Annotated in this window: 98 protein-coding genes, 1 tRNA gene and 2 pseudogenes (1 of these 101 running past the window's edge); 51 read left to right on the top strand and 50 right to left on the bottom strand. The window is 45.6% G+C overall.

The features are described 5' to 3' along the window. From fba to QUA62_RS01715, 5 genes are all read right to left on the bottom strand, one after another. A protein-coding gene (fba, locus tag QUA62_RS01735; RefSeq protein ID WP_006633469.1) for a class II fructose-bisphosphate aldolase crosses the window boundary here: on the bottom strand, nucleotides 1–731 show its 5' portion. It extends 349 nt beyond the left edge of the window; 731 of the gene's 1,080 nt are visible here — the first part of the coding sequence; the start codon lies at nucleotides 729–731; the stop codon falls past the left edge of the window. A gap of 193 nt (nucleotides 732–924) precedes the next feature. After that, nucleotides 925–996: transfer RNA gene (locus QUA62_RS01730), tRNA-Lys, on the bottom strand. A 67-nt stretch (nucleotides 997–1,063) separates the two neighbouring features. Beyond that, entirely contained in the window at nucleotides 1,064–1,933 is an 870-nt protein-coding gene (locus tag QUA62_RS01725; RefSeq protein ID WP_445301632.1) for an aldose epimerase family protein, read from the bottom strand. A gap of 137 nt (nucleotides 1,934–2,070) precedes the next feature. Continuing rightward, nucleotides 2,071–4,146, bottom strand: a complete 2,076-nt coding sequence (locus tag QUA62_RS01720; RefSeq protein WP_333402111.1) for a CapA family protein — start codon at nucleotides 4,144–4,146, stop codon at nucleotides 2,071–2,073. Between the two features lie 12 nt (nucleotides 4,147–4,158). After that, the gene (locus QUA62_RS01715) at nucleotides 4,159–4,314 is read right to left on the bottom strand and encodes a hypothetical protein (protein WP_190663334.1); all 156 of its coding nucleotides are present in this window, start codon (nucleotides 4,312–4,314) and stop codon (nucleotides 4,159–4,161) included. Nucleotides 4,315–4,915: 601 nt separating this feature from the next. Between QUA62_RS01715 and QUA62_RS01710 the strand changes: the two genes are divergently transcribed. Then, nucleotides 4,916–5,227, top strand: a complete 312-nt coding sequence (locus QUA62_RS01710; protein WP_015177146.1) for a DUF6679 family protein — start codon at nucleotides 4,916–4,918, stop codon at nucleotides 5,225–5,227. 322 nt (nucleotides 5,228–5,549) lie between these two features. On the opposite strand, the gene QUA62_RS01705 is transcribed toward QUA62_RS01710, so the two are convergent. Then, nucleotides 5,550–7,187, bottom strand: coding sequence for an MBL fold metallo-hydrolase (locus QUA62_RS01705; protein ID WP_333402187.1), 1,638 nt, complete (start codon nucleotides 7,185–7,187; stop codon nucleotides 5,550–5,552). Between the two features lie 2,169 nt (nucleotides 7,188–9,356). Between QUA62_RS01705 and QUA62_RS01700 the strand changes: the two genes are divergently transcribed. From QUA62_RS01700 to QUA62_RS01675, 6 genes are all read left to right on the top strand, one after another. Next, a complete protein-coding gene (locus QUA62_RS01700; RefSeq protein ID WP_333402110.1) occupies nucleotides 9,357–10,550 on the top strand; it encodes a glycosyltransferase in 1,194 nt (397 codons plus the stop codon). Between the two features lie 74 nt (nucleotides 10,551–10,624). Beyond that, a complete protein-coding gene (locus QUA62_RS01695; protein ID WP_333402109.1) occupies nucleotides 10,625–11,935 on the top strand; it encodes a glycosyltransferase in 1,311 nt (436 codons plus the stop codon). A 269-nt stretch (nucleotides 11,936–12,204) separates the two neighbouring features. After that, nucleotides 12,205–13,455: a glycosyltransferase gene (locus QUA62_RS01690; protein WP_333402108.1), complete on the top strand. Its 1,251-nt coding sequence runs from the start codon at nucleotides 12,205–12,207 to the stop codon at nucleotides 13,453–13,455. Next, complete coding sequence (locus QUA62_RS01685; RefSeq protein ID WP_333402107.1) at nucleotides 13,452–14,243, top strand: ABC transporter permease; 792 nt, start codon at nucleotides 13,452–13,454, stop codon at nucleotides 14,241–14,243. The genes QUA62_RS01690 and QUA62_RS01685 overlap by 4 nt, the downstream gene beginning before the upstream one ends. Continuing rightward, nucleotides 14,244–16,316, top strand: coding sequence for a Wzt carbohydrate-binding domain-containing protein (locus QUA62_RS01680; RefSeq protein WP_333402106.1), 2,073 nt, complete (start codon nucleotides 14,244–14,246; stop codon nucleotides 16,314–16,316). A gap of 75 nt (nucleotides 16,317–16,391) precedes the next feature. Continuing rightward, nucleotides 16,392–18,869, top strand: a complete 2,478-nt coding sequence (locus QUA62_RS01675; protein ID WP_333402105.1) for a sulfotransferase — start codon at nucleotides 16,392–16,394, stop codon at nucleotides 18,867–18,869. 69 nt (nucleotides 18,870–18,938) lie between these two features. Here the strand turns inward: QUA62_RS01675 and QUA62_RS01670 are convergent, their stop codons facing one another. Genes QUA62_RS01670 through QUA62_RS01660 form a run of 3 tightly spaced genes read right to left on the bottom strand, consistent with a single transcriptional unit; the run spans nucleotide 18,939 to nucleotide 20,849 of the window. Then, nucleotides 18,939–20,159: an NAD(P)/FAD-dependent oxidoreductase gene (locus QUA62_RS01670; protein ID WP_333402104.1), complete on the bottom strand. Its 1,221-nt coding sequence runs from the start codon at nucleotides 20,157–20,159 to the stop codon at nucleotides 18,939–18,941. Nucleotides 20,160–20,166: 7 nt separating this feature from the next. Then, nucleotides 20,167–20,535 carry an aspartyl protease gene (locus tag QUA62_RS01665; protein ID WP_333402103.1) on the bottom strand — a complete coding sequence of 123 codons (369 nt, stop codon included), beginning with the start codon at nucleotides 20,533–20,535 and terminating at the stop codon, nucleotides 20,167–20,169. Then, nucleotides 20,532–20,849 carry a hypothetical protein gene (locus tag QUA62_RS01660; RefSeq protein ID WP_333402102.1) on the bottom strand — a complete coding sequence of 106 codons (318 nt, stop codon included), beginning with the start codon at nucleotides 20,847–20,849 and terminating at the stop codon, nucleotides 20,532–20,534. The genes QUA62_RS01665 and QUA62_RS01660 overlap by 4 nt, the downstream gene beginning before the upstream one ends. Before the next feature lie 68 nt (nucleotides 20,850–20,917). Between QUA62_RS01660 and QUA62_RS01655 the strand changes: the two genes are divergently transcribed. Next, a complete protein-coding gene (locus tag QUA62_RS01655) occupies nucleotides 20,918–21,679 on the top strand; it encodes a M10 family metallopeptidase C-terminal domain-containing protein (protein WP_333283966.1) in 762 nt (253 codons plus the stop codon). A 68-nt stretch (nucleotides 21,680–21,747) separates the two neighbouring features. Here the strand turns inward: QUA62_RS01655 and dxs are convergent, their stop codons facing one another. From dxs to QUA62_RS01630, 5 genes are all read right to left on the bottom strand, one after another. Continuing rightward, nucleotides 21,748–23,655 carry a 1-deoxy-D-xylulose-5-phosphate synthase gene (gene dxs, locus QUA62_RS01650; protein ID WP_333402101.1) on the bottom strand — a complete coding sequence of 636 codons (1,908 nt, stop codon included), beginning with the start codon at nucleotides 23,653–23,655 and terminating at the stop codon, nucleotides 21,748–21,750. A 293-nt stretch (nucleotides 23,656–23,948) separates the two neighbouring features. Beyond that, the gene (locus tag QUA62_RS01645; RefSeq protein ID WP_333402100.1) at nucleotides 23,949–24,143 is read right to left on the bottom strand and encodes a DUF4926 domain-containing protein; all 195 of its coding nucleotides are present in this window, start codon (nucleotides 24,141–24,143) and stop codon (nucleotides 23,949–23,951) included. Between the two features lie 81 nt (nucleotides 24,144–24,224). Then, complete coding sequence (locus tag QUA62_RS01640) at nucleotides 24,225–24,566, bottom strand: HNH endonuclease (protein WP_333402099.1); 342 nt, start codon at nucleotides 24,564–24,566, stop codon at nucleotides 24,225–24,227. Nucleotides 24,567–24,595: 29 nt separating this feature from the next. Continuing rightward, nucleotides 24,596–24,916: a hypothetical protein gene (locus tag QUA62_RS01635; RefSeq protein ID WP_333402098.1), complete on the bottom strand. Its 321-nt coding sequence runs from the start codon at nucleotides 24,914–24,916 to the stop codon at nucleotides 24,596–24,598. Nucleotides 24,917–25,029: 113 nt separating this feature from the next. Then, a complete protein-coding gene (locus tag QUA62_RS01630) occupies nucleotides 25,030–25,185 on the bottom strand; it encodes a hypothetical protein (RefSeq protein ID WP_333402097.1) in 156 nt (51 codons plus the stop codon). Between the two features lie 212 nt (nucleotides 25,186–25,397). Here QUA62_RS01630 and QUA62_RS01625 point away from each other — a divergent pair, with 212 nt between their 5' ends. Together QUA62_RS01625 and QUA62_RS01620 are read left to right on the top strand one after the other, a co-directional pair. After that, nucleotides 25,398–25,610, top strand: a complete 213-nt coding sequence (locus QUA62_RS01625; protein WP_190663558.1) for a helix-turn-helix domain-containing protein — start codon at nucleotides 25,398–25,400, stop codon at nucleotides 25,608–25,610. 17 nt (nucleotides 25,611–25,627) lie between these two features. Further along, entirely contained in the window at nucleotides 25,628–25,873 is a 246-nt protein-coding gene (locus tag QUA62_RS01620) for a helix-turn-helix transcriptional regulator (protein ID WP_333402096.1), read from the top strand. Nucleotides 25,874–26,075: 202 nt separating this feature from the next. Here the strand turns inward: QUA62_RS01620 and QUA62_RS01615 are convergent, their stop codons facing one another. Then, complete coding sequence (locus QUA62_RS01615) at nucleotides 26,076–28,163, bottom strand: thioredoxin domain-containing protein (protein WP_333402095.1); 2,088 nt, start codon at nucleotides 28,161–28,163, stop codon at nucleotides 26,076–26,078. Nucleotides 28,164–28,290: 127 nt separating this feature from the next. On the opposite strand from QUA62_RS01615, the gene QUA62_RS01610 reads away from it, so the two are divergent. Together QUA62_RS01610 and QUA62_RS01605 are read left to right on the top strand one after the other, a co-directional pair. Continuing rightward, nucleotides 28,291–29,865 (top strand): outer membrane protein assembly factor BamB family protein, encoded by a 1,575-nt coding sequence (locus QUA62_RS01610; RefSeq protein ID WP_333402094.1) that lies wholly within the window; start codon nucleotides 28,291–28,293, stop codon nucleotides 29,863–29,865. 189 nt (nucleotides 29,866–30,054) lie between these two features. Next, nucleotides 30,055–30,186, top strand: a complete 132-nt coding sequence (locus QUA62_RS01605) for a hypothetical protein (RefSeq protein WP_333402093.1) — start codon at nucleotides 30,055–30,057, stop codon at nucleotides 30,184–30,186. A gap of 40 nt (nucleotides 30,187–30,226) precedes the next feature. Here QUA62_RS01605 and QUA62_RS29300 read toward each other — a convergent pair whose 3' ends face one another. After that, on the bottom strand, nucleotides 30,227–30,319 hold the full coding sequence (locus QUA62_RS29300) for a DUF255 domain-containing protein (protein ID WP_445301631.1): 93 nt from the start codon (nucleotides 30,317–30,319) through the stop codon (nucleotides 30,227–30,229). A 97-nt stretch (nucleotides 30,320–30,416) separates the two neighbouring features. Beyond that, nucleotides 30,417–30,653 (bottom strand): hypothetical protein, encoded by a 237-nt coding sequence (locus tag QUA62_RS01600; protein WP_333402092.1) that lies wholly within the window; start codon nucleotides 30,651–30,653, stop codon nucleotides 30,417–30,419. Nucleotides 30,654–31,805: 1,152 nt separating this feature from the next. On the opposite strand from QUA62_RS01600, the gene QUA62_RS01595 reads away from it, so the two are divergent. The 3 genes from QUA62_RS01595 (at nucleotide 31,806) to QUA62_RS01585 (ending at nucleotide 35,140) form a co-directional block, all read left to right on the top strand. Beyond that, nucleotides 31,806–32,486 carry a PEP-CTERM sorting domain-containing protein gene (locus QUA62_RS01595; RefSeq protein ID WP_333402091.1) on the top strand — a complete coding sequence of 227 codons (681 nt, stop codon included), beginning with the start codon at nucleotides 31,806–31,808 and terminating at the stop codon, nucleotides 32,484–32,486. Nucleotides 32,487–33,636: 1,150 nt separating this feature from the next. After that, complete coding sequence (crtA, locus tag QUA62_RS01590) at nucleotides 33,637–34,473, top strand: cyanoexosortase A (RefSeq protein ID WP_333402090.1); 837 nt, start codon at nucleotides 33,637–33,639, stop codon at nucleotides 34,471–34,473. Nucleotides 34,474–34,642: 169 nt separating this feature from the next. After that, nucleotides 34,643–35,140: a 2TM domain-containing protein gene (locus QUA62_RS01585; RefSeq protein ID WP_190663564.1), complete on the top strand. Its 498-nt coding sequence runs from the start codon at nucleotides 34,643–34,645 to the stop codon at nucleotides 35,138–35,140. Between the two features lie 189 nt (nucleotides 35,141–35,329). Here QUA62_RS01585 and QUA62_RS01580 read toward each other — a convergent pair whose 3' ends face one another. From QUA62_RS01580 to QUA62_RS01535, 10 genes are all read right to left on the bottom strand, one after another. Next, complete coding sequence (locus QUA62_RS01580; RefSeq protein ID WP_333402089.1) at nucleotides 35,330–36,412, bottom strand: hypothetical protein; 1,083 nt, start codon at nucleotides 36,410–36,412, stop codon at nucleotides 35,330–35,332. 230 nt (nucleotides 36,413–36,642) lie between these two features. Next, a complete protein-coding gene (locus QUA62_RS01575) occupies nucleotides 36,643–37,656 on the bottom strand; it encodes a CHAD domain-containing protein (protein WP_333402088.1) in 1,014 nt (337 codons plus the stop codon). Nucleotides 37,657–38,065: 409 nt separating this feature from the next. Next, on the bottom strand, nucleotides 38,066–38,404 hold the full coding sequence (gene petJ, locus QUA62_RS01570) for a cytochrome c6 PetJ (protein ID WP_333215231.1): 339 nt from the start codon (nucleotides 38,402–38,404) through the stop codon (nucleotides 38,066–38,068). Nucleotides 38,405–38,529: 125 nt separating this feature from the next. Continuing rightward, nucleotides 38,530–39,030: a photosystem II cytochrome PsbV2 gene (gene psbV2, locus QUA62_RS01565; RefSeq protein WP_190663568.1), complete on the bottom strand. Its 501-nt coding sequence runs from the start codon at nucleotides 39,028–39,030 to the stop codon at nucleotides 38,530–38,532. A 154-nt stretch (nucleotides 39,031–39,184) separates the two neighbouring features. Continuing rightward, entirely contained in the window at nucleotides 39,185–39,673 is a 489-nt protein-coding gene (gene psbV / locus QUA62_RS01560) for a photosystem II cytochrome c-550 (protein WP_333035576.1), read from the bottom strand. A gap of 145 nt (nucleotides 39,674–39,818) precedes the next feature. Next, nucleotides 39,819–40,010 (bottom strand): hypothetical protein, encoded by a 192-nt coding sequence (locus QUA62_RS01555; protein ID WP_006633443.1) that lies wholly within the window; start codon nucleotides 40,008–40,010, stop codon nucleotides 39,819–39,821. Between the two features lie 383 nt (nucleotides 40,011–40,393). Further along, nucleotides 40,394–41,344 carry an acetyl-CoA carboxylase, carboxyltransferase subunit beta gene (accD, locus tag QUA62_RS01550; protein ID WP_333402087.1) on the bottom strand — a complete coding sequence of 317 codons (951 nt, stop codon included), beginning with the start codon at nucleotides 41,342–41,344 and terminating at the stop codon, nucleotides 40,394–40,396. Between the two features lie 115 nt (nucleotides 41,345–41,459). Further along, on the bottom strand, nucleotides 41,460–41,681 hold the full coding sequence (locus QUA62_RS01545) for a DUF2007 domain-containing protein (protein ID WP_242719282.1): 222 nt from the start codon (nucleotides 41,679–41,681) through the stop codon (nucleotides 41,460–41,462). A gap of 61 nt (nucleotides 41,682–41,742) precedes the next feature. Beyond that, on the bottom strand, nucleotides 41,743–42,573 hold the full coding sequence (locus tag QUA62_RS01540; RefSeq protein ID WP_333402086.1) for a prepilin peptidase: 831 nt from the start codon (nucleotides 42,571–42,573) through the stop codon (nucleotides 41,743–41,745). A gap of 277 nt (nucleotides 42,574–42,850) precedes the next feature. Further along, nucleotides 42,851–43,111, bottom strand: a complete 261-nt coding sequence (locus QUA62_RS01535) for a hypothetical protein (RefSeq protein ID WP_333288079.1) — start codon at nucleotides 43,109–43,111, stop codon at nucleotides 42,851–42,853. Between the two features lie 88 nt (nucleotides 43,112–43,199). On the opposite strand from QUA62_RS01535, the gene QUA62_RS01530 reads away from it, so the two are divergent. After that, entirely contained in the window at nucleotides 43,200–44,777 is a 1,578-nt protein-coding gene (locus QUA62_RS01530; RefSeq protein ID WP_333402085.1) for an adenylate/guanylate cyclase domain-containing protein, read from the top strand. Between the two features lie 243 nt (nucleotides 44,778–45,020). Here the strand turns inward: QUA62_RS01530 and QUA62_RS01525 are convergent, their stop codons facing one another. From QUA62_RS01525 to QUA62_RS01510, 4 genes are all read right to left on the bottom strand, one after another. Then, nucleotides 45,021–45,530, bottom strand: coding sequence for an N-acetyltransferase (locus tag QUA62_RS01525; protein WP_333402084.1), 510 nt, complete (start codon nucleotides 45,528–45,530; stop codon nucleotides 45,021–45,023). 232 nt (nucleotides 45,531–45,762) lie between these two features. Continuing rightward, nucleotides 45,763–46,851, bottom strand: a complete 1,089-nt coding sequence (locus QUA62_RS01520; protein WP_333402083.1) for a tetratricopeptide repeat protein — start codon at nucleotides 46,849–46,851, stop codon at nucleotides 45,763–45,765. A gap of 80 nt (nucleotides 46,852–46,931) precedes the next feature. Further along, nucleotides 46,932–47,195, bottom strand: a complete 264-nt coding sequence (locus QUA62_RS01515; RefSeq protein WP_333288072.1) for a hypothetical protein — start codon at nucleotides 47,193–47,195, stop codon at nucleotides 46,932–46,934. A gap of 105 nt (nucleotides 47,196–47,300) precedes the next feature. Beyond that, nucleotides 47,301–47,594 (bottom strand): hypothetical protein, encoded by a 294-nt coding sequence (locus QUA62_RS01510; RefSeq protein WP_333402082.1) that lies wholly within the window; start codon nucleotides 47,592–47,594, stop codon nucleotides 47,301–47,303. A gap of 261 nt (nucleotides 47,595–47,855) precedes the next feature. Here QUA62_RS01510 and QUA62_RS01505 point away from each other — a divergent pair, with 261 nt between their 5' ends. Next, nucleotides 47,856–48,788 (top strand): LysR family transcriptional regulator, encoded by a 933-nt coding sequence (locus QUA62_RS01505; RefSeq protein WP_333402081.1) that lies wholly within the window; start codon nucleotides 47,856–47,858, stop codon nucleotides 48,786–48,788. 186 nt (nucleotides 48,789–48,974) lie between these two features. Here QUA62_RS01505 and ispD read toward each other — a convergent pair whose 3' ends face one another. Beyond that, nucleotides 48,975–49,667 (bottom strand): 2-C-methyl-D-erythritol 4-phosphate cytidylyltransferase, encoded by a 693-nt coding sequence (gene ispD, locus QUA62_RS01500; RefSeq protein WP_333402080.1) that lies wholly within the window; start codon nucleotides 49,665–49,667, stop codon nucleotides 48,975–48,977. 172 nt (nucleotides 49,668–49,839) lie between these two features. Here ispD and QUA62_RS01495 point away from each other — a divergent pair, with 172 nt between their 5' ends. Then, a complete protein-coding gene (locus QUA62_RS01495; RefSeq protein WP_333402186.1) occupies nucleotides 49,840–50,802 on the top strand; it encodes a glycosyltransferase family 9 protein in 963 nt (320 codons plus the stop codon). Nucleotides 50,803–51,084: 282 nt separating this feature from the next. Here QUA62_RS01495 and QUA62_RS29295 read toward each other — a convergent pair. The 4 genes and pseudogenes from QUA62_RS29295 to QUA62_RS01480 all read right to left on the bottom strand — a co-directional run. Next, nucleotides 51,085–51,273 (bottom strand): annotated as a pseudogene (locus QUA62_RS29295) (winged helix-turn-helix domain-containing protein); the annotation flags it as partial. 147 nt (nucleotides 51,274–51,420) lie between these two features. Next, entirely contained in the window at nucleotides 51,421–51,804 is a 384-nt protein-coding gene (locus QUA62_RS29290) for a response regulator transcription factor (RefSeq protein WP_445301627.1), read from the bottom strand. 54 nt (nucleotides 51,805–51,858) lie between these two features. Then, nucleotides 51,859–52,509 (bottom strand): ATP-binding protein, encoded by a 651-nt coding sequence (locus QUA62_RS01485; protein ID WP_333402079.1) that lies wholly within the window; start codon nucleotides 52,507–52,509, stop codon nucleotides 51,859–51,861. Nucleotides 52,510–52,714: 205 nt separating this feature from the next. Beyond that, the gene (locus QUA62_RS01480) at nucleotides 52,715–53,338 is read right to left on the bottom strand and encodes an ATP-binding protein (RefSeq protein ID WP_333402078.1); all 624 of its coding nucleotides are present in this window, start codon (nucleotides 53,336–53,338) and stop codon (nucleotides 52,715–52,717) included. A 782-nt stretch (nucleotides 53,339–54,120) separates the two neighbouring features. On the opposite strand from QUA62_RS01480, the gene QUA62_RS01475 reads away from it, so the two are divergent. The 5 genes from QUA62_RS01475 to QUA62_RS01455 all read left to right on the top strand — a co-directional run bounded on the left by QUA62_RS01475 (nucleotide 54,121) and on the right by QUA62_RS01455 (nucleotide 62,097). Further along, the gene (locus tag QUA62_RS01475; RefSeq protein ID WP_333402077.1) at nucleotides 54,121–55,506 is read left to right on the top strand and encodes an AAA family ATPase; all 1,386 of its coding nucleotides are present in this window, start codon (nucleotides 54,121–54,123) and stop codon (nucleotides 55,504–55,506) included. Nucleotide 55,507: 1 nt separating this feature from the next. Then, a complete protein-coding gene (locus QUA62_RS01470; RefSeq protein WP_333402076.1) occupies nucleotides 55,508–57,751 on the top strand; it encodes a WD40 repeat domain-containing protein in 2,244 nt (747 codons plus the stop codon). A 1-nt stretch (nucleotide 57,752) separates the two neighbouring features. Beyond that, nucleotides 57,753–60,089: a WD40 repeat domain-containing protein gene (locus tag QUA62_RS01465; RefSeq protein WP_333402075.1), complete on the top strand. Its 2,337-nt coding sequence runs from the start codon at nucleotides 57,753–57,755 to the stop codon at nucleotides 60,087–60,089. After that, complete coding sequence (locus QUA62_RS01460) at nucleotides 60,086–61,210, top strand: ATP-binding protein (protein ID WP_333402074.1); 1,125 nt, start codon at nucleotides 60,086–60,088, stop codon at nucleotides 61,208–61,210. Before QUA62_RS01465 ends, QUA62_RS01460 begins: the two co-directional genes overlap by 4 nt. 305 nt (nucleotides 61,211–61,515) lie before the next feature. After that, nucleotides 61,516–62,097 (top strand): HAD family hydrolase, encoded by a 582-nt coding sequence (locus QUA62_RS01455; RefSeq protein ID WP_333402073.1) that lies wholly within the window; start codon nucleotides 61,516–61,518, stop codon nucleotides 62,095–62,097. A gap of 24 nt (nucleotides 62,098–62,121) precedes the next feature. On the opposite strand, the gene QUA62_RS01450 is transcribed toward QUA62_RS01455, so the two are convergent. The 5 genes from QUA62_RS01450 to ftsH2 form a co-directional block, all read right to left on the bottom strand. Further along, the gene (locus QUA62_RS01450) at nucleotides 62,122–63,342 is read right to left on the bottom strand and encodes an ATP-binding protein (RefSeq protein ID WP_333402072.1); all 1,221 of its coding nucleotides are present in this window, start codon (nucleotides 63,340–63,342) and stop codon (nucleotides 62,122–62,124) included. Between the two features lie 6 nt (nucleotides 63,343–63,348). Further along, on the bottom strand, nucleotides 63,349–65,895 hold the full coding sequence (locus QUA62_RS01445) for a PAS domain S-box protein (RefSeq protein ID WP_333402071.1): 2,547 nt from the start codon (nucleotides 65,893–65,895) through the stop codon (nucleotides 63,349–63,351). Between the two features lie 124 nt (nucleotides 65,896–66,019). After that, nucleotides 66,020–67,309, bottom strand: coding sequence for an aminopeptidase P N-terminal domain-containing protein (locus QUA62_RS01440; RefSeq protein WP_333402070.1), 1,290 nt, complete (start codon nucleotides 67,307–67,309; stop codon nucleotides 66,020–66,022). A gap of 147 nt (nucleotides 67,310–67,456) precedes the next feature. Beyond that, nucleotides 67,457–67,858, bottom strand: a complete 402-nt coding sequence (locus QUA62_RS01435; RefSeq protein ID WP_333402069.1) for a hypothetical protein — start codon at nucleotides 67,856–67,858, stop codon at nucleotides 67,457–67,459. A gap of 133 nt (nucleotides 67,859–67,991) precedes the next feature. Next, the gene (ftsH2, locus tag QUA62_RS01430; RefSeq protein WP_190736779.1) at nucleotides 67,992–69,878 is read right to left on the bottom strand and encodes an ATP-dependent zinc metalloprotease FtsH2; all 1,887 of its coding nucleotides are present in this window, start codon (nucleotides 69,876–69,878) and stop codon (nucleotides 67,992–67,994) included. A gap of 322 nt (nucleotides 69,879–70,200) precedes the next feature. Between ftsH2 and QUA62_RS01425 the strand changes: the two genes are divergently transcribed. After that, the gene (locus tag QUA62_RS01425; protein ID WP_190655682.1) at nucleotides 70,201–71,283 is read left to right on the top strand and encodes a ParM/StbA family protein; all 1,083 of its coding nucleotides are present in this window, start codon (nucleotides 70,201–70,203) and stop codon (nucleotides 71,281–71,283) included. A 20-nt stretch (nucleotides 71,284–71,303) separates the two neighbouring features. Then, nucleotides 71,304–71,822, top strand: coding sequence for a hypothetical protein (locus tag QUA62_RS01420; RefSeq protein ID WP_190655684.1), 519 nt, complete (start codon nucleotides 71,304–71,306; stop codon nucleotides 71,820–71,822). A gap of 181 nt (nucleotides 71,823–72,003) precedes the next feature. On the opposite strand, the gene QUA62_RS01415 is transcribed toward QUA62_RS01420, so the two are convergent. The 3 genes from QUA62_RS01415 to QUA62_RS01405 form a co-directional block, all read right to left on the bottom strand. After that, nucleotides 72,004–72,927, bottom strand: a complete 924-nt coding sequence (locus tag QUA62_RS01415) for a hypothetical protein (RefSeq protein WP_333402068.1) — start codon at nucleotides 72,925–72,927, stop codon at nucleotides 72,004–72,006. Between the two features lie 237 nt (nucleotides 72,928–73,164). Beyond that, a complete protein-coding gene (gene mgtE, locus QUA62_RS01410; RefSeq protein WP_333402067.1) occupies nucleotides 73,165–74,565 on the bottom strand; it encodes a magnesium transporter in 1,401 nt (466 codons plus the stop codon). A 280-nt stretch (nucleotides 74,566–74,845) separates the two neighbouring features. Beyond that, the gene (locus QUA62_RS01405; protein WP_333402066.1) at nucleotides 74,846–75,196 is read right to left on the bottom strand and encodes a hypothetical protein; all 351 of its coding nucleotides are present in this window, start codon (nucleotides 75,194–75,196) and stop codon (nucleotides 74,846–74,848) included. Between the two features lie 569 nt (nucleotides 75,197–75,765). On the opposite strand from QUA62_RS01405, the gene QUA62_RS01400 reads away from it, so the two are divergent. The 10 genes from QUA62_RS01400 (at nucleotide 75,766) to QUA62_RS01355 (ending at nucleotide 92,111) form a co-directional block, all read left to right on the top strand. Then, nucleotides 75,766–81,252 (top strand): PAS domain S-box protein, encoded by a 5,487-nt coding sequence (locus tag QUA62_RS01400; protein ID WP_333402065.1) that lies wholly within the window; start codon nucleotides 75,766–75,768, stop codon nucleotides 81,250–81,252. 126 nt (nucleotides 81,253–81,378) lie between these two features. Continuing rightward, nucleotides 81,379–84,474: a response regulator gene (locus QUA62_RS01395; RefSeq protein ID WP_333402064.1), complete on the top strand. Its 3,096-nt coding sequence runs from the start codon at nucleotides 81,379–81,381 to the stop codon at nucleotides 84,472–84,474. 10 nt (nucleotides 84,475–84,484) lie between these two features. Beyond that, the gene (locus QUA62_RS01390) at nucleotides 84,485–85,459 is read left to right on the top strand and encodes a diguanylate cyclase (RefSeq protein WP_333402063.1); all 975 of its coding nucleotides are present in this window, start codon (nucleotides 84,485–84,487) and stop codon (nucleotides 85,457–85,459) included. A 349-nt stretch (nucleotides 85,460–85,808) separates the two neighbouring features. Continuing rightward, the gene (locus tag QUA62_RS01385) at nucleotides 85,809–86,438 is read left to right on the top strand and encodes a macro domain-containing protein (protein ID WP_333402062.1); all 630 of its coding nucleotides are present in this window, start codon (nucleotides 85,809–85,811) and stop codon (nucleotides 86,436–86,438) included. A 381-nt stretch (nucleotides 86,439–86,819) separates the two neighbouring features. Further along, a complete protein-coding gene (locus QUA62_RS01380; RefSeq protein WP_333402061.1) occupies nucleotides 86,820–87,425 on the top strand; it encodes a hypothetical protein in 606 nt (201 codons plus the stop codon). Between the two features lie 163 nt (nucleotides 87,426–87,588). Further along, a complete protein-coding gene (gene aspS / locus QUA62_RS01375; protein WP_333402060.1) occupies nucleotides 87,589–89,376 on the top strand; it encodes an aspartate--tRNA ligase in 1,788 nt (595 codons plus the stop codon). A gap of 222 nt (nucleotides 89,377–89,598) precedes the next feature. After that, the gene (locus QUA62_RS01370) at nucleotides 89,599–89,823 is read left to right on the top strand and encodes a hypothetical protein (protein WP_333402059.1); all 225 of its coding nucleotides are present in this window, start codon (nucleotides 89,599–89,601) and stop codon (nucleotides 89,821–89,823) included. Beyond that, nucleotides 89,820–90,086, top strand: a complete 267-nt coding sequence (locus QUA62_RS01365; protein ID WP_333402058.1) for a Txe/YoeB family addiction module toxin — start codon at nucleotides 89,820–89,822, stop codon at nucleotides 90,084–90,086. The genes QUA62_RS01370 and QUA62_RS01365 overlap by 4 nt, the downstream gene beginning before the upstream one ends. Before the next feature lie 124 nt (nucleotides 90,087–90,210). Further along, the gene (locus QUA62_RS01360; protein WP_333402057.1) at nucleotides 90,211–91,308 is read left to right on the top strand and encodes an AAA family ATPase; all 1,098 of its coding nucleotides are present in this window, start codon (nucleotides 90,211–90,213) and stop codon (nucleotides 91,306–91,308) included. After that, the gene (locus QUA62_RS01355) at nucleotides 91,305–92,111 is read left to right on the top strand and encodes a DUF3226 domain-containing protein (RefSeq protein WP_333402056.1); all 807 of its coding nucleotides are present in this window, start codon (nucleotides 91,305–91,307) and stop codon (nucleotides 92,109–92,111) included. The genes QUA62_RS01360 and QUA62_RS01355 overlap by 4 nt, the downstream gene beginning before the upstream one ends. Before the next feature lie 43 nt (nucleotides 92,112–92,154). Here the strand turns inward: QUA62_RS01355 and QUA62_RS01350 are convergent, their stop codons facing one another. Next, nucleotides 92,155–92,388: a hypothetical protein gene (locus tag QUA62_RS01350; protein WP_190663608.1), complete on the bottom strand. Its 234-nt coding sequence runs from the start codon at nucleotides 92,386–92,388 to the stop codon at nucleotides 92,155–92,157. A gap of 222 nt (nucleotides 92,389–92,610) precedes the next feature. Between QUA62_RS01350 and QUA62_RS01345 the strand changes: the two genes are divergently transcribed. The 6 genes from QUA62_RS01345 (at nucleotide 92,611) to QUA62_RS01320 (ending at nucleotide 99,152) form a co-directional block, all read left to right on the top strand. Then, nucleotides 92,611–92,835, top strand: a complete 225-nt coding sequence (locus QUA62_RS01345; RefSeq protein ID WP_333402055.1) for a helix-turn-helix transcriptional regulator — start codon at nucleotides 92,611–92,613, stop codon at nucleotides 92,833–92,835. Between the two features lie 39 nt (nucleotides 92,836–92,874). Further along, a complete protein-coding gene (locus tag QUA62_RS01340; protein ID WP_333402054.1) occupies nucleotides 92,875–93,372 on the top strand; it encodes a ribbon-helix-helix domain-containing protein in 498 nt (165 codons plus the stop codon). Between the two features lie 6 nt (nucleotides 93,373–93,378). Then, the gene (locus tag QUA62_RS01335) at nucleotides 93,379–93,585 is read left to right on the top strand and encodes a ribbon-helix-helix domain-containing protein (RefSeq protein ID WP_190663607.1); all 207 of its coding nucleotides are present in this window, start codon (nucleotides 93,379–93,381) and stop codon (nucleotides 93,583–93,585) included. A gap of 116 nt (nucleotides 93,586–93,701) precedes the next feature. Continuing rightward, complete coding sequence (locus QUA62_RS01330) at nucleotides 93,702–94,892, top strand: M20 family metallopeptidase (protein WP_333402053.1); 1,191 nt, start codon at nucleotides 93,702–93,704, stop codon at nucleotides 94,890–94,892. Nucleotides 94,893–95,023: 131 nt separating this feature from the next. Further along, nucleotides 95,024–96,403 carry an ATP-binding protein gene (locus QUA62_RS01325; protein WP_333402052.1) on the top strand — a complete coding sequence of 460 codons (1,380 nt, stop codon included), beginning with the start codon at nucleotides 95,024–95,026 and terminating at the stop codon, nucleotides 96,401–96,403. 4 nt (nucleotides 96,404–96,407) lie between these two features. Then, nucleotides 96,408–99,152: an nSTAND1 domain-containing NTPase gene (locus tag QUA62_RS01320; protein WP_333402051.1), complete on the top strand. Its 2,745-nt coding sequence runs from the start codon at nucleotides 96,408–96,410 to the stop codon at nucleotides 99,150–99,152. Nucleotides 99,153–99,279: 127 nt separating this feature from the next. On the opposite strand, the gene QUA62_RS01315 is transcribed toward QUA62_RS01320, so the two are convergent. Next, entirely contained in the window at nucleotides 99,280–100,515 is a 1,236-nt protein-coding gene (locus tag QUA62_RS01315; RefSeq protein WP_333402050.1) for an RNA-guided endonuclease TnpB family protein, read from the bottom strand. Between the two features lie 598 nt (nucleotides 100,516–101,113). On the opposite strand from QUA62_RS01315, the gene QUA62_RS01310 reads away from it, so the two are divergent. Next, on the top strand, nucleotides 101,114–102,769 hold the full coding sequence (locus QUA62_RS01310; RefSeq protein ID WP_333402049.1) for a SpoIID/LytB domain-containing protein: 1,656 nt from the start codon (nucleotides 101,114–101,116) through the stop codon (nucleotides 102,767–102,769). A gap of 345 nt (nucleotides 102,770–103,114) precedes the next feature. Here QUA62_RS01310 and QUA62_RS01305 read toward each other — a convergent pair whose 3' ends face one another. Together QUA62_RS01305 and QUA62_RS01300 are read right to left on the bottom strand one after the other, a co-directional pair. Continuing rightward, entirely contained in the window at nucleotides 103,115–103,414 is a 300-nt protein-coding gene (locus QUA62_RS01305; RefSeq protein WP_190663602.1) for a ferredoxin, read from the bottom strand. Between the two features lie 213 nt (nucleotides 103,415–103,627). Further along, a complete protein-coding gene (locus tag QUA62_RS01300) occupies nucleotides 103,628–103,810 on the bottom strand; it encodes a hypothetical protein (protein WP_333402048.1) in 183 nt (60 codons plus the stop codon). 129 nt (nucleotides 103,811–103,939) lie between these two features. Here QUA62_RS01300 and QUA62_RS01295 point away from each other — a divergent pair, with 129 nt between their 5' ends. From QUA62_RS01295 to QUA62_RS01285, 3 genes are all read left to right on the top strand, one after another. Then, entirely contained in the window at nucleotides 103,940–104,956 is a 1,017-nt protein-coding gene (locus QUA62_RS01295; RefSeq protein ID WP_333402047.1) for a Gfo/Idh/MocA family oxidoreductase, read from the top strand. A 131-nt stretch (nucleotides 104,957–105,087) separates the two neighbouring features. After that, nucleotides 105,088–106,119 carry a caspase family protein gene (locus QUA62_RS01290; RefSeq protein ID WP_333402046.1) on the top strand — a complete coding sequence of 344 codons (1,032 nt, stop codon included), beginning with the start codon at nucleotides 105,088–105,090 and terminating at the stop codon, nucleotides 106,117–106,119. 469 nt (nucleotides 106,120–106,588) lie between these two features. Further along, nucleotides 106,589–109,474, top strand: a complete 2,886-nt coding sequence (locus QUA62_RS01285) for a tetratricopeptide repeat protein (protein ID WP_333402045.1) — start codon at nucleotides 106,589–106,591, stop codon at nucleotides 109,472–109,474. 20 nt (nucleotides 109,475–109,494) lie between these two features. Here the strand turns inward: QUA62_RS01285 and QUA62_RS01280 are convergent, their stop codons facing one another. Beyond that, a complete protein-coding gene (locus tag QUA62_RS01280; RefSeq protein ID WP_333402044.1) occupies nucleotides 109,495–109,959 on the bottom strand; it encodes a glutathione S-transferase family protein in 465 nt (154 codons plus the stop codon). 301 nt (nucleotides 109,960–110,260) lie between these two features. Between QUA62_RS01280 and QUA62_RS01275 the strand changes: the two genes are divergently transcribed. The 6 genes from QUA62_RS01275 (at nucleotide 110,261) to QUA62_RS01250 (ending at nucleotide 115,061) form a co-directional block, all read left to right on the top strand. Beyond that, entirely contained in the window at nucleotides 110,261–111,169 is a 909-nt protein-coding gene (locus QUA62_RS01275) for a DMT family transporter (protein WP_333402043.1), read from the top strand. Nucleotides 111,170–111,303: 134 nt separating this feature from the next. Continuing rightward, a complete protein-coding gene (locus tag QUA62_RS01270; RefSeq protein ID WP_333402042.1) occupies nucleotides 111,304–111,753 on the top strand; it encodes a pyridoxamine 5'-phosphate oxidase family protein in 450 nt (149 codons plus the stop codon). A 154-nt stretch (nucleotides 111,754–111,907) separates the two neighbouring features. Next, complete coding sequence (locus tag QUA62_RS01265; protein ID WP_333402041.1) at nucleotides 111,908–112,891, top strand: aldo/keto reductase; 984 nt, start codon at nucleotides 111,908–111,910, stop codon at nucleotides 112,889–112,891. 62 nt (nucleotides 112,892–112,953) lie between these two features. Further along, nucleotides 112,954–113,586: a glutathione S-transferase family protein gene (locus tag QUA62_RS01260; RefSeq protein ID WP_333402040.1), complete on the top strand. Its 633-nt coding sequence runs from the start codon at nucleotides 112,954–112,956 to the stop codon at nucleotides 113,584–113,586. Nucleotides 113,587–113,727: 141 nt separating this feature from the next. Further along, the gene (locus QUA62_RS01255) at nucleotides 113,728–114,030 is read left to right on the top strand and encodes a hypothetical protein (RefSeq protein WP_333402039.1); all 303 of its coding nucleotides are present in this window, start codon (nucleotides 113,728–113,730) and stop codon (nucleotides 114,028–114,030) included. A 134-nt stretch (nucleotides 114,031–114,164) separates the two neighbouring features. Continuing rightward, nucleotides 114,165–115,061 (top strand): hypothetical protein, encoded by an 897-nt coding sequence (locus QUA62_RS01250; RefSeq protein ID WP_333402038.1) that lies wholly within the window; start codon nucleotides 114,165–114,167, stop codon nucleotides 115,059–115,061. 156 nt (nucleotides 115,062–115,217) lie between these two features. Here the strand turns inward: QUA62_RS01250 and QUA62_RS01245 are convergent. Then, nucleotides 115,218–115,343 (bottom strand): annotated as a pseudogene (locus tag QUA62_RS01245) (photosystem II q(b) protein); the annotation flags it as partial.

The following is a 115,343-nucleotide window of genomic DNA, read 5'->3' as shown; positions in this document are numbered from 1 at the left end:
ATTTCCAGCAATTCTTGGGGAACAGAAGAAGAACCGTGCATCACCAAGTGAGTATTCGGCAAGCGGCGGTGAATTTCTTCAATGCGGCTGATTGCCAAAATTTCGCCAGTCGGCTTGCGAGTGAACTTGTAAGCGCCGTGAGAAGTGCCGATCGCAACTGCTAGAGCATCAACGCCGGTTTGCTCGACGAAATCCACAGCTTGTTCAGGATCTGTCAGCAACTGATCGTGAGAAAGCGCACCTTCAAAGCCGTGGCCGTCTTCTGCTTCGCCCATTCCTGTTTCCAGAGAACCCAAGCAACCCAGTTCGCCTTCAACGCTAACGCCGATCGAATGAGCAACATTCACCACATCGCGAGTAACTTGAACGTTGTACTCGTAGCTGGCGGGAGTCTTAGCATCTGCTTCCAGAGAACCGTCCATCATCACGCTGGTGAAACCTTGGCGCATGGCAGAATAGCAAGTGCCGGGGGCATTGCCGTGGTCTTGGTGCATGGAAATGGGAATGTGAGGATAGGTTTCAACTGCTGCCAAAATCAAGTGGCGCAGGAAATTTTCGCCAGCGTAGGAGCGAGCGCCGCGAGAAGCTTGCAGAATCACGGGGCTGTTGGTTTCGTCAGCAGCGCGCATGATCGCTTGGATTTGCTCCATGTTGTTGACGTTGTAAGCCGGTAGGCCGTAACCATTTTCAGCCGCGTGGTCGAGCAGCAATCGCATAGGTACAAGCGCCATAGATATTCCTCCTAATTATTTGTGATTTTTGGGCAGTGAATTTTGGACAAGCTCAATTCTTACGATAATATTAAGACAATTTGCCACCGATCGCGCACTATCTTTCCAGATTTACTTAAAAGTTCAAAAAACAAAATTTTGAGTTCCGAGCATTCAACTCAAAACTCAAAATTCTCAACTTACAAATTTTTTATGGGTCGCCCGGGATTTGAACCCGAGACCAATCGGTTAAAAGCCGAATGCTCTACCGCTGAGCTAGCGACCCGCGAAAACATTGTTACCGCACACAATTTCTAATAGTAGCACCCCTCATTTGAAATAGCAAGTCTTTTTTAAATAAAATTTGCAGTCATGCGAACCAGCATCTGGCAAGTCGCTCCCGGCTGCAAATAAATCATGTGTTCGCCAGTGTTGAGGGCATTTCGAGGAGCAGTCCAAGGTTCCAAACAGTAAAAATCCTTGCCCTTCAACATCCAGAAAACCAACTTCCCATAGCTGGAGTTGTAACTGAGGGTGAGCCGCAAGCCTTGGGCCGCGTCAGTGACAGTAGCAGCAAGACCAGTGAGTTCGTCAAAGGAAACATCAATTTCATCCAACGTCGGGTCAAAAACCCCAGTGAAGTAACCCTTTTGATTGGTGTTCTGATCTCTGTACTGCATCCCCGGAATCTCAAAGCGCAGCTTTGATTTGTCCGTCGCCAAAAAGTAGGGGTGCAAACCACTAGAAAACGGCATGGGTTCAGCAGACAGATTGGTGTATCGCTGAAAAATTTCCAAAGAATTGCCTTTAATCTGATAAGTGAAGGCTAGTTGGAAATCAAAGGGATAAACAGCCAGCGTCTTGTCGCAGCTATCGAGAATTAGCGTAAGAGCGGCGCAACCCTCCGTAACTTGTTCGCCTACTGTCCAAGGCAAGTCTCGAGCAAAGCCGTGCTGTTTGAGCTGACGCTGCACTCCCTTGTGCGTGTAAGTACTGTCGGGGAGATTGCTGCAGATGGGAAACAGGATGGGAATCCCGCCACGTACAGTCAGATCGGGATTGGCGAACCGTTCCGCGTCCAAGTACAAGATTTCTTTGCCTTCAACCAGCCAGCTAGTGGCAATACCGCCCCGTTCCGGCACAACTTCTAGAGTAGAGTTAGCGGTTTCGTCGGAGAGGATATAGGTTTTGTACTGCTTTTGCTTGAGCGCGATCGCAAACACATTTGTCATCGGTAGTAGGTCATTGATCATTGGTTGTCAGTAAATCGGTCGTTAATAATTGGTCGCTAGTATCTTGATGTTCACCCATTACCGCCCCTATCCTCCCCCGGGATCCTCGTTGTTCCGACCCCCATCGACTAACCAATGCTCCCAGCTATAGGAGGCAGGGCGATCCGGTGCTTGGAGCGTTTGCTGCTGGTACCTGGAACCATCGCTGAGGTGGGCTGCTGTTTGAGTGCGACTTCAAAAGATACAGCCCTGGGGGGAAGATAGCTTTGGGGACTCGGCACTGCTTCTTGACTGGGAGATGCGGGCGAAATAAACGGTTCTTTGATGAATGGCTCTTTTGTAAATGGCTCTGGTTCCCGGCTGGGATTTTGAGGTTGAGTGGGGTAGATGCGCGGCGGCAAATTTTGATTCGGAGGCGGGTTTGACTCAATTGCAGGCCCTGTCCCGTTCGGGAAAAATGAGGAGTTGTCGGGCTGTTGGGGCGCAGCCGGCAAAGTCGGCAAAATCAAAGTAGGTTTGGGTTGTCCGGGGCTTTGCAGATTGCTTTCACCCGATGTTCCCCCGGAACTTCGCCCTGGCTGGTATGTACCGCTCTTTGCCGATCCTGGCAATGGAGAATTTGGAGTTTTTAGTGTGGCTCCTGGCTGGACTAGGGCATCGAGAACTACAGAAGATCCCATCGGTCGATCGAAAATACTAGAAATTTGCTCGACGCGTTTGAGGATGCGATCGGCAGCAGCTCCCTTCACCACCTTCGGCTGAAACTTTTTCACCTCCACAGGCAGAAACTCTACCTTCATATTCCGGTCTTTGAGCGATACTTTCAGGACTGCGGTATCGTAATCCCTGCGAGCATTCCCGCCGAATATAAAATTACCCAGCGAGTAAACTATCGGGCGGCCCTTGTAAAGTTCTGCACCTTGCAATACCTGGGGATGGTGTCCAACTACCAAATCAGCTCCTTGGTCGATCGTGAACCGAGCCAAATCAATCTGCCAGTCCCCCGGATAATCGGCCAATTCGACTCCCCAGTGGTAATTAACAATAATCCAGTCTACCTGACCCCTAAGAGCTCGAATATCCTCGGCCACGCGATTGTTGCGGCGGGGGTTAGTGCCCGCTTTCCCTTGGTCGGCGACGTGAAGCTCGGCATCGTAATAACCGAGGTAGGCAATCCGCTGACCCTTAACTTCAATAATATCTGGACGCCTCGCTTCTTTAATATCTCTGCCGGCTCCCAGGTGTTGAATCCCACTATTATCTAGAGTATTCATCGTCTCCACGAGCCCCGGTTCCTCGTAATCCATAGCGCGGCTATTTGCCAGATTGACAATATCCACTCCTCCGGCTGTTAATACTTTCACCGATTCTGGAGCAGCTTTAAAATTTAATTGTTTTTTGCCAGACCCCAATGTAGAGCGAGTCAGGGAGTTTTCTAGGTTAACCATCGCCAGATCTGCTTGCCGGTACTCGTCCATATTGGCGAAAGCCCATTGGTGATCGTTGGCAGCAGATGCTCCGAGCGCATCCGATAGATTCACATTTCCTCCGAACATCAGCGTTACTGTTGGGTCGTAAGGATTAGCAACTTGCTTTTGCTGTAATACTGGTACCACTTCTAAGGCCGCTTGCACCGTATCCGCACGTTTTGGAGGCGGCCCCGACATTACCCCAGTTTGCTGGTAGCCGGATACTGGGGATACTAACCGCAGGGTCAGAGCTTCGTGGTAGCTGACCCAACACCCTAAAATAAATGAGGCAAGTGCCGATCCCACTAGCAGCAGAGAACGATACGTTTTAAATTTAACCCAATCGACGGCCGGTAGGGAACGGTAACGCCGCCGCTGGCGGTTGGCGGGAGTGACAATTCGCACTGACTGTTTCCAGAGAATGTCTGCATCCCCAGCCAAGCGCGCGTGAATTCGCACTCCTTCTACTGCTGGCGAGTTGAGTCTCCAGAGTTGGTGGCAAATAAATTTGACTAAGCCTTCCCGGAGAGTGCTCCCGAGTAATGTAGTATCTGGCGCCAATTCGCGCTGGAATTCTACGAGGATTTGGACGCAGCCTGCCTGAGCCTGTTCGACGCGGGCATAAATCCCTTCGGGTCGCAGCAAGCTGTCAATCCAATAATTTAGGGCTTGAAAGTTGCCCGATCGCGCTAGCTCCAAAATAGACGGCTGCGACCAATTTTCTGCGTACACCATCAATTAGCCTCCTTAATACGCACGAGCGATGACTCCAATTTGTTTTGAACGGAACCGCAATTCTTTTAGCTTAACCGCCACAGGTTCCGCTGCCCGTTTTGAAGCTTGTTGTTGGCCGCCACCATTTTCTACATTTAGGGGCTGCCTGCTGTCAGTGATTTTTATCACACTTCGGTCAATCGATTTTAGATTTTAGATTTTAGATTTTAGATTGAGTTCACAGAGGGTACTCGGGGCCAGAACAAAAGTCGAAACAAAAGGTTTCTGGGGGAGTTGAGGTAGAAAAGAGGGAGGTTTATGAGGCAGAGTCTGTTGTTATTGTCGCTGTTTGAGAGTCGCTTTAAAGCTTCGGCTTTGAAATTTGAGATTTAAGATTGAGCCAAGAGGCGTTAGCGGGCGATCGCACAAACGTCGAAACAATAGGTTTCTGGGGGACTTGAGGCAAAAGAGAGCGAGATTTTTGAGGCAGAGTCTGTTGTTATTGTCGCTGTTAATCGCGTGCCGTCGTCAAGTCCTAATGCTGCGATCTATGCTGGCAAATGCCTCTCACGAGGGATGCCACTGGCTGCACAACCTGTAATTGGATAAATGGCGTACTAGATAGATTTGGTGGTAAAATCAAATTTGGTAACTCCCATCGGTACCAAAGTTGCGGAAAACGTGAAACTGGCCAGTCCACACGGCTGTGCCTTCCGATGTAAAACCCAAAGTACGTTACGGTAAACAGACCATATTTTAAGCAAGTTACACTGCGCAGGAGAACTGACAAATGCTACAGCGCAAAATCTATCAACTCTGTTGTGATGGTCGTGAGGTTTCTATTTTTCTTCGAGATCAGCAACGTTGGATAGAGCGCGCTCGTATCCTAGATATTGAAGGGGATCTAGTCACGCTGCGCTACGAAACCGACGAAGAAGACGAAATCAGCTCCTGGGAAGAAATGGTGCGTCTCGAAAGTATTGGCTCTGTGTCCCAGAAGTTGGCTTCGGTATCCCGAACTAACTGCGAACCCCTAGTTTCTGACGATTGTCCCGAAGCCGAACAAATTCGCAATCACTACCCGGACTCGAATTTGGAATAGTTTTGAGCTCGCGCTTGAGGCACAAGGAAAACTTGGGGGAAAAGAAAACGACTTTTCTCCCTTTTTTGTGGAGAAATTATGGAAAAAACCCGGTTTAGGCCAAACATATTCTGGGTTATGACCCCATAAGCTATTTTGCCTTTAAATTTAAGCTTGATGGCGGAATCTCCTGCCCACCTCACAAGAGGGTAAGTACACAGTAGTTTAAAAATTCAATACGCGACAGCTTACCTCTGCTTAAACCGGGTTTTTTGTCTGGGTGCGTCCAGGACTGTTCTTTTGTTTTCTTCGCCTGCGGGCTGGTTTCGAGGTGCCCGACAGCTTATTCGCCGTCTGTTTCGCCATCTTCTAGGAAAAGTTCGGACTCCGGTATCGCTTTAAAGACGGGACAGAAACCGTCGGGGGTAACTTTAAAACCAAACAAAGCACTGGACTGGTTCCAACAGCGCTGGCTGCGGTAGTGCTGGCAATTGCCGCAGCATTCGAGGTTGGCCTGAACGGCGCTGCCTTGAAAAAGGAGTTCCCGCTGGGAAATGCCGCGCAGTACCAGCTCTTCGCCTTGCCAGCGCGCTTCTACCAAGCCGGTATCGGCAAAATTGGCCCACCGAGGATCGGCTGTAATCGGACTCGGCAAGCTAATTGCTACCTCTGTCCCCAATTCGCTGAGTTCTCCCTCATAGTTAGTTTCTGGGATAGCGGGCTGCAAAAACATTTCCCCGATCGGCAATTCGACCAGTGTTCCGGCCGCCGGAGTGTGCAACTGGTAGCGGTTTCGCAGCTCGTCCAAGTTAGCCAAGTCAGCCAAATAGGCAGGGGAACCGTGGAGTAAAATTACGTGCTGGGGACGCAAATTGTGGATGAGTTGGGTCGTCCCCGGCCCGTCGCAGTGTTCGGCTAGCAGATAAGTTTCGACACTTCTGACTCCTGATTGGGGCCTGTTGCCCAGCCAGTCGCTGACGGGATATCCTGGTTTTTGAGGCGCGAGCAAAATCCAAGGATGTTTGCCATCGGCAACATACAAAGGCAAATCAGCTATTTGGTCAGTAATCACAATACAGGGCGTGGCTCCCAATCCGGGGCGTTGTTCGGGAGACAGCCGGCGGACGCGGGGTTTCACCCTTTCGTCCCAAAACAAAGGTTGGTGCAGAGCAAAATTTTGGACGGCGGTGGGAAATTGGTGTAGCAGTTCCAGATAAGCGTCGCACCCGTCGGCGACTGTGCCGTCCACCCAAATATCCAAGTCGCGGCCAGTAAAGTAGTGGTGACTGCGGAGCAGCATCAGCATTTCTTGGCCCAAACCAAGGGCCGGCGCGGGCAGCAGTACCGAGTAACCGTCGGCGATGGCGCGGTGGATGCGATCGGCTAACTGATTTTCTAGTTGTCGGCGGTGAGGGTGGCGCGCCGTGCCGTAACTGCCTTCCAAAATTAACACATCCGGCTTCATGCCCCTGAGTTCTCCCAGGGGCAAACCTTCCACCAAACGAGAATTGGACAGGAAAAAGTCGCCGGTGTAAACCACGGTGTAGGTGCGGTGCGGTGCGGCATAAGTCAGCAGCACAGTCGCCGCTCCGGGCAAATGACCCGATGGGAACAACTGCACGCTCAGTCCTGGGCGCACTTCGAGCGGCGACTGCCAGGGCAGCCCCTGACAGAACCTGGACTCTGGCTGCTGAGCCAGTTCTGGCCAGTTGAGCGGTAGCAGTCGCGCTGTCACTTCGCTGGCGTAAATTGGCAAGTGGGGGAAAGATTGATGGAGTGCTAGCAAACCTCTGGCATGGTCAGAGTGGGCGTGGGTACACACCACAAAATCGGCTGGCAGCGATCGATTTAGTGTCGCTGACAGCGGTGCAATATCCTCTACACCGCAGTCGAGTAAAATGCGGTGTGGCCCCATTCGCACTAGGAGACAGACACCTTCTTGGGCGTGGCCTGCGCCGTAAGGTAAACAATCGAGATCCATCACTGCGGTTAGCTCCCTGCTTTGCACGCAACTTGCAGTATCGCGACATTTAAAGATTGGTTGCGACTGCATTCATTCGATCAAGTTCAGTCTCGGACGCTGAAATCGGGTTTGATGAACGAAAACACTTTGTTGCCGCCCTCGCTCCCGGTTAAAAAACCCGGTTTATCAAAGTTCTGGTGCGTAAGCCCTGGGGCTAAATGTTTGCTCGAAGGCTCCGCTTCCCGTCAAAGGGAAGTAATTGCACTTAAGATTTGATGCAGCGCCAAGAAGGCGATTTTCCGAAGGCATTTGCCTGACGGGCATTCGGCCTTCCACAAAGTTCATGCTACTGGTTCTGGCATCAAAAGTTACATTTTATTGCACCATGTAAGAGTAGCGAACTCGATCTCATATTCTGAGTTTTAAACTTTTTTCCACAATTTGCGCCTGCTAAAAGCTAGTCTTTTTTATGAGAAGATTTTAATTCAGATGTCCAAAGATCTTGATAAAACTTTACAATTCTTCATTTTTAGGGTGTTGAGGGCCGTGTATTGTCCAATCTGAAAAACGGAGAACCAGCATGGGGCTAGCTAACTGCTTTTGTCCGGGCAGACAGAGACTTTATGAGTTTGCTCGGTTCCTTTGTAAAAGTTTGATACATTCTTCTAAGCAAACCTTGTGGCTATCCCGGAGAGAGTTTAAATGGCTTTTTGACCCCGCCCAAAAACGGATATAAGTTTCCGACAGGAATCGTCAGCAGCCCAAAGTTTTAGGCTCGTGTTCAAGCTCCAGATTCATCTGTGAAGTAAATCTCAAATCGTTCGACTGAGCGCGACTCGACAGCTCGCCCAACGTCTGAGCGCGGCTCGACTGAGCTGGACTCGATGGCTCGCCCAACGTCTCGCGGAAGTCTCAAAACTCAAATCTAAAATCGGCTGACTGCCCCATAATAGGTTTGTTTACTCCGCTCCTTGACTAGGGGACAAAACGATATATTCTTTTGTTTTACCCCAAACATAGCCAGATAAATCCCCCGAAAATGGAGGATATTTATCCTGTACAAATCCCACTAACTTGCCAGGAATAATCTCAGGTATATGAGTCTCCAACCAGTCTATAATCTTCGGTTTTTTATCATTTGGGTATTCTTTGGGGTGGGGTTTTTGAGTTGTTTGTCAGCTAACCTGTGGCGGCTTAAATAGAGTGTAATAGCTTGGTTTTCAGTCAAACCTCACATCGTAGTTCTCGAATAGTATCGTTGGAGTTGTGCTAGATTCCAGTTTTTTGACTGCCGTCAGCAAATGACTGCTGCGCTTTGCACAGATTCTAGATAACTGACTGAGCCTCGTCGTTCTGCCAATTTTAACCTAGAGATAGGAGTAGTTTATACAGTTTAGTTTATTAACCAATGAAGCCGGAACTGACTTATTTAACCTGCTGACTCTCGGTACTTATAGCCTTTAGTAAAGATTTTAAGTTAATAGTGCTTAAATTTACGTGGTATGGATTGACCTCTATTAACTCATGTAGGTCGGTTAAATAAGTAGGTAAAAATATAGCTAATGTATGTCTATTTTTAACTCATAAAGTGTTTTTTATAGGAAATTTTTTTAGCTCAAACGACCCCTGTAAGACATAGAAAGTATTGGTTTTGGCGCAGTTTTACCTAGTATTTTAGTTTTTTTAATATTTGTTAAGGGGCTGCCTCTATATTCTAACAAGGGGGTTGGGATTGTTATAGAATAATTACTACTTGCGAAAGTTTTAATGGCGAGAGGGTTTAATTGTTTGGTAGGTTTTAGAGAATAGTACCCGATCGCAATTAAAGCTGGAATGAGGCGCGATCGCACAAACCGGGTTTTATCAAAAAATCAGGTTTTTAGAGATGGCATTAATGGCGAGACTTGGGAGAGTGCCGACGGCCCATAACACCTGCAATTGACACCCGCCTCAACGAGCTAAGGTGTTCGACGACAAATATTCTGTTGGAAAAAAACTTGACATCAGCGGGTAATAGAAAGTAAAAATAAATAAAAGCAATAATAAAAATAAGGCTTTATGTTAGATTCGCGATCGAGGCTAGGCAAGTATGGCATTGATAAGTTGCTAGCCCTAAAACAATTTTCGCTAAAATACATCCGGTAATATACGGAGTTTATATGATTTTTTCACAATTTAAAATCTAAAATGGCAACAGCTATTCTTGACCTGGAAATGTCCAAACTTCCGCCAGAAATTAGGGTTGAGGAGCGTTACAGCAAAGCCTTGGTTTTAATTCGACTGCACGGAAAACCGATCGGCCAAGCTCTATTGTCGCTCGTCGGAGGTCACGCCGACGGCTCCCAATTGCGGGAAACACTGATGAACGCTGCGGGGGAGAACCTTTGGAAAAATTGGCTCTACGATACCCTCGCATGGGACGAACGCGGGCCTGTGCAGGCAATGCCGCTCGCCACAACAGTAGCGGTTTGCACGCGCGATCGCCCGGAAGATTTGCGGCGCTGTCTAGACGCGCTGATGCAGAGCCCAGACGAGGGTCAGGAATACTTAGTAATTGACAATTGTCCCAGCACGGACGCTACCAAGGAACTAATCAAAAATTACCCACAAGTCCGCTATGTGCGCGAAGACGTACCAGGCTCCAGCGCTGCCCGCAACCGAGCTTTACGCGAAGCTAAACATGAATTCGTAGCCTTTACAGATGACGATGCTGCCCCCGATCCGAACTGGCTGCGATCGCTCTTGTGGAATTTTAGCGATCCGCGAGTTATGTGCGTCACGGGGCTGGTGATGCCCTTGGAACTGGAAACCGAAGCGCAAGAATGGTTTGAGTGGTACAGCCCGCACGGGCGGGGATTTGAGCGCCGAGTTTTTGATGGGGCGCAGTGCAATCCTCTGATTGTGCATCTTGTGGGAGTTTCGGCGAGTATGGCTGTGCGAAAAAGTTTGATCGACTACATTGGCCTGTTTGACGAAGCTTTGGGTGCGGGAACACCCACGGTGGGTGGCGAAGACTGTGAACTCTTTGCCCGCATTTTGCGCGCGGGCTACTGTATTGTCTACGAGCCGAGAGCATTGAGCTGGCACCGCCATCGCCGCACTTGGGAAGAATTGCGAAAAACGCTCCAAGGCTACGGCATCGGAGTCTATGCTTTCTGGACGCGGCTGTTTGTAATCAACAGAGAATTTAGTGTGCCTCTATTAGCTTGGGGATGGCTGCGGTATAAGCAAATTCCAGAATTAATTGCTTCTTTGCGAAAGCAACCGGATGCGGTTCCGAGGGATTTGCTGTGGGCTCAATTCCGGGGCTGCTTTAGCGGGCCGATGGCTTATTTTGCTTCTCGGAAGTTGTTACAAAAAATTAAGGGGAGCAATGAATAGGGATTTTTAGATTATTTTTAACGGCAGATGAAGGGAGATGAAATGCAGATGAAGTTAATTGTTGTAATGTAAATATGGAAAATCTAACAGTTAGCATAATTATTCCTAGCCACAACCGAAGTTCTTCGCTGCGGCGGGCTTTGGATGCTTTGCACTTGCAGACTTATTCGATCAACCTGATCGAGGTTATTGTAGTGGCCGATAGCTGCATTGACGATACTTTGGCAATGCTACAAGACTACAAAGCTCCGTTTAAACTGCAGGCGCTTGAGGTAAATTGCCGAAGTGCTTCGATCGCCCGCAATACGGGAGCGGCTTCGGCTACCGGGAAATTGCTGCTGTTTCTCGACGACGATATCGAAGCGCTGCCGCCTTTGGTGGAAAGCCATGCGCGGGTTCACCGAGAGCGTCCGGGCTCGGCTGTCATGGGCCCCTATCCGCCTAAGTTGCACGGAGGAACTAGATTTTTTGACGTGGAAGTGCGCTCGTGGTGGGAAGAGAAGTTTTATCAGATGAGCCAGCCCGCTCACCGATTTACTTATCAAGATTTGCTCAGCGGCAACCTTTCTTTGGATGCAGAACTGTTTGGTCGTCTCGATGGCTTTGATTCGGCTTTCGGGAACTGCGGCGGGGAAGATTACGAGTTTGGGGTGCGTTTGCTGAAAGCAGGTGTACCTTTTGCTGTAGCGGGGGATGCGGTGGGCTATCATTACGAACACGAAACTAATAATCTCGATCGCTCTTTTCACCGCTCTCGTCAGGAAGGGCGATCGGATGTTTTGATCGGCCGCCGACACCCGGAACTTAGACCGATACTGCAGGTAGCAGCCTACGAAACTGCTTACTCGCTGGTAGATAAAATTGTGGTGGCGATCGCGTTTTTCTGGCCGGCGGCTGTCGATTGGCTGGCCCGGGGACTGAGGGAATCTCTTGATTTACTCGAAAGCTTGCGGATGCGGGGAACTTGGCGGTGGTTGCGGTCAAAATTGCGCGGTTATTGGTATTTGCGGGGTGTCATTGATGAGTTGAAAAGTCGCTCTGCTATTTCTAGTTTTATGCAAGGAGGCCCGGCCCGTGCTCATTTGGGCGGATATGAAATTAACATTGATTTGCAGCAAGGTTGGGAAGCTGCAGAAAGTCTGCTGGATGCGGAACGACCGGCTGGGGTTTACCTGTATTATGACCAACTGACAGTCGGCCATATTATTCCGCAAGCGGGCGCGGAACCGCTGCGGGGCGCTCACTTGCGATCGATTCTGGCGCTTCACTTTGCTCAACCGCTGGCTGCGGCGATCGCGGTTAACGGTTTGCCCCGCACTGCTGAAACGCTTGAAGACAAACCTTTAGTTGCTTTTGAAACTTACGAGTTAGCAATTAAGAGCTAAGTAAATAGGTACAAATAAAGATTACATGATTCGGGCAGGTGAGTGCCTTCATCTTCTCGCTTATATCTGGTTATGCTTAGCTAAACTACCCCCTAGAATATATTTTATTTCGTTCTTTTTTTCGTTCATATCTACTAAATTTGGGGAATTTAAACCAAAAACTCAAACCTCAAAAGTTGGGAAATTGGAAAGTTGCCACCCCAAACTTAAAAGTCCCAAGTCAAAACTTTTCTATCTAGTGCCCACTGCAAAATTTTCAGGAGCAAGTTATGGCAATAAAAGTGATGGAGATTGAGTTTACCGAACAGATTAATCCGATTAGGCAACTCGAACAATACGAAGGAGTTCGCATTTTAGTTCGCTACCGGGGACGGCTTCTGGGCTGGGCTTATGTTAGCAACAATCCCTGGGAACAAACAATTTCCGCTGAGCGAGTGCGACAAACAATTGTGGATCAGTTAGGAAAAGAGTTGGTGCGATCGACTTTAGGAGAGCAGTTCGGGGCTGTTTCTGAAGCAGTGGCGGATCGCCACCTGCCGTCAATTAGCGTTGTCATCTGCACGCGCGATCGCACAGATTTGCTCAAAGGCGCTCTGGAAGCTCTGCTCGCACTAGACTATCCCCACCGCGAAATTATCGTTATAGACAACGCTCCTGCAAACAGCAGCACCGCTGAATTAGTTGCGCGATTGCCGGTACGCTACGTCAAGGAAGAACGGCCAGGATTGGACTGGGCGCGCAATCGCGGGATCGCTGAAGCGCGGCATGAAATTATTGCTTTTACTGACGACGACGTGCGGCCCGATCGCGGTTGGCTGCGGGCGATCGCTTCGGCTTTTGCTGACCCGGACATTATGGCAGTTAGCGGTTTAGTGGCGGCCGCCGAACTGGAAACCTTGTCACAACAGCAATTTGAACTGATATATGGCGGAATGCTGCAACACCTTGACCGCCACAAAACCGACGGTAGCAAGCTTTCTGTGTGGGAGTTGCTGTGGGCGAGCAAATACGGCGTGGGGGCGAATATGGCTTTCCGGCGGCAAGTTTTCGAGGCTGTGGGCAATTTTGACGTTGCTCTTGATGTGGGGACTGCGACTCGCGGTGGTGGGGATATTGAGATGTTTCATCGGATTTTGGCTAAGGGATACTCGACTTTTTATGAGCCGAGAGCTTTTGTGTGGCACTTGCACCGGCGCAGCGCCGATGCTTTGAGCCGGCAGTTGCAGGACAACGGGCGCAGCTTTGGGGCTTATTTACTCACGTGCGATCGCAACCGCACTGTGCCGCGCTGGGAAATTTTGAAATTTGCTATGTTTAATTGGTTCGGTTGGTGGCTGGTGCGCCGCTTGGGGGTTCCGGGTTTGCTGCCGCGCAAGTTGGTAGTCAGCGAGTTGCTAGGAGCTCTCGACAGTCCTTTTGCTTACAGAAAAGCGCAGTTGCAGGCGCAGCAGTTAGGTGAGATTGAGCAGGAAGAGCAGCTACAGTCTGAACCGCAGGAAGTTGCTGGAGGTGTGCGATGAGAAGTGTTCCAAAACTGATTGACAGGCGCAAAATCGCTCATTTCTTCGATTTGCTGCGGGTGTTGGTTGATCGCGATATGAAATTACTTTACAAGCGATCGGCTTTGGGGATTGCTTGGACTTTAATCAATCCGCTGTTGCAGTTAGCTGTATTTTCCTTTGTGTTTCGCTCAGTTGTACCGATTAACGTTCCGAAATTTTCTTCCTTTGCTTTCAGCGGTTTGTTAATCTGGAGTTGGTCTCAAACCGCATTATTTCAAGCAACTGGATTAATTACCAACAATAAAGCGCTAATCAGACAGCCGAATTTCCCCACGGCAATTTTGCCGGTAGTCACGACTATGACGGGACTAATTCACTTTCTGTTAGCTTTGCCGGTGTTAATTATCTTTCTGGCAATTGATGGCGTTCAGCCGAGTGCAGTCCTGTTTGTGTTGCCGCTGCTGATGGCTATTCAGTTTATTTTGACAGTCAGTTTGGCTTATCCCCTCGCCGCTTTGAATGTCACTTTTCGCGATACTCAGCACACTTTGGGCGTAGTTTTGCAGATGCTGTTTTACCTGACTCCGATTTTCTACGACCTCAACAGCGTCCCGAAAGAATTTCAGCCTCTTTATCAGTTAAATCCAATGGTGCCACTGCTTGGAGCCTACCGCGCCATACTGCTCAAGGGTACGCAACCGGATTGGCTGGCACTGTTAATTGTTAGCTTGGTTGTGGCTGCTCTTTTGCCGATCGGACTGGGAATTTTTAGACGGCAAAGCAATACTTTTGTGGAGGAATTGTAAATGCGTCAAGCTATTGTTGTCAAGGGTTTGGGGAAACGTTTCAACCGCTACTCTGCCGATCGACCTTATACGATTATGCAGGCCGCTTTGGCGGGTTTTCGGCAGATGAAACCGCAGGCGCGTTTTTGGGCACTGCGGGATATCAATTTCAGTGTTGCTCCCGGGGAAATGCTGGGAATTCTCGGCAAGAATGGCGCGGGAAAATCGACGCTGCTGCAACTTGTTGGCGGTATCGGCCACGCTCAAGAAGGAACTATTGAAGTTAATGGCAGAATTGGCGGTTTGTTGGATTTGGGTGCGGGTTTTCACTCGGATTTAACCGGTCGAGAAAATGTGTTTGTGGGTGCGGTGGTGGCCGGTTTGACTCGTCGGGAAGCGGCGCGCCGGTTTGATGATATTGTTGAATTTGCGGAATTGCAACAGTTTATTGATAGTCCGATGCGGACTTACAGTACGGGGATGCAAATGCGGCTGGCTTTTTCGGTGGCGGTGCACACTGATCCAGAAGTGCTGTTAGTTGATGAACATTTGTCGGTTGGTGATGTGGCTTTTCAAACTAAATGTTTGAACAGAATCTCGGAGTTTAAGGCTCAAGGATGTGCGATTGTTTTGATTTCTCACAACGCGACGCAAATTCATAAACTGTGCGATCGGGCTTTGTGGCTGAAATCAGGTGAAATCGTGGCTTACGGGGAACCAGAAGTGGTAGTCGGTCAGTATTTGTCGGAAATGCGCCCACCAACCGAAAAACGCACTCCCATCCTTCCTCCTGAAGTGACCAGTACGGGTTTGCAACTGCGAATCAATGACAATCGCTTCGGTTCTTTGGAAGTAGAAATTACGGATGTTAAAGTGTTGCCGGAGGATGAGATAAACAGTGGTGAGCCTATTACTGTGGAAATTCATTATTCTGTACCGAAGCCAATTTCGGCTGCTATTTTTGGCGTGACAATCAGCCGGGAAGACGGTCAAAGTTGTTTTGAGACTAATACTAATCAAATGGGCAGATTGCTGCCGCTGGCGGAAGGTAAAGGCACAATCCGCCTGCACGTAGACAGGCTGGATTTAGGCAACGGTCAGTATTACGTGAATGCTGGGGTTTACGAGAAGAGTTTGGCTTACGCCTACGATTATCATTGGCACACTTATCCGCTGTACGTGCGATCGACTGTCAACCAAAAAACGATTCTTTGTCCGCCCTACCGCTGGGAATTTGATGGCACAATGCAGGTTGCGGATTTACCAGAACCAGCCTATAAAGTTCACGCCTTAAATAAGGATAATCCCGCCTATGCCCAGATTTCGACTCAGTTAAAAAATAAGCAGGAACCAGACTTTTTAATTATTGGCGCTCAAAAGTGCGGCACGGAACCTCTATCTGGCTATCTCGCAAATCACTTGCAAATTATCAAAGATGGTTCCCCCAACATTCACTTTTTTGATTTGAATTTTGAGCGGGGCGTTGATTGGTACAGCAAGCAGTTGACGCGGAGTGTGGCGGATGAGAAGGTGTTGCTGTGGGAAATGACTCCTTACTATATTTATCATCCGTTGGTGGCCGAGCGGGTTTACAAGTGTTTCCCGGATGTTAAGCTGATTGTAATGCTGCGAAACCCGGTCAAACGAGCTTGGCTGCACTATCATTTAGAAGTGGCGAGCGGCTGCGAAAAGCTGGATTTTGAAAAGGCGATCGCTTCCGAACCCGATCGCCTAAAAGGTGAAATTGAAAAGATCAAAGCTGATCAAAGTTATTACAGTTTCAACCACCAACATTATTCTTATTTGTCACGAGGAATTTATGTTGAACAAATCAGGAATTGGCTCGATTATTTTCCGAGGGAACACTTGCTAATTCTCAAGAGCGAAGATTCTGAGGCAAATGCCGACAAAGTTTTTTCTGAAGTGTTAGATTTCTTGGGTATTAGTGCGATCGCAAGTAAAGAATATGAGATGAATACGGTCGAGGAGTATAGCAAAATACCAGCAGCAATTGAACAACAATTGACAGAGTATTTTCAACCTTACAATCAGGAACTTTCTAATTTGTTAAAACAGGATTTTACTTGGAGTTAGAATGGGCAGGTTGGGTTAAGAAAACGAAACCCAACCCCCCTCAAAATATACCGTTAATTATAAGGGCAAAATGTTATGAAACGCATATTTCTCGTAGGAGCACCTCGCAGTGGCACAACAATTCTTCAAAGCTTATTAGCGGCTCATCCAGAAGTTATTTCTTTTCCGGAATCTAAGTTTTTTCACTATTTGCTGTACGATCTGTTTGCGGGAAAGTTGCCAGGTAGAATGGAAGCTTTTTTTAAGGATGAGATTAAACGTCCTGAACTTTTGAAAGATTTTGATGACACCCAAACTGTGGAAGCTAAAGCTAGTTGGTTTGTGAGAGTTTTGGATGGTTTGGCTGCTGAACAAAAAAAAAGCATTTGGTTGGAAAAAACGCCGGAACACATATATTTTATTGATGACATACAGCGCTTTTTGCCGAATGCGAAATTCATACATATTTTACGAAACGGTATGGATACAATAGCTTCTATGTATGAGGCTACTAGGAATTTTAACGAATTGTGGGGCGCTGGTTGGGATTTAAACCACTGTATCGATCGGTGGGAACACGCGATGTTAACTAGCCACAAATATATTAATAATTTGAATCATATATTAGTTAAATATGAGGATCTTTTAGATAACAAAACCCAAATTTTAGGAAAAATTTGTAATTTTATGGGCATTGAATATGACGACACAATGCTCGTTAACTATCAAGAAAAAGCAGCGAACCTCAGTTTAAATCTACCTTGGCACAAAGGAATTGAGAGAGATGTCAAAAGTAGTAACGTTCACAAATATCATAAAATTTTCACTCGCAAGGAAATCAGATATATTTTAGATAAAATTCAGCGAGTCAAGGAGGAAATGGCCTGGAAAGTTACGGTGGAAGTGACGGAACGAATTTCTGATATTTACGCTTGGCAAATATGCGATCGCCTGTGCTGTACGATCACACTAGAAGGAATTAAACTCGGTATTATTGAATTGCCGATTTGCGATTGCATGGTTGCGGCTGGGATTTTGGCGGATGCGATCGCAGCCCAGCTTGCTTGGCCCATTCTCGATCGCTTCTTTCAACGAAATCGCTGCGAAAAAGGCAATAAATTGTGGGAAACTTTGCTGGAACCATTGCACCCTAAACATGACTGGACGCTATTTCTGCAAGAATTATGGGGGCGTCCGCATTGGCATTTGGAGGATTTCTACAAGCCTGAAATAGCTGAGGAAGTCTCAACAATTACCATTGAAAAAGATTTGATTGTCTTAGAAATTAGCGAGGAATTGGCTAATATAAAAGTTGAGCTTTCTGAAATAGACGTGCTGGTGAAAGTAGGCGGCGTTGCTGTCGGTATTGTCACTGTTGCGGTGGAAAATAATTTTGTTTCGGCTCAAAAATTGCGATCGACAATTACTCAAAATATTGGTTTTGAGTTGTGCGTCGCAGCCGTGCGAGAAGCTTTGCTGGGAAAACGACTCAACGGCAAGCAATGGCTACGATCACGCTTAGCCTCTTGTGCTCAACAAAGGTCGAATTTGCCCGACTGCTGGAATGCACCGGGTGCTGGGGGCATTTATCCCCCAAATGCGGTGATTTTCGGCAGGCGATCGGGTGCGATCGGGACGAGTGTCAGCCGTCGCGCCTCACTCCCGGCGGCGGCGCTGCAGGAAATCGAGTCAGCGGCGGCAATCGCTGGGGAACCGACAAGGCAAATTCCCCCAGAAAACGAGTTTCCAAAGCAAGTCTTTTACGTTGGGGAACCGACAAGGCAAATTCCCCCAGAAAACGAGTTTCCAAAGCAAGTCTTTTACGCACCGGAAATCATTTGCTCAAAATCTTCTTATCGGGAAGTTTCTCACTCGGTGAAACCTCAAGTTTTTGACAATCATAGCGTTACACAAAAACTCCCGATTCTCTCCTACCGCCGCATTTCTCCTGACGGTTTAGACGCAGTTACTCCCCAGATTTTTGAACAACAGTTACACAAGCTCAAAAATCTGGGTTATTACAGTGCGAGTTGGGAAAATTGGCGAAGCGCGAAACAGGCTAAAACTCCTTTACCCGGTAAAGCTGTATTGATAACATTTGACGGCGGCTATCTCGACTTTTTCCAATATGCTTGGCCTCTGCTAAAACGCTTTGATTTTACAGCCACTGTTTTTCTGGTAGCGGAGTCAATAGGAAAGACAAATAGTTGGGAAAAAGCCGAATTTGAAGAAGTGGCGTTAATGGGATGGCCGGAAATTTTGCAACTGCGGGATGCAGGGATTGAATTCGGTTCTATGTCTGCTACTCATCAACCTTTGACTGCATTGTCGCCCACAGAAATTGTGCGGGAGGCGGCCAAATCCCGTGCTATCTTGGAACGGGGATTAGAGAAATCTGTTAAATGTTTTGCCTATCCTTACGGGGATGTCGCTCCAATTGTAGCGCATTTAATTGGAGCTAGTGGATATACTTTTGGTGTATCATATCAATTAAATTTTAGCAGTTTTGACGATTCTTTATTGTCGCTGCCGCGCATTCAAGTCACCGCCGAAAATGCCTTTAAATTAGCTTAAGTTAGCTTAGTAAGGTGCGTCAATCAGCGAGATTTTTTTCTCAATTAACAATCTCTCAACGGACCCACCTTACAAGTGAAATTTATTAATCAATTCCTTGATTTTTCGCTGCAAATAACCGCCTAACCCTCGGGAAATTTTCTCGAATTTATAATCAAATAAAATCTGCATAACATCTTCTGTTTTCATATACTTTAAATAAGAAATCATTTTATCTGTCAGTTTATCATTAACATCATCGATATACTTTCTCACCGCCAACCTTTCCGAAATATTCCATTTCCGATCAAACTTGCGGTGCATTTCCGTCTCATAATCCCGAAAATCTGAGATTTTCCCCTCCAAATACCTTTGAATATATTTCCCGGCGATTTCCGCACCATCCATCCCGTGTCTAATTCCTTCGCCACCCAAAAAATTTACTGTCGAGACACTATCGCCGATCGCAATTATATTATTTTTACAATAAATATCTTTCAAACCAGGACTGTACTTCAGCGTCGAACCGTGTTTGTCAATAATTTTATAATTTTTAGACTTCAGATATTCATCAATAAGTAAATCAATATATTTTTTCAGCGGTGACAAATGCCTCACCGTTTTCGGATCTAAAAAAATGCGGCCCGCACCAACTTTCAGCCTGTTCTGTTCCATTGGGAATATCCAGGAATAACCCTTGGGCATCCATTTATCGCCCAAAAAGAAGATTAAATCACCGCTGTATTTATTGTAAACTTCTGGCTCTACTTCAATTAAATATTCGATTCCGGTTCCCGACAAAAAAGCTGGCTTATCATTCTCTTTTTCGTACATAACCGCCCTAGCAAAGCCAGTAGCATCCACCAATACTTTCGTGCTAACTGTGATAATTTGACCGCTGGATAACTGTTTAAATTCTACTGTAGTTTCCCCCTTGGTTTGTGAATGTCCGGTGTAGCGATAACCAAGCCAAACTTCACCGCCAAATTCCTCAACTTCGCTGGCCAAAAATGCTCTAAATTTAGCAAAGTTGAGAACAACTCCCAAGCTTTCGGGAGACTCCCAACTTTGACTGACTTTGCTAGTTTCAATAGTAAGTTTATGCCAAAAACTGCCGATAACGGATTCGGGTAAATTGAATTTAGAGAGAGTTTCTAGAGGGGTGGCGGCGCTGGAAAAGTCATTTTTATTAAAATTGTCGTTTTGCTCCGCCAGCAAGACTTTGTGGCCGGATTTGGCTAGGATTCTCGCGCAGTGACCGCCTGCTGGGCCGGCTCCTACTATTACTATGTCAAAACTTTTTAAATTCATTTTGCTTTTAACTCGCTTCCAATGTCAAAATACCCGCAGACATATCAACTACTAACCGCCGAGTTTTCAGCCACTGGCGGCCGATTAAAATTTCCGGTACTCCGTCACCCACATGAACGGGAATGTCAAACTCTTGCTCATCTATGCGTACTTTTCCTGCATAAAGATCGAAATCAAATTCTCCCTTGGCTGTCCGCATTTCTTGTCGCCTAATATAAATCCAATCAAGTCCCTCGAAATCTTGCTCGTCCATTGCTAAGCAGCCCGAAAAACCTGTATCTAGCAGAGCATCAACAGGTAATTCTAAGCCGTTATTAGCAATCAATTCAACTTCAAAAAATAGCTCGTCCTCATCACCAAATCTTCCTTCAATCATATTGAGCCGCACGCCCCTGTATTGTTGATGCGGAAAAGGTAGGGGATAGCGTTTGGGTGTTTCTGGCGACACATTTTGGTAGCCGCCATATCATCCTTGTCGATAAAATATTCCCCGCTATCGGGTTCAACCGCCATGTACCAGTTGTAGTGAGTGTCAATAAATTCTGGTTTAAGGCGCTCGAAAATTACTTTGCAACGCTTGCGAAATGCCGCTCTTTCAGCCCGCCACTGGGCTTTTTTTTCTTCTGACCACTGAATTTCTGGGAACAATCTTCCCCGCCGCACAGTGTGATTCGGTTTCACGTTAGTCATTGTTTTTTCTCCCTTGTGTCAGATGGTACTATATTTATTGGTTTAATTGAATCTTTCTGAAATCAATTATGGCAAATACTTTCAACTTGACTCCTAATCCTGATAATTTTACAGTCCTTCCTGGTTTGATGGTTCAGTTCCCTGGAGGTGTTCTGGCCTTAGATGGCAATGATACAATCAGAGGCTCGTTTGAGAGTGAAATCATCAACGGAAATGCTGGTAAAGATATTTTATTCGGTAGTGATGGCAATGACAACTTGCAAGGCGGTAGAGACGAAGACGATTTATACGGCGAAGTTGGTCGAGATTCTCTCATTGGCGGTCTTGGTGATGATTATATCGTGGGTGGTGACGGAGACGACATTTTGAATGGCGGTCGAGGTGATGATTTATTAGATGGAGGTGCAGGTAGCGATACTCTGAGCGGCGACTTGGGTTACACTCTTTATAAAGGGGGAACGGGTAGTGATGTGTTCGTCCTAAGAACGGATATTGTTTTAGGAGATCCAAAACGTAACCCTAACAGTAGTGTACAGGCGTGGGATACCATTCTAGACTTTGAAAAGTCTCTTGATAAAATTGGTCTGACTAACGGTATAACTGAGGCCAGTCTCAGACTAACCACCTATTCAATGCCATTGCGAAATATTAGCTTTGTTTCGGGGAGATTTCCTCAAGAAGGCAAAATTTCTGTAGCCGACTATGATCTAGATCGAAATGGTAGTTATGACGCTACTACGATTCAAATAGCTTCAAGCGGTCAAATTTTAGGTAGAGTTCTGAATGTGACACCATCGGACTTGCGGGATCGTTTTATTACACTGTCATAGATCGGGTATTTCTTAGGATTAGTCTCGAATGGTAAGGTGCGCCTAGCGCACCCTACCCTTCTAGCTATTTACACGCTAACAGGAGACTGTTTGCGGCTGAAGGTTGCTAAGATGCGATCGCACATTTGCGACGGATTTAATCCCAAACTGGCAAATGATTGTTCAGGCGTTGCATGATCTACCAATGTATCGGGTACACCCAACCGCATCACTGGAACAACAACATTATTGTCCAACAAAGCTTCGGCTACTGCTGAACCAAAGCCTCCCATCAAACAGCCTTCTTCCATTGTGACAACTTTGCCGATTCGCTGTGCTAAAGGCAAGATTAATTCGGTGTCCAAAGGCTTGACAAAACGCGCATTGATCACAGTTGCTTCAATGCCGTGCTCGCTCAGAATCTCGGCGGTTTGCATTGCCGGATAAACCATTGAACCGTAACCCAATATCAGCAAATCGTCGCCGTTGCGGAGAATTTCGGCTTTGCCGATCGGCAATTCTTCCCAACCTTCTTCCATCAGAGGCACGCCGTAACCGTTGCCGCGCGGGTAACGCATGGTGATCGGGCCGCTGGTGTGGTTGATTCCGGTGACTATCATCCGCTGCAATTCTGCCTCATCTTTTGGCGCCATAATTGTCATATTTGGCAGACACCGCAAGAAAGAAATGTCGTACATTCCTTGGTGAGTGGGGCCGTCAGCACCGACAATGCCGGCGCGATCCAAACAGAAGAAAACTGGCAAGTTTTGGATGCAAACATCGTGAATTATTTGGTCATATCCCCGCTGCACAAAGGTCGAGTAAATTGCTACAACCGGGCGCATTCCTTCGCACGCTAAACCAGCGGCTAACGTCACGGCGTGCTGTTCGGCAATTCCTACATCAATGTACTGTTTCGGCAGTTTTTCATGAAGTTTATCCAGACCTGTTCCGGTTGCCATAGCAGCGGTAATGCCGACAACTTTCGGATTATCTTCTGCTAGCTTTACCAGGGCGTGGGCAAAGACTTTCGAGTAAGCTGGAGGCTTGGGTTTAGTGGAGGGAATGCCTTTGCCGGTGGCTAAGTTAAAGGGATTTTGGGCGTGATACCCTACTTGGTCTTTTTCGGCGATCGCATATCCTTTGCCCTTCACCGTCACCACGTGAACCAACACCGGCCCTTGAATAGTATGAGCTTGTTTGAAAGTGGTAATTAACTCTTCCAAATTGTGCCCATCTACCGGGCCCATGTAAGTAAAGCCTAATTCTTCAATTACTGCTCCAACTTTCGAGACAGCCAAGCGTTTCATCCCTTCTTTGAGGCGTTCCATTTCTGGAGTAAAAGTTTCGCCCACAAAGGGAATGTGTTTGAATTGTTCCTCTAAGTTCTCTTTGAGAAACTGCACCGGCGGCGAGAGTCGCATCTTGTTCAAATAGCGGGTAATTGCGCCGACGTTGGGCGAGATTGACATCTCGTTGTCGTTGAGCACAACTAACAAATTGGTTTTCGGCATATGCCCCGCGTGGTTGATCGCTTCGAGTGCCATGCCGCCAGTCAATGCGCCGTCGCCGATGACTGCTACAGTTTTAAAGTTTTCGCCCTTGAGGTCGCGCGCCATCGCCATTCCTAATGCTGCGGAAATGCTTGTAGAAGCGTGACCGGCACCAAAATGGTCGAATTTGCTCTCGCAGCGCTTGAGATAGCCTGCAACGCCGTCTTTTTGGCGCAGGGTGTGGAATTGGTTGTAGCGGCCGGTGATTAATTTGTGAGGATAAGCTTGGTGGCCGACATCCCAGGTAACTTTGTCGCGATCGAGGTCGAGTGTTTGGTAGAGTGCTAAGGTCAGTTCGACTACACCCAATCCTGGGCCGAGGTGGCCGCCGCTAGCGGCTACAGTTTCTAAATGCTTTTCTCGAATTTGTCGGGCAATTTGTTCGAGTTGATGAATCGAGAGGCCGTGTAATTGGTTTGGGTGAGTCAGTTCGCTGAGATGCATATTTTAAAATCTTGCTCCTGTGAATCAGGACGAATCCTTAACAGCTATAGGTTGAGCCTGCGACGCTGGGGACGCGCAAACGTTAGAACAGTTTAGCTGTTATTTGGGGAAAACTGTTAGGCGTAACAATTTTATTATTTCTGACCTGGTAATTATAGTTAATAAATATTACAGAGTCAATATAAAAACTGCTTATATTGTAATTTGCTAATCGCTAAGTGTTAGCTGCATGGAGATTCTTAGGAATTTCCAACTACTTTTTGTAGTGAGGGCTGAGTTTTTAGCCATTTGGTTTATGCAAGCGGACTATGATGCAAAATCATTAACTGTGATTTGCCAAGCGCTTCTAGCGCGTAGGTACGATTTTGCAAATCGCTAAACTCAACCTCAACAAATTCTGCATCATATTCATCAACTACTGTTCCCTCTTGACCGCGATATAAGCCCGGTTCTGGTAAATTTTCTAGTAATGCAACGACATCAAGCATTTTTATTGTAAAATTTATTTTTATATCCCTTTTTCATGGAATATAACATAGCTGATGTCAAGTTGGGTTTCGCGATCGCACTTATTCTAATTGACGAGGATCTTCCGCAGGTGGATGCCAACCGCCTTGCACCCAAAACCTGCGCGAGCGCCGCATCGAATCCTCTTCATCATAACGTTCATCATTAAGGTCAAGCCGATTGCAAGTTGCTCGACCTACTGGAGTTTTACTGAGAATATTTAGACCATCTGCAGTCCAGATAAAATGCTCTGACCAGTGCTGCTGACGAGGATTAAATAAGGAAACCTCTTGCTGAGTTTCCGGGTCAATTCCCTTGGTAAAATTGTAGTGGCGTTCGTTGCAGCGATGGCAAGCTAATGCTAAATTTTCACTTTCATCAGACCCGCCGAGAGATTTGGGCATGAGATGATCTATGGTAAAGCGATCGGGGCTTAGATATTCGGGAGAGTGGCAGTATTCGCAGAGGTATTTAGCTCGTTGTCGTATAAGTTGTCGAGTTCGATCGGACACCATTTGGCTTGAGTGGAAAGTTGGGCGTTAATAAACGTAAAAATTCGGGATAATTCGATGATGCCAGCTAATTCAGGAATTTCATCGGCAGTTAGCAAATCTAGTTTTTTTCTCTCTAGCAATTCTTCCATACGAGATTGGATCTCGTCGGTAAATCTGAATAAGTAAATATTCCCAAACTCTACCATTATGATGCCTTGGGGCATCAAGGATGAAGGTTTCACCATTAATTGAGTATTCATAGGGATCAAAACTCTCAGATACTCTTGAAATATTGTAGCCGATCGATTGTCAAGTGAATTTTATGAAGGAACGATCGCATTTGTTGTAAAAGGCGATCGCCCCCATCGATTCATTAGAGTATTCGTTCTAATTCAGCCGATCGAACTTCTGGCAATTTCTCGGCCCCAGTCGTATCAAATACGATCGCCTGTTGAGCCGCCGGCAACAACCGCCGTAAAATTTGCATATATCCCTGGTGCATCGCCTCGGCGGTGGAACCTTGCCACAACCAATCGCTGCATATTTGGCAATTACCGCACGATACACCAAGGATGAGAGTTTAATTTGGGCTTTGATGTTGGTATCATAGGGTAATCCTTCCCCACGTTCGTGGGGTGTGGTAGAAAAGGCGATCGCCCTTAAGTTTTCGAGGCTAGGAGGGCGATCGTTTTGAGTTATTCTTATATTGAAGGTTAATACTAACCTGTTGTCAAGGGCAAAATGGGGCGAGTTAGACTAAAGATTCGAGAATTGGCAGAAGAAAAGGGCTGGACGCTGCAAGATGTCGCTGATCGCTCTGGGGTTAATTACAACACGGTTAAGGGTTATGCTAGACGGGATGACGGCATGAGTACGGTTGACCTTAGCGCCGTTCAGAAGATCGCCCTTGCTTTTGACGTAATGATTGAAGATTTGGTCGAGTTTTTGGAATAGTAGAGGCGATCGCACTAATGGGCTACGTTAGACTGCGGATTCGAGAACTAGCTGAGCAAAAGGGTTGGACGTTTAAAGAAGTGGCCGATCGATCGGGAGTGAATTACAACACTGTTAGAAGCTACGTTCAGCGCGATGCTTTGAACACGGCCGATATTTCTGCTGTCTACAAAATCGCCCGCGCCTTCGATGTAACAATGGAAGATTTGGTGGAGATTTTGGAAGATGGAGGACTCATATCAATTCCGGTTAGATCGGAATGATTAAACCACAGAGGGCACAGAGGACACAGAGAAAGAGAAGAGAGAGATAATAATTCCGATGTCAACGGATTTGATATCACAAAATACCGAGCGGATGCGGCTCCATCGCAGATATTCAAATCAGCTCGATAATCTCATAGGCGACGAACCATACAAAATGCGTCGCCTGAAAACTAAGAATCTCCTAAACCCGATACCCGTGCTATACTCGCGTTTGACTTTGCAAAATTTCCTCCAACAGCCGCTCTTGAGTTTTCGCCGGTTCTTTGCAAGTTAAACACTCGCAAACTAACCCGATAACACCTTCAGGCAAATCAGCCTCAATCTGACAGACAGCAGTCGGATAATACTGCGAAATCAACCCGGAAATCTGGTCGGGTGACGTGCGAATCAGCGTAGAATGCTGATACCAGTCGATCGCCGAAAGTAGACTCGGACAAGCTTGCGGAGCGTCTTGTACAATACTGCTGAAAGCTTGCAAACCTTGTTGGGCGCGATCGAGATATTCTAAATTCGGGCCCAGCAGTGCGAGACGAACCAAAGAGGCGATCGCAATTCCATTGGCCGCCGGAGTTGCATTGTCTATATAGCTGCGTTCCCGCACCAACAAATCTCCGCTAGCATCCTTAGCAGTATTGTAATATCCTCCCAATTCCACGCTCCACAAAAACTCATCAAACTCTTCTTGCACCTGCACAGCTTTCTCCAACCAAAACTGAGAATTCGGCAACTGTTTTGCCTCTTCCCCGTTTCCTAGAGTCAAACTCGCTTGGTGCAAATCCAACAAAGCTTTCACAAACAAAGCATAATCTTCCGACTGCGCGGTTACAGCAGATTGTCCGTCATAATTCAACCGCTGAAACCGCCCATCCGTCCACTGATTCTCTAAAATAAAATTAGCTGCTTTCACAGCTAATTCCAGATATTCCAAATTATCAAAAACAGCCGCAGCGCGGGCTAAACCCGAAATCATTAAGCTATTCCAAGCAGCAATCATTTTCGTGTCAGTAACTGGGGGAATTCTACCCGGCCAACTGTCGTTTTTAGCTTCTTGATTGTTACGGGCTGGCGGAAAGGTTTTTACAGTATCGGGATTGCCACCGTAGCGAACCGCAAAGAGTTTAGCCAAAGCCGTTTCTACCGTGTCGCTCAGTTTTCCAGGATGGCGGCGCTGCAATACATTTTGACCTTCAAAATTGCCGCTGCGACTAACAGTAAACTGTGCTTTAATTTCCGTTAATTCCTCAGCCGTTAACAGTTGTTCCAGTTCGGCATAAGTCCACACATAAAATGCTCCTTCTTCCGGTTCAACTTCCTCTGAAGTGTTAAAACTATCAGCATCCTGTGCAGCATAAAAATAGCCTGTTGGCGCGGTCATTTCTCGCTTCAACCATTCTACTGTCCCCGCGATCGCAGTTTCAAAAGCAGGCTCTTGTATTCCCGCACTCCACAAATTCGCTAAATACTCAACAATTTGACCGTTGTCGTAAAGCATTTTTTCAAAGTGTGGCACAGTCCAAGTCGCATCAACCGTGTAGCGGTGAAATCCGCCTGCTACGTGGTCGTAAATGCCGCCCAATGCTAAGTCTAATCCGCGCTGAGTGCAGACTTGTTTGCTGTCGTATTTTGATTCAAAATTAAATCGCGTTCCCCGCAGTGCTAGCTCAGCATAAGGTATCATCGGAAAACTGGGACCTGGGTTGTGGCCGGCAACAATTCCGGTGTTGATTTCTAAGCCTTTTTGAAAGATTTCGCGATTTAATTCTGCCGTTACTCCTGACAGCGCTGCCGTCTGTTGGAGGTTGCCTAAAATCTCTGCTTTGAAGGCTTCTACTTTGCCTTTTTCTGTGTCGTAAAAGCGGCGAATTGCTTGCAAAACTTCTAAAAATCCCGGTCGTCCGTAGCGCGGTTCTACAGGGAAATAAGTGCCTCCGTAGAAGGGAACTCGCTCGTCGGGAGTGAGAAAAACGTTGAGCGGCCAACCGCCTTGACCGGTCATCATTTGCAAGGTTTGCATATAAATGCTGTCGATATCTGGGCGTTCTTCGCGATCGACTTTTACGGGTATAAAATGCGAATTCATGTATTCGGCGATCGCGTCATCGGAAAATGCTTCTCCTTCCATCACAGTACACCAGTGGCAGCTAGAGTAGCCAATTGACAGGAAAATCGGTTTATTTTCGCTCCGGGCCGCTTCTAAGGCTTCGTCGCACCAGGGCCACCAGTCGATCGGATTTTCGGCGTGTTTCCGCAGGTAAAGGCTTTGGGATTGAGCAAGACGGTTGACCATAATCAAATATACTTTAACTCGTAGTCAGTAAGCTTGTTATTTCTCTCGTAGTGTAGCGTGAGATGTTTTAGTTGAGTTGTTGCCGATAATCATGTTTTAATATTATGGCTGAGTATCTCGATCTAACATGAGTTTATCATCTCGGAGAACCTTCAATCAACGGCTCGGACAATTTTTGCTGAGCGCGGCAGTTCCTCCTACTGTTTCCCAACTGTACCAAACTGAATATTCGGACCAAGCTTTATTAGAAACGAATCTTAACAATTTTCTGGCGAAAGCAGACCCAGAAATAGAATTATTAGTCCCGACCTTTTTAGGTAACGACAAGCGCCGCTTCTACGGTCGAGGTGTTCCGAAAAGCTTGAAATTAATCGACAAATTTCAACTCGGTAGCGGACGGACTTTTCTGGGAAGGCGGTCTGTAGTTTGGAGCGGCGCCGGTTGGACTGGACAGCCGACAATTACCAGAGACGGGGGAAAAACTTATTTAATTATAGGTGCTTATGACCACAATTTGCGGAAAATAGATATTGCTACTAATAAAGAAGTTTGGCGCTATAAGTTTGATGATATAATCAAAGGTTCATCAACAATTTATATCGATGAAAAAGCCAGCGCCGAAAACAGAATTGTGATTTTGCAAGGCAGCCGCAGCGGTGGCGGTGGCAAAAATGTTGTGCCGAGTTTTAGAGCAATATCTTTTAGAACTGGCAAGGAACTTTGGAAATTGGACATCAGGAGAACGCCCAGCTACAGCCGGGATAACGACAGTAGCGCTTTGGATCTCGGCGGTGGCGTTTTGTTCAATGCGGGGGAAAATGCGATCGGCTATTTTCTCGATAGTTCCACAAGCCAAGCAAAAATTAAACAAGGAATCAAGCAGCCAAATATCTTGTCGGAAGTACAGCTTTATGCAGCAGGAGATATCAGCAAGCACAGGGGAAACCTGGTCGCGGAATCATCGCCATCAAGGCTCAAAGATCGAATATTTATAGCTGCTGGTTCCGGTCATATTTACGGTATTAGCATTGAAACTAAAAAGATAGTCTGGGATTTCTATACAGGTTCAGATTTGGACGGAAGTGCTGTAATTTCTAAATCGGGAAAACTGTTTTGTGCCATTGAAAAACAATACATTCAGGGCAACGGCGGCGTGCTGAAGCTAAATCCCAACAAAGAACCGAATGCCAGCGTCGAATGGTTTTTGCCGACGGGAAATCGCCGCCTTTCTAGCTGGGAAGGCGGGATAATCGGCTCTGTGGCGTTGAATGACGAGTACAATTCAGGGGAGTTTCCGGCGCTGTTTGCCACAAATGCGATCGACGGCAATTTGTACATCGGTTCCCAAGACATGATTACAGGTAAAAAAACTTCTGTGCCTTGGCGAAACCAGTCTTACGATACTCCGGTAATAGTATTTAAAAAAGCGATTGGTTCTTCAATTTCGACTCCGATTTTTACCGATGGCAATAAACTGATAAGTGCGGGATACAACGGTGTTTATTTGTTCGAGTTGAATTGGGAACGAGCGAAGTCTGGGGATGAGAATGCTTTTAGAAATGCTAAAGGCGAGTTTTACCGTTTGAAAGTAATAGAATCGGGGAGATTTAAGCCGGGTTTGTCATTTGAGGCGACGCCTGTAGTTTGGGACGGAATTGTGAGGATTTGCGCCAGGGATGGCTGGATGTATACTTTGGGTTAGTTATTGGTATTTTGTACCTCTATCGGGAACAGGCAAGATGCCTGTTCCACAATAAGTAGACTCGGTTGTGGAACAGGCATCTTGCCTGTTCTTAAAAGGGTGTTGAAATCCGCGACCTATTCCTACCTGCGGTTTAACTGCGGTTATATGTATGAGAGAAATAATTTCGGAAATTATCAGAAACTCGTTATGGCAACTCATGAAACTCAAATCAGTCAAGTTTACGGTTCAGAGGATGCTCAAGGTATTTTACAGCTTGCGAGCGCCCGATCGCAAAATGCTTCACCTTCTATCACCCTACACCAGTGGCAGCTAGAGTAATGGACAGAAAAATCGCTTTATTTTCCCTCCGAGCCCTTTATCAGGCTTCGTCGCACCAGGCCCACCAGTCCACAGGATTTTCGGCGTGTTTTCGCAGATAAAGGGTTTGGGATTGAGCAAGACGGTTGACCACAATCAAATCCACTTGAACTCGTGCGGGGTAAGCTTGTCAGTTCTCTAGCAGTTTAGCGCGAGATGTTTTAGCTGATTTGCTGCCGATCATCCTGTTTTCAGACGATCGCTGATAATTTAGATGTCAAATGAGTCGATCGTCTCGGAGAACCTTCAATCAACGGCTGGGAAAATTTTTGCTGACTGCGACGGTTCCTCCTGCTGTCCTCCAACAGTGCCAAACTGAATCTGGGAATTGACGGAGTGAGAAAGCCGCTGAAACCTTGATATTTAGAGGGTTTAGGCTCTTGAACCTCCCTCAAGAGAGTAGTAATTATCACAAGTTTATTGACCATTTTGATGGTAGCGAACCCGAACGATCATCTTTTGACCCTGCAGAAAGTCTAAAAATTAGCGATCGCACGCACACATTTTTTTGAAGACAAGCAGCTCAAACCCTTACTGCGTCAAGTCTTTCAACTTGCGTGTCACCGTCAAATATAGGAATTGACTTTTTTCCCAAAAATAATATTAACAAATTTTTAGCGCAAGCAGACCCAGAAATAGAATTGTTAGTCCCGACATTTTGGCGTTGCCTAATTGCCGAATGATTTTGATTTTTTTGTGGGATGGGCTCCTCTAGCCCGAAGGCGTGTATTTTCACCGCAGGCGGGACACCCCACAAGAATCATCCTCAAATTGTGCAACGCCGACATTTTTAGGTAACTACCAACGCCGCTTCTACCGCAGAGGCGTTCCGAAAACAATGTCCCAGAAAGTCGAGTCGTCCCTTTAGTCGGCCAAAGTTCCGGCGTAACAGAGAATAACGACCACCGAAACCATTGGTCTCTAAACTGAGATGTTGCACCACGATCAATAAGCCTGTTTTGGGCGGGCTCTCCTGCCCGCCCCCTACTCCCGACAAGAAAACTCATTCTTTGTGGAACGGGCCCCAGAGTCAGTTCTTGGTAATGGTGCAACATATAAGTCTAAATGGCGCTTGTTGCTGAATCGGAAAGCGAGAATCGACGCACCGAATACGATCCAAGATTTTGTCCTGAGTTATAGTCCACATTCGGCAGTTTCAACTGTCACCATCGGTTTTTACCTATTTTTACCCAGCAATCAAGGTATCACTTAAAATTTTCTACCGTACATTAACGGATCAAAAACTTTTTAAGGGCATAATTTAGAGCTTAAAAATAGTTTTATCAGTAATTATGCTGTGTAAAAACTCAGGTTAGGAAGGTGGGTTATAGCTTTTTGAAATAGAGAAAAATCAGGACTAAAATCTGGATGGCAGCACCCCTATTTTTTGATGTAAGCCATAGGAAATAGCTAGCTAGAACTCATCAATTTAGGCATTTTGCCTAAATCCCATCCGCGTATTCTCAATCTTCATCGAATCTTTATCTAAACCACTTGCATTAACTTGTGCTTCCGTTTACATTGAATATGTGAAGGGAAAAAACCTGCTTTCAGTCAACATAAAAATAAAGGTGTCAACCATGAAATTCCAATTAAACTTAGTCAAATCTATTTTAGCTGTTGTCGGTGTCGCCGCTGTTAGTGCAGTATCCGCAGCACCTGCCTCCGCCTTCGGCTTTGGTAATATCGATGGTAGCGATAATCAGTACGGAGATGCTTTTTTTAAGGACTTTAGCTTTGATGTCACAGATGGTGGCTCAAATAACGTTATCTTCAATATTGCAAATAACACAAGTGTAGCCAGCATGTTTATTGGTTCAGTTTACTTTGACACAGGTTCTAATAGCAATTTATTGAGCAACTTTGGCCTTAATGTTGATAATATTGGCAAGACGGTTGATTTTAAAGATACTGGAGCTGCTAATATGTCCCAAAGTAACAACCTTACCCCTGCTTGGTCCACTGATTTTTCAGCTACAAAAACTGGTGGTCAGGACGGTATCCATAAGGGTGAGGTTTTGGGATTGAGCTTTACTGGAAATTACGCTAACGTAGTTTCCGCGTTGAATACAGGTACTTTAAGATTAGGGTTGCACGTCCAGGGTATTGGTGCTAAGGGCGAGTATAGCGATGCTTTTGTCAGCAGCACTACCAACACTGAAGCTACTCCTGAACCTTTAACAATGCTTGCTGCTGGAGCCGCTGTTGGGTTTGGTACTATGTTCAAAAAGCAACGCGAGCAGGCCAAAAAAGCTGAATAGGCTATCATTTCAACTGGTTTTCCATCCTGGCTTGATGTCAAACTGATTATTTTATGAGATAACTAAAAACCTGGTTTCACCAAGAAACCAGGTTTCTTATTATCTAATAGTGCGCCACCGTGAAAACCCCGGACTTGGAAGCCGGTGTCAAACACATTTGCAGTGCTACGGCTGTTATTAAGATCTATAATTGAGTCCAGGGAATTAAGTATATCAACTAGGCATAGAAACATCTTAGAGGGCGAGCAATCTCCGCAACCGACTAATCCGACTTGATGCGGCACAGTTAAAGGGCTAATCATCGCTAGATGGATGGCGTAATTACAGCACCGCAGAGTAGTTGTATTGAACTTCAAGTCGGGAGCATCTCATATTTGTAAAAACACTTCTTCAGCCTCCTTGCTTCTTCCTCTTTCCTCTTAGCTCCTAGCTCCTAGCTTCCAACTCCAATTTCTAGCTTGGCTGCTTTTATTGAGATGCTCCCGTCAAATCGCCCCTAGACAGCACATTTAAGAAATACCGCAAGGCTGTTTCTTAATAATTTTCGATCTAAAGACACTGAGATTCTTTAAAAGGAGATAATCACCATCGATCATTGCTCGAACTCTAACTCGCTCAGCCTTATTTACTCGAACCTCAGTGTCACACTGTGCGCGGTGCCAAGTGCGTCTACTCTCAAGAAATCCAAGCCTCATTAAGGCTACTTATTTTTAAGTATTGTTGATTCACTCCCTTTTTAGTCTTTGCTTACAGCGGCTGAGTAAGCAAGTGCTAGACACCCAACCAATCATTTCGAGTAGCAGTCTTTTCACTAGGTGTCCTAATGCTGAGCTATGCGTTGCCTCTGAGTTTCACCACCCATCAAATTCCAGAGTGTCTACTAACCTCATCTAAAAAATTTACGACCCTTAAAATCCTCCGATTCCTCTCCGTAGGAGGGTTTAAAGCTAATGAGTTGGCCAGAGCTTCTACTGTTTTTATGATATGATCTAACAATAGTCTGGAATGTTTTTAGTTCGTAGTCTGAAACCCTGGATTTTTCGTTGGTACTTCGATTGCCGCATCGACTGGAAACCCTTATTCTACGGTTGGCTATCAAAAACTGTCCGAAGTATGGCTCTCATCAATCAACTAATAACTAATATCTAAAATGTTCAAAAGAAAACTTTTTTGGCTCATCATTATCGCCACAGCTTTAGTAACTCTGAATATGACACTCCTGTGGAAACTGGACGATATTGCTCATTTTTGGATGAGTATAGTTTTTTGGTTCGCTGTGGGTTCCCTGCTTTGGGACAACCAGGATATTCTCAAACAGAGTGAGAGAAAAAGTGATCTATTGTCGAGAGTAGCAGGGACGCTATTAATAGCTTTTATTTTATTTAAAAGTGCTGGGGTTTCCAGTAAATTCGATCCTTTTTTAAGACTTGCACCTTTTTTGTCGGGTTTAGGTTTGAGCCTACTTGCGGTAGGTTTTCAGAACTTAAAACTATATTGGCGTGAATTGGTAATACTATTTTTTCATGGCACCCCCAGTGTCATTACGTTACCTTTAGTGGATTTTATTACCTCCCTTACTGCTAAATTTGCTTATTATTCTTTGTGGTATGTCGGTTTTGATGTAACACGTGACGGTAATTATGTTGCTTTGCCGACAGGAAGGGTGTTGGTAAATGGGGGTTGTTCGGGTATAGAGGCAATGAATTACTTATTAGGTTTAGCTGTAGTTTGTTTGGTGATGTTTCCTACTAAACAAAATAAGGCTTTGGTAATAGGTGTCGCTGTCATTTGTGGTTTTATTATTAATGTTTTTCGAGTTGCGGGAATGGCATTGTTAGTTGCATCTAAGCGCCTAGATTTGTTTAAATATTGGCATGAGGGTGAAGGTTCTTTAGTCGTGGGAATGATTGCGGTGATTTTGTTTGGAATATTTTATCAATTTATGTTGAAACGAGATAGCAAACTTAGTCAAAGTTCGGGAAATTAATGAGTGGAAATTTGAGGAAATATATGGCTTCTTCGATTTCCCCTCCCATAGTCAGGTGTCTCCCTCACTCAAATGTCCGGGTGTTGAAATCCGCCAATGTCACTACCTGTCGTTTAACTGCGTCTATATCTATCATAGAAAGGATGTCAGGAATTATAGGAAACCTGTTATGGCCACAAATGAAAGTCAAATAAATCACATTTACGGTTCAGAGGATGCTCAGGGTATTTTACAGCTTGCGATCGCGCGGCGACAGGATGAAGGGGAATTATCCAGAGTCCAGCTTTTCGAGATTGCAGCGGAATTGGGCATTTCCGAACAGGATATTGTAGCGGCGGAACAGCAATGGTTAGCAACTAGAGGAGAATTTCAAGAAAAGCTGGTTTTTAACTCTTACCGTCGCCGCAAATTACATAAAAATGTGACCAAATACGGCATTATCAATACTTTTTTAGTTTTGTTTAATCTAGCAGCATCGCACGAGCTTTCTTGGTCGCTGTTCATTTTACTAACGTGGGGATTGGGATTGTCGCTAAATGCTTGGAATGTTTATCAAACTGAAGGGGAAGATTACGAAAAAGCGTTTCAGCGGTGGCGGTTGAAGAAACAAGTCGGAGAGTCTATTGGTACTGCGACGAATAAGTTTATGAAGTGGTTGCAGTCGTGATTTTCTTTTTAAAAAAAAGCGATCGCTTTTTATTCTAATCAACTACCGCTAATACAAATAACTAGCAAACTGTAACACTTAGGCCGGAGAGAAATCGGAGAAATGATTAATAACTGCTGTATTTTTCTCCGATATTTAAATTAACTCCTATATTCTTAGTCGCCATTCTCTCGCCATTTTTCTACCTCATTAGTTGGTACTTTTGGCAATTATTTCCAAAATCCTGACAACAAAATTGTGAGGGAGTAGCTGATCAAAAGCAGCGCGAGATTTCCGGCAGACCTCAGCAAAATCCTCATCCGAAAGTTGATCGTGAAAAGCTTGGATATAATCTCCAATCCGATGCACTTCCGAAAAAGGAACGATCACGCAAAAATCTTCCCATTTCATCCCCCTCAACTCCGGTAACGATCTATTGGTATCAATAAAAACCGGAATTCTCCCTGCTGACATCACCTCCCAGAGCTGGTAACAGCCATTATCGTCTCCCCTGATCACCAAGATATAAGCATTATCCTCGATATTTTTAATATACTCGGCTCTTTGGCGGTTTCTTTCTTCCACGGGAAGAGTAAAAAAATCTCTCTTTCTTTCAATCAAAGATGTTTGTAGATTTTTCGCTTTTCGCACTTCATTAATTATTTTTTTTCTGACTAATCGTGCAATCAACCTTCGCCTTCCCAAATTCAAATTACGATTAACAAAAAGGTTGCCTGCCATCCAGTTAACCATAGAATCAGAAAATTTAATATAACGTAATATCAGGGAATTTAGTCGGGATGGATATTCAATATTTCCCACAAAACCGACAGTAGGAATTGATGGCTTTGAGATATTTACCTTCTCTCCCAGGTCGTAACTCCATTGGGGCGTGGGTATCGATTTTTCTTTTTTATCATTGTAAGTGGACGCTGCAAAAAATATTTCTCCTTGAGAAGGCTGAAATTCCAAACAGTTTGAAAAGGTGACGAGAGTCCTTTGTGATCCTAATACTTGGCGTTTGAATCTATAAAATTCACGTTCCTTCTTAAGGCTATAATAACTTGAAATAAAATGTGGAGTTACCACAATCTTGCCTGCATCTGCCAAGTTTGTAAATCGGTGAATCTTAACTATATCCGGCAATTTATCCCTGAGCCCATTCCAAAACAGTAACTCGGGACGAGTGTCCGGCGGGCTGAGGTGCATTAGCAGTGGGGCTGGGCGTACACCAGGAAGTAGTAAATCTTCATTGATCCATATTTCCAGACGTTCGTTAACTTGGCTACTCATTTTATTTCCCGTGACTAAAATTTTTGTTTGCTTTCAACCAAAATCTTGACAGGCGGGGGACTCTCCCTGTCGCAAATAATTTTAACATAGGCAATCAAAATTTTAAGAGCAGCAGGTAGCGAGACGCTAATTTAGAGCGTCTTACGTTTAATTAGAACGAGCTACTTCTGTGTTGCTTGCAGTTGCCCCCAAAGCCAGCCCAAGTTTAACTGCAAACCCACTAAAATTAATTACTGCGACGAATCTTCCCTGGCAGCATCTTCAACCACAGGATGAATTAAAGCAGATCGAAAACCTTGCCGAATTTCCGAACTCAAATACCGGCGCTGCAAAATCTGCCATTTTTGCCAAGCTGCATAGCGATTTTCGGCCAACAAACCAGCCAACTTCGGCAACTCTTTTTTCAGATCGCGATCGACAAAATCTGTCAGAAACTCGCCTAAAACTTCACTGTCTTGAATATCGCCCAAACATTCCTGAACAGCTTTCACATCTTCGACATAAACTTCGTAAGTCTCGCTGTAAAAATCCCCAAACAGATTCATCAAATAGCGAACTCGCTTAGCTTGCTTCCGCAAATCGTGCAGAATAGTTCCCTCGGCTGCTAACTTCTCTTCGACAGCCTCAGCATTTAAATCATCAGCAACTTTAACTTTGCCATCCTCATATTCTGTGCCCAACAGCCAAGCCGGATGCAGGAAAAACTCACTGACTTGAGGTAACAGTAAATCTGGCAAAACCTCAGCAATTGGCAAATGTTCGATCGCCTGAAACTTCGGTTTTTCCAGCCAATCCTCGATCGACTGCTTCAGCGATTCGTAGCTTTTGTGCTCTAAAATCGCCCTCACCCCTTTCAAAGCCCGGTGGCGCTGTTTGAGCAAATTCAACAAAGCTTTATCTAAAACTTCCTGTTCCTCAGTCGGCAAATTCGGGTAATAGCGGTTTTGGAGACTTTCGAGCATCACATCCAAATCCCTGAGCGTTCCCAGAATCCGCCCCACCTTACCAATTTTGCTTTCCGAAGCCTCTTTTGGCAAGTTTAAAACCGGAGCAAAACCAGTCACAGCCGATCGCAAACGTCTCAATCCCACGCGCATTTGATGAAGTTCTTCCGCGTCTTTGTCTTTGATAACTTCAGCCTCGTGCGCTACACTTTTGTGGAAATATTTCTCAATCGCCCCAGATGCAGCGTCTCCGAGAGTTTTAACTTGAGTTTTAACTTTTGCTGATGTTTTTACGTTCATAGCAGGTGTAGATTCCAGATCCCCGATCGACTTTAATTTGGATTTCAAGGCTTTGCTAGTAAAGGGTTTATATCCTAGCACACAACCCCAATTTATGACTCGCTTTCCTACATAAATCTTAATATAAGGTGCTTGACAGTTTATACAAAGTCAGCATTTAGCAATCTAAAATCTTCAATCTAAAATCTTCAATCTTCAATTTAAAATCTAAAATCTAAAATCTAAAATAAAATTACCCTCCCTCACCCTTGAGCTCATAAAAATCAGATTTCTGGCGCGCTTTCCCAAATAGGTTAAGATCGCTGCAAACCGATATTTATTCGCCAAAGGGTGAGAGAGGGTGCGATCGGGAGGACAAGTTTTAAATTAAATCAAACCCGCCCAGGCTGCCCGACTTCAAAGAGGCAGTTTAGCCTTTCCAGTCTTTCTCAGATTGTTGGAGCACGTAGGTTGCTACATCCTCGATTTGTTGGGGCTTCAACTTGGCGCCGAAAGCAGGCATAGCATTTTTGCCCTTAGTTACCTGAGTGGTAATAGCTTCGAGAGAATTCATACCGTACTTCTCAAGAGCTTCCTTTTTCAAGGTTTTCATGGCCATAACCACGTTGCCGCCACCGATGTGACAAGCAGCACAGTTCGAGCTAAAGATTTTAGCTCCGTTAGCGGCATCTCCTGCCAAAGCAGGGCGGCCAAAGCCGACGGTAAAAATTGCGAACGCTAATAGGGCGATCGATAAGAGTCTTTTCAACGCAGTTCTCCTCTAATGGACACGCAAAGGGTGATTCTTTAGATATTTTACCTGTTAAAACAGGCGCGATCGCGCATTCGTATCGCCTTCTTCCGAGTAATTTACCACTTTTTGGCAGTGGCAGTTCAACTCTCAAAATTCTCCACGCCCCAGCCCGGAGCTTTCTGAGCAGCCCGGATCACAAAAGCCGCTAAATTTTCAATCTCAGCCTGTGGCATCCAGCTTTCCGGCACTTGGCGGCACCAAAAAGTCTCCTCAGTACCGTCATAAGTCATCGGTTCTCTCAGATACGCCACCAGACTATTGATGTTGTTGCGGGGAGGCGTTGCCCCTTTGAGGTCAGCCAAAGACAGAGATATCGTCGGATCGGGCAAATTAGCTCCTCCGACGTGACAATTCAGGCAATTTTGCTCGAACAATACCTTGCCCGCAGACAAATCCTGAGCAGAAAACAAGCGAGTATGTCCCTCAGAGTCCAACTCCAGAGCCACAGGTTCGCTGGCTTGTAAATACCTATTCACGTAAGAATCGGCAGCAGCCAAAACAGGTTGAGGAGCCAACAGCACGAGTGGCAAAATAATTAACATCCCCAACAGAAAGCAGACAAAAGCACCACGACGCAGCATGAGGGACTACAACCTTTTGCGATAATCAATGAGCTGGAGGTAAATTTTAGATTTCAGATTTTAGAGCGAAAAACGACGAGCTAGCAATTCTTGCCGAACTTCAGCCCTCTCTCAATCCAAAATCCAAAATCTAAAATCTAAAATCTAAAATCGATTAGCGAGCGCCTTTGCCACCAGCCCACTGCTTGGAGACAATTTTCGGCTGCAACAGAATGTGACCGGCAATCGCGTACAAATCGTCATCCGAGAGATTTCTCATCTCAGCGAAAATATCCGCACTCTTCATGCTCGGATGCAGTTCCGAAATTTCCTCAAACCCGTCATAAGTGGTGGGATTTTTCATAAAGTCCACCAGCGACTCAATATTATTGCGGGGCGGGTTGGCCAAAGCCAGAGTTTCCGGGCTCAAATTCACGTTCGGGTCAGTTTTTGTCATGCCGGCAGCGTGACATTGAGCGCAAGCCGAATTAAACAGGCGTTTGCCTTGCTGAACTTGTTTGAGGCTCAGCACTACCGGAGCACCCTTGTCATTCAAAGTCACAGTGCGAAGTTCAGGACTCAGTTCGACAGCCATCGCACTGCTGACAAATAACTGAAAGCTCAAGAATACAGCGGTCAGAGCAATGAAATATCTTTTAAGCATGGTTCTCCTTAAAAAAATCCGGCAAATTATTGAACGCTAAGAGATCGTACCTGGCAAACAGATGTGTGTTCAAAATTCCCTGATTCTGCAACAACTGGCGAAAGTTTGTGCAGCCATACCTTTAAAGGTAGAGGAATTTTGCGAGCTAATCTGCGAGAAGTTTTGAATCGCGCCTTTTTTCGAGAGTGGACATAATTGCCTTAACATCCTCCAAAGCCAAACGGGTTTGAGGGTGCTTGTAGGCAATTTCCAACTCATCGCACAAGCGGATCACGTCTTCAACAGGGACGTTGAAGTCCTCTGCTATTTCTGCGATGGACAGGTCTGCAAAACCCATAATTTTTAGGTCGCTGACAGGTCAAAATTGAGTTGACGGCTATTAACTGAAAGCCGGACAATTTTAGAAAGCGCTGTTAGCTTGTTCTGTTAGTTTGTTCTGAGATTTTGTTTGATCTATCGCAAGCTAACTAACCGCTAACTGCTACTAGGCATTTTTGCCCAGCCAAACTCCAGGGCCAATCAACTTCCGATCAATATCATCCCACTGCTGCGTCGTTATTACCAATAGGAGTTGCGCGGATGGGGCTCAAAACCCGGTGTCTGCGTGAACGTCTCGTTACCAAACTCAATATTGTTGGTAGAAGCCGGGTTTTTCGCAATTCCTCAGCAATTTCCTCTGTGCCCCGCACTCACCAACAGACAATCCTCCGGCGCAGCAGCTTAGGGAGAAAGTTTGAAAGCGTGAGTCTGCGTGGGCAAAGCGTGATTATCGCTGGCTTCTAGGGCGGGGAATTCCGAGCCGGCCAAGAAAGGCTGGGGCTGGTGGAGGCTGATGAGCTGACCCAGAGTTTTCTTTAATTGAGTCCGGGGTACGATCAAGTCTACAAAACCGTGGGCGAAGGAGTATTCGGAAGTTTGATAATTTTCCGGCAGCTTTTCGCGCAGAGTTTGCTCGATTACCCGGCCGCCCGTAAAGGCCACAGTAGCTTTTGGCTCTGCAATTATAATGTCTCCCAGCATGGCAAAACTGGCGGTGACGCCGCCGGTGGTCGGGTGGGTCAAAATCGGGATGTAAAGCAGTCTCGCTTCCCGGTGGCGTTCCAAAGCCCCGGAAATTTTAGCCATTTGCATCAAGCTGAGCATTCCTTCTTGCATTCTTGCACCACCGGAAGCGCAAACAATGATCACGGACAAGCGTTCCCGCGTGGCGTGTTCGATGAGGCGAGTTAGCTTTTCTCCGACAACTGAGCCCATGCTGCCGCCGATGAACTGAAATTCCATGACTCCGAGGGCGACTGGCAAATTTTCTAGTTTGCCGATGCCTGTTTCTACGGCGTCTAGGTGGCCTGTTTTTTCTTGAAATTCTCGGAGTCGATCGCTATATTTTTTTCGATCGCGAAATTTCAGGGGATCGGTGGCGTGCAGTCCTTCGTTAAGGGGCACCCAGGTATTGGGATCGATCAACTGCTCGATGCGATCGTCACTGTAAACTCTGATATGATACCCGCATTCCAAGCAAACCATTTGATTTGCTCGCAGGTCTTTGGTATAACTGAGGGCACCGCAAGCTTCGCATTTATTCCAAAGTCCGTCCGCAATTTCTCGTTCCGGCCGTTCTTGGGAGTTCGGTACTGATTTTCGTCGATTTGCAAACCAATCAAATAGAGACATTAAAACTTGGTAATTGGTAATTGGTAATTGGTAATTGGTAATTAGTAATTGTTAGTTGTTAGTTGCTAGTTGTCAATTGTTAGTTGTTCAGTGACTAATGACTAATGACTAATGACTAATCACCAGATTCAGACTCATCTTCAACGGGACTGATGAGGAGCGATGCAGTTCGCTGGTGTTCTGGAAGAACTTGCAGGGCTGTAGCACTTCCAGCCCCCAAATAAGATGCTATGCCCAAGTCTACAATCCGGGCCGGGATTTCATGAGCAGCTAGGAGCTGCTGCATTAATTCCGCTTCCCAACGAAAGCTAGTAGTTGTAAGTGTAATCCAAGACACGGAACAATTTTACCAATTTTTGAGACAATAGTATGTTCGATCGCGCCTGACTACCTGCCGATCAGAAACTAAAATTCGGGAAAAACAACTGCAAGTAAGTAGATAAGATCGCTTCGCCCCACAGAGCAGTAATTGCTGCACCGAGAGCCAGAAAGGGGCCGAAAGGCATGGGTTGACGCCGATCGAGCAAGCCGAGGGCGATCGCCCCGCCACCGGCAAAAGCCCCGGCTAAACAGGCGATGAATCCCGCTAGCAGCAAGTATTTCCAGCCCAGCCAAGCTCCCATCAAGGCGGCCAATTTGGTATCTCCGGCCCCCATAGCGTTCTGCCCCAGTCCGATCGTCCCGGCGAGTCCAATCGCGTCAAACAGCCACAACCCGACAACTGCTCCCGCGATCCCATCGAGTACCAGATACTGTATCGAGTCGATAAAACTAAAAGTCGGCCACCAACCTTTCGCCATTTGGAAAACCAATCCGACCACCAAACCCGATCGAGTTAAAGAATTAGGCAAAGTCATTGTATCGCAATCAATCAAAGACAAAGCCAACAGCCAGCTAAACAAAGCCCAAAAACCAAGAGTTTGCACTGTTACGCCAAACCGCCAGAAGATTAACAAAAACAGCAAACCCGTAGCTGCTTCCACCAGCGGATAGCGGGCAGAAATCCGACTGCGGCAGTGATTGCAGCGTCCCCGCAGCCACAGCCAACCGAACACGGGTATATTTTCGTAATTTCTGAGTTGATTTAAACATTTGGGACAGCGAGAAGGAGGGTGGATCACCGACAAACCCGCAGGCAACCGATAGACTACCACATTTAGAAAACTGCCAATAGCCGAGCCAAAAATAAAGACGATCGCCGTGACAAGGCAATTAAAGATAATTTCCATTAATTTGTCTGTTGTCTGTTGAAAGTTGACTGTTGTCTGTTGTCTGTTGACTGTGGTTATTTATTAATTGTTAGATTGTGTTCGGTCAATTACCCATAAGGTTTGTAGTATGGACTTTAGTCAAGAGTCAAATTCTGAGGACTTTAGTCCTCACTACAAACCTATTTTTTGACAATCGTTCAAGCAAACATAAATATTAGTTGTCAATGCCCAATGCCCAATGCCCAATGCCCAATGCCCAATGCCCAATGCCCAATGCCCAATGCCCAATTACCAATTAATACATTTGAGATTCAATTTCGTCAAAAGTAACAAAACGTTCACCGGGCAACAAAACGGGCTGCGAAGCAAAAATTACCTGGCCTCGATCGCTTCCTTGACTCACAACTACACCGGCCGGACGCTGCATCTGGTCGGAATGCACTTTTAGATACATACCATAGGCCGAGCGAGCAGCTCGGATCAAATCGGGAGCTAGCAAACTGTGACTTTCGGAAGTTTCTATCGTGGGTTCTGGGTTGGGTTGGTATGGGTTCACTGGAAATTTATCATAATGGTATTAAGTCGAGCTATTGGTGTTGCCTCTAGAGCGATCGAACTTACCTTATTTTTTAAGAATAGACTAGGTGGAAATTATTAATAGATTAACCTACAATCCTCCCTTAGCTGCGCTCGAACTGCGGCTGCGATCGCTCCTTTCCGCTCAACTGTACGCTGCTGCGTGGGTAGATCCGTCCCCCGCAACGCTAATGGGAGTTTTCGATCACCTGCGGACTCTGCGCTACATCCTCCACGACTACGTGCCCCGGCCCGTGTCCGACTCTCCGCCCAACCCGGGCCAGGTGCGCTACCAGTGGCAAACAGGCACCTTGCTGTTCACGGATTTGGCAGGGTTTACGTCGCTGTTGGAAGCGAACGCGGCCCAGGGGTGCAAGGGAGCTGAAACGCTGCTGGGCGTGATTAACGACTATTTTGCCTCAATGATTGAAATTGTCAGCAAATCGGGCGGCGATTTGCTGGAGTTTACCGGAGATGCGATGCTGGTGCAGTTTCTGTCAGGAATTCACCAAGAGGATACAGCGAGGGCGGTGCGGGCGGGTTTGCGGATGCAGCGGGCGATGGCGGAATTTGCCAATATTGAAACGGCGCGGGGTGTTTTGTCTTTGAGGATGCGGGTGGGCATTCACTGCGGCCGCTATATTAGTGCTGACATCGGTACGCCGCTGCGGATGGCTCACGTACTGCTGGGGCATTCAGTCCAGCAAGCCAAGCAAGCTGAGGGTTCTGGAACTGTGGGGCGGGTGTGTGTGACTGAAACTGCTAGAGAGTCTTTGGGAGAGCAATTTCGTTTTGAACCCGGGAAACAGGGTTATTTTTTGGTGGCGGACGATTTCACGGACGATCGACTCGGAGAGTATGATATCACTTTGACTGGGCGGCGGATGCCGAGTTCGGTATTGCTCGATCGCAGCGTTTCGGGTTTGGTAAGCGAAATCGGGGAAGCTGTGAAGCGGCTTGAACCCCTTGCTAGTTATATTCCCAAAACGATCCTGAGACTGCTGGTTGAAAATGCCGATAAGCGCAAAATACCGCCGGATTTTCCTGAACCGACGGTGATGTTTGTCAACTTGATTGGTTTACCGGAGTCTGTGGACAAAGCTTCGCCGGAGGAAGAAGTCAATCTGGTAGTGGGTTTTTCTCGGGTGTTTGCGTCGATCGATGCTGTAGTCTCAGCTAAAGGGGGCGTGTTGCAAAAAGTAACGGCGCACTTAGACGGTTCGGATATGCTGATTTATTTTGGCGTGCCCGACGCTCACACGGATGACGCCAGCCGCGCGGCTAGTGCGGCGATTGCGATCCGAGATATCATTGCAGGTTTGCCTCTGGTAATTATCGCGGGTGAAGAAGTAAAAGTAAGCTGTCAAATTGGGCTGTCCCGGGGGCCGGTGTTTGCTGCTGAGGTTGGGGAACCGCGAGGGCGCAGGGAGTTTAATATCCTCGGCGATACGGTGAATACGGCGGCTCGGTTGATGAGCAAGGCGGGGGAAAACCAAATTTTGATTGGTGAAAGGGTGTGTGAGTCGATCGAGCTAAACTTCATTTGCGAGGCTTTGGGATCTGTTGCTCTGAAGGGGAAATCTGCTCAAACTCCGATTTTTGCTTTGCAAGGTGCAAAAGGGGAGAAGGGAAAAGGGGGCGTTTAAATAACTTTGCTGGGGAATGGTTGTACAGGTTTTATGGTTCACAAAGGCAAGTACAGCACAACCGCTTTCCACTGTGACTACTAAATGTTATTTTTATAATTTTTTACGATACATCACAATCAAAACCGCCACTTCGTCATATCGGTTCCGGTTGCATCGGAATGATTTAACCGCAGAGAACGCAAAGAACGCAGAGGGAGATCGCAGAGAGATGAATAATTCCCATGAAGGGCGGAATTAATATCACTCGCATAGACTAAACTCCGATCGATACTTCACCGTTCCGCTGCAATCCTCCAAAGTTCCACTTTCTAACTCCAAAACCATAAAAGCTTCATCGGGCACATCATATTCACATTTCAAGCTCTTTCTGCTAGCAGGAATGAACCCAAAACGCGAATAGAAATCTGGATGACCAAGCACAACCACTGCGTGAAATCCCGATCGCCTGCACTCTTCTAAACCGTGCTGGATCAGCAGCGTTCCTATACCTTGGCGCTGATATTCGGGAAGAACTGCGACTGGTGCCAACCCCAGAATCGACAAATTGCTAGAACATTTTCCTTCGACGACAACCGGACTGAATAAAATGTGTCCGACAATGCGATCGGATGGTAAGGCAACGAAGGAAAATGTAGATGCAATTCCCCGCAATCTATCGACTAAGTTTGCCTCATTTTCTCGCCCGAATGCCGCAATATTAACTTGGCGAACAGCTTCTAAATCTTCTGGCTTTTCGGTACGGATATACATAACTTAGATTAATGGTTTGGTGGCCGATCGGGCCGACGAAATGCTACAGAAACTGTTTCTATCTTTCGAGCGTGATGTTAATCAAATTCTAGCGCCCCTGAAGTTTTTTACTCTTTTGAAGCTATGTACTTTTGGCAACCAATGATGCAACCACTGACAGATTACTGCCAAATCGCCGCCCTAGTCGAGCGCTTCCAATTTTCATCCGAGACGCCGAACCGCTTAACTGTTATTATTGCGGCACAAGCTGACCGGAAGACAATCGTTTAATGCCCTCCATCGCCGTAGTTTCTCCGGCTTTGTCACCGCCATCACGAGCAATTTTTAAAGCTCCCTCGTAGGATTCGAGAGCTTTAGCAGATTGACCGAGACTTTCATGAATTGCGCCCATGTTGTTGAGCAAGCGTCCGATACTTGTCTTGTCGCCGATTGCTTCTAACATCGGTATTGCTTGCTGAAAATAGATCAGCGCTTGAGTATCTTTGCCTAATTTGCGAGAGGTAAGTGCCATGTTGTTGAGGAGGCGACCGACGCCAGCCCTGTCTCCGATTTCCCGACGAATTGCTAAAGCTTGGTGGTAAAATTCCATGGCTCTATTAAAGTCGCCGATGTTGTAGTAGACGCCGCCCATGTTATTGAGGGTACGGCCTAAATCGCGGCGATCGCCCTCAACAGTGCGAATCGTGCGCGCTTGCTGGTAAAATTCGATCGCCTTGGCGTAATTGACCTGTTCTGCGTACACGGCCGCAATGTTGTGAAAAGACTCTGCTATTTCAATTTTGTCGTTGGCTGTTTTGGCAAGTTCCAAAGCTTCTTGGTGCAGTTTCATCGCTTCGGAAAAATTGTCCGCAACCCGGTTGACGAAACCGATGAGATTGAGAGTGCGCGCGATACGAGGCCCTTCGCCGATTTCTCGGTGAATGACTAAAGCTTGGCGCAAAACTTCCAAAGCTTTGGGCTGCGAACCCATTTCCGCGTAAACTTCCCCCATATTGTTGAGGGTTTCTCCGATTCCCCGTTTGTCGCCTAGTTGCTTGCGAATTGCCAAAACTTGCTCAAAAGTCTGGATAGCTTCTTGAAACAAACCCTCGCGGTGCTGTTTTACTCCTGTTTCAAAGAGTTCGTCTGCTTGCGTTTTGGGGTCTGTTGCCTGAGCGAGTGAAGTGAAGCTATCGCGTAGGGAATCGCTCGCTTGGACGCGCCTGGCAGTGATGGTTGGGGGATAAGCCCAAGCGTCTGAAATTGCCAGCAAGCTGAGTGCGGGTGATAAGACAATACTGATAGCTGTGATATAGCTGAAGTGGTAAGAGCGGCTGTGCACCGATCGAGTCCTCCAAGAGCCAAGTTATACCTATTAAGATAGAGCTCTTTGGGGTGTTCCTGCCGATTTTTTTTCAGTCGCTAGGTTCTAACTGGGTTTTTGTCTTGCCTGAGTGTCAGAATCAGCGGCATATTGTTGAGAGCGGATATGACAGCAAAGTTTTTGCTGGGTGCAAGCGATGCTTTTTCATGACTGTGCAAGATGATGTCCTGTTGGTCAAGTGTGATCCAAGCAATTCCTGACAAAACTTGAATTTCTTGATGAGTTTGAGGCAATCTGTATACCTCGTTTTCCATCAGAATAATGCGATCGGGCGCTGCACATTCGGAAGATATTTGAAGCATAGCATCTCCTACTGGGTAATTGGTAATTGGTAATTGGTAATTGGTAATTGGCAATTGCTAATCGAGGACTGTATGTCACTTCATTTCCACGCAACCCACACACTACTATTGGCAATAACGCCGATCGATCCAAGCGCGCATTTCATCATCCGTCGCCACGCAGGTATAACGACCCGTCGCCCGATCGCAACCGTGCCACCAAGTGTTACCATAGCGATCGCACGCCTGCCAAATTCTCAGTTCGTCATCACCAGAAATGAGGTAGAGCAAAAACTGCCCAATTTGATTTATAGCTGAAAAGAGAGATTGCCCTTTCGGTTTTTCGGATGGTTTAGCTCGATCGGCAGTCGCTAAAAACCTCATTCTTCGGGAGTCTATCCGATTTTTGTAAGTAGACATAGCCAACACCTTAAAGTGAGAAGTCCTACACAAATTGCACCAAGAAAAATACACAAAATAGCTTTTAACTGCAATATTGTCATCGCAATTACAGCACAATATTGTTGTCGTGCAAGTCCTGTAAAAGTCTATCTGTTACCTGATAAATTAACCTTAACTCTGGGGCAATTGACAATCAAAGCATTGCTTGCATAGGTTATATGAAGAAAATCGATAGATCGAAGCCCTTGTGACGATTCGGGTACTACTGGCACAAACGCTATGAACGAAATCAATACGCGGCGGATGAAACTCTCTCAAATTCAGGCTTTTATCGCAGTAGCAGACTGTGAAAACTTTAGCGAGGCGGCTTTGCAATTGGAACTGTCCCAATCCGCCGTCAGCCACGCCATCGCCTCTTTAGAAACGGAATTGGGAGTGCAACTGTTCCATCGGGGGAGACACGGTGCTCAACTGACGCCAGTGGGGGAAAGGGTGCTGCTTCACGGGCGTCAAATAGCCTGCGCCTTAGAAATGATGGTCAAAGAAGCGGATTTAGAAAAAGGTTTGCAGGGAGGCCAGGTACGGATAGTTACTTTTCGGAGTGTCGCAACTCATATCCTACCGGGTATTATTGCTAAATTTCGCAGTTGCTTTCCCAAAATTGCCGTCAGCATTACCGAAGTTTATTATACCCAAGCTGTGGAAGAGGCTTTGCGATCGGGCAAAGCAGACATCGGCTTTCTCTCTCTTCCCATCTCCGATGAATTTGAAACGAGGGAAATTTTGCGGGATAAATATGTTGTGTTGCTGCCGCCAACTGCCAAATTGTCCAGTGATCAGATTACCTGGAAAGAATTAGCAAATTATCCGCTGATTTTGCAGCCGGCAGAAAATGCTTGTTCTGTACCGCTTCGCAAATATTTGATAACTTCGGGGTTGCCCTTAAATATCGGTTACGAGCTCAGCGAAGATTCAACTATTGTCAGCATGGTGATGCAAGGTTTGGGTGCAGCAATTCTGCCGCGTTTGGCTGCTGAACCGATACCACCTTCGGTGAAAGTTTGTAGTTTGCCTGTTGCTTTTGAAAGGGTAATTGGGGTCGCTGTTTTGAGGGATGCCCTGTTAGTCCCGGCCGTGTTTGCGTTTTTGGATGTAGTTACAAGTGTGGCAGAGGTTGATAGTGAGGGCGAGTTTGCAATTAATCCTTCGTAACTGGTTCCCAGGCTGTGCAAAACAACGCAAATATTAGGCTTTTTTAATAACAGGCAAGATGGCTTTTCCACAACTAACAAATTATTGCTTGTGGAACTAAAGAGGCAAGATGCCGCTTCCACCATTAACAAAATTATTGCTTGGGGAACGGGCATCTTGCCCGTTCTTAAAATGAGTCAACGAATTCTATTTGCTCTTATCTGCTCTTTGCCGCAAAATAAATTCAGCTAGTGCTAAATCTACGGGCGTTGTGACTTTCAAATTCGTCTCTTCCCCCTCCACAATTTGCACTGGTAAACCGCATTTTTCAAACAAAGCCGCATCGTCGGTAACTTCCCAACCTTTTTGTCGCCCTTCTTCGTGACACTGCTTTAACAATTTCACTTCAAATCCTTGGGGAGTCTGTGCCGCCCACAAATTGCTTCTGTCTGGGGTGTCTCGCACGATCCGACGCTCATCTACGACCTTAATCGTATCCTTGACCGGGACGGCTACAATCAAGCCCGGACAGGTCAAGAGAACCTCGGCAGATCGATCGAACAATTCAGCAGTTGCCAAACACCTGGCGCCGTCGTGAATCAACACTCGATCGGCATTGGGGGGCAAAGCCTGCAAACCGTTGTAAACTGACTCTTGCCTGGTGGCGCCTCCTTGAATCAGTTCCACGGGCTTAACCAAAGATAAATCGCTCAGAATTGCTTTAAAATCAGGAAAATCGTCTGGCTGGCCCATGATGCCAATCCAGCTAATGTGCTGCGAAGCTTCAGCAGCAGCCAAAGTCCAACTCAGCAAAGGTTTTGCCAGCAAAGTCAGCAGCAGTTTGTTCCGCTGACTCCCCATCCGTCGCCCCGAACCTGCTGCAGGAATTAATAAGTGCATTTACTAACCGTTTTTAACCCAACTAGATATATATAATAAGAGCGTCCTGTACTTTTGAGTCAGTTGTTTAGCTGTCAGCCAGTAGCTTTTAAGGTCTAGAAATACTATAAGCTGATAGTTGAGAGCCGATCTCTGAGAGCTACCTCGATCAATAATAGCCCGATCGTTTATGATGCGAATACTAGCACTTGTCCCTGGCGGGATTGGCGACCAAATTTTATTTTTCCCCACTCTTGATGACCTCAAGCAGTCTTATCCCGACGCGCAAATTGATGTCATCGTCGAACCGAGGGCAAAGGGTGCTTACCGAGTCTGCAAATCCGTCAAAGAAGTCTTGACGTACAATTTCAAAGACCGCAACGCTATGGCAGATTTGGGCAATTTACTGGGCGTAATTCGCGATCGCGAATACGAAGCAGTTATTTCCCTCGGCCAGCGGTGGACTGTGGGGCTGCTGCTGTGGCTGACCGGCATTCCGCAGAGAGTTGGCTATTCGGGAACCAACGGCGCTCGATTTCTCACTGCTGCGATACCGCTGAAAACTGAACAGTACGCGGCTTCAATGTACCACGATTTGCTGCAAGGATTCAACATTACAAATCCTTGTCCGGCGATCGCAATTAATGTACCAAAACAGGACATTCAGTGGGCGGAAGCCGAACAGCAGCGGTTGGGCGTAAAAGAAAGCGGTTACATTCTAATTCACGGCGGTTCGAGTCAATTAGCTGTGTCTAAAGGTATTGACAAAATTTACCCTACAGACAACTGGAAGCAAATAATTGAAGATTGTCAGCAGCGGCAGCCGAATTTGCCTGTTGTTGTTGTGAAAGGCCCAGAAGATGCAGAATTCGTAACAAAGTTAGTCGAGTCATGTCCCAATGTAAAAGTTATCTCGCCGGATGATGTCGGTAAGTTGGCTGCCACCATTGCTGCTGCTAATTTGATGATATGTACTGACAGTGCGCCGATGCACTTAGCTGTGGCGGTTCAAACTTATACAATAGCTTTGTTTGGCCCGACTGAACCTGCAAAATTGTTGCCAAAGAGCGATCGATTTTTGGGCATCAAATCTCCTACTGGCAAAATGGCAGACATCTCTCCTCAAGATGTTTTGAAGAAGGTTTGGGGCGGCTAAGAACAAAAGTTCGTAGTAAGGACTTTTAGCGGGTTTCCAGGCTCTGCCTGGGAACCCATATCTAGAGGCTCTGCCTCGCTTGTCTGCGCTTCACAGGAGGCAGAGCCCGGGGATGAGGAAAGAAATCGGGGATTTAAAACTCGATGTTAGTCTTCCAAATCATCCATTATCTGCTGCAACCCACATTCCGCACCCTCAAGTGTCACCATCAGTTTTTACCTATTTTGAGCGAGCAATAAAGTTCTAAATTAGAATTTTATAAAGTGGTTAATGCGGATGAGCTTAGGAAATTGCCATTGCAGTGTACGAGGGCGGCTCGAACCTGTAACCGTAACCCCGAATAGTTTTAATAAACTGCGGCCCAGTAGCATCAACTTGAATCATTTTCTTGCGAATCTGACCAATATGTACGCTAACAAGTTGCTCTTCTCCTGTGTCGTCGCAGTTCCACCCCCAAATTTTTTCGATTAGCTGTTGGCGACTTCAAGATTGACCAGAATGACTTGCCAAAAAATACAATATCTTAAATTCCAAGGCTGTTAACTTGATAATGCGATCGTTGAGAGTTGCTTCCCGACGCGCTGAATCGATCGCGAATTGATCGAATACAATACGTGATCAAGTGACAGACCTCATGCGTCTCAACACAACTTCTATACGAATTGCCAACTCCGCCAGAGCAAATGGTTTGCAGATATAGTCATCAGCACCCGCAGAAAGGACTTTAAGTTTATCAGCTTCGTCTGTGCGGCTGCTTAACATGATCACAAAAACATTAGTACGGCGCTGCATTTCTTGGCAGAGGTGATAGCCTGTAGTATCCGGCAAATTCCAATCGAGAATTACTAGCAGTGGGTTTAATTTCTCAAACAATGCTAAAGCAGTCTCGCCATCTGCTGCCGAATCTACTTGATATTTATGATTTAAAAAGCGATGAATTAAATTGCGGATGGATGGGTCATCATCCACAACGAGAATCTTGGGAGTAGTATCAGTAGTCATCACAAAAAAGTTCCTTTCTCTTGTCAATGGACAACTGGCAATTTCAGAACAGCTTTAGTGAAGAGTAAAGGCCAGGTCGTTCCAACTAAACAGAGTTTTTTCGGGCAATTCTTCTTTCAGCTTGGTCTTGAGGTCAAAAGGCTTGCCCCAATCCCATATTTCGATCTCTAGGCGTTCGTTAAATACTGCGATCGCCAGTTCTATTTTCGGAGTTTCCAAGGATCGATTTGTGTGGGCGTGGCGAACAGCATGGGCAAAACCCTCGATCGCAGCAAGTTTACAAAGCTGCAAAACTGCTTCGGGAATGGGTAGAGGCTCTAAAAAAAACTGCTCGACCCACCATAAAACTTGAGTAACCGCCTGGAGCTCGCTACTTACTTGAAGCTTTATTTTGTGGAATGGCATTTTGTGGAATGGCTGGTTATAACTTGGCTCGGATTGGGGATTTCGTTGCTCTTGAAGCCAGTTAAAGCTGTGTAAAACGTCGATTGCACGCTTAAAAATACTAGCTTCAGGGCTAGGTTGGGGTGATACTAAAGCTGGCTGAAAATATTTTACAATTAACAGACAGTTTCGCCCCTCAGACGTGCGGGTATAACTTAGCTCATCGGCAATTTTGCCAATAAGTTTTATACCTATTTTGCCTATTTCATCGATTTCGCTAAAATTTTCGTCACGGTGCGAATTTTCTAAGTTAGAGTTCATAACGGTTTTCTCTCCTAAATATTGATGTTTTTTGTTTCTACAGATATCCTACTGAAGCAAAAAGCGAGACTCAAGGGCAGACAAGGTGAGTTTTAATTTGCGCTTTGCCCTAATTTTTAGGGCAAATAGGGCAGGAAATTAAAACCTATCTGCCCTAGTCATGCAGAACTAATTAAAGAATGATTGGCAGATATAGTCATCTTTGCTAAAACATAAATTTCAGCTCTTTTAAACCGAACGGAGCTTTTGCTTGCGATTGTTCACTTTTAACTGTGCTTGGGAAATTAAGAGGCTTTCCCCAATCCCAAATTTGAATTTCTATGCGTTCGTTAAAAACTGCGATCGCAAGATCGATCGGAGTGTTTGCTGGCATATTTTTGTGGTGGTGAATAGCATTGATAAACCCCTCCACCGTCGCAAGTTTACAAAGCTGCAAAACTTCTTCGGGAAGTGGTAGATTCTCTAACTGTTCCACCCACCATAAAACTTGAGTGACAGTGGCAATATCACTATTAAGTTGCAGAGTAATTTTTTGCAGTGGCTGGTTAGAACTTCGATCGGATTGGCTAGTTTTTTGCTCTTTCAGCCAGTTGAAAATGTTTAAAGTATCGGTTGCTCGCTTAAAACAAACAGCTTGAGTGCTAGGGTGAGGTAGTACAGGCTGAAAATATTTTACAATTAACAGACAGTTTCGATGGTCAGAAGTGTGGGTATAACTAAGCTCATCGGCAATTTTGCTAATAATTTTTATACCTATCCCAAGTGACGGGATTTCATCCATTTCGCTAAAATCTTCGTCACGGTGCGAGTTGCCTAAGTTAAAATTCATAACTGTTTTTTCTGCTAAATGTTGAGAACTTTTTTGTTTCTACCGATATCCTACTGAAGCAAAAAGGGAGACTCAAGGGCAGATAAGGTGAGTTTTAATTTAGGATATGCCCTAAATTTTGGGGCAGATAGGGCAGGAGATTAAAATCTATCTGCCCTAGTCAGGCAGAAGTAATTAAATTAGGATTTACGTATGTGCCCAGAAACCTTTTTTTTACGAAAAGACTTCGTTAGAGCATCGCATATCCGGTAAAAAACCCGGTTATGAAGGTCGGAGTGCGTAAGTTTTGTAAATATAGAATGTAAGTGCGATTAGAGTTACGCATGAAGAATTTTTAAATCTCGATCGCCCCTAGCCTTAAGGGTTTTTTATTCCCCCGAAATCCGCCAGGGCATTAATTCCCTGGCTAATAGCCAAAGTCGGTTTCAACCGACTAAAATACTAATTTTTAGTCGTCTTCAGACGACTTTCGCTATGAGACAGGGGTTTCAACCCCTGTCGGACTATAGGATTATCGAATAGGACTTACGCATAAAGCATCCTGAAATCTCGCTGCCCCCTAACCCCAAGGCTGTTTCATTCCCCCGAAATCCGTCAGGGAATTAATTCCCTGTCTCATAGCAAAAGTCGGTTGAAACCCACTAAAATACTAATTTATAGTCGTGATAGCGAGGACTTTCGCTATGAGACAGGGGTTTCAACCCCTGTCGGAATGTCGGACTATCGCACTATCGGATTATTGGATTAACTTAAAAACTAACCAGCATACCTAAAAACCTACTATGCCTACTATGCGCCCATCCGATAAAGTTCAATCGAGTGAAGCTGGAAAAATTAAGCTCAGAGAATTCTACAAACAAGCTAAACTGACCATAGAAGAACTCGCGACAAAAGCTAATGTTTCCCCTGATACAGTTAAGCGTTTACTGGGTACAAAAGACTGTCCTAATGGCGTAGAAAGATGGTCAGTTACAAACATAGCTAAAGCATTAGGAATAGAGCCAACAGATATTGTTGACCCCAAACATTGGTATAGCCAAGATTCGCTGCCACCAGAGTTTGATTCACTGATAGCGGAAAAAATTAAAACCTTTTGCGGTCGCGGATTTGTTTTTGATACTTTTCAGCTATTTATCACCGAAAATCCTCACGGTTATTTTACAATCATCGGGGATGCGGGAATGGGCAAAAGTTCGATCGTTGCCAAATACGTCTCTGAACATAAATCACCCTGTTATTTCAATATTTTCGTCGAACGCCGGAACCGACCCGAATTGTTTTTGAAGAGCATTCGGCGGCAATTAATTGACCGTTATCAATTGCCAAATTCAGAAGACGCCGATTTACCAACTTTACTGGCCAAGGTGGCGGGACAACTCACTTCGGGCGAACGTTTGGTAATTGCAATTGATGCACTGGATGAAGTTGAACAAGAACAGGGAGAAAATCTTTTACATTTACCCACAACTCTGCCCAATAACGTATATTTTCTGCTGACTAGGCGACCCTATAACCTCGGTAAAAAGCGGCTGACTGTATCTCCGGGAGTTCCGGTAAAAGACTTAGATTTAAGAGACGAAAAATACATGAATTTTAATCAGGATGATATCAAAGAATATATTCGCTTTTTTATCAATACTGATCCTGACTATAAAGATGGACTAAGAAACTGGATTCAAACCCACAGCATTGCCGATACAACGTTTGCCGAGCAAGTGGCAAACAAGAGCGAAAACAATTTTATGTATTTGCGGTATGTTTTGCCAGCAATTGCTAAGGGCGATTACGATGACTTGAGTTTAAAGCAATTGCCAGACGGGTTGCTAGAGTATTATCAAAGCCATTGGGTGCGGATGAAAATGGAATCTAAGCCAGGGCAATTGATGGAGATGGTCTTGTATATTTTACTAGAGATTGCCACCCCGATTCCCTGCGAGATGATTGCGGGAATTGCCAAGGTGGATGAATGCGATGTGAAAAAGGTTTTAGAAGATGAGTGGGTTGAGTATTTAAAAAAGCAGAATTTAGACGGAGAAATCTGCTATACCATCTATCATGCTAGTTTCCTTGACTTTCTGAAAACCAAACGGGAGATGGATTCAAAGCGGAGAATTTTTCAGGAAGTAAATCAACGGATTGCTGAGTATTTAGAAAAGGGGATGGATTGAGATGGGAGAATTTGCTGACAAGTTAGCGACCAAACCACTTTCCTATCAACGTGCTTATCTGGGCAGCTTACTGCCAAATCATATCAAGTCAGGTAATTTACAAAAGTATTATCAAAAACTGAGTGATTTTAACTTTCTGATGGCAAAGATTCAGCATCCTGAGTTTGGGGTGCAGGCACTTATTGATGATTTCAATTTGCTTGACGATTCAGAAGCAGTAACTCACTCAGAGTACAATCCAGAAACAGCGAAAGCCCTGGACTTGATTCAAAGGGTACTGTGGATGTCAGCCGATATTTTGGAGCGAGATCGGAGCAAACTGGCGCAACAATTGTTAGGGCGCTTACTGTACTTTGAAATGCCAGAGATTCAGGCAATGCCAGAGGTAGCAAAGCAGTGGAAATCAGCACCTTGGTTGCGTCCTTTGACACCCTGTTTAACTCCCCCTCGCAGGGGATTGCTACGCACCCTCGAAGGTCACAGCAACTCAGTAAATGCAGTAGCCGTCACGGAGGATGGGAAGCGGGCGCTTTCTAGTTCTTTCGACAAGACCATCAAAGTCTGGGATTTAAGAACTGGAAAGGAAGAGTTTACTCTCAAAGGTCACAGCGACTCGGTAAATTCAGTTGCCGTCACGGAGGATGGCAAGCGGGCGATTTCTGGTTCATCGGACAACACCATTAAAGTCTGGGATTTAAGAACTGGAAAGGAAGAGTTTACTCTAAAAGGTCACAGCGACTCGGTAAAAGCAATAGCCGTTACTCCTGATGGCAAGCGGGCGATTTCTGGTTCGTGGGACACCACCATCAAAGTCTGGGATTTAGCAACTAGAAACGAACTGTTTACTCTCGAAGGTCACAGTAATTGGGTAAATGCAGTTGCCGTCACGGAGGATGGCAAGCGGGCGCTATCTGGTTCGTGGGACAAGACCATTAAAATCTGGGATTTAACAACTGGACATGAACTGTTTACTCTCGAAGGTCACAGCGACTGGGTAAATGCAGTTGCCGTCACGGAGGATGGCAAGACGGCGATTTCTAGTTCTCTCGACAAGACCATCAAAGTCTGGGATTTAACAACTGGAAATGAACTGTTTACTTTAAAAGGTCACAGCGACTGGGTAAATGCAGTTGCCGTCACGGAGGATGGCAGGCGGGCGATTTCCGGTTCTCTCGACAAGACCATCAAAGTCTGGGATTTAAGAACTGGAAAGGAAGAGTTTACTCTCAAAGGTCACAGCGACTCGGTAAATTCAGTTGCTGTCACCTCCGATGGCAAGCGGGGGATTTCTGGTTCATCGGACAACACCATCAAAGTCTGGGATTTAACAACTCGAAAGGAAGAGTTTACTCTTAAAGGTCACAGCTACTTGGTCAATGCAGTTGCCGTCGCCGCTGATAGCAAGCAGGCAATTTCTGGTTCATCAGACAACACCATCAAAATCTGGGATTTAACAACTGGAAAAGAAGAGTTTACTCTCAAAGGTCACAGGGACTCGGTAAAAGCAGTTGTCGCCACTGCTGATGGCAAGCGGGCGATTTATGGTTCGTGGGACAAGACCCTTAAAGTCTGGGATTTAACAAGTGGAAAGGAACTGTTTACTCTCGAAGGTCATACTAACTGGGTAAATGAAGTAGCCGTCACTGGTGATGGCAATAGGGCAGTTTCCGGTTCTTTCGACAAGACCATCAAAGTCTGGGATTTAACAACTGGAAAGGAAGAGTTTACTCTCAAAGGTCACAGCGACTCGGTAAATTCAGTTGCTGTCAGTGCTGATGGCAAGCGGGGGGTTTCTGGTTCATCTGATAAGACCATCAAAGTCTGGGATTTAACAACTCGAAACGAACTGTTTACTCTCAAAGGTCACAGCGACTCGGTAAATTCAGTTGCCGTCAGTGCTGATGGCAAGCGGGGGATTTCTGGTTCATCAGACACCAGCATCAAAGTCTGGGATTTAAGAACTGGAAAGGAAGAGTTTACTCTCAAAGGTCACAGCAACTCGGTTAATGCAGTTTCTGTCACCCCCGACGGCAAACGGGCGATTTCCAGTTCATCGGACAACACCATAAAAGTCTGGGATTTGTCGAGTGGAAAGGTTATTGCTAATTTCACCTGTGAAAGCCCGATCGCCTGTTGCGCTATTGCACCCGATGGAGTCACAATTGTGGCAGGCGACAAATCCGGCTGCGTATATTTCTTGCGGCTAGAAGGGATTGCTGAGTATTTAGAAAAGGGGATGGCGTGAGATGGGAGAATTTGCTGACAAGTTAGCGGCCAAACCACTTTTCTATCAACGTGCTTATCTGGGCAGCTTACTGCCAAATTATGTCAAGTCAGGTAATTTAGAAAAGTATTATCAAAAGCTGACAGACTTTAACTTTCTGATGGCAAAGATTCAGCATCCTGAGTTTGGGGTGCAGGCACTGATTGATGATTTCAATTTGGTTGACGATTCAGAAGCAGTAACTCACCCAGAGTACAACCAAGAAAAAGCGAAAGCCCTGAACTTGATTCAAGCGGTACTGTGGATGTCAGCCGATATTTGGGAGCGAGATAAAACGCAACTGGCAGGGCAATTGTTAGGGCGCTTGCTGCACTTTAACATTCCAGCAATTCAGGCAATGCCAGAGGTAGCAAAGCAGTGGAAAGCAACACCTTGGTTGCGTCCTTTGACACCCTGTTTAACTCCCCCTCGCAGGGGATTGCTACGAACCCTCGAAGGTCATATCAACTCGGTAAATGCCGTCGCTGTCACCCCCGACGGCAAACGGGCAATTTCTGGTTCAAGAGACAACACCCTCAAAGTCTGGGATTTAACAACTGGAGATGAACAGTTTACTCTCAATGGTCACAGTCACTGGGTAAATGCAGTCGCTGTCACCCCCGACGGCAAACGGGCGATTTCTGGTTCGTGGGACAAAACCCTCAAAGTCTGGGATTTAACAACGGGAAAGGAACTGTTTACTCTCAATGGTCACAGCAAGTGGGTAAATGCAGTCGCCGTCACTGCTGATGGCAAGCGGGCGATTTCCGGTTCGTGGGACAAAACCCTCAAAGTCTGGGATTTAACAACGGGAAAGGAACTGTTTACTCTCAATGGTCACAAAAACTTGGTAAATGCGATAACCGTCACTGCTGATGGGAAACAGGCGATTTCTGCTTCAAGAGACAAAACGCTCAAAGTCTGGGATTTAACAACTGGAAAAGAAGAGTTTACTCTCAATGGTCACAGCGATTCAGTATATGCAGTTGCTGTCACTGCTGATGGCACACGGGCGATTTCTGGTTCATCGGACAACACCCTCAAAGTCTGGGATTTAACAACTGGAAAAGAAGAGTTTACTCTCAATGGTCACAAAAACTTGGTAAATGCAGTTTCCGTCACTGTTGATGGCAAACGGGCGATTTCTGGTTCGTGGGACAAAACCCTGAAAGTTTGGGATTTAACAACTCGAAAGGAAGAGTTTACTCTCAAAGGTCACAGCGACTTGGTAAATGCAGTTGCTGTCACCCCCGACGGCAAACGGGCTATTTCCGGTTCATCGGACAACACCCTCAAAGTCTGGGATTTAACAACTGGAAAAGAAGAGTTTACTCTCAAAGTTCACAGATACACGGTAAATGCAGTTGCTGTCACGGAGGATGGCAAACGGGCGATTTCTGGTTCATCGGACAACACCCTCAAAGTCTGGAATTTAACAACTGGAAAGGAAGAGTTTACTCTCCACAGCTACTCGGTAAATGCAGTTGCTGTCACTGCTGATGGCAAACGGGCGATTTCTGGTTCAAGAGACAACACCCTCAAAGTCTGGGATTTAACAACTGGAAAGGAAGAGTTTACTTTCCACAGCTACTCGGTAAATGCAGTTGCTGTCACCCCCGACGGTAAACGGGCGATTTCTGGTTCATCGGACAACACCCTCAAAGTCTGGAATTTAACAACTGGAAAGGAAGAGTTTACTTTCCACAGCTACTCGGTAAATGCAGTTGCTGTCACCCCCGACGGCAAACGGGCGATTTCTGGTTCATCGGACAACACCCTCAAAGTCTGGAATTTAACAACTGGAAAGGAAGAGTTTACTTTCCACAGCTACTCGGTAAATGCAGTTGCTGTCACCCCCGACGGCAAACGGGCGATTTCTGGTTCATCAGACAACACCCTCAAAGTCTGGGATTTAACAACTAGAAAGGAAGAGTTAGAGTTTACTCTCAAAGGTCACAGCTACTCGGTAAATGCAGTTGCTGTCACTGCTGATGGCAAATGGGCGATTTCTGGTTCATCGGACAACACCCTTAAAGTCTGGGACTTAACAACTCGAAAGGAACTGTTTCCTCTTCAGGGTCACAGAAACTCGGTAAATGCAGTCGCTCTCACTGCTGATGGCAAGCGGGCGATTTCTGGTTCATCGGACAACACCCTCAAAGTCTGGGATTTGTGGAGTGGAAATGTCATTGCCAGTTTCACAGGTGAAAGTGCGATAACGTCTTGCGCTATTGCACCCGATGGATTAACAATTGTGGCAGCAGATCGATTGGGTCACGTACATTTCCTGCGGCTAGAAGGGATGGAGGCACTAACATGAATTCCTCACTTTTTCTAACTCCCATCTATACCGATTCTTACCCACCAGAATTTCAGCAACTCCTGCGAGAAAAAACCGAGAATTTTGCAGGGCGCAACTTTGTTTTTTCTGCCATTTCCGACTTTCTAAACTCCCACAGCCGCGGTTATTTCACAATTGTCGGCACTCCCGGCTGCGGCAAAAGTTCCATCCTCGCTCAATATGTCACCGCCCATCCTCGCAGTATCTATTACAACGCTGCCGTTGAAGGCAAAAATCGAGCTGAAGATTTTCTCGCTTCAGTCTGCACTCAACTGATTGACAAATACCTTGCCGCCAATGGGGAAACATTGGAAATTGTCAAGCTCAAATCTCAACTTCAAAATCTCGAATCCCATGATGGGAGTTGGTTTCTGTCTTTGTTGCTTCAGCAAATTAGCGATAAATTAGCCGATCGCCAAAAGTTGATAATAGTCATTGATTCTGTAGACGCGATCGCCCGCACCAGTCAGCCTCCCAGCTCAAATCTGTTTTATCTGCCGAGATATTTGGGCGATCGTACTTATTTTATCCTCGCCCGCCGCCCGTTTTTGAGAGAGAAATCCGGTTTGTTAATTGAAACGCCCTCTCAAACTCTCGATTTAAGAGATTATCCCGCCCAAAATCGCGAAGATGCCCTGAACTACATTCAGCAATACCTATCAACCGCACCGGATTTAACTGCACCCGAATTGGGCCAACAACTCGCAACTGTCAGCGAAAACAATTTCATGTATCTGAGTCAGATGTTACCTGCCATTAACGAGAATTCACACCCCGATGCTAATCTGGGGGAGTCCTCACTTGTCTCTGAACTTCCTCCCGGTTTAGCAGCGTATTATCAAAACCACTGGCTGCGGATGAGAGGTGATGGCTTATCGGCGAGCGAGTTGTCTGTGCTGAATGTTTTGGTACAATCAACAGCAAGTTTATCTGTAAGTGCGATCGCCAATATAATTGATCTGGATGAATACGATGTTGAAAAAGCATTAGACAATTGGATCGAGTTCTTAACTCAACAAGAAATTGGAGGAGAAATTTGCTATAGTTTGTATCATAATAGTTTCCGCGAATGGTTAGGCAAACAATCTATTTTAGAATGATGATGAGGACACGGCAGTGTCCCTTGGAGTCAACTTAACGTTACACCCATAGTCCGACAGGGGTTGAAACCCCTGCCTCAAAGCTGAAGTCCTCTAAAAGAGGACTAATGAATGATTCAGTCCTCTTTTAGAGGACTTTGGCTATTAGACAGGGAATTCATTCCCTGGCGGACTGGCGGGTAGGCGGGAGGACTAGCGGACGCAAAGCTTAAGTTGACACGCCTTGGGAATTGCCGTGTCCTGAATGTGGGTAATATCAATTCCGATGCCACCGGGTTTTATATTATATCAAAAACAATACAACAATGAAACAAGCAGTATTTCTTGACAGAGATGGCGTCCTCAATATCGAAGCCGGCTACATCCACAAAGTAGAAGATTTGCATTTAATCCCCGGAGTGGCCGAAGCTGTACGCCGTTTAAATGACAAACAAATATTTTGCTGTTTGGTTTCCAATCAATCCGGCCCGGCCAGGGGTTATTATCCGGTTAGCCACGTAGAAGCTTTGCACAAACGCCTCTGTCAGCTATTAGAAAATGAAGCGGGAGCCAAGTTAGATGCTCTTTATTACTGTCCTTATTTAAGCGCAGCCGAAGGCGGAACCAACCCAGAATTCACGCGGTATACAACGTGGCGAAAACCAAATACAGGGATGTTGGTAGCGGCGGCTTGGGAACAGGATTTAGATTTGCGAAATAGTTTTATGGTCGGAGATAAAGCCACTGATGTTGATATGGCTCACAATGCCGGCTGTACTGGTATTTTGGTGCAGACTGGTTACGGAGAAAGTGTGTTGAGTGGGGAGTATCAGCACCATACTAAACCGGATTTTATTGCAGCAAATTTAGCGGCGGCGGTGGAGTGGATTTTGCAACACTTTGATTAGTATTTGTAGTGGCATTTAAGTTGTTTATAGTTGAGTCTTACAGGAAAGTGCTACGTAAGGAAGCGCGACTGTGAAGGTTGTACCGATGCCCATTTTGCTTTCGCAGGCGATCGCACCTCCTTGCAATTCCACAGCTTTTTTAACAATTGTTAATCCCAAACCGTTACCTTTAATCTTCCCAGTATTCTTGCATCGGTAAAACATTTCAAATATTTTCCCTACTTCAGTTTCTGGGATGCCGATACCTTCGTCTCGGATGCGGATAATTAGTAAGGGAGAATTAATATTGGTAAAGTATGAATTGGAAAAGAAAGAGTGAGGAGACAAGCAGAAAATAGCTTCTTTGTCTCCTTCGCTTGCTGGACGGCATTCCAATTCCAAGGTGACTTGCCCGCCGTTGGGGGAATACTTGATGGCGTTGACGATTAAGTTAGAAATAATGCCGTGCAGCAATTGTTGATCTAACATCGCGCTGGTAACATCGGACGGGATTAATGTTAGTTTGTGTTTGGCTTCATTTCCTAACTGCAATTGATCGAGCAAGTCTTGACAAAATTCGACTAAATTTATCGGTAATGGATTGCATTTGAGTTGGCCTGCTTCTGCTCGACCCATGAACAGCATATCGTCGATTAGCTGGTTCATCTTTTGGGTAGCTGAGTGCACCAGCCGCAGGGTTCTCACTTGGGATTCGTCACTGCTGCGAGTTCGATCGAGCTTTAGCAGTTCCGCAGAGATTAAAATCGCGTTGAGCGGGTTCCGCAATTCGTGAGCGGCCATTGAAATATACTGGTTTTGGCGGTGCGATTTTTCTTCCATCGACTCTCTGGCTGCTTCCGCAGCTTTGAGAGCTTCTCGCATCTTGGTTTCGATTTCGTGTCTGTGCAGGGCAATCTCGATCGCCACCCGCAAATCATTTTGTTGAAATGGTTTGATAATATAACCGAATGGGTCTGTAAGTTTCGCTCTTTGCAGCGTTTGATCGTCGGCATAAGCTGTTAAAAATACTGTCGGCACATCCCTATTAATTCGGATTTTCTCGGCCGCTGTCACCCCGTCCATGTCACCTTTAAGCACGATATCCATCAACACTAAATCGGGCGGGTTTTCTATTGCTTTTTGAATGGCTTCTTCTCCTGAAGAAACTGTAGCTGTTACTGCATATCCCAGTTTTTTTAATCGACCTGCTATGTCTTGGGCTACAATAACTTCGTCTTCTACAACCAAAACTTTTATAGAGTTCATTTTTACTTAAATGCGCCGCCGATAATTTAACTCTTTAAAAATTAGATTATAGCAGATGCCACACTGACTGTCAATGGCAAGCGTTCCCTCTAATTGGTACGCCAACATTTTCACTAATCGCAATCCTAAAGTTTCACTATTTTCTATATCTAAATCTGCCGGAAATCCGCGACCGTTATCTTGAATAGTTAAATGAAATTGGTGGTCATTTATTTCATGAAATTTAATAGCAATTTCACCTTCTAAACTTAAAACAAAGGCATATTTTAAAGAGTTAGAAACCAGCTCGTTAATAATTAAGCCGCACGGAATAGCTGTTTCTATGTTTAAATAAATTGGGTCAACTTTGAGGTTAAATTGGATGGGAGTGTTGCCACAACCAAAAGATTGATACAAATTAGCAACCAAATTTTCGACGTAGGGGGAAAGGGCGATCTGATCGAGATTTTCGGATTGATAAAGTTGCTCATGAATCAGAGCCATTGAATGGATGCGGGTCTGGCTTTCTTCAAATAAAGTTAGCGTAGCTTCGTCTTCAATGTATTGAGCTTGAAGTTGCAGCAGGCTAGAAATTATCTGCATATTATTTTTGACTCGGTGGTGAATTTCTTTGAGCAATACTTCTTTTTCGCGGAGTGCTGCTTGAATGCGGGCCTCGGTAAATTTGCGATCGCTGATATCTTCAGCAATACCCGCGATGCGGTAAATTTTGCCCGATTCGTCGTAAATGGGAAAAGCTCGATCGCATAACCAGCGCATTGTGCCGTCTGACCGAAAAAACCGATATTCGGTACTGGTGGATTCGCCCTGTAACACTCTCCTAATTGCCTCTTGCAACAAAGGTTTATCCTCTGGATGCACCCACTCCATGAATTTTAAGGGGTCGGCATACAATCCTTCGCGACTGCGCGCCCAGATTTGGTCGTAAGCTGGACTCAGATACAATAAATCGGTGAACTCAGCAGAAATTAGCCAGAAGCAATCTTGGCTATTTTCTGCTAACTGGCGGAAGCGTTCTTCACTTTCGCGGATGGTTTTTTCTGCCTGTTTGCCTTCACTTATATCTTCTGCAATGCCAACGATCCGGTAAACTTGACCAGCTTGATTTCTAATCGGAAAAGCCCGATCGCGAATCCAGCGGATTTTGCCGTCCGGCCTGACAATTCGATATTCTATCTCGTCTTCCGACGCAATTCGTCTAGTTAAATTAGCAATAACGCGCTCGCGATCTTCTGGATGGAGGGAATCTGCAAAAAAGCGCCCGTTAGCATACAAATCAGCGCAGCTTCTGCCCCAAATCTTTTCGTAACCCGGACTGATATAAATAATTTCCTGGGGTTGAACGTTTACCATCCAAAACACGCTTTCAATGTTTTCTGCTAGCTGTCGGAACCTTTCTTCGCTTTCTTTCAGCGCTGCTTCGGTTTTTTTGCGATCGCTAATATCGCGCTGGACGCCAAAATACCCGACGATTCGGCCGTGGGAATCGTAAATGCAAATATAGTCGCCTTCCACCCAAATTATATCCCCGTCAAACTTGCGATTGTCATTTTCGATATGAATTCGGCCTTCATCAAAAAATTGCTTGATTATCTCTCTGCAGCCAGTAAAGTTGTGGGAGAATAAAGAGTCAAGCGTGCGGCCAATAAACTGTTCCCTAATACCTCCGTATTGAGCTATCAAAGCATCATTCGCCTTGGTTACCCGCCCGTTAGCAAACACGTAATCCAAAACTTTTTTTTTGTCAACTGTATCGTCCCAGTGCACGGGTTCGTCCAGCATTACAAAGAAAAAGCCATCTAAAGATTGAGAAAAAAACAGTTCTAGCTGTTCCTGGCTTTCCCGCAGAGCTTTTTCGGCGCGCCAGCGAGAGAAAATTTCTTCCTGCAATTGAGCGTTTGCGGTTTTCAAGTCTTCAGTGCGCTTTTGATATTTAATTTCTAGCTGATTTTTGATTTCTTCGAGCGCTATTTCTGCCTGTTTTTTTTCGGTAATATCTTGAGTAACGACCATTCCTGCAAAAATTTCTTCCCGGTCGTTTTTGACTGGAGCAATTGTTGTTGAATAAATGCGATGGCGGTATTTATATTCAAAAGTATTCTCTTTTCCTGCCAAAGCAGCGCGATATGTAGTCTCAAAAAGGGGCAAATCTTCAGGTGAGGATACTTCCCACAATGTTTTGCCTTCCAACTGTTCTTTGGACAAACCAACTACTGCCAAACCTTGACCGTCAACCAGAGTATAGCGCAAATCGCGATCGAATAAAAACACCGAACCATTCGGATAATGTTTGATGAGAGTTCGGTACATTTCCTGGCTTTTTTCCAGAGATGCGATTAACTGAATGCGATCGTCCTCGGTGATATCCAATTCAGTTACGGAACCCGAAAAGCCAGCATTCTCGACTGCTTTGAGTTGTGCTTCTAATTTCAGGCACAATTCTCTCTGCTGCTGCAAATCCTCTTCAAGTTGCCGAATTTTTGCTTTTTGCTCTGCTACTAATGCTTCGCAGGTTTCGAGAGGTCGATCGATCTTGGTAGGATCAATACACATAATTGCTGTAGGTTTGGCAGTACAGGCTTGAGCTTTTTCAAGTTAATACTAACAAAGCTCAAGCCTACACTGCCAACTTAATTAGCCAGAATCTTTTTCGACTTCTGCCGAAAGCCTTCTACCTTTATTTAGGAACTCCCGCCGTCAAGACTTCATGGCTGTCAAATGTCACCAAAACATCATCTTCAATTCTCACGCCAATACCGCGCCATTTTTCAGGAACCTCCGGCTGTCCTTCCACGGGTTTAATATAAGGAGAAATATAAATACCCGGTTCCACAGTCAGCACTTGTCCTGCCTGCAAAACTTGCGGATTTTCGCCGTACTGATAAACGCCCACATCGTGCACGTCCAATCCCAGCCAATGACCAGTGCGGTGCATATAAAATGGCTTGTATTTCTCTTCTTTAATTATCTCTTCAATGTCCCCCACCAAAAGTTTTAAATCCATTAAACCTTCCACCAACACGCGCACCGCTGTTTCATGAATTTTGCTGTAAGGATTTCCGGGATAGACTTGACTAATTGCCTGCAATTGTGCTTGCAAAACTAAGTCATAAATTATCTGTTGTTCGGCTGTAAATTTGCCGCTAACAGGAAAAGTGCGAGTAATATCGGCGTTGTAGTAGCCGCAAGCACAACCGGCATCTATTAGCAGCAAATCGTTTTCCTGCATTTGCCTGTTGTTTTCGATGTAGTGGAGGACGCAGGCATTGTAACCGGATGCAACAATTGAAGGGTAAGCGGGAGTGCAGCCATTTAAGCCAAAAGTATGTTCTATTTCAGCTTGAATTTCATATTCGTATCTGCCCGGTTTGGCGAATTCTTGGGCGCGGTTGTGCGCTGCAACTGAGATATTAGCCGCTTTTCGCATTAATGCTAATTCAGTTTCGCTTTTCACCAGCCGCATCGGGTGTAAAATAATGTTGGAATCTTCGATTGCTGTGGGACCTGTGCCGCGTTTCGGGTAGGTTGCCATCAAGCGCTGCCAGTGATTGAGGACTGTTTGATCGAAACTACGATCGCGCCCGAAGTGATAGTATATGCGATCGGCTTTTTCTAAATATTTCGGCAATTTTTCCGCAAGTTCGGCGATGGGGAAAGCTTCATCCGCGCCGTACAATTCCTTAGCGCCTTCTACTCCGGCGCGATAACCGTGCCAAGTTTCTTTTTCCAAGTCTTTTGGCTGCACAAACAACACAAATTTGTGTTCTTCGTGGTGCGGCGCGAGCACTGCTACCGCCGCAGCTTCGTTGAAACCGGTCAAGTAGAAAAAGTCGCTATCTTGTCGGTAGGCATATTCTACATCGTTGTGCATGACAGCAGCGGGGGCGCTGCGAAATATCGCCGTCCCGCTGCCAATTTTTGCCATTAATTGTTCGCGTCTTTGCCGGTATTCGGTGGGGTTTGTCATCCGATTTTAGATTTTAGATTTTAGATTTTAGAGTGAGTGTAATATTAACACTCGGCGGTTGAAATCGCTGCTTGTCAGACTTGCACCCGCAAGCCCAGGGTTGAAGATATAGGCGAGCGGTTTTTTTTCAGGGTATACTTATTTATTCTATTGTTCTGCGATCGCCAATTTACAAGTATAGTCAACCAGCCGAGACAAAGATGAGTTGCGATCGACTAAAGTCCATCTCGGATCGAAATTAGACCAATTTTCGCCATCTTCGCTAACTCGGACGGTTCTAAACTGTCGCTGCTGGCAGTTAACTTCCATTTGCGCCAACAATTTCTCGTTACTAAACTGTTGAGTTCCTAAAATAGTTCTGACTGGATAAGAGGGAGCACCGGGAATATCGGATTTACTTAATTCAACGCTGCTGGGGTCGATGCAAATATCTACAAAACATCTTAATTTTTCAGCGCGGGCGCTCAAAGTATTGATGGAAACAAAAATCAAAGTTGCTATTAAAAAAAATGACGAATTCTTAGTATCTAGGGCAAATGTAGTATTCATCTGCGTTAATTGGCGTTTAGGGGCGGTTTAATATTATTGACAGTTTAATAAAAAAGTAGGGACGTGGCAATAGTGCCACGTCCCTACTTTTTAAAGACACGGCAATGCCGTGTCCGTAATCTTTAAACAAGTCTTAAAGCTGAGGAACGTATTGTTCTTTTTCAGGAACAAAAGTGTATTCAGAGACGATTAGGCGCAACTCTTCGCCGTCGATGGTTTCTTTTTCGATCAACAAATCGACTAAGCGATCGATCACGGTGCGATTTTCGCGAATAATTCGGCGGGCGTCGTCGTAGCAGTGATCGACAATTGCTCGAACTTGTCCGTCAATCCGAGAGGCTATTTCTTCGGAATATTCCGATCGCGCTGTGTAGTCGCGGCCGAGGAAAATTTCGCTTTGCTGAGCTTCCAGGGCGATCGGGCCCAAGGTAGACATCCCATAGCGAGTCACCATTTGCCGCGCCATGCCGCTTACTTGCTGCAAGTCGTTGCCGGCACCGGTAGTTACTTCGGCATCGCCAAAAACTACTTCTTCGGCTGCGCGGCCACCCAAAGCACCGCTAATCCGGGCTAAAATTTGCGATCGAGAAATCAAACCTTGGTCTTCGCTGGGCATGAACCAAGTCAAGCCGCGGGCCTGTCCGCGAGGAACTAAGGTAACTTTTTGAACGGGATCGTGGGCTTGAATGATTGTACCGACGATCGCGTGGCCGATTTCGTGGTAAGCAATCAAGCGCTTGCTCTTGCTGTCCACCAAGGGAGTGCCTTCCATACCTGCTACCACGCGATCGACTGCATCGTCAACTTCGAGCATCGTAATCGCTTCTTTGCGGCGGCGGGCGGTTAAAATAGCCGCTTCGTTGAGCAAGTTAGCCAAATCAGCGCCGGTAAAACCAGGAGTGCGGCGGGCGATGGCGTCCAAAGAAATTTCCGCAGACAGCTTTTTGTTGCGCGCGTGAACTTCCAAAATTTCCAAGCGGCCTTTGATATCCGGCGTATCTACAGTAACTTGGCGGTCAAAACGTCCCGGACGCAGCAACGCTGAGTCGAGCACGTCGGGGCGGTTGGTGGCAGCAATGATGATAATGCCAGTATTGCCCTCAAAACCGTCCATTTCCGTCAGCAACTGGTTCAGGGTTTGTTCCCGTTCGTCGTTACCGCCGCCGATACCGGCGCCCCGTTGGCGACCGACTGCATCGATTTCATCGATGAAGATGATGCAAGGAGCATTTTCTTTAGCTTTCTTGAACAAGTCCCGAACGCGGGAAGCGCCGACACCGACGAACATTTCAACAAATTCCGAACCGGAGATGCTGAAGAAAGGCACGCCGGCTTCGCCTGCGATCGCTTTTGCCAGCAAGGTTTTACCGGTTCCGGGAGGGCCCACTAGCAGCACGCCTTTGGGAATCTTCGCCCCGACTGCGGTGAAGCGTTCGGGTTTTTTGAGGAATGTCACCACTTCTTGTAGTTCTTCTTTGGCTTCCTCAACGCCTGCTACGTCGTCGAACAGTACGCCTGTTTTAGCTTCCATTTGAAAGCGAGCTTTGGATTTGCCAAAATTCATGGCTTGGCCCGGGCCGCCGGGAACGTTGCCACCGCGGCGGAAGAGGAAAAACAGGCCTCCTACTAACAAGAGGGGAAATACTAGATTGCCTAAAAGTCCCCAGACAGCACCGTCGTTGCGTAGTGGGTGAGTGTCGAAGCTGATTTTTGAGTCTCTGAGCCTAGAAACCAGTTCCGGGGCATTTGAGGGCAAATCTACCCGCCACCGCTGCTCGTGATTGTCCAGTTCGGGATCGACTGCTAGGACAATAGCCGTCCGACCTCCGTCGTAAAGGTCAACGCTGGTCACTCGACCGGCGTTTAAGTAATCTAAGAATCGACCGTAGCTCAGGCGGGTGCTGGCGGTGTTCTTGCTCATTTCTGCCGGGGATGGGGCAAAGGCCCCCTGCCACAAGAAAAAGCCGATGACTAAGGCGGGTAAAGTCCAAAGTAGTATAGTTCGCCAAGAAATTTTCATAAATGCGGATGCCTTGAATTGGGGACAGATCGGGTAAGATCGCGGTGTCGGAGAAGTGCGACAAAAGTTTACACTCAGAATCTTAACTAAATTTAACTTAACAATGCACTCTCAGGCAACAGAGCTTCGACCACGATCGCTCCAGAAAAAGTTAGGTTAGTTACGGTAAGGGCGATCGTCCCGAATATAATGTTTGGTGCTGATTTCGATACCGATCTAGGTAGAGTTAGAAGAATCGCCGCAAAACCCACTGTCTTTAAGCGTGGCAGTGTCAAGGGATAAGGCATGATAATGGTGAGGCTCAGTGAGGTAACACATTTCAATGACAACTAGACAGCTTGTTCCTAATTCGGCTATGCTGACCCAGCAGACTAAAGTCGCTTCTAACAAATCGATTATTAGTGCAGATTTGGGTCGGACGGCAACTAAAGCTTGCGTGAGTCGCAACCCGAGTAGCGTTGTTTTCATCCCTGCCAACGTGGCTACTATGCCCGTGGAAAAGGTGCGGGGTGGCAGCTTTGAGTCGAAAGCAACAGACCCTCTGTTGGATATGTGGCTGGAGTACCAGGGCAAGGGGTACGCGATCGGTCAACTGGCGGCAGATTTTGGCGCTAATCTCGGTGGCGCCGACCAGTCGAAAGTAGTAGATGCTTTGGTTAAGGTCTTTTCCTGTGCTGGATATTTCCAGATGAAGGGCGAAGTAGCAGTTGTGCTGGGTTTGCCGTTTTATTCGCAGGATCAGTTTGAGAAGGAAAAGGAAGAGATTATCAGCCAACTGCGCTCTCCCCACGTTGTGGTGTACCGGGGCGAGCGTGTGGATATTAACATCAGTCACGTTTGGGTGATGCCGGAAGGGTTCGGCAGCCTGATTTGGTGTGAGGCTCAAGATAACAAGGAGTTTACGCCGGAGTTGCCCGAACTGTCGGTGGCTGTTGTTGATATCGGACACCAAACTACCGATTTGTTAATGGTCGATCGTTTCCGGTTCGCCCGGGCGGCTTCTAAGAGCGATTCCTTCGCAATGAACAAGTTCTACGAACAAGTTGCCTCAAAGATTCCGGGAGCAGACCCTCAATCGCTGTCTTTACTGGAAGCGGTGAATAAACCCGAGGGCCAGCGTTTTTACCGTCCCAGAGGAGCGACTAAGCCGACTAATTTAGATCCGATTATTAAGGATTTGCGGGAGGCTTTCGCTAACGAACTGTCCGAACGTTTGGTGCAGTGGCTGCCGGAACGTGTGACGGATGTGGTTCTGACTGGCGGGGGCGGCGAGTTTTTCTGGGAGGTTTTGCAACCTTTGCTTAAAGACGCCAATCTTAAGGCTCACTTGGCTCAGCCTTCCCGGAAAGCTAATGCTTTGGGACAGTTTATTTATGCTGAGGCTCAGCTAGCCACGATAAAGTAACGCATTAAGGCTTGAACCCTATGGCACTGTGGGCAAAAAATAAGGCGAATTTCTCGGTGGCGTTTACGGAAGATGCTGCGGATCAAACTTTGCTGGCCGCTATTGAAAAAGAGTTGGCTTTCACGAAGTATCAGACTTTCAGCAATCTCTGCAAGCAAGCTTTGTGGCAGTTTTTGTCTGTATCTGAGTCTGCTAGCTCTACACAGAGCTTTCAGCGGTTGGAACAGCGTATTGCTGAACTTGTGGTCAAATTTGCTGAGTTTGAACACAATGTTTCGGCAGAGGAATTAAGCCGTTTGGAGGGACTGGAACATCACCTGAGTCAACTCAGCGCGCAGTTGGATCAGTTGCAGGGGACTGTTAACAGTAAGTTTGCTCAAGTTTCTTTTGCCCAAGTTTCAAAAGTAGTAGAGCCTGGCCCGATTGAGTCTGAATCTGTGGCGGATGATAATGTAGTGTCTGATGCTGAAGTTGCTCCTCCTCGGAATTCCGATCCTTTGTTGGAGCGTTTAAGTTCTTTGTTACCCCAAGATTTCTAAAATGAGGTAGACCTAGGCTAAAAAGCCTGGAGATGTAATGTTAGTGGCCCGCTGTTGGCAGCCGGTACTGAATACAGAAACAAAGCGATCGCTCTTTTGAAAAAAAAGGGCGATCGCTTTGTTATTGCCGATTTTAGATTTTAGATTTTAGATTTACTCATTTTTGTCTATACCCTTCCCCTTATTCGATTAATCCTAATTTTTGTAAGCGCAAACGAATGGCACTAGGCTGTCGCTGAAATCTCTGAGCTAATTCGTCAATTTGTTGACCGCTAGCATATTCTTTCTTCAAATTTTCGTCTTCATCCTGACTCCACTTGACATAAGCTCTGGGATATTTCTGGCGAATTTTCTCATTCGGGGTTTTAGGTCGATAACCATTCTTTTGCTCGCCATTCAAACCAGAACCAAACTGTGGGTTAATTTCTCCACCCCGACTAGCTACCGCCTCCTGCACGCGGTTGGGAATCACAGCAATTTCTTCAGATAGCTGAGCCAAAGCATTGTCTACTTTTTGCTGAAGTTCTGTTAGCTGCCGCTGCTGCAAACTCCCCCACTGCGGCAGTTCGTTGATAAACTGCTGCAAGTCCAGAATTATTGTGGTCAAAGTTTCGACTTGTTGCAACTCCGGCCGCTGTTTGAATTGGCGGCTGGTTAGTTCGATCTCGCTTTGAATCATTTTAATAGTTTTTTCTAAAATTATTAGTCGCTGGCGCAGGTTCTCAATTGCGGAAATGAGAGAGTGTACGTTTTCTCCAGGCCCAACATTGAGATTTTCGCGAGATGTTTGAGCAACAGCTTCGTCTAAAGCATTTACAGCAAGTTGCAATTCCTCGATCGCGCGATCGGTAGTAGCTGCTTGTTGATTTACGCGATCGAACGTGGCCGCCGTACTTGCTTTAACTTGCCCGTGCAACTTCTGCCGGTTCACAAAATTCAACACCAACGAAATCACTACAGGCACTTGAGCATAAACGCTCTGCCCCCAAACCAAACTAGCAGCCAATCCCACAGCAGAGGCAGCAAGAAAAACCAATTCAGCAGTTTCTAACAAATTGCTGGACGTGGGATTTTGGATTTTCGTTTGTGAATTGGATGATGACATAGGCTAATACCATTTTAGATTTTAGATTTTAGATTTTAGATGTGGAATGACTGATGAAGCTCGGAATTTGGATCGCGGGCCTATAGTTGCATTATTTTTTTCAACAGGTACAAGTATGCGGATAACAATAAAGTACGCGAGCGCAGCTATCCGGTAGGGAATCGCACGCAGGCGTCGAATTGAGTAATGGTGAAAAACCAATTAAGTTTTTTATTGACAGCCATGTAATTAAATATATTAAAGCTGCAAAATTAGTCGAGCTAAAGTGAAATAAATCAAGACCCCGAGGACATCAACTGCGGTGGTAATAAAGGGAGCAGACATTAAAGCGGGATCTAAACCCAAAGAACGAAATAGAAACGGCAGAGCTGAACCGGCAATAGAAGCTAAAATTGCGATCGCAAACAAACTCACTCCCACCGCGAGTGCCACTGCTAAACTCCCTTGCAGAGTATAAGCCCAGCCCGTCGCTACAGTCCCCAATATACCTCCTAGCAGCGCTCCCGCCATCCCCTCCCGAACAATTACTTGAAACGGGCCCATTGCTGTAATTTCGTCAGTGTTCAAACCGCGAATTACAACAGTTGAGGACTGAGCTCCGACATTGCCTCCAGTGCCAGTCAGCAGGGGAATAAAGGCTGCTAAGGCGACTACTTGGTTCAAAATATCTTCTTGAGCTCTAATAATTGCGCCGGTGACAGTATTAGTTAAAAGCAGAACAAACAGCCACACGACTCTTTTCCGGGCAACGGTAATTAAATCGGTCTGAAAATAATTGTCGCCGCCGGACTGGACGCCGCCCAAGGTATAAATATCTTTGGCTGCTTCTTGTTCTAAGATGTCGATCGCGTCGTCAACTGTAATGATGCCGACCAGCCGCTGTTCGCGGTCTACAACGGGCACAGCTAAAAAATCGTAACGCTGGATCAGCCTAGCTACTTCTTCTTGATCCGTTCCTGTTTGAACAGAAACTACGTCGCGGGTCATAATTTCGCCGACAGTTTTATCGAGGGGGGAAGTGACTAAATCCCGCAAGGATAAAATGCCAGTCAAGCTGCGTCCGGCGTCGGTGACGTAAAGAGAATAAATTGTTTCGGTAGTTCTAGCCAAAGAGCGAATTCGGTCTAAAGCTTGGGCGACGGTAAAGCTTTCTTTCAGAGAAATATATTCCGGGGTCATGATCCGACCGGCGGTACTGGCTTCGTAACCCAAAAGTTGAGCCGTAGCTTCCCGTTCCGTCGGGCTCAATTCACCCAACAGGCGACGGACTAATATTGCCGGCAGTTCGTCAAACAGTTTAGCTCGATCGTCCGGGGACATTTTGTCTACAATATCAATGACTTCTTGGCGTTTGAATTTTTCGCAGAGGGACTGCTGAACGGTGGAGTCGAGATATTCGTAAACTGCGATGGCTTCGTCTTTGGAAAGCAAGCGGAAAGCTATTACTTGCATGGTTTCTGGCAGGCCTTCGATAGCTTCAGCTATGTCTGCTTCCTGCACCGGGTGCAAAATCGCTTTTGCTCCTTTAAAGTCTCCTTCTTCCAACAGGGCCCTTAACTGCGATCGAACTAATTCCCGGAGTTCTTTTCGCGCGTAGGTGGGTAGAGAAGACGATTGATAATTTTTTTCTGTTGTCACTGATGACCCTCCTAAACCTGTGCTGCGCGCCTTCCTGAATCCAGTTTAGAGCCTATTGACGCCACTGGTTGCAGTGGTCATCACACTTGCCCTGACAATATCCGCAGCTTATATGAAATCCGGCTTAAATACTCCTTTGTTTCTTAGTCGCTCTCAGCGAGGACGAAAGTTGGACTTTTGAGCGATTTCCATCGTCGAGTCGGAGCAAAGGGTTTTTAACGCGGATTTAGTATTACCCCTCTCCATCGGGTGCGCGCGAAGCAGCTTAGCCGCGTGGGTATTAAATACATTTATCTCGATCGGCGACACTCATTGCTAGGAAAGGAGAATTGCACCCGCTCACTTTTTCCAACAGGTTCGTCGAACTTTGATTGCGAATAAAATTATTGACTGTTTCTTTCCATTCAGTGTCGCTTACTGGCAAGATTATGCCGTAGGAAATGCAGGTTAAAGGCTGCTGCTGTATAAGAGAATATTGGCTTTGAGTTACACCCTGTCTCAGCGCTTCTGGGACTAACAGCATCCTGTCGCTGGCGAAGGCATCGGTTGTTCCGGATACCGCATCTTTTACACCCGACTGTCGGCCCGTGATACCTTCATAAATTGCCTCCGAATAGTGTAGAATTTTCAAAAAACAGAGGTGACATTACAAGGTTTGTAACAATGTGCCTATTGTGGGATAAACATTCTTGGCGCTCTAACTTTTATTACGGAATGTTTAAATTTGTATCTTTTTCTTAACCCTTTTATATTATTTACCAAATATTTATTTTTTTCTCTAGGGTCTTGTTATGGTTGCTTCAAGCGAACTTACAGCACTTTGCAACAAGAGTGAAATACCCTTAGTTATAAAAATAGGTCTGTATGACCCACTGCCCCTGCTGCTCGAATCAAATGCTGCGTCACGTTGGCCAGCATCAAATCTACTGGTTTTGTCGCCAATGTTGGCAAACAATACCTATTTACAATCTCAACAGATCTAGCTCATCGCCCTATATAAATATAGTTAAAGGGCTAGGGGTTAAGAAACAACATTCTTTACCGATGCAATTTAACAGCTCAACTTAGGGGGTATAAAGTTTAGAGATGGCCTTATTATTAACTGGATTTCAGGTAAAACCTTAGTTTTATTGCATCATTAAATTCCCCAAGTATATCCCAAAAAATTGAAGAAATCTCTATTCATTTATCGCTTAATTTATGGTAATCCCTCGACGCAACGTAATTATAAGTTTAGGCCAAACACCACTTAAACGATTGCTACCTCTTTTGCTGGGTGTGGTGGCCTCTGTTGCTGTTTTATTTACGTGGCAACAGCTAACCATCAACGGACAAATCCACATCGAGCAGTTAATTCAGCAGGAAGCCAATGCGATTCAGTCCCAACTGAGCGAAGGATTATCAATTCGGGTGTTGACACTTCGTCAAATGGCGAATCGCTGGGAAGCTAATGGCGGTACACCAAAGGCTCTTTGGGAAGCCGATGCTGAGGCTTATGTAAAGGATTTCTACGGTTATCAGGCGATCGCATTAGTCGATCCATCATTTAAAGTGCGATGGGTTGCGCCCCTGGCAGGGAATGAGGCAGCGCAAAACCTAGATTTTAATCGGGAACTGCGTTGCAAAATTACTTTGCAAGTAGCTCGTGATTTGCGTCAACCTATCTTAAGTCGCAATATTTCACTTGTTCAAGGGGGTGAAGGGTTTATAGCAAGTTTTCCTTTATTTGTAGGTAATCAATTTGAGGGGTTTATTGTCGGAGTTTTTCAGTTTCAAACTCTATTTGACAGTATTTTAAAAGTGTCACACGGGTACAATGTGGCTATCTATGCTGGCACAGATTTGATCTACGGTCAAGAGATTTTATCTCACTATTTACAGCCTAAAACAGTTGTAGTGAAAGCCTATAGTGTAGACTGGCGAATAGATGTTTATCCAACTTTAGAGTTCCTAGAAGAAAAATTCTATTTACCAATAGTTGTGTTAATAGGTGGCTTGATTTTAGTTGGGTTGCTTATGTTGGTCGTGTATCTCGCACAAGTTAGTTATTCCGAAGTCGATAAATTCAAAAAAGCCAATCGCCAGTTGCAATGGGAAATTCACCAGCGACAACAGGCAGAAATGGCGATCGCTCGACTAGCTGCAATCGTTGAATCCTCGGAAGATGCCATTCTCAGTAAAGATTTAGAGGGTGTAGTTACAAGTTGGAATGTAGGAGCAGAAACTATTTTTGGCTATACAGCCGTCGAAATAGTAGGGCAATCAGGGACAAAACTGATTCCCGCAGACTATCGAGATGAGGAAAACGAAGTTCTCACCAAAATCCAGCGAGGAGAACGCATCGAACACTACGATACAAAGAGGCTGAGGAAAGATGGAACATTAATCGATGTCTCGATGAGTGTCTCCCCCATTAAAGATGAAACAGGGAATATTATTGGAGCCTCAAAGATTGCTCGGAATATTGCTGACCGCAAACAAGCAGAAGCAGCACTACGTCAAAGTGAAGAACGCTGGGAACTGGCTGTACGCGGTAATAACGACGGCATTTGGGATTGGAATGTTCAAACCAACGAAGTCTTCTTCTCTAGTCGCTCGAAGGAAATCTTGGGCTATGAAGAGAAGGAAATTCAAAATAGTGTAGATGAATGGAGAAATCGGGTACATCCCGATGATTTGGGATGGGTAATGCAAGCCGTTCAAGACCATTTTGCCAAGAAAACTCCTTTCTATCTCACAGAACATCGTATTCGCTGCAAAGATGGTTCCTACAAATGGATTCTCGATCGCGGTCAGGCACTTTGGGATAATGCAGGTAAGGTAATTCGGATGGCTGGGTCTCACAGCGACATTACGGAGCGCAAGCAAGCTGAAGTTGCTTTACAGGTAAGCGAAGCCAGATATCGGCAATTGATCGATAACTTAAATGCGGGTTTTGTGATTCATGCGACAGATACCAGCATCCAATTATGTAATGAAACGGCGGGTGAATTACTAGGGCTTTCAATGGATCAAATGCTGGGAAAAACCGCGATATCTCCGGCCTGGCATTTTGTGCGGGAAGATGGCAGCGTTCTGCCCCTACAGGAATATCCGGTCAATCAGGTTTTATCCACTGGAAGTTCCCGGAAAAATTATCTATTAGGAATTAAAAAAGACATTGATAGTTGTGTTTGGGTATTAGTTAATGCCTATCCCGAGATCGATAAAAACGGTCAAATTACACAAGTTGTAGTTACCTTTATTGATATTACTAAGCGCAAAAAAGTAGAGCAGGAAATCCAAACAACTCGCAATTTCTTACAAGCACTGTTGGATCATCTACCGGTGGCAATTTTTGTTAAGGACGCAGAGCCTAAACGATTTGGCCGATTTCAGTTTTGGAATAAAACCAGCGAACGGTTATTTGGCATCTCATCCGAACAAGCGATCGGCAAAAGCTGTTATGATTTTTTCCCAATAGAACAGGCTATATTTTTTGACCAAAAGGATAGAGAAGCCTTTGAGAAAGGTAAAACCGAGGATATTCTCGAAGAAGTTATTGACAGTCATAGTCTGGGTCAACGTTGGCTGCATACTGTGAAGATTCCCATTTACGACGAGCAGCATCAGCCCCAGTACCTACTTTGTTTTTCAGAAGATATCACCGATCGCAAACACGCAGAAGCAGAGCTTAGAGAAATGAGTGAGGTGATGAAAAATGCGGTGTCCGGCATTTCCAAACTGGATATACAAGGGCGTTATCTCTATGTGAATAAAGCTTATGCTGACATGACAGGCTATCAGCCAGAAGAAATGATCGGGATGTCCTGGGAAAATACGATACATCCCGACGAATTGAAAAAACTGATTACCCTCTATTGGCCGATGGTGAAAGAGGGCAGAGTGGAAGTTGAAATGAAAGGAATTCGTAAAGACGGTTCGGTTTTTTACAAACAAATGGTGATGATTTCAACTTACGACGAACAGCAGCAATTTTTGGGGCATTACTGCTTCATGAAAGATATTAGCGATCGCAAAAAAGCCGAAGTTGCACTCGAACAGGAACTTCGGCGAAGTAAAGGCTTTTTCAACACTTCCCTGGACGGTGTTGTTATCATGGATCGGCTCGGAAACATAGTCGATTTTAGCCCGAGTTTTGCGCGGATGCTGGGCTACACCCTGGAAGAAACCATGAATCTTAATGTCTTTGATTGGGATGCTCAATGGACGAAGGAAGAACTACAAGTTATGTTAACAAAAGAGAGCGTTCTTCCTCTGTTTGAGACGCGACATCGGCGTAAGGATGGTTCGGAGTATGACGTGGAAATTAGCTGGAGCCGGGTGGAATTAGAAGGTGAGATGATGCACTTCTGTATCTGCCGGGATATCAGCGATCGCAAACGGAACGAAGCGGAACGCCAACAAGCAGAACAGGCACTCCGAGAGAGTGAAACTCGCTTCCAAGCCTTCATGAATCACAGCCCTGCCCCTGCCTGGATTACCGATGGAAATGGTGTAATGCTCTATGCCAGCCAGACTTATCTCAATACCTTCGAGTTACCCACTGAGGATCTGATTGGAAAATCCATTTTTGAACTTTACCCCGTCGCCATTGCCCAACAATTTTTAGACAATATCCAAACGGTTGCTCAAACCAACGAGCTAATGGAAACGATTGAGATTGCGTCCCGTCGAGATGGAACCCTGGGTGAGTTTCTGGTTTACAAATTTCTCATCCCCGACTTATCTGGGCAAATGCTAGTAGGTGGTGTGGCGATCGATGTGACGCGACAGCATCAAGCGGAAACCGCTTTACAACGGAGTGAGGAACGCTTAATGCTGGCACTAGAAGCCTCTGGAGATGGACTATGGGATTGGAAAATTGAAACTGGAGAAGTTTACATTAATTCCTACTACCAGGAAATGCTGGGTTACAAGCCGGGTGAATTGGTGATGGATGTGAACGTCTGGAACCAGATCATTCATCCTGATGATAAATTCTGGGTTTTGGAGTCTCTGAATAGTCACTTGCAAGATAGCTCAGTTAAGTATGCCTTTGACTATCGTGTGCGTTGCAAGTCAGGTGAGTGGAAGTGGATCGCTAACTACGGGAAAGTCGTTGCCTACAATGAAGATGGTAAGCCTTTACGAATGATTGGAACGCACAAAGACATCAGCAATCGCAAACGGAAAGAACTGGCACTGCTGCACGCAATGGAAGCAGCAGAAGCAGCGAACTTGGCAAAAAGTACCTTCCTAGCCAATATGAGCCATGAATTACGCACTCCTCTCAACGTAATTCTAGGATTTGCCCAGGTGATGACCCATGACCCCTCTTTAACTTGCAAGCAAAAAGAAGACCTGCAAACAATTCGGCGGAGTGGGGAGCACCTCTTGAGTTTGATTAACGATGTGTTGGATCTTTCCAAAATTGAATCGGGACACTTCACAGTGGAAGAAAGCGGATTTGACTTAATTTCGCTGCTGCATTCCCTCCGAAATATGTTGGCGGAACGAGCAAGTTCTAAAGGACTTGACCTTTGTTTCGAGATTGCGCCAGAAGTTCCCCAATTTATTATTGCCGATGCTCAAAAACTGCGCCAAGTTTTGCTCAATCTGCTGAGTAATGCCATCAAATTTACCGATCGCGGAAGCATTAGTCTGCAAGTCAGTATTAAGGCGGACGGTACAGGGGCATTAACCACAACTCGGCCGATTCTCCAGTTTGTAGTCGCTGACACAGGTGTAGGGATTGCATCGGTCGAACTCAATACTATCTTCGATGCGTTTGTGCAAGCCCAAGCTGGGAAGCGATCGATCGGCGGTACCGGGTTAGGTCTAACCATCAGCCGCAAATTGTTGGAACTCATGGGCGGAAAAATTTCTGTCAGCAGCACTGTGGGACAGGGGAGTACCTTCACCTTTACCCTTCCCGTCAGCCCCATCAGTGGAGTTAACGTTACACCCGAAGAGAATAATCGCCTTGTGATTGGGCTGGCTCCCAGTCAACTGGAGCATCGCATTTTGGTGGTTGACGATCAAGCAGAAAATCGCTTGCTAATGGTCAGATTACTGACACAATTAGGATTAGAGGTAAAAGAAGCTACCAACGGACAGCAAGCGGTGCAGATTTGGCAACAATGGCAACCCGACCTAACCTGGATGGACATTCGGATGCCCGTGTTAGATGGATACGAGGCTACGAAGCAAATTCGGGCAATGGAAGACGGACACAACAGTATCATTATTGCACTTACGGCCCAGGCTTCCCAGAGCGATCGCGCCCTCGCCTTAGCTGCTGGCTGCAACGACTACATCAGCAAGCCCTTCCGGGAACAGACCCTATTTCTTAAGATGGCGGAATACCTAAGTTTAGAATATGTATATGAGGAAGAGGAAACAGAAAAGGGGGAACGGGGAACAGATTGTTTTCCTTCTTACCTCTGTTCTGTTTCCCCTAGGGTTTCAGATTCCCTCGATCCAACGCTTCTGGCGACATTACCAAAAGTATGGGTGGTTCAGTTGGAAGATGCTGCTTTATGTGGGGATGATGTTGCGATCGTTGAACTGGTAGCTCAACTTTCCTCAGACCTCGCTCAATTCGGTACTCATCTGACGGAACTCGCCAACCAGTATCAATTTGAGAAAATCATTAATCTAATTCAAGGTAATTTCCCCAGTGGAATTCCTCCATTGGATTTATAAGCTGTTGTGCAGTTAAACGTTTGATTAGGACTAGGGAATTAGGAACAGCACACAAGAATACAATCTAGTTATTGGTAATTCTTGAACAAAACCTCCTTAATTTATATTGAAAATTACTGCTCTAAAATGCCTCATAAAATTACCAAATCTTCCCAAATCACTTCTTTAAATTTAACAAATTTAGAGGAATGCACTGAAGAATCCGTGTATGCTCCCGGTCATATTCAGCCCCACGGAATCGTTTTATTGATGCAAGGAAACAGCCTCAATATTTTACAAGCTAGCGAAAATGTAGAAGAGTTTTTTGGCATTTCTGCCCAAGAATTGCTAGGTCAGCCATTGCCAGATTTATGGGGTCACGATCGAGTACAAGAAATTGTCAGGCATCTCAATGAAGAACAACTCAACATTCATAATACTTTTGATATAAAAATCCCTCTAAAAGATGGCAAAATTCAAACATTTAGAAGCACACTGCATCAACTACCAGATGAGTTGATTCTGGAGCTAGAACCCCAATTGACTATTGAAAATGATCGTTCAATCAATTTTTATCAGCGTCTGCAAGCAGTTATCCTCAACTTTCGCAGTGCGATCGATATTTCGGATTTAGCTCAAACCATTGCTAGAGAAGTGAAAGCCCTGACCGGGTTCGATCGCGTGATGATCTATCGTTTTGAAGCAGATGAGCATGGGGTGGTGATTGCTGAAGAGAAAGAAAGCTATCTAGAAAGCTACCTGGGATTGCATTACCCGGCGATCGATATTCCCGTACCCGCCCGCAAATTGTTTTACCGCAATTGGATACGCCAAATTCCCAATATCAATTACACTCCGGCCAGCCTAATTCCTACCAACCATCCCCTAACCAATACACCCCAGGATCTAAGTGCTTGTGTGTTAAGGGGAGTATCTCCCTACCACATTGAATATTTGCAGAATATGGGAGTTGCTGGGACACTGACGATTTCGTTAATTGACGATCGGCGCCTCTGGGGATTAATTGCCTGTCACCATTACAGCCCGCGATTGGTAGATTACGAAACTCGCAAAACCTGTGAATTTTTAGGACAATTTGCCTCGATCGAACTGGTACATCAGCAAGAGCGAGAATTGAACGTTTACCGATCGCAGGCGAAAAATATTCAGGATCAACTTCAGCAGGCATTCCGGCGAGATTCTAATTTTATCGAACAGGTATTGACCGAAAATGCTTCTCAACTGCTAGATTTAGTTCATGCTCAGGGAGCTGCAATTCTGCTCGATGGCGGTCTGACATTGGTGGGTAAAACACCATCTGAAGCTGAGGTTGGCGCTCTCATGGAGTGGTTGCTGCAACAAAACAAAGAACGAGTGTTTGCAACAGCTTCTTTGTCTCAGTTGTATCCCCAAGCGAAGCAATTCAAAGATCGAGCTAGCGGTGTTTTAGCAATCTCAATCTTTCTATCCTACACCAAACAAAAGTCATACCATATCCTTTGGTTCCGACCCGAACAAATTCAAACTATAAACTGGGCAGGTAATCCACATGATGCTGTGTCGATCGACGAAATTGGAAAAATGCACCTGTGTCCCCGCAAATCCTTTGAACTGTGGCAAGAGACAGTGCGGGAGATGTCTTATCCGTGGGAGATTGCAGAGTTAGAAGCTGCCGCCGAAATGAGACATATCCTCATGCTGGCGGTGTTAGAATTTTCGCAAGCTGCCCTAGAACACGCTGCAGAAAGGGCAGCAATAGCCAACCGTGCCAAAAGCCAGTTCCTTGCCAACATGAGCCACGAGCTCAGAACGCCACTCAACGCCATTCTGGGATTTACCCAGCTTATGAACCGCAGCCCCTATATCGCAGAAGAATTTCAAGAGCATTTAGGGATTATTACCCGTAGTGGAGAACACCTGCTGACATTGATCGACGATGTTTTGCAAATGTCTAGGATTGAAGCAGGGCAATTGGTACTGAGTACAAGCTGTTTTAATCTGCATCGACTGCTAGGTTCTATTAACGAGATGTTCACCATCAAAGCGCCTGAGAAAGGGTTACATCTGAGCAGCGAGTGGGATGCTACTGTCCCCCGTTATGTCTGTGGCGATCAAGCAAAACTTCGCCAAATCTTGATTAATCTGGTGGGGAACGCGATCAAATTTACAACAACAGGAACGATCGTGCTGCGCGGACGAGCTTTTTCATCAGATGATATGCCATCCGGTACAATTCGCGATCGCGCCACTAATCCACCCGATATTAAACCAACTATTACGCTGTGTCTCGAAGTTGAGGATACCGGATCTGGCATTTCTCCCTCCGATTTAGAATCAATTTTTGACGCTTTCATGCAAACCAATCGCGGTCGTCACGGTCGGGGAACAGGTTTAGGACTGTCTATCAGTCGTGAGTTTGCGCGTCTGATGGGAGGGGATATCACCGTGCGAAGCACCCTGAATCGAGGCTCGACTTTTACCTGCCATGTGGTTTTGGAACTACCAGAGTCCGTTGATTTAAGGGAACCTGAAATTAGCGATCGGATTATCGGGCTCGCACCTGGGCAACCTATCTACCGAATTCTAGTAGTAGAAGACGTTCCAGAAAATCGGCAACTGCTGGTGACGCTGCTGGAGTCAGTTGGCTTTGATGTGTGTGCGGTGGAAAATGGGGTAGAGGCGATCGCTCGTTGGCAAACATGGCACCCTGACCTGATTTTGATGGACATTCAAATGCCTGTCATGGATGGTTATGAAGCGACGAGACAGATTCGAGCGCAACAGTCATTAGTCATTAGTCATGGGTCATCAGCAGATAACTCAGGGCAAATGTCACAGAACAAAAGACAAATTACACGCATCATTGCCCTCACTGCCTATGCTTTTGAAGAAGATCGTATCGCCAGCCTGCAAGTCGGTTGCGATGACTACATTGCCAAGCCGTTTAATGAAGACACACTTTTCGACAAAATAGCTCATCACTTGGGCGTCCGCTACTGCTACGCCGAAAAACTTCCGCCAGACTCATCAGCTTCGCCACCAAAGATATTTACTCCAGACTTAAAAACCATGCCAACCAAGTGGATTGCAGAAGTTCATGAAGCAGCATTAGATCTTAGTGATAATAAGCTTTATGAACTTATCGCTCAAATTCCCAAGGAGAAACAAGATTTCATCGCGGCGATGACATCTCTGGTCGATAACTTTCAGCTTGAAGCGATCGCAACTCTCACCCAGATTTAGGAATAAGACCATGACAGCTTTATTCAAACTTGCGGCCCAAACGAATATTCTCATCGTGGATGATACCCCAGACAATCTGCGCTTGTTAGCCAAAATTCTAGAGTCACAGGGCTATATTGTCCGTAAAGCCCTCAACGGCAGAATGGCACTCCAAGGTGTTCAGCGCGACCCACCGAGTCTGATTTTACTTGACATCAATATGCCGGAGATGAATGGGTACGAAGTCTGCCAAAAGTTAAAAGCATCGGAAGCCAGTGCTCAGATACCAGTTATTTTTATCAGTGCGCTTGAACGAGTGGAAAACAAGGTACGAGCCTTTGAACTGGGTGGTGTAGACTATATTACCAAACCGTTTCAAGACCAGGAAGTGCTGATGCGAGTAAAAAATCAATTACTCATCCAACAGCAACGCCAACAACTGCTCGAACAAAACCAACGTTTAGAACACGAAATCCAAGAACGTCTGAGAGCAGAAGCAGAAGTAAGGCAGCTATCCGTGACCGATGAATTAACTGGATTATATAACCGACGAGGCTTCTTTTTACTAGCCAATCAACAATTAAGAATTGCTCGACGCACGCAAACATCCTATTTTATTTTGTTCGCTGATTTAGATGGTTTGAAAAAGATTAACGACACTTTAGGACACGAAATGGGAGATAGAGTAATCGTTGACGCAGCTCAAATATTGAAGCAAACCTTTCGTGAGGCGGATATTGTGGCTCGACTGGGAGGAGATGAATTTGCTTTATTTATTCCTAACTTTTCGGGTGATTCATCTACTAATTTTCATGGTCGGCTGCAAGAAAATATAGATCGCTTTAATCAACAGTCCGAGCGAGCTTATATATCAATAAGTCTTGGTGTGGAGTTTGGGGATTTAAACAATGAAGTTTTATTAGAACAATTGCTGGCAAAGGCTGACAAACTAATGTACGAGCATAAACGCACCAAACGCTGTTTAAATCCTCAACCGTTCTTTTGAGAACAGCGATATAGGAGCGCCATAAGCATTATTTATTAAACGTGAGTTCAAGCGAGAAAGAGTAAACTGAAAACAAGATAGGGAAACAGCTTGAAGACTTTAGCCGCTCAGCCGGAAAACACGATGCAGTACACATCATCACACCTAAACCTGAGAGGGTAGCAACCGGCTTAAAAGGTCTCTCTGTATTAGGTTAAGGGTGTGTGCGCTCAAAAAATGTCGTAGCTATTGAACATTTGCTAGTTGAAATCGAGATGAATTTTAAATTCAGCCGACTTATGTAAAGTATTGTAGGATTAAATTGGCGATCGCTCTAGCTGTTGGCAATTAAAATTAAGAGAGAGTATTTATGCAAATTGTGCTGGCTACCTTAGACGATGACTTAGTTAGAGCGTGGCAAAGCACTTGCGGCAATATGGAAAATGTCAAGATATACCGCGGCTCAATCTTTGATGTGAAATGCGATGCTATTGTTAGTCCGGGGAATAGTTTTGGTTTCATGGACGACGGCTTAGATTTAGAAATTTCGGAATTTTTTGGAGGGCAGGTTCTTCAACGCTTGCAAAAACTAATTCAGGCTCGACATCACGGTGAACTATTAGTAGGAATGGCAGAAGTTTTAGACACCGATCATGATGAAATTCCCTATTTAATAGCTGCACCCATTATGCGCGTCCCCACAGTTTTAAGAGAAACAGTAAATGTTTATCTCGCAACCCGCGCTATTTTGACGCTGGTAAAATTTGGCTCAGTCCCCGATGGAACGCCAGTCAAACATATCATTGAAACTATCGCTATTCCCGGCATGGGTACGGGAATGGGCAAAGTACCGCCACATATCTGCGCCAATCAAATGAAAGTTGCGCTCGAAGAGATCCTCTTATCTCAGTACGAATTTCCTCAATCTTTACTGCACGCTCAAAGATGTCACCACTTGTTATATACGGACGAAAACGAAGATTTGCAGTTGGAAAAGTGAAACTATTAAAGTGACCCGTTTTATTGTGTTGAGAAACCAAGTTTATTAGTGTGTGTTTTTTTAGGTAGAGAGACTTATCACAAATTTAAGTGCGCTAAACCGTACCTGCAAGTTGGCGGTACCCTACACACGAGAGCAACTTTGGTAGATATAATATAATAAAACTGAGGTCATTCCAACTAGGTAAGCGCAGATACAAAAGTTGATAAAGCTGGAACAAGAATTGCCTAGTTTTTATTAAATGCCACAATTCCTTCGGGCGCTAAACCTACAAAGTCGGTATAAAAGACCACAATTCCTTCGGGCGCTACACCTACAAAGTCTGCATCCAGGGACTGTGAGATTTTTTGAAAATGTTTACTACCACAGGAGAAGATTGATATGACAGATCCAAAAGTAACCGAGGAACCAATTTTAGAGGCAACTCTCGAAACGACGGCGATCGTCAAAAAAGAGATGCCCGACGCGACTGATGAGGCGATCGCAGAAACTGCGGCGCTGTTTGAAGCAATTAAAAAACGCGCCACCGCCGAAGTTCAAGCAGCGGGCGAACTCACCCGCGAAGCTTATTTAAAAGCTGTGAATAAGGCCTCCGCAGCGATCGAAGAAAATAAGGATCTCGCCCACGAGAGAGTCACAGCAGCAGTCAGGTTGATTAAAAAAGAATCTGAGAAAAATTGGCTGGTGGTGGATGCGATTAAAACGCGGGCGCAAGCGCAGGTTCAAGAGGCCGGCGAAGTCAGTCGCGAGACTTATTTGAAAGCTGTGCGACAAGCGCGAGAAGCGGTGGAACAAAATAAATTGATCGAACGCGATCGCATCGAACAAGCTGTTGACCACATTCACACGGAAGCTGAAAAGAATTGGCACGTTATTGTGAAGCAAATTGAGTCGATCGGCACTCGCTTGACGGATGCGGCTAAGTCTGCATGGAACTCGCTGACGGCGTTTTTTGACAAGTCTCACAGCGATCGCGGAGATTCCTAGAATGGCCAGCCGGGGGTTGGGAACTCCCAGCGGGTTGTTAGGCTAGCTAGCTTTGGAATTAATTCCAAAGCTAATGGCGATCGTGCGTGCATTTGCATTCAGCAGAAGTTTCAGGCATACTGCATAATTAAAAAGCTTTATTTTTAGTCCACAACCCCCAATTATGAGAAGTTACTACTGCGGCGAACTGCGAAGCGAACACATCGGACAGACTGTCACCCTTTACGGCTGGGTGGATCGCCGCCGCGATCATGGCGGGGTGATTTTTCTGGATGTGCGCGATCGATCGGGTATCGTGCAAATTGTCAGCGATCCTGAACGCACCCCCGATTCCTATCACGGGGCTGAGGCTTTACGCAGCGAATACGTGCTTAAAATTACCGGGCGAGTCACCGGCCGCCCCGCAGATTCCCTCAACCCGAAATTGCCTACGGGTGAAGTGGAAATTTACGCTGACGAAATTGAGTTGTTAAATGCGGTTCGCAAACAGTTACCGTTTCAGGTGGCGACGGCGGAAAATGAAAGCGTGCGGGAAGATTTGCGGCTGAAATATCGCTATTTGGACTTGCGGCGCGATCGTATGAGTCGCAATTTGCAGCTTCGCCACCAAGTTGTGAAAGCTATGCGCCGCCACCTGGAAGATGTCGAAGGTTTCATGGAAATTGAAACGCCGATTTTAACTCGGGCGACTCCCGAAGGTGCAAGAGATTATTTAGTTCCCAGCCGCGTCACTCCCGGTGCATGGTATGCTTTGCCGCAGTCGCCGCAGTTGTTCAAACAATTGTTGATGGTGTCTGGTTTTGACAGATATTATCAAATTGCCCGATGTTTCCGCGATGAAGATTTGCGCGCCGACAGACAGCCAGAATTTACGCAATTGGACATGGAAATGAGTTTCATGTCTGTGGAAGAAGTAATTGCCTTAAATGAAGGTTTAGTCTGCCATATTTTCCAAACTGTCAAAGGCGTTGAATTGCCTTGTCCTTTCCCGCGTTTGACTTACGCAGAAGCGATGGATCGCTACGGTAGCGACAAACCGGATACTCGCTTCGGTTTGGAGTTAGTCGATGTTTCCGATTTGATGAAAGATTCGGGATTTAAGGTATTTTCCGGGGCGGTTGCTGCGGGCGGAATTGTGAAAGTCTTGCCGATTCCGGGCGGGAATGATGCGATTTCTAACGTGCGGATTAAACCGGGCGGCGATTTGTTTAGGGAAGCCAGCGAAGCCGGTGCGAAGGGATTGGCTTACATTCGCGTGCGGGATAATGGCGAAATTGATACGATCGGTGCTATTAAGGATAATTTGACGGAAGCACAAAAACAGGAATTGCTCGATCGCACCGGCGCGCAACCAGGTCATTTGTTGTTATTTGCTGCGGCTGACGCGATAACTGTCAATAAGACTTTGGATAGATTGCGTTTGTTTGTCGGTAACGAATTGGGATTGATTGATAAAGACAAGATGAATCTGCTGTGGGTGACAGATTTCCCGATGTTTGAATGGAACGCTGATGAGAAGCGTTTGGAAGCTTTGCACCACCCGTTTACTGCGCCGCATCCTGACGATATTAATGATTTGAAAACTGCGAGAGCTCAAGCTTACGATTTGGTGTTAAACGGTACAGAAGTCGGCGGCGGTTCTCTGCGGATTTATCAGCGGGATGTTCAGGAAAAGGTGTTTGAGGCGATCGGTTTATCGACTGAGGAAGCTTACAATAAGTTTGGCTTTTTGTTGGATGCGTTTGAGTATGGAACTCCGCCCCACGGAGGCATTGCTTACGGTTTGGATCGGTTGGTAATGCTGTTGGCTGGTGAGGAATCTATTCGCGATGTGATGGCGTTTCCGAAGACGCAGCAGGCTGGTTGTTTGCTGACGAATGCGCCGTCTGGCGTGGATGAGAAGCAGTTGAAGGAGTTGCAAGTGCGATCGACTTATACGCCCAAGTCATAAGGCGATCGGGACTTAGGCAAAGCCTATGTGTCATGCTGAGAGAAGGGAAGCATCTCGCTGGATGCTTCACTACACTGCGTTTTGTTCAGCATGACAGACACGATTCTGCGTCCTGGACTGTCATTGAGTCAAAACTTTGGCTGATACTGTATGCTCTAATTACCTTCCAGGTCTTTAGACTAAAAACGCTATAATTAGCATAATCGAAAATAGGTAAAAACGATGTCAACAGTTTATCGTTTAAAAGCCAGCGAACTCAATCATCATTTTTTAGAACAAATCAAGGCGACTTTTGGAGATAAAGAGATTGAAATAATTGTTTCTGAGTGTGATGAAACCGAATATCTTTTGAAATGCGAAGTCAACAAAAATAGACTTTTAAAAGCTATTGAAAATGTTAAAGAGGGGCAAAATTTAGTTGAAGTTAACTTACAGAATTTGCAATGAGCAGAAGAATTGTTTTTGAATCTTCTGCTTTTGCAGATTTTAATGAATGGGCAAAATTAGACAAAAAGATTTATCGCAAAATTGTAGAATTGATTAAAGATATAGACCGCTCACCGTTTGAAGGATTGGGAAAACCTGAACCTCTGAAATACGAGTTAAGTGGTTTTTGGTCTAGGCGCATTGATAACGAACATCGTTTAGTTTACCAAGTTACGGAGCAAGAAATTGCTATCGTGGCTTGTAAGTATCATTACAGTGAATAGATGTGATTGCGTTTCCGAAGACGCAGCAGCCGGGTTGTTTGCTGACAAATGCGCCGTCTGGTGTGGATGAGAAGCAGTTGAAGGAGTTGCAAGTGCGATCGACGTATACGCCCAAGTGATAATTATGAAACACCTTGACAATTTAACCATTCATAGGTTCCGAGGTCTGCGAGATTTAACTTTGCAGGACTTGGGCCAAATCAACATATTGGTTGGTGGGAATAACTCAGGTAAAACCAGCGTTTTAGAGGCGATATCAACCTATTGTCGCCCCTTAGATCCGCTGGAATGGCTGAATACCTCGTGGCGGCGAGAAATCAAATATTCTCGCAAGCCAAGACTGGAGGCACTAAAATGGCTGTTTCCTCAAAATAAAGAAGAAGAACAATTGGATTTTTACCAAATGGAAACTCATGTTTCTGGTAATGGTAAGTTTTTAGTGAGAGAGTCGAGGGCAATTTACCAAGAATTTGAGGGAGTGGAATTATCCGAAGATGACGAAAGTCAATCCTCAGACGATCTTGGATTTGATAATACTCTGCGAGGTGCAGAAATAGAACTAAAAGCTATTATATCTGATTCACCAAATGAATTATCTGAATTTTTTGAAATTTGGGAAAATGAGCGTTTAACGAATCGGCGAATTCGCTCAGATGCAATGCTGTCAGTTGATACTGTGACACCTTTTTCTCACCGCATAGAACAGTCACAAGTTGGCTTGCTCTCAGAAGCTATTTTTCAGCGTTTTAAGCCAGAAGTGATTAAGCTATTGCAAGTGATGGATTCAGGAATTATTGATTTAGTCATTCTCTCGCATGGCGGCAATCGTAGCAGTCTCTATATTGACCACAAACAAGTGGGAATTTCACCCTTAAGTTCTTTTGGTGATGGAGTACGTCGCTTGCTATTTATTGCTCTAACGCTGACAAAAGTCAGAGGTGGAGTTTTGCTAATTGATGAGATAGAAACAGCAATTCATACTGAAGCACTTCGCAGTTCATTTGCTTGGATTGTGCAGTGGTGCAAGCAAATGAATGTTCAATTATTTGCAACTACTCATAGTTTAGAAACAGTTGATGCGATGTTGGATGCTAGCGATTTGGAGACAGACTTAGTTCTTTATCGTTTAGAGAAACGGGAGTTAGAAACTAAAGCAGTTAGAATTGAACGGGAAAGATTGCAAAGATTGCGGGAGGATTTGGGTCTGGAGGTTCGCGTGTGAGATATGCCATTATTGGAGTAGAAGGTCCGCACGATCAGGCCTTTGTCGGCAAGGTTCTCAAGCTTTTGGGTTTTAAAGATTTTCGGGAAGAGTGGGATAAATTGGATAAGTTGACAAGATTGGATATGTCAAAAGAATTGGAGATTAAATTCGATAAATTCTGGCACAAATTTATTCCTAAGTATCCCAAACAAGGAAGCTTGTACAAACGTCTTAATATGCCTTCTATTCTGTTCACAGAGAGCCTATCGGTAGCAATTTATGAAGGCGAAGGAAGCAATATTGTGACTAATTTGGATGACATTTTGTCTGCTAATTCTGAGTATCAAACAAGCTTGGCAGCATTCGGGATAGTTGCCGATTGTGACAAATCAACTCCCGATCGCATTGTCGCAACATATTCTAACAAATTCCGCAGTTATTTTCCTAATTTTCCAGTTAACCCTGGTGTTGTAGATACTAATAGCCCGCGTACAGGAATATATATTTGGCCAGACAATCAGCAGCAAGGTGTTTTAGATACTTTACTGTGCGAGTGCGGACAGATAGCTTATCCCGCGTACATGGAGAAAGCTAGTTCATATCTAAATGAGTTCTCACAATCAGATATAAAAGCTTTAAAATGGAAAAATTTCGATCGAGAAAAAGCTTTACTTGCTACTGTTGTCAGCGTTCTCAAACCTGGGAAGACTAATACAACAAGTATTGCTGATAATAATTGGGTCAGCGAACAGACAAAGAAGCAGGTTCCTGCTTTGGCAAATTTTATTGAGTTTTTGAGACAACTTTTGGAAGTGAGTTAATGGACGATCGCACTTTTTCAATTCATACGATCGCCCTCAAAGATTACTCTTTCCAGTAACGGGTTAAAATCCGAATTACCTCACCCGCTATCGGCGATGGTAGAGGCGGGCTCCATTCCCCAACTTCTGCAAAACCTAAAACGTGCAACAGATTAACGATGCTGTCTACCGCTTTGGGAACGCCACACAACAGCAAACGAATCGGTTGCTTACCTTGAGGTACATCAGGAATTTCTTCCCGGAGCAGTTCGGGAACTGACTTTGGCTGTGATATCATAGACCTTGAATTACACGAATAGTGGAATTGCGATCGCCCTCAAGTTTTCCAGGCCAGGGGCGATCGCTTTTCCGTTTGTACATCCTCACTCTAGTTCAATCGCTGCCATTTGTCAATCGTTACGACAAAATAAATTGTCGCTGCGACAATTTAAGGGATAGTCAAGGTTGCAGAATGGTAACATCTGCTTGCAAAGTTATCGCTAGCAGTTGAGCATCAGCAGTGATCCGTTGGAAATTGGCAGTTGTGATGGCCGAGCGTAATATCAGCAATAAAGAATTGGCTGCTTTAATTGGGATGCACCCAACTTCTGTGTCTAAAATCAAAACCCGCCGCCGACTCACCAGAATTGACGAAGCAACCCTTAGCGCTTTGTGCAGAGCACTGAACTGTCAGCCTGGGGACTTAATGGTTTACGAGGAGGAGAATCCCGATGACTTAAAATGACATAATTAACACATTAGAGCGCAGCAGGAATGGAGGTTCATGAATCCAAATACGATTAAGCCACTAACTCTACCCTCACTGCTGCTGGCAGATCGCTCTCAACTGCCTGCGTGTCCTGCCGTATACTTCGTTTTAGACGGTGATGCGGTTTTGTATATTGGCAGAACTAGGAACCTTCAACAGCGTTGGCTAGCACATCATCGCTGGTATCAGCTAAAGGTAATGAGTGGTAATATTCGCATCGCTTGGCTCGAATGCAGCGATGCTAGTCTGCTGGTAGCTATTGAAACAGCCTCGATCGAACACTTTGAGCCATCTCTTAACCGAACAAAAGTTGGAGGCGAACAAACCAAAATTTTTGTATATCTTCCAGAAGAACTTAAAGCAGACCTAGAGCGGTTAGCCAAATCGCATTATCGACCGGTCTCGAATATGGTGTTGACATTAATTCAAGAAGCAGTAGATGAGGCTAAATCTGAGGGGAGAATTCAAAACGACGATCGATCGCAGCAACAGAAAAGCGATAGCGACGAGTAAAATGACATGGTGAACACGCTACCCCCAAACCATGTGAGTCCTGCAAAATCTCCCAGAGTTGCCTTTTACCCGCCGCCCGAAATAAAGGAGAAATTAGAGAAGCTGGCGAGCATTGAGCGTCGTTCGATGTCCCAAATGGCATTACTTTTGGTGGAGGAAGGGCTCGAAAGAGCGCAGAAGGAAGGGAGGTTCAATGAATCCAAAGACGATTAAGCCGCTGGAACAGGCAGGATGCCTGTTCAGGAGAATGGTGCTTGATGTGGGTTCACCCCAAACATATGCGTTAACCTAGTTGACTACAACTTGTACCGCACTCCCCAACTAAATTCATGCTTCCCCGCATCAAAGAATTAGCCGCTACCCTAGCACCCCGCTTAATCGAAATTCGCCGCCACATCCACTCCCACCCCGAACTCAGCGGCCAAGAATATCAAACCGCCGCCTACGTAGCCGGAGTTCTCGCATCCAGCGGAGTCCGCGCGATCGAAGGAATCGGCAAAACAGGAGTCCTCGGCGAACTCAAAGGCAACAGCAGCGAGTCCCGCTGGCTGGCAATTCGCACCGATATGGACGCTTTACCGATTCAAGAACGCACAAACTTAGAATTTGCTTCCCGCAACGAGGGAGTGATGCACGCCTGCGGCCACGACATCCACACCACCGTCGGTTTGGGCGCAGCCATGATATTGTCTCAGCTAGGCGAAAAATTGCCCGGTCACGTCCGCTTCTTGTTTCAGCCGGCGGAAGAGATTGCCCAAGGTGCTCAATGGATGATTAAAGATGGGGCGATGGAAGATGTTGACGGCATCCTCGGAGTGCACGTTTTTCCGACGATTCCCGGCGGTTGCATCGGTATTCGCCACGGGGCACTGACGGCGGCGGCAGATGACATAGAATTGATTGTGATGGGCGAATCCGGCCACGGTGCGCGTCCCCACGAGGCGATCGACGCAATTTGGATTGCTTCTCAGATAATTACCACTTTGCAGCAGGCCATTAGTCGCACGCAAAATCCTTTGAGGCCACTGGTTTTGACGATCGGGCAAATTAACGGCGGACGAGCGCCGAACGTGATTGCCGATCGAGTAAAATTATTGGGAACTGTGCGATCGCTCCATCCGGAAACCCACGAAAAACTGCCGGCTTGGATCGAACAAATTGTTTCTAGCGTTTGCGCGACTTACGGCGCTAAGTACGAACTCACCTACAAGCGCGGCGTGCCCGGAGTCCAAAACGACCCAAAACTCACGCAATTAGTCGAAACTGCGGCTTTAGAAGCTTTAGGTCGATCGCGCGTCCAAATTTTACCAGAACCATCCCTCGGCGCGGAAGATTTTTCGATGTACTTAGAACACGCACCGGGAACCATGTTTCGCTTAGGAGTGGGACTGACTGACAAACCGAACTATCCCCTCCATCACCCGCAATTTGAGGTCGATGAAGCGGCCATTGTCACCGGCGCTGTCACCTTGGCCTATGCCGCCTACCAATATTGGAAACAGCATCCAGGTTCACACTAATAGTCTTCGACGTATGGGTGGTCAGCTAACTAACCGTAGGGTGCTTACCCGGAAAATTGTTTTGTCTCTGGTAATAACATTCAGCCCTGACCCACCCTACAATAACTACAAAAACTAATTTATAAAATTTTATGAACCTAGATTTCGATCGATTCTGCGACGCCTGCAATCCCAGTCACTCCCTCAAGTTTGGAAATTCAGAAGATATTCGCTACTACATTGATTTTGCTGAGGTGCGCGGCGGGAAAATTATTGACATACTCAAACGAACAATTACCCGTCTGGCACGAGATAAACCGACTTGCCAATTATTTACCGGACATATTGGTTGTGGCAAGTCTACTGAATTGTCGCGACTGCAAAAAGAGTTGACAGATCAGGGATTTCATGTAGTTTACTTGGAGTCAACACAAGACCTCGATGAAATGGATCTCGATTTGACAGATATCATGTTAGCGATCGCACGGCGAGTCACGCAAAGCTTGGAAGAGGACAAAATTTCCTTGCAGCCCCAAGGCTTTAAAGAATTCTTAAAAAACAGTTGGAATTTTTTACAGACTCCTATGACTTTAGAAGCTGAAGGAGAACTTTTTGGCAATAAAGTCAAGGGCAATACAGAGGGAAATCTGGAATTTTCTTTACCTTTAGGCATCGCCAAAATCACTGCCAAAACTAAAAGCAATCCCGACTTGCGATCTAAACTGAGACAGTACATGGAACCGCAAGCTAATAAAATGTTAGAACTGATTAATCAAGAAATTATTGATGTAGCAATTAATCAGCTAAAGCAGCGGGGTAAAAGAGGATTGGTGGTGATTGTTGACAACTTAGACCGGGTAGATTTTCGACTCAATGCAGCGGGGCGACTGTTGCCAGAATATATCTTTATTGACCGGGGCGATCAGTTGCGGAAACTGAATTGCCATTTAGTTTATACCCTACCGCTGGGATTGATTTTTGGAAATGAAAGTGAAATATTAAAAAATCGCTTGGGGGGCGGAGTTGACCCGCAAGTTTTGCCGATGGTACCAGTAAAGAATAGAGACGGCAGCGAATGTTTTGAGGGGATGAATTTGCTGCGGCGCATGGTGATGTCGCGGGCTTTTCCCGATGTGCCAACCGAGGAACATATCACATTAATTACCCAAGTTTTTGACAGTCCTGAAACTTTAGATGAATTGTGCCGAGTCAGCGGAGGTCATCTGCGAAACTTGATGGGAATCCTGTTTGGTTGCTTGCAGCAAGATGACCCTCCTATTTCGCAAACTGTGTTGAAATCAGTGATTCGCAGTGCCCGCGACAGTCTGAGCCGTGGCATTGATAATGATGAGTGGGAATTACTCTTTAAGGTGGTGAAAGAACAAAGCATTAAGGGACATAAAGAATACCAAGATTTGCTGCGAAACCTGTGGGTTTTTGAATATGTAGACCTTCAAGGAATTTGGTTTGCGTTGCATCCGCTGTTGATGGAAACTGACAAATTTAAGCAGTGGCAGCAGCAAAATTCGTGAGATTATGGTAAACTCAAATCTAGCCAAAGATATTGCAGCAGAAAATGAGCGATCGCTCTCTACTTTGGTACGGACGATCGCCCGATTTCAAGGAAAGTTTTCTTTAACTATAGTGCGCTGCAATTATGCTAGCTTGCGTTCTGCAATGCTGGAAAAATTGCGCGATCGCTCGACTGTGGAATATCAAGAATTAGCCCCTGAGCCTGCCACCAAAACACTTTATCACGCCATTCTCAATGCCGTCCAAGAGCAACCGCCGAAAGCTTTAATAATTGTCGGTATCGAATCGGTGGTTGCTCTTGATGACCTGCTAGCTGGGGCGAATAGAGCGCGAGATCAATTCAAGCAAGATTTTGCTTTTCCTTTGATATTATGGGTGACGGATTCCGTACTGTCTAAATTCAGTCGCTCGGCTAACGATTTGAAGTCTTGGGCTCCTCCTCCCATTCAGTTTACAATACCGCCCGATAATTTGATGAATTTGTTGTGGCAAAAAGCAGAGCAAGCTTTTGCTAATGTTGAGAATTTCAAATTAGATGACTGTAAAATTGAGTCGCTGAGGAATGACCTGTCAAGTTTGGGAGAAACATTAAACCCAGAATTGCAAGCAAGTTGGCTATTTATTGGGGGTTTAGTTGCATTTCATAAAAATAAAATAAATTTAGCGCTCGAACATTATGAGGAAAGTTTGAGATTTTGGCAGCAAAATTACCCGTTAGAAAGACAAGGAATTGTCTGCCATAAAATTGCTCAAGCTTACAACCGCCAAGCTGAATTGCACCGCGCTGGAAGTCAGGATTATTGGCAAAGATCTAGAAAATATTTGCAGCAATCTCTGCATAGTCTTGAGCAAGCACAACGAAATGATTTAGCGGCTAAATGTATTAGCGAACTTGGCGAAGTGCTGCGACTTTTACAAGCTTGGGAAGAGTTGCAAAGTTTAGCAGTCAAAGCCTTAGAAATGCACGAAAATTGTGGCACTCCGAGTCAAGTAGCTGAAGATTACGGCTTTTTGGCTGAGGTAGCGCTGCAACGTTATGAGTGGGAAAAAGCTTGCGAATTAGCTAAATCAGCATTGTCTGTTTTAGAACAAGCAGAAGCCGCCAAAAAAGAGACTGGTTTATATCTGTTACTTTTGGCAAAAGCGCAGCGAAATCTCAGTCAACAGTCCGAGGCTGTTAAAAACTTAGAAGCGGCTAAAGACAATACGCATCCTCAAGATGATGTGCAGCTTTATCTGAGGATTTTAGAAGAGTTGAGAACTCTCTATTTTGAGCAAAGCGAATATTTAAAAGCATTTGATTTAAAACTAGAACAACAGGAAGTTAAAATCAAATATCGACTGCAAGCTTTTATTGGCGTCGGCCGTTTGCAGCCGCCGCAACAAACAATTAATCTTGCTTTAGAATCAGGTGAGTCAAAAGCTGAAATTGTTGAGGAAATTGTCGCCGCTTCCGGGCGTTTGCAGGATGTTAAACGGATAATTGAACGGATAGGTACACCTGCTTGCAAGCTGACAATCATTCACGGACAATCTGGAGTAGGAAAAAGTTCGATTATTCAAGCGGGGTTAGTTCCAGCCCTGCAACTTACAACTTTTGACGCGCGGGACGTATTGCCTATTTTATTGCAGTCTTATCATGATTGGGTGATGGATTGCGGTCAGTGTTTGCGATCGGGAATTGCAAAATTAAGAGGTGAGAGTTTATCTACTCCTATTGACACGCCGACAGCTATTCTGGAACAGTTACGACTGAATCAAAATCGCAATTTATTAACGGTATTAATCTTTGACCAGTTCGAGGAATTTTTCTTTGCTTATCAAGACCAAAGTAGCAGGAGAGAATTATATGATTTTTTGGCTGAATGTGTAAATCAGATTGGTGAGCTCAAAATTATCCTCTCGCTGCGGGAAGATTATCTTTTCTACTTGTTAGAATGGGATCGCACGACCAATTTATCGATGATTGATAACGACCTTCTCAATAAAAGTATTTGCTATTACTTGGGTAATTTTTCTATACCCGATGCTAAAATTGTTCTCCAAACCTTAACAGAAAGGTCTCAACTTGATTTTTCTGAAGGTTTGGCAAACGCCCTGGTAGAAGATTTAGCAGGTAAACTTGGCGAAGTGCGGCCGATTGAGTTGCAAATTGTGGGGACGCAATTGGAAAAACGGCAGATTACTCAACTGGGTGAATATCAGCAACTTGGCAGTCAGGCTAAGCTCAAACTGGTTGAGGAGTTTTTAGATGAAGTTATCGCAGATTGTGGTAAGGAGGAGAATCAATATATTGCCGAAGTTGTCTTGTACTTGCTGACGGATGAAAACAATACTCGTCCTCAGAAAACTTTGGCTGAATTATCAGCATATTTACGAATAGAGTTAGTAGAATTAGAGTTAGTTTTAGAGATAATCGTTAAATCGGGATTGGTATTAGAAGTGCCGGGAACCCCGAAACGCTACCAACTTGTTCACGATTATTTAGTGCCTTTTGTCCGCCAATGGAAAAATGCTAATAAATTACTAGAAATAAGGGAAAATGTTAAGGAGGCTAAAGCTTTAAATAAGAGCGCCAAAGAAGTCCTAGAGGAATTAAAAAAATATCGCGATCAAATACAAGAGGAATCAGAAGAGTCGTTAGCAAAACTAAAGAGAAGTTTCAAAATTCTGACTATTTTTAGTATTATTAATATAATTCTGTTTAGCATTAGAATGGCCGATATCATTATAAGAGGAGTAGCGTAACAACAACTACACCAAGCATAGAAACTGACCAAATTAGAGTGGTCGCCAAGTGATGCTTTGAGACTGTTTGAGTTGGGAAATAATCAAATAGAGCGATCTAACAGGCAAGCTGATACAAGAATGTGAACTACCCGCCATTAACCGCAAGCGGCTTGATGGGGGCTTCTGTACTCACAGGCGAATGCCTCAAAACAGACTGACGCCCGCTATGAGGTCTTACTTCCCCTCCTACAGCAGAAACGGCTGTTCCATCCGTCTGTAGCATTCTGATTCCTTCTGTTCTAATATTTGCAGCAGCGTTTCCATCTCGATCGTGATGAGTGCCACAATGGGGACAAGTCCAGTCCCTTACATCCAGCGGCATTTCATCTATTTGATAGAAACAATTAGAACAGAGTTTGGAACTAGGGAACCATCTATTTATCTCTACTAACTTTCCACCCTTACGTTCTAATTTATAGGCTAGAAAATTAGTGAAAATTCCCCATCCACAATCAGATATTGCTTTAGCTAAGTTATGATTTCGCACCATGCCTTTGACATTAAGATTCTCTACTACTACAACTTGGTTTTCGTTGACTAGCTTATGCGAAAGCTTGTGTAGAAAATCTTGACGTGCGTTTGATACTCGCTCGTATACCCTAGCGGCTATTTTTTTTGCTTTGAACCTTGAGTTACTACCATCTTCTTTTCTGGCTAATTTTTGCTGTTTCCTCTTGAGATTTTTTTCATGCCCAGCTAAATGTTTGGGATTGCTATATTTAGATACTTTCTCTCCATCGTGAGTTACTGCAAAGTCCTTAACGCCTAAGTCAATACCTATTACATTGCCCTCAGTTGAACTCCGTGGCTTTTCTCCCTCCGTCTCAAGCAATATCGAGGCAAAATATTTTCCAGCAGGTGTTTTGCTCACGGTAACGGTTTTGACTTTTCCATCAATCTGTCGATGAATCTTAGCTCTCACTTCCCCGACTTCACCAGGAATCTTAATAGTGTTATTGGCTAATATTTTGACGTTTTGAGGGTATTGAATAGATTGCTTACTTTTCTTTGACTTGAATCTCGGAAATCGGCTTCGACCCTCAAAGAAGTTTTTATAAGCTGTAACTAATTTGAGAGTAGTAGCCTGCAATACCTGACTGTAGCAATCAGCCAACCAAGATGTTTCTTCTTGTTTCTTGAGTTTGGGCAATATGGCATTTAGCGCTACTTCTCCTATTCCTTTACCTGTTTCCTTGTAAGTCTCGATCGACTTATTTAGGGCAAAATTCCACCACCAACGCGAACAACCAAACGCTTGAGCCAATTTTTGTTCTTGGCTTTGCGTTGGATAGATTCTAACTTTGATAGCTTGGTGTTGCACGAGATATTTTCACGACTTCTCTATGTTGAATATAAAATTACTGTGTAGCCTTGTCAAGCACAGGGTTGTTTTTCGTTTTTGGGTCGCTCCATACCTTCGTAACTTTGGGGAGATCGGGGAATTAATTCCCTGGCGGTTGTCTGGTTAGAGGTTATTTCTCGGCAGGATTCCCTGACCAAATTTTCATGCCTTTTCATAGATGGATCGCCTTCAATACTCTCTTTAAAGTAGTTGTAGGGTGCATCGCGACAGAAAATCCCCAACTTGCATATCGACTTTTCGAGTGGCCACGCACCTGTACCTAAAGTTTGGATAGTTTCAGGGCTTCTCATGGGAGGCTAGAAACCGGGTTTCTACGAAATTTTGTGTTTAGTAGCGAGAAATCTACGAAGAAACCCGGTTTCTGAGAGCACAACTATTTTGCAAGGTGCGTCGCTGCGAGATTCTCGCTTTTTTTAGGGATTTATCGCAGGCGACACACCCTACGGCTAGCTCAAGCGTATTGGCCTATCTTCCGGAATCCCGCTCTAGCAGCCGCCAAATGTGCTAACGTACAATCAAAAATCCCCCATCTTCAACTATCGCGAGACAGATAACCGTGTTCGCTCAAGCACCTCCAACTCCCAATTACAAATGGTTTAGCTGCATTTCTAGCACTGTTTTCACCGCATTGTGCCTGTTGCCCATTTTCAGCGCTGCGGGATACGCCCAAACTCCCCAAAATAGACCCATCAAAATCGGCGTAGTGCAGCGGTTTGGCACCAAAGCAACCGACAAACTAACGCTGAAAGCATTACCGGGCGACAGCTTAACATTGAGTTACAAAACTCCTCAAGGCATAGAAACCAAAACGGCTGCTAGCGTCAAGTTAGAAATAGCCCCGAAACCGCTGGAAGCGCCATTAGTAGAAGAACGAGTTGTTCTGAGCTCCCACCGCAGTTTCGAGAGTGCGGAAGACAGCGCCAATCAGTGGCGCGCCCAGGGAATAGAAGTAGAAATTGCTCAACCTTTTCGCTGGCAAGTTTGGGCGAAAAGAGATACTTACAACTCTCCTTTGGTGCGGCGCTGGCTGTTGCAAAGTTTGCAAGCTCAAGGGAACACAACAGCTTTTTTGGATTCCAAAGTTTTTAAACAAGTACCCCAGGCATTTTGGGTTTTAAACGGCTTTCGCTTCAACCGCAATGAGTTGGATGTGACGGCCGGGAAAAATGTGATTGAGGTATTGGAACAAACCACCCAAGAGGCGACAGCTACTGAACCCGAAAAAGCTATTCAACAAACTCGCCGTTATGGCGGCAGTTTGCACCTGCAAAAAAATGCTTACGGCACTTATACTTTGGTGAATAAAGTGCTGACGGAAACTTATTTGCGGGGTGTTGTTCCTCACGAAATTGGGGCTTTTTCGCCTTACGCTGCGATTGTCGCTCAAACTATTTTAGCGAGAACCTACGCCCTGAGAAATTTGCGCCGGTTTGCTGTGGATAATTACGAGTTGTGCGCTGATGTTAACTGTCAAGTTTATCACGGTTTGACCGAGGTTTACCCGCAAAGTGATAAGGCGATCGCCCAAACGACTGGTTTGGTGCTAACTTACGAAAATCAGCTAGTAGACGCGCTCTATTCCGCGTCTAGCGGCGGCGTGACAGCCTCTTTTAACGATGTGTGGCAGGGCGCGGAACGTCCATATTTGCGATCGATCGTCGATTCGCCTAATAATATTTGGGATTTGTCCAAGCAGAGTTTGTCTGACGAAAACAACCTCCGCCGCTTTCTCAGTTTGGAAAAAGGGTTTAATGAGGAAAAAGAAGATACTTTTCGGTGGCGCGAACCAGCTTCTTTGACAGCGATTGCTGGATTTCTCAAACAGTATCTTCAGAAGAAACAGCACCCGCTGGCTAATCTTAAAACTGTCACTCAAGTGGAAGTGGTGGAAAGGTCGGCCGCAGGTCGAGTTTTGAAAATGAAGGTTCAAACTGACTTGGGCCCCATCGATATCGACAAAGACGAGATTCGCAATGCTTTTTACCCCCCGATCAGCACGCTTTTTTACCTAGAACCAATTTACAATCCAGACAAAACTCTCAACGGTTATGCTTTTGTCGGAGGCGGCTTCGGGCACGGGGTGGGAATGAGTCAGACTGGTTCTTACAATTTGGCTAATTTGGGCTGGAATGGATCTCAAATTCTGAGCTTTTATTTTCCCGGCGCTCAAGTTGTGCCGCTCAGCGATAACATTACATTTTGGCGCGAATAGTCGATCGCAGTCTGCCTAAGACTCGGCGATTTAAATCATCGCCACTACACAAACAAAGCCCGCCTTTGCGGACTAAATATTAGCCGTAAAACTTTTAGATTTTAGACTTGGGATTCTAGATTGGTTTCACAGTTAATCTAAAATCTGCCATCTAAAATCTAAAATTATTGGGTCAGCTATCTGCTCCAACAGCTATGAATTCATAGCTGGGAGTGACAGACTGCTGGCGGCTTTGTTGCAATGTTAGACACAGAAACCCGGTTTCTTAACATAATTGCCGTATTTCAGCTTAATTCTGGAAACGAGAAACCGGGTTTCTTAGGGTATCACGCAGAGCGTCCTTTCTTAGTAGAGCGCTTCTTCTTGGTGAGTTTCGATCGTACAGTCAGACTTGGGATAGGCGACGCAGGTGAGGACAAATCCGGCCTCTATTTGGTCGTCGTCCAAGAAAGATTGGTCGGATTGGTCAACTTCGCCTTTGGTGATTTTGCCGGCGCAGGTGGAGCAAGCTCCAGCGCGGCAAGAGTAGGGGAGGTCGAGTCCTGCTTCTTCAGCAGCATCAAGAATGTAAGTATCGTCATCAACGTCAATGGTCTGGTTAATTCCTTCGGCTTCGCTGATGAGGGTAACTTTGTAAGTTGCCATGCACTAAATCCTCTCAAAAATTCAACAAGATTGATAATTTTTCCTAATGCAAACTTCAAGGCTCTATTAGCTTTGAGGTTAGGTCTTAGGTTCGTTCCCTCTATGATAGTAGGGGATAGAAGGGAGGTTGACACACTTATTTACAAAACATTTGAATGGGATTAGTTATAACTTTTTCTAATTTCATCTTGATTACTTATACCTATCTTGGGTTCAGCCTTGTGATACTGTTGCCGCAAGACTTGCGCTAAATAATCCGGTTTCTAGGAAAAATCCTGTTTTGAGCCCTACAGTACAAAAACCGGGTTGTTGGTATGCGGTGTGTCGATCGAGTTTCAGCAAGACTTGCTGCAAGGCAAGTCCCTGCAGGCGGTGAAATGTATAGTTAGATCGCATCAAGACTTGGGTGTTGAAGGCTCGATCGAATAAATCGCACCACAACCACAGCTTAAAATCGGGGCGATAGAACCCTAAAGCCCTGCAGCGCAAGTCTGTAACTATCTAAAATCTTAAATCTCAAATCCCATGACTAATATTGATACTCGCTTTGGTTTTTCGGTTAATTCTCCAATTCGCGTGGGGATTGTGGGTACTGGTTTTGCCGCTAAGTTGAGGGCCGAGACAATTCAAGCTGATGGGCGATCGCACTTGGTAGCGGTTGCCGGCCACAGCCCAGAGAAAACCGCAGCATTTTGTCAAGGGTTCGGGGCAGAAGCTGCCGTTTCTTGGCGCAAGCTGGTAGAAAGAGACGATTTAGATTTGGTTATTGTTTGTACGGTGAATCGGGATCACGGGGCGATCGTCCTGGCCGCGCTAGAAAATGACAAGCACGTTGTGGTGGAATATCCTCTATCTTTAGACGTATCTGAAGCAGAAAGGGCGATCGAACTTGCCACCCAAAAGCAAAAACTCCTTCACATCGAACACATCGAACTGTTAGGCGGTTTGCACCAAGCAATCAAAGAATCTTTGCCATTAATCGGTAAAGTTTTTTACGCCCGCTACCTTACTATTACTCCTCAACATCCAGCCCCGCAGCGGTGGACTTATCAACATTCCCTCTTTGGCTTTCCGTTAGTTGGCGCAATTTCGCGACTGCACCGATTTACCGATTTGTTCGGAGAAGTAACAAGCGTTAACTGTCAAGCTCAATTTTGGGACACTCAGCCGGATTTCTACAAAGCTTGTTTGTGCAATGCACAGTTGCACTTTGCCAATGGCATTGTGGCTGAAGCTGTTTATGGAAAAGGAGAGACTTTTTGGCAGTCGGAAAACATTTTTACCATCTACGGAGAAGCAGGAACGCTGGTTTTTACTCCTGAATCCGGTCAGTTAATTCAGGGAGAAAATCGGCACAACATCAAAGTAGGGACGCGGCGCGGTTTGTTTGCCAAAGATACAGATATGGTGTTGGAATATTTGTCAAACGGTACGCCTTTGTACGTAAATAATGCTAGTAGCTTGTACGCTTTGAAAGTGGCAGATGCTGCGAGGCTATCGAGCGAAACCGGGCAAAATGTAGCGATAATGAGTAAGCCCTGAAAGTAACAGCTTAGTCTAGAATTTATTCTTGAGGTAGCTTGATTGTGTTTTTTAGTTTATTCTGGGTTGAGTAAGTATATATTATTAACTCTGGTTGAGGGATTGTTGTTTTGTGCTGGAGTTTTGTTTAGATGTCCGATCTATTTACCCACGGTTACGCGCTGTTGATTGGTGTTGGCAATACTGCTGACCCAGGCTATTCGCTTCCTGTAACAGTCAAGGATGCTCAAGCGCTCAAAGCTGTGCTGACTGACGCAAATTTTTGTGCCTATCCCAATAGTCCGGATCATGTCCGGTTGTTACAGAACCAGGGTGCGACTCGCAGTGCCATTTTGGATGGTCTGGACTGGCTAAAAGGACGTGCAGAGGCAGACCCAAATGCCACGATCGTCATTTACTATTCTGGGCATGGTACGTTTGACCTCGCCAGTAATGCTTACTACTTACTCCAACATGATTTTAATGAGCAAGCCATTCCACAAACAGCCCTTTCAGCCGAAATCTTGAGTGAGAAGTTACGCAATATCAAGGCTAAACGTCTCTGGGTCATCATTGATAGTTGTCATGCGGAGGGGATGGCTACCGCTAAGAATGATCTGCCAGCCGACTTTTTGCCTACAGCGTTGCCGAAAGGGGTGATTGATGCCCTGAAGCAGGGGGAAGGCCGGGCGGTGTTCACCTCATCACGAGGAAATCAAAGTTCTTGGGTGCGTCCAGATGGCATCCTCAGTCTCTATACGTATCATCTGATTGAGGCGCTGAAGGGAGCGGCAAATCAACCGGGCGATCGCCTCGTCACAATTTCCAACGTCATGACTCACTTGGGAAAAACAGTTCCAGAGAGTGCGCGTAACCTCTGTCACGCAGAACAAATCCCGTTTTTTGATGCAGCGACGGAGGATTTCCCAGTGGCACTGTTGCGCGGCGGCAAGGGACTGCCCAGCCAAACCCAGAGTCCAGAGTTGCCTAGGGTGATGACAAATCAGGAAGTGATGACCCCAGCCTTGGCGATGGCAAAGCGATCGCTCGCTATTCTAGAAGAACAGGCGGCTGGCTTTGGCAGGCTGGAAATACCCGGTCATCTGCGAATTCAACTAGAGGAAAAACGGCGAGAGGTGGCAGAATTGGAAGCACGCTTGAGGGATGGGAAATCGAATGGATGATTGCGCTACTTTGGAAGAAATACTGGACATTGCCCAAAAGGTGCTTGCAGACCTAGAGAGAAAAGCAGCAGGCTACACCAGCTTGACAATTCCATCACACCTAAACTTGGAACTTAAAGACAAACGCCAAGAAGTTGAGAGTCTGAAAACACGACTAGAAACGGCGCAATTAGCAAAGAAAGAGAATCAGCAGTCGTCTCCATCCGAGATGACTCGTCAATCTGCGATGCGATCGCGAGTGCCAGATAGACATTACATTGAACGAGATGAGGCGAAAAGGCTATTAGAACGCTTTGCCTTAGCACTCAATGAATATGATGGACAACCCTTGCTATTCAATATTTGCGGAACTGGCGGAGTTGGTAAAACAACCTTACTGGGGCGGTTAAAGGATGCCCATGCAGGCCAAGTTGATTTTCTGGAGATTTGTTTTGCGAAAACGCCTGATATCGAAACTCCCCTAAAATTGATGCGAAAGGTACATGAGCAGGCTGTTGAGCGTTTTGGAGGTGAAAAGATCGCTGATTCATTCAAACAAAAGGAGCAGCAGTTTGACTCAACTCTATACAAGTTGAGTCATGAGTCAATTGATGGTGAAACAACTAGCAGCGAAGAAGCAAGGAAGATTACAAGCTGGTTTGAACGCTTCATATGGCTACGCCCAATAGGCTTGACCTCCACCTCAAGTAAGCCGACATCTTTTAATGTTTCAGGGGTAGGTTTTTCTGCATTAGCAGGGATCGGAGAGGATGCAGACAGCTTGCAAGAATGGATCGAGCAGCGAGTGCGGAATCACCCTGCGACCAAAGACCAGCCTGAGCTACAGGCTCTTATGTTACAGCCTGTTTCCAAACTGACGCAGGCATTTGCTGAAAGTCTGATGCAAATTGCCCAAAGCAGAGGACGATCGCTCGTGCTGATTTTGGATACCTATGAAAAAGCACAGTCTTACCTGAATCAATGGCTGTGGCAGTATTTGGTCGAAGATACTGGGTTGTCTTCTGCACCAGTAAGGCTCGTGGTTGTAGGGCGGCGATCGCTGGAAGCAGATGAGGGTTGGCGCAAGCTCAACCAGGATCGGAAGTTGCTCCTTGAGGTGCCACTTAAGAAGTTTAGCAGGAAGGATACAGAGGAATATCTCAAGCAAATTGGCATTGAAAATGGCGGTATACGCGCCAAAATCTACAAGGCAACACAGGGATTACCCTATTATCTAGATTGGGTACGGAAGCAACGAGAGCAAGGTGAAGAACCTGATTTTTCCAAAGGAAACCAAGCGATCGCTGAATTACTTTTGCAGGGGATAGATCCCCGGATTCGGAAAGTTTTGTATGTGGTAGCTTGTTGTCGATGGTTCGATCGGGCGATGATTCAATATTTGCTTGGAAGCGTTGAATTAGGCTTACAACAAGATGCCGATAATGCAGAGGGTTACTTTGAATGGTTGAAAGACTCATATTTTGTTGAGTTTACCAAAGGGTACTACCGCTTAGATGATGTGGCGCGGGATGTCTTTCGCAAATCCTATTTTCAGGAGGATCAAACTCAGTTTCGCAAAACTCATGCTTTACTAGCCAATTACTTCAAGCAACAAGCGGATGAACTTGTTACTGCTGAAATGTTTTTACCCGATCAGTATGAGGATGAGGGGTGGCGAGAACAGATGGCAGAGTTTCTCTATTACAATCTTTTTGGCAATGGAAACGAAGGACTCAAAAAATATATTGAACAGGTTTTTACCGCAGTGTATCTGAAAGAACCAGATGTATTTATGGCTCCCTTTGCTTTCATTCGTGCAGAGATAAGTGAAGAGAACCTGAATCTGCTTCCCAAAGCAACAGACAAATTTTTTAAAGATTCGGCAAGAGCTCTCAGCTTTGGCTGGAATTTTATATATACACCGCCAACAAAATACAAGATTAAATTTGAAGGTGAGAATCCTCCTTCGGAACAAGCAACTGAGGAATTTTCAAAACAAATTGAGGTATCTCTTCAATCCCTGTTGGGATATGTTGGCGATCTCAAGGATAGTCTAGGCAAGTGTGCAGGACTGATCTATAAGTCTTTACGTTGCAATACATTCAGAGAAAGAACTGATTCACTGTTGCAAGCGAAAAGCCAGTGTGAAAAATTAACTCACTGCCATCGGAAACTGAAGCATACTCTTTTTTCAAGTCTTGGTGACTTACTCGGAAGTGTAGAACTTTACAAGGATGCACTGGATTGCTATCAGAAAGCACTGGAGTTAGATCAAGGTAATGCATCCACTTTTGTTGGGCAGGGTGTTGCTCTAGGCAATCTAGAGCGACACGAGGAAGCGCTGGAAAGTTTGGAAAAAGCGATTGGCCTCGATCCTGAATATGTTGATGCTTGGAAAAATCGAGGGGCTGCACTACGCAATCTAGAGAGATATGAGGAAGCGCTCGAAAGTTATCAAAAAGCGCTAGACCTCGATCCTGAATATGTTGATTCTTGGGTAACTCGAGGGAAGACACTCTATAATCTAGAGAGATATGAGGAAGCGCTCGAAAGTTATCAAAAAGCGCTAGACCTAGATCCTACATCTGTTGATGGTTGGGTAAATCGAGGGGTTTCACTCTATAAGCTAGGGCGACATGAGGAAGCGCTGGAAAGTCACAAAAAAGCGCTAGACCTTGACCGGAAATCTATTAAGAATTGGGTAATTCAAGGGAATATACTCAATAATCTAGAGCGATATGAGGAAGCGCTCGAAAGTTACAAAAAAGCGCTAGACCTCGCTCCTAAATCTGTTGATGCTTGGGTAAATCGAGGGAAGACACTCAATAATCTAGAGAGATATGAGGAAGCGCTCGAAAGTTATCAAAAAGGACTAAACCTCGCTCCTAAATCTGTTGATGCTTGGGTATATCAAGGGATTGCTCTCCTTGATATACAGCGATATGAGGAAGCCCTTGCTGCTGGCGATCGAGCTGTTGAGATAGATTCTAAGAATCATCAAGCACTGAACATTCAAGCACTAGCATTAAGTCTTCTCAAGAATTTTGAGAAAGCTATTACAGCCATTGATGAAGCAATTAACTTAGAGCCTAAAGAAGTATTATACAGGGCTAATCGTGGCATAATTTTGGCAAGAGCTGGTCGATACACCGAAGCCATTGCTGAGTGTGAACAAGCGATTAAGCAAAATCCTAAGGATGAGAGTGGCTATTACGGTAAAGCCTGCTGCTACGCACTACAAGGTGAGATTGGACAGGCTATCGATAATCTACAGAAAGCGATTGATATTGCACCTCGTCGAAGCCGAAGCGAAGCAAAACACAACCGAGATTTTGACAGTATCCGAGATGATGAAAGATTTCGAGCTTTGATGTAATTAGCCTCATTTTAATTTCATTATATAATTTTTATATATCGAGGTTGACTTTTTACGCGATCGATCCAAGTTTGAATTGCTGGAAATCTGGTTAAATCAAATCCGCCTTCGTCAGCAACGTGAGTGTAAGCAAATAAACCGATGTCAGCAATAGTATAGCGATCGCCCGCAAAAAACTCATTTTCTGCTAAATGCTGTTCCATCACCCCCAAAGCAGCATAACCCGGTGCTTGTTTTTGTTGGAGTGCTTCCTGATATTCTTCAGCTTTCCCCGTCAAATACCAAAAACGAGAAGTAGCCATAAAAGGTTCGTGGCTGTACTGTTCAAAAAACAACCACTGCATAACTTGAGCGCGTTCAAATTTATCCGTCGGGAAAAACTCAGTTTCTTCGCTCAAGTAAAACATAATCGCATTCGATTCAAACAGAAATTTACCCGATGCTATTTCTAAAACAGGAATGCGGCCGTTATGATTTTTCAGCAAAAACTCGGTAGTTCAACTTTCTCCTTTGAGAATGTCAATTTCTCGGCGAGTGAAGGGAATATTCAGTTGAGTTAAAATCAAGCGAACTTTGTAGAATTCCCAGAGATAGAATATTCGTAAAGTGTCAACCTTAGTTTTTTTATAACGCAGAGAACACAGAGAAGACATAGTTAAGAAAGAGACAAATTCACAAATTATTATTGTAGCATTATACCTGCATAAGGTCGCACTACTACGTTCAGCAGTAATATGGATCAGGTGCGATCCAGAACACCGTAAATTGATCCATATTGGAGAGTCAATGAAATCCTACTGGGAAAATCTTCACTTAAATTCAGAAACTATCGGCTTAATCTACGGTTTTTTGGGTGTAGTTGGATTTAGCTTGACCTTACCGGCAACCCGAGCCGCTGTGATAGATTTAGACCCGCTTTTTGTAGGTTTAGGACGCGGATTAGTAGCAGCTATACTAGCAGCATTTACTCTGCGGATAACGCATCAACCCATTCCCTCAAAACAGCAACTTGTGAGTTTATTAGTTGTCGGATTGGGAGTTGTTTTGGGATTTCCGGTACTATCGGCTTGGGCAATGCAGCAAGTACCTGCCGCCCACGGTGCTGTGGTGTTAGGATTGTTGCCTTTAGCAACAGCGATAGCAGGGTTTTTGCGAGCTGGCGATCGCCCTGATTTCCGCTTTTGGATTGCGAGCATTGTCGGTAGTACAACCGTTGTTGTTTTTGGAATTATTAGTGGCGCTGGCCAGCTTCATCCCGCAGATTTAGCTTTGTTTGGAGCTGTAATTGCTGCTGCTTTCGGCTATGGTGAAGGTGGGCGATTAGCTCCGATTTTAGGTGGATGGCAAGTTATCAGTTGGGCCTTAGTGATTGTAGCTCCTTTCGAGGTTTTGCCAACAATATTTGTGGTCTTAAAACAAGGCTTGATAGCTTCACCGATAGCCTGGTTCGGTTTTGCTTATGTAAGTGTTATTAGTCAATTCATCGCATTTTTTGCCTGGTATCATGGTATGGCAATTGGTGGAGTTGCCCGGGTAGGCCAAATTCAGTTATTGCAACCATTTTTGACGCTCCTGGCTTCGGCAATGTTGCTTGGTGAAACTCTGGAGCCGATCGCCCTAGTCACGGCCTGTTTGGTTGTTGCTAGCGTAGCTGCGGGTAAAAAAGCATCAATTAAGCGGGCAGAAGATTTGTGAGGCGATCGCTTTCTCAACAGGCTGCTGAGTCCAATCATTGACTTTCACATATCGATTCCATCTAACGACAGATGTAAAGCCGGGACTATTTCTCTTCAATACTAGCAATCAACTGAATTTTTAAGAGAAAAGTAATGTTAGATATTGATGAAATGAGCTCAAAAGAAATACACGAGCTGCTACACCAAGTAGGATACGGTCATCTGGGCTGCATACACGAAGGCAAACCCTACGTGATGCCAATGAATTATTATCTCGAAGGTTCGGACATCTACCTGTTTACAACCGAAGGCATGAAGACTCATGACATAGAGGCGAATCCAGAAATCTGCCTACAGGTTGAAGAAATACACGATCCGCTTCATTGGCGCAGCGTGATTGTGAATGGTCGAGCCTCCCGCCTCACAGTTCAGGAAGACATCGATCGGGCAATGCACCTGATCAAAGAGCGCAATCCAACGCTCTCACCTGCTATCAATCGAACCTGGATTGATGCTCAGGGACGTTCAGAAGCGATCGCAATCTACCGCATCGACGCGAGTGAAATGAGCGGACGCACGACTGATGGAGTCAGCAGTCGCTAACAACCGAGATAGCTCAAACGTTCTAGCAGGAATGATTTTATGCGATCGCCATTGATGCAGATGCCATTGTCATTGAGCAGCCCGGTGATTGTGATGTGAATGAAATGATCGTCCGTCCGACACGTCAAGAAATTGAGAGTAATAGGAAAACATCATGAAACAGCGAAAACTCGGTAATCAAGGATTAGTGGTTTCGGAACTAGGACTCGGCTGTATGGGGATGTCCGAGTTCTACGGCATAGCCGATGAGTCAGAATCGATCGCCACCATTCATCGCGCCTTAGAGCTAGGCGTGACTTTGCTCGACACGGCTGATATGTACGGTGTCGGTCACAACGAGGAATTGGTCGGCAAAGCAATTAAAGGGCATCGAGATCGAGTCATCATCGCCACGAAGTTTGGCAATGTACGCGGTAGCGACGGCAGCTTTAAGGGCGTGAATGGCAAACCCGAATATGTCCGCTCTTGCTGTGATGCCAGTCTCAAGCGTCTGGGCGTAGATACGATCGATCTTTACTATCAGCACCGAGTCGATCCAAACACTCCCATCGAAGAAACCGTAGGTGCAATGGCGAAGCTCGTCCAAGCTGGGAAAGTTCGCTACCTTGGTCTTTCCGAAGCCGCGAGCGCCACGATCCGCCGTGCCCAAGCAGTGCATCCTATTTCGGCACTCCAGACTGAATATTCGCTGTGGAGCCGGGAGCCAGAATCCGAGATTTTGCCCACCTGCCGAGAGCTAGGGATTGGGTTTGTGCCTTATAGCCCTCTGGGGCGTGGGTTTCTCACAGGCAAAATCAAGAGTCTCGACACATTATCTGAGGGAGACTATCGGGCCGAGCGATATCCTCGCTTTCAAGGCGATAATCTCCAGCAAAATCTGGAATTAGTCGAGCAGATAGAGCAGATGGCCGCCGCTAAGGGTATCAAAGCTGGACAGTTAGCCCTGGCTTGGGTGTTAGCCCAGGGCGAGGACATTGTGCCAATTCCAGGCACCAAACGCCGCACATATTTAGAAGAAAACATTGCAGCGGCTGCTGTGACGCTGACTCCAGCAGAACTAGACCAGCTCGCCAAAGCCCTGCCATTAGGCATTGCAGTGGGCGATCGCTACCCCGATATGAGTACCGTCAATCGTTAGGAATTGGGGCGAGTAAAGTATTCTTAACTACAGCTAAATTTTTGATTCAGGAGCGATAAATCATGTCAAAACTTATTGTTTGGGGAACACCCGTCAGTACCTATGTCCGTACCGTCCGTCTGCTGCTTGAGGAAATAGGCGCAGACTATACCCTCCAAAGCGTTGATATCTTCAATGGTGAAAGCCAGTCCCCAGAGTACCTGGCTAAGAATCCCTTTGGTAAAATCCCCACCCTAGAAGTAAATGGCGAACTGCTTTATGAAACGGCGGCCATTACCGAATACCTTGATGCCACTTTAGGCGATCGCAAATTTAGCTTTTCCGATCCAATGCTTCAAGCTCGGATGCGTCAAATCATGGCGATTATTGATAGCTATTTCTATGGCCCTGCGATTACCACCATTGTGATTCAGCGATTGATTGTGCCGAGTCAGGGGGGTAACACAGATGAGGCTAAAGTCAAAAATGCGATCGCGCCTGCACAAAAGGCTATAGAGGCGATCGAGTCGCTAGCTACGGCTAGCCCCTATCTCCTCGGCAGCCAAGCGAGCATAGCTGATTTCTATCTGATTCCTATCTTTATCTACCTTTCCCAAACTCCAGAATTTGAAGTGATTACGGCTCAAACGCCAAAACTACGGACGTGGTGGGATCAGGTTAGCCAGTTGCCCAGCGTCAAAAAAGTGTGCGCGTAATTGCAGTCAAGATGAAGCGGTTTTAGGGGCAGAAATCAGCGTGTCGGCTCCCGATGGTAGCGTAACAATGAAAATTATGTCAGTCTTGACGGTTTTAATCGGTCAAGAACCGACTTGAGGAAGTTTAATGCAAGCCGATCAATGCAGTGGAGATTGCTGGGCTTGCAATTTGTAGATAATGCCGATGCCCATCCTAGGACTGATGGAGTGGAGGTGTTTACCAAGCAGGAACACTTTGTCAGGGACTATAGCAAAAGCATAGGTCAGGAATGGAGTTATAAGGGATATACCGTAGATAAATTTCGCTATCCAGACGAGCTGCGGCTACCAGAAACATTACATGGGGCTACCTCGGTCTCCGTGCGTCGCATTCAGGGAAAGCGTTTTTTTTATCTCACCCGAATGTTTGTCTATTATATCGAGCACTTTGTGTTGAACGTCTAATTGAGATTGTACTTAATATTAATGCCTATATGGGTGTGAATCGGCTTTTCATCCCATGAGGGGGGGTCGAGATTTTTGAAGACGTGCGACGCTATTTGATTGCCAATAGATGTAGCGTTTGAAAACTGATACTCATGTTAAAAAAATTAAAAACCATTACTCTTTCCACTCTTCTGGCATTAGGAACAGCTACGCTGGGTTCTACTGCACCTCTCCCTAGTCCTAATAATCAAGGGGATTATATGGGAAGAGCTTATCATACTTATTGGGAAGTCGTAGATCCAGACCCAAATGGGTTAAATTGTCGCATGACAAATTCTTCTTTTGAAGAACTTATGCGTGCTGACAACCGCACTCCATTTGAGTTTTTTAATTGGTCTTTAGTTGGTGCCTTAAAACAGGGACAGCGTTTTGAAAGCTTTCCTAGTAATTCTGCGGGTACTTTCAACGATACCAGGGGTTTACCTTGGCTTTTTGTAGGAAAAAGCTACCCTGCTGGTGCAGCGCAAGGTTGTTTCGTTCGCGCTAATAGTCAATTTGTCAAACCAGTACAGATGTCATCGACTCGCGTACAACCCCAAGCGAGTCAACCGCTTACAAGTTCCACAGCACTCCCGATGAAGCTTGGTTTTGACGAAGGATTTGGATCGATTGTAGTACCAGAAAGCGATACCACAGCATCGGCGTATGGAGGACGCTTAAGGCGATATGACGTTCACATTGCCAAAATGTTTGAAGTCACCCACTTTATGTGTCAACAAGAGAATTTAACACCCGGTATTACTTGGAATTACGCGGCTGGAGCTGGCAGGATTAATATGGGAAGTTTTGAAATAACCTGCCGACTTGCTAATCAAATAGCTAGTGCCTATGGTTTAGGTAAGTCGGAACCTACGAATGTGACTTTTTCGGCTGGTGAAGTAGGTCGCCCCGCTGTCAGAAGTTTCAACATTCCCATCCTAGATATTACAGGTGATAAAGTACCACGCTGGGTGAGTTTTGTGCAGGGATTTCAGCCAGTGAGGAGGTAGGGCGAACACAGATAATATGCTCTACTGTCACTTAGAGCAATGTACCTTAATAAAATAGTTGAGAGGAGTTTATGCCGGTAAAAATATTTTTATTTTTCCCAAAACAAAAAGCGCCCCTATTTCTAGGAGCGCTTTTTATCAATCAAAAGCTAAAACTTAGCCGTTGATAGAAGGAGCAACCATTGCTACGGGAGTTGTAACACCTGCAGCCAAGTCGAGCGGGAAGTTGTGAGCATTGCGCTCGTGCATTACTTCCATACCCAAGTTAGCGCGGTTGATGAC

The organism is Microcoleus sp. MON1_C1 (assembly GCF_036701945.1).
GTDB lineage: Bacteria > Cyanobacteriota > Cyanobacteriia > Cyanobacteriales > Microcoleaceae > Microcoleus.
The sequence above is the reverse complement of the archived record's forward strand: the minus strand, read 5'-3'. Positions and strand labels throughout refer to the sequence as shown.

Bases quoted from the DNA above. Each gene is read 5' to 3' on its own strand.
- QUA62_RS01460 (WP_333402074.1), top strand. From the start codon at position 60,086: ATGAATTCCTCACTTTTTCTAACTCCCATCTATACCGATTCTTACCCA.
- QUA62_RS01340 (WP_333402054.1), top strand. From the start codon at position 92,875: ATGAATCCAAATACGATTAAGCCACTAACTCTACCCTCACTGCTGCTG.
- QUA62_RS01595 (WP_333402091.1), top strand. From the start codon at position 31,806: ATGAAATTCCAATTAAACTTAGTCAAATCTATTTTAGCTGTTGTCGGT.
- QUA62_RS01440 (WP_333402070.1), bottom strand. From the start codon at position 67,309: ATGACAAACCCCACCGAATACCGGCAAAGACGCGAACAATTAATGGCA.
- QUA62_RS01625 (WP_190663558.1), top strand. From the start codon at position 25,398: ATGGGGCGAGTTAGACTAAAGATTCGAGAATTGGCAGAAGAAAAGGGC.
- QUA62_RS01350 (WP_190663608.1), bottom strand. From the start codon at position 92,388: ATGATATCACAGCCAAAGTCAGTTCCCGAACTGCTCCGGGAAGAAATT.
- QUA62_RS01475 (WP_333402077.1), top strand. From the start codon at position 54,121: ATGCCTACTATGCGCCCATCCGATAAAGTTCAATCGAGTGAAGCTGGA.
- QUA62_RS01455 (WP_333402073.1), top strand. From the start codon at position 61,516: ATGAAACAAGCAGTATTTCTTGACAGAGATGGCGTCCTCAATATCGAA.
- QUA62_RS01265 (WP_333402041.1), top strand. From the start codon at position 111,908: ATGAAACAGCGAAAACTCGGTAATCAAGGATTAGTGGTTTCGGAACTA.
- QUA62_RS01370 (WP_333402059.1), top strand. From the start codon at position 89,599: ATGTCAACAGTTTATCGTTTAAAAGCCAGCGAACTCAATCATCATTTT.
- QUA62_RS01635 (WP_333402098.1), bottom strand. From the start codon at position 24,916: ATGAATACTCAATTAATGGTGAAACCTTCATCCTTGATGCCCCAAGGC.
- QUA62_RS01385 (WP_333402062.1), top strand. From the start codon at position 85,809: ATGCAAATTGTGCTGGCTACCTTAGACGATGACTTAGTTAGAGCGTGG.
- QUA62_RS01695 (WP_333402109.1), top strand. From the start codon at position 10,625: ATGGAAAATCTAACAGTTAGCATAATTATTCCTAGCCACAACCGAAGT.
- QUA62_RS01605 (WP_333402093.1), top strand. From the start codon at position 30,055: ATGGCAACTCATGAAACTCAAATCAGTCAAGTTTACGGTTCAGAGGAT.
- QUA62_RS29290 (WP_445301627.1), bottom strand. From the start codon at position 51,804: ATGACTACTGATACTACTCCCAAGATTCTCGTTGTGGATGATGACCCA.
- QUA62_RS01260 (WP_333402040.1), top strand. From the start codon at position 112,954: ATGTCAAAACTTATTGTTTGGGGAACACCCGTCAGTACCTATGTCCGT.
- QUA62_RS01330 (WP_333402053.1), top strand. From the start codon at position 93,702: ATGCTTCCCCGCATCAAAGAATTAGCCGCTACCCTAGCACCCCGCTTA.
- QUA62_RS01480 (WP_333402078.1), bottom strand. From the start codon at position 53,338: ATGAATTTTAACTTAGGCAACTCGCACCGTGACGAAGATTTTAGCGAA.
- QUA62_RS01415 (WP_333402068.1), bottom strand. From the start codon at position 72,927: ATGTCATCATCCAATTCACAAACGAAAATCCAAAATCCCACGTCCAGC.
- QUA62_RS01620 (WP_333402096.1), top strand. From the start codon at position 25,628: ATGGGCTACGTTAGACTGCGGATTCGAGAACTAGCTGAGCAAAAGGGT.
- QUA62_RS01510 (WP_333402082.1), bottom strand. From the start codon at position 47,594: ATGTCTACTTACAAAAATCGGATAGACTCCCGAAGAATGAGGTTTTTA.
- QUA62_RS01360 (WP_333402057.1), top strand. From the start codon at position 90,211: ATGAAACACCTTGACAATTTAACCATTCATAGGTTCCGAGGTCTGCGA.
- QUA62_RS01675 (WP_333402105.1), top strand. From the start codon at position 16,392: ATGAAACGCATATTTCTCGTAGGAGCACCTCGCAGTGGCACAACAATT.
- QUA62_RS01325 (WP_333402052.1), top strand. From the start codon at position 95,024: ATGAACCTAGATTTCGATCGATTCTGCGACGCCTGCAATCCCAGTCAC.
- QUA62_RS01645 (WP_333402100.1), bottom strand. From the start codon at position 24,143: ATGCTTGATGTCGTTGCATTACTAGAAAATTTACCAGAACCGGGCTTA.
- QUA62_RS01395 (WP_333402064.1), top strand. From the start codon at position 81,379: ATGCCTCATAAAATTACCAAATCTTCCCAAATCACTTCTTTAAATTTA.
- QUA62_RS01495 (WP_333402186.1), top strand. From the start codon at position 49,840: ATGCGAATACTAGCACTTGTCCCTGGCGGGATTGGCGACCAAATTTTA.
- QUA62_RS01660 (WP_333402102.1), bottom strand. From the start codon at position 20,849: ATGACTAACGTGAAACCGAATCACACTGTGCGGCGGGGAAGATTGTTC.
- dxs (WP_333402101.1), bottom strand. From the start codon at position 23,655: ATGCATCTCAGCGAACTGACTCACCCAAACCAATTACACGGCCTCTCG.
- psbV2 (WP_190663568.1), bottom strand. From the start codon at position 39,030: ATGCTGCGTCGTGGTGCTTTTGTCTGCTTTCTGTTGGGGATGTTAATT.
- QUA62_RS01465 (WP_333402075.1), top strand. From the start codon at position 57,753: ATGGGAGAATTTGCTGACAAGTTAGCGGCCAAACCACTTTTCTATCAA.
- ispD (WP_333402080.1), bottom strand. From the start codon at position 49,667: ATGCACTTATTAATTCCTGCAGCAGGTTCGGGGCGACGGATGGGGAGT.
- QUA62_RS01515 (WP_333288072.1), bottom strand. From the start codon at position 47,195: ATGCTTCAAATATCTTCCGAATGTGCAGCGCCCGATCGCATTATTCTG.
- psbV (WP_333035576.1), bottom strand. From the start codon at position 39,673: ATGCTTAAAAGATATTTCATTGCTCTGACCGCTGTATTCTTGAGCTTT.
- QUA62_RS01585 (WP_190663564.1), top strand. From the start codon at position 34,643: ATGGCCACAAATGAAAGTCAAATAAATCACATTTACGGTTCAGAGGAT.
- QUA62_RS01400 (WP_333402065.1), top strand. From the start codon at position 75,766: ATGGTAATCCCTCGACGCAACGTAATTATAAGTTTAGGCCAAACACCA.
- QUA62_RS01255 (WP_333402039.1), top strand. From the start codon at position 113,728: ATGCAGTGGAGATTGCTGGGCTTGCAATTTGTAGATAATGCCGATGCC.
- QUA62_RS01680 (WP_333402106.1), top strand. From the start codon at position 14,244: ATGCGTCAAGCTATTGTTGTCAAGGGTTTGGGGAAACGTTTCAACCGC.
- aspS (WP_333402060.1), top strand. From the start codon at position 87,589: ATGAGAAGTTACTACTGCGGCGAACTGCGAAGCGAACACATCGGACAG.
- QUA62_RS01655 (WP_333283966.1), top strand. From the start codon at position 20,918: ATGGCAAATACTTTCAACTTGACTCCTAATCCTGATAATTTTACAGTC.
- QUA62_RS01540 (WP_333402086.1), bottom strand. From the start codon at position 42,573: ATGGAAATTATCTTTAATTGCCTTGTCACGGCGATCGTCTTTATTTTT.
- QUA62_RS01275 (WP_333402043.1), top strand. From the start codon at position 110,261: ATGAAATCCTACTGGGAAAATCTTCACTTAAATTCAGAAACTATCGGC.
- QUA62_RS01610 (WP_333402094.1), top strand. From the start codon at position 28,291: ATGAGTTTATCATCTCGGAGAACCTTCAATCAACGGCTCGGACAATTT.
- QUA62_RS01335 (WP_190663607.1), top strand. From the start codon at position 93,379: ATGGTGAACACGCTACCCCCAAACCATGTGAGTCCTGCAAAATCTCCC.
- QUA62_RS01485 (WP_333402079.1), bottom strand. From the start codon at position 52,509: ATGAACTCTAACTTAGAAAATTCGCACCGTGACGAAAATTTTAGCGAA.
- QUA62_RS01700 (WP_333402110.1), top strand. From the start codon at position 9,357: ATGGCAACAGCTATTCTTGACCTGGAAATGTCCAAACTTCCGCCAGAA.
- QUA62_RS01285 (WP_333402045.1), top strand. From the start codon at position 106,589: ATGCGAAAGGTACATGAGCAGGCTGTTGAGCGTTTTGGAGGTGAAAAG.
- ftsH2 (WP_190736779.1), bottom strand. From the start codon at position 69,878: ATGAAAATTTCTTGGCGAACTATACTACTTTGGACTTTACCCGCCTTA.
- QUA62_RS01690 (WP_333402108.1), top strand. From the start codon at position 12,205: ATGGCAATAAAAGTGATGGAGATTGAGTTTACCGAACAGATTAATCCG.
- QUA62_RS01710 (WP_015177146.1), top strand. From the start codon at position 4,916: ATGCTACAGCGCAAAATCTATCAACTCTGTTGTGATGGTCGTGAGGTT.
- QUA62_RS01615 (WP_333402095.1), bottom strand. From the start codon at position 28,163: ATGGTCAACCGTCTTGCTCAATCCCAAAGCCTTTACCTGCGGAAACAC.
- QUA62_RS01720 (WP_333402111.1), bottom strand. From the start codon at position 4,146: ATGGTGTACGCAGAAAATTGGTCGCAGCCGTCTATTTTGGAGCTAGCG.
- QUA62_RS01705 (WP_333402187.1), bottom strand. From the start codon at position 7,187: ATGGATCTCGATTGTTTACCTTACGGCGCAGGCCACGCCCAAGAAGGT.
- QUA62_RS01665 (WP_333402103.1), bottom strand. From the start codon at position 20,535: ATGATTGAAGGAAGATTTGGTGATGAGGACGAGCTATTTTTTGAAGTT.
- QUA62_RS01470 (WP_333402076.1), top strand. From the start codon at position 55,508: ATGGGAGAATTTGCTGACAAGTTAGCGACCAAACCACTTTCCTATCAA.
- QUA62_RS01300 (WP_333402048.1), bottom strand. From the start codon at position 103,810: ATGCGATCTAACTATACATTTCACCGCCTGCAGGGACTTGCCTTGCAG.
- QUA62_RS01450 (WP_333402072.1), bottom strand. From the start codon at position 63,342: ATGAACTCTATAAAAGTTTTGGTTGTAGAAGACGAAGTTATTGTAGCC.
- QUA62_RS01390 (WP_333402063.1), top strand. From the start codon at position 84,485: ATGACAGCTTTATTCAAACTTGCGGCCCAAACGAATATTCTCATCGTG.
- QUA62_RS01365 (WP_333402058.1), top strand. From the start codon at position 89,820: ATGAGCAGAAGAATTGTTTTTGAATCTTCTGCTTTTGCAGATTTTAAT.
- QUA62_RS01320 (WP_333402051.1), top strand. From the start codon at position 96,408: ATGGTAAACTCAAATCTAGCCAAAGATATTGCAGCAGAAAATGAGCGA.
- QUA62_RS01525 (WP_333402084.1), bottom strand. From the start codon at position 45,530: ATGTATATCCGTACCGAAAAGCCAGAAGATTTAGAAGCTGTTCGCCAA.
- QUA62_RS01505 (WP_333402081.1), top strand. From the start codon at position 47,856: ATGAACGAAATCAATACGCGGCGGATGAAACTCTCTCAAATTCAGGCT.
- QUA62_RS01425 (WP_190655682.1), top strand. From the start codon at position 70,201: ATGACAACTAGACAGCTTGTTCCTAATTCGGCTATGCTGACCCAGCAG.
- QUA62_RS01295 (WP_333402047.1), top strand. From the start codon at position 103,940: ATGACTAATATTGATACTCGCTTTGGTTTTTCGGTTAATTCTCCAATT.
- crtA (WP_333402090.1), top strand. From the start codon at position 33,637: ATGTTCAAAAGAAAACTTTTTTGGCTCATCATTATCGCCACAGCTTTA.
- QUA62_RS01435 (WP_333402069.1), bottom strand. From the start codon at position 67,858: ATGAATACTACATTTGCCCTAGATACTAAGAATTCGTCATTTTTTTTA.
- QUA62_RS01640 (WP_333402099.1), bottom strand. From the start codon at position 24,566: ATGCCCAAATCTCTCGGCGGGTCTGATGAAAGTGAAAATTTAGCATTA.
- QUA62_RS01270 (WP_333402042.1), top strand. From the start codon at position 111,304: ATGTTAGATATTGATGAAATGAGCTCAAAAGAAATACACGAGCTGCTA.
- QUA62_RS01290 (WP_333402046.1), top strand. From the start codon at position 105,088: ATGTCCGATCTATTTACCCACGGTTACGCGCTGTTGATTGGTGTTGGC.
- QUA62_RS01575 (WP_333402088.1), bottom strand. From the start codon at position 37,656: ATGAACGTAAAAACATCAGCAAAAGTTAAAACTCAAGTTAAAACTCTC.
- accD (WP_333402087.1), bottom strand. From the start codon at position 41,344: ATGTCTCTATTTGATTGGTTTGCAAATCGACGAAAATCAGTACCGAAC.
- QUA62_RS01380 (WP_333402061.1), top strand. From the start codon at position 86,820: ATGACAGATCCAAAAGTAACCGAGGAACCAATTTTAGAGGCAACTCTC.
- QUA62_RS01250 (WP_333402038.1), top strand. From the start codon at position 114,165: ATGTTAAAAAAATTAAAAACCATTACTCTTTCCACTCTTCTGGCATTA.
- QUA62_RS01445 (WP_333402071.1), bottom strand. From the start codon at position 65,895: ATGTGTATTGATCCTACCAAGATCGATCGACCTCTCGAAACCTGCGAA.
- QUA62_RS01580 (WP_333402089.1), bottom strand. From the start codon at position 36,412: ATGAGTAGCCAAGTTAACGAACGTCTGGAAATATGGATCAATGAAGAT.
- QUA62_RS01670 (WP_333402104.1), bottom strand. From the start codon at position 20,159: ATGAATTTAAAAAGTTTTGACATAGTAATAGTAGGAGCCGGCCCAGCA.
- QUA62_RS01600 (WP_333402092.1), bottom strand. From the start codon at position 30,653: ATGGTCAATAAACTTGTGATAATTACTACTCTCTTGAGGGAGGTTCAA.
- QUA62_RS01685 (WP_333402107.1), top strand. From the start codon at position 13,452: ATGAGAAGTGTTCCAAAACTGATTGACAGGCGCAAAATCGCTCATTTC.
- QUA62_RS01420 (WP_190655684.1), top strand. From the start codon at position 71,304: ATGGCACTGTGGGCAAAAAATAAGGCGAATTTCTCGGTGGCGTTTACG.
- QUA62_RS01305 (WP_190663602.1), bottom strand. From the start codon at position 103,414: ATGGCAACTTACAAAGTTACCCTCATCAGCGAAGCCGAAGGAATTAAC.
- QUA62_RS01555 (WP_006633443.1), bottom strand. From the start codon at position 40,010: ATGGGTTTTGCAGACCTGTCCATCGCAGAAATAGCAGAGGACTTCAAC.